Below are 114748 nucleotides of genomic sequence, written 5' to 3'. Positions count from 1 at the left end.
GTCCGGTGGTGAGCGCCAGCGCGTTCACATCGCCCGGGCGCTGGCGCAACGCCCCGCGGTGCTATTGCTGGACGAGCCGACCAACCACCTCGACATCCAGCATCAACTGGGCCTGTTGCAGCAGGTGCAGGCATTGCCGGTCACGACCTTGGTGGCCTTGCATGACCTCAATCAGGCATTGACCTGCGACCGTGTGGCGGTATTGAACAACGGGCGACTGGTCGCACTGGGCAAACCGCTGGATGTGCTCACGCCCGCTTGCTTGCTGAGTACCTTCGGCGTTCACGCGCACGTGCTCACCGACCCGCTGGACGGCGCTCAGGTATTGCGCTTTCGCAGCGCGTGAGCGCCTGCGTATCACGCGCCACATCGTGAACATCGAGTAGGCCGACGGTAGTGCATGTTGAATACGGGCGGCGACAGCGAGGCCGCCGCGCGCCCCTGTCAGCGGTCAGTGGACGGTATCGGTCGCCGTGCGGCACCATTGCGCCCGCTCCTGGCCAGTGAGCGAGCCAGACAGTTCGATGAACGTGGCTTCCAACTCCGGTTCGACGTGGCCGGCCACCTTTATGCGACTCAACAGGTATTGCCTGACCGTCCTGGGCCACCTGCCCTCTCGGTGCGCGGCATTGATGATGCAGGCGGCATCCTGGCGGGTGGCGCCACGCCAGATGTCCATCAGGCGGTTCTGGAAATCGTCGAACGACCAACCGTCTGTGCGAACCTCGAATTCATCCAGCAGTTTCAGTTTGTACAGGGCCATGTGCGGCATTGTCACTCTCCCTCTGCGGCTGTGAAAAGTCCGTGCACGAGGAAGCAAACCATCACCTGCCTTGTAAGAAAATGAACGCGTGGTCCATCACACCCGCGTCAATGTAGGACATGTCCGAGCGCCTAACGCAGCCGCAGGTCCATGTGGGTCGTCTGCCAGATCGGGTCGTCCTCAACGTCTAGCAGGGTGAAGCCCTGCCGCTCCCAGAAGCTGACGGCGCCCGGCAGAAATGGGTGGGTGTGCAGGTAAAAACGGTCGATTTCATCGATTGCCGCCTGTGCTTTCAAGGCCCCGAACAAGCGTGCCGCCACGCCAAGCCGGCGATAGGCAGGCAACACGAACAGGCGCACGACCTCGGCCACACGCTGGTCACCGTAGTCGAACTGCGCAAAGCGGTTGTCATAGGGCAGGTAGCCGATCACGCCCACTAGGCCTGCGCCCGCCCGTGCTTCGAGGAAGGCGCCGGCGCCTTGCAGATAGACATCATCAAACTGTGCAAGGTCGGGAGGTAAAGGCGCTTTGGCAAGCATCGGGAACAAGTCCCGTCGCGCGGACTCGACAAAGGCCACGACCTCGTCACGGCTTTCGGGGGTCACGGGGCGCAGGGTAAGTTCAGGCATGGGGCAACCGTTGCAGTCAAAGGCCTGGTTCTACCGCAGCCAGCCCGGCAAGGCAAATGCAACGCTCGTCCCGGACGTGCGCGCACCCGTATAATCGCCCTACCCCACAGCCCATTCAGGCCAAGCCATGCCTCGCCTCCCGAAGTTGCTGCTCATGTTTGCGCTCACCGCCGCGGTCACGGCGTGCGACCAGAAACCCTCGCGAGAAGAACAGATCGTTGCCCAGTTGCCGCTGCAGGAGGCTTATGACCACAACATTCAGCGCATGGCCGTGCTCCTTGCGGGCAAGCACCCTGACGTGAGCCAGACCCGTATCGAACAGGTCCTGCGTCGGCACCTGACGGTTGACGACCAGCGTCAGGACCTGTTCCGCTTGTACAGCGAACAGAACTTCACCGATGCCGAATTCGCCAGTATCGTCGGCGCCTTGCAGGACCCCGCCAAGGCCCGCGCCTTGGAAAAGACACCGGAAGGCAAGCGGTTGAGTGAAAAACTCACGGCACTGATGCAGCAAACCGCCGCAGATGCCAAGGTACAGGCGGTGGCTGAACAGCGCATGCAGGACGTGGAGGCTGAACTCAAGGCGCTTGAAAAAAACGCCCCCTGAGTGACACTCGCGCTACGCGACTGCCAATGAGCATTCCTTGCCATTCGCCGCATTTGATGATTCCGAGGTCAGGATTGCCTAACACCAAGCATGGATTGCGACTGGACCTGCGCAGGCTCATTCTGGTGCTCTGCGCACTCACCGCACTGGTGATGCTGTGCGCCAGCTATTTTGCCAGCTACCGCGTCCAGCGACAGTTGCTGATCAATCACGCACTGGAAGCGAACCGGGTGTACGCCACCAAGTTGGCCGCCATCACCGAAACATTCATCGGTAACGCCTTGCAGCAACTGCAGTTCAGCGCAGGTGTACAAGGCCGACAATTGAGTGACGCCGTGGCCTTGCAGGTTGAAACAGACCGCGTGCTGGCGCAGAGCATGGCGTTCAATTCCACGTTCGTGATCGATGCCGACGGCACATTGTTGTCAGTTTCCCCTGCGCCGCTACGGCACCTGGTGGGCGGGCGCATGCGCTCCCCAGGCGTCGACGAAGCGCTGCACCTGCGGCGTGCGCTGGTCTCGACCCCGTACGTCTCTGCCGCCAACAACCTGGTGGTCACGCTTTCGCAGCCGATCATCGACAAGCAAGGCCGTTACCTGGGCTACGTAGGGGGCACCCTCTACCTGCGCGAACGCAATATCCTCAACAGCCTGCTGGGCGAGCATTTCTACAAGGACGGCTCATACCTCTATGTAGTCGACCACCAGCGACGCCTGCTCTATCACCCTGACAACCAGCGCGTCGGTACTGTCGTGCAGGGCAATGCCTTGATCGATCAGTTGCCAACACTGCCCAGCGGCACCGTGGCGCTCACCAACAGCCAGAAAGTCGAGATGCTCGCAGGCTTCGCCACCGTGCCCAGCGCCCGCTGGGGCGTGGTCGCCCAGCAACCACTGTCACGCACCGTGGCGCCGCTCAATACCCTGGTCCTCAATGTGATAGGTACATCAGCGCCACTGGCGCTGGTCGGCAGCCTGCTGCTCTGGTGGCTGGCATTGGTCATCGCTCGGCCGCTCTGGCAGCTCGCCGCAAGTGCACGGATGATGGACAGCGCCAACACGGCCGAAGACTTGCATCGGGTGCGTGCGTGGTATTTCGAGGCGGCTGAGCTCAAGCGAGCGTTGTTGTTCGGCCTGAACCTGCTGCACGAACGCATTGGCCGCCTGAACCGCGAAGCCCAGACCGACCCCCTGACAGGGCTGATCAATCGCCGCGGGCTGGAATTCAGCCTGTCGTTGCTGGAGGCCGAAGGGCGGCGCTTTTCAGCCATCGTCATGGACGTGGATCATTTCAAACGGATCAACGACGGCCACGGGCACGACACCGGCGATGCCGTGTTGCGACAACTGGCCCATTCGATGCGCCGTTGCTGCCGGGAAGGCGACTTGCTGTGCCGTACTGGCGGGGAGGAATTTCTGATGCTCTTGCCCGGTGCGGATCTAGCTGTGGCAGCCAGTGTGGCCGAGCGCCTGCGCGCGACCATCGGGGACACCCCGGTAGCGCCGGTGGGCGCCCTGACTGTGTCGCTTGGGGTGGCGCACTGGGAGGGCACAGGCGATGCGGCCGGCACGTTGGCCGCGGCTGACAGAGCGCTGTATCTGGCCAAGCAAGGTGGGCGCAATCGCGTTGTCGTGGCCTAAAGCCCCGCTCGCCGCGGTCGTTTCTGGCATCCGAAGGTCGTCCTCGACAAAGCGACTCGTAAGCGGGGCCGATCTACTGACAACCATAACTCCTGATGGCGCGGCTCGACCGCACCACGCTCGTCATGGCTGCCAATGGAAAATCGGAGAGCACCCGCATGTCCGCACTTCACGAGGTATCCCCTGCCACCCTGCGCAGGGTGATCGCCGCTTCGGCCATCGGCAATTTCGTCGAATGGTTCGATTTCGCCGTTTACGGCTTTCTTGCAACACTCATCGCCAGCCAATTCTTCGCCAGTGGTGACCCGAGCGTCGCCCTGCTCAAGACCTTCGCCGTGTTCGCGGTGGCATTCGCCCTGCGCCCACTGGGGGGTATCGTGTTCGGCGCCCTGGGAGACCGCCTGGGACGCAAACGTATCCTGTCGCTGACTATCTTGCTGATGGCAGGCTCGACCACCCTCATCGGGCTACTGCCCACGTATGCCACCATCGGATTGGCAGCCCCCGTGCTCTTGACGCTCGCCCGCTGTCTACAAGGTTTCTCGGCAGGCGGTGAATATGCGGGGGCCTGTGCTTACCTGATGGAACATGCACCGAACGACAAGCGCGCGTTCTATGGCAGCTTCGTGCCGGTCTCGACGTTCTCGGCCTTTGCCTGCGCTGCCGTGATCGCCTACGGCCTGGAAGCGAGCCTGACCACGGAAGCCATGGCCACCTGGGGCTGGCGCGTACCCTTTCTGATCGCCGCACCACTGGGCTTGGTCGGTTTGTACCTGCGCTGGCGCATGGAAGAAACGCCAGCCTTCCGTGACGCACTGGCCCAGGGCAAGGAACACGAGCATTCGCCTCTCAAGCAGACCCTGCGCCACCATGGACGAGCGATACGCAACCTGGGCGCATTCATCTCCCTCACTGCACTGTCGTTCTATATGTTCACCACCTACTTCGCCACCTACCTGCAATTGGTGGGCAACCTGACTCGCGCCCAGTCGCTGCTGGTGACCACTGTCGCGCTGCTGTTCGCCGCCGCTGGCTGCCCGGTTGCCGGCGCTGTGTCGGATCGGATCGGGCGGCGCAAGACCATTGGCTTCACCTGCTTGTGGGTGATGGTGTGCGTGTTCCCAGCCTACTGGCTGGCCAGCTCGGGGTCGATGTTCGGCGCCTTGCTCGGTGTCGTGCTGCTGGCGGTAGGCGCGTTGTCCAGCGGCGTGGTAACCGCGGCCCTGCTATCGGAAAGTTTCCCGACACGTACACGCTATACCGCGTCGGCCATCACCTACAACGTTGCCTATACCCTGTTCGGCGGCACCGCCCCACTGGTCGCGACCTGGCTGATCGGGCAGACAGGCAGCAGTCTGGCGCCAGCTTTCTATCTGGTCGTCATTGCCTTGATAGCGCTGGTGGGCGGGCTGGCGTTGCCGGAAACCTCGCGGATATCGCTGCACGATGACCCATCCCTGGCCCAAACTGGCAGCGCAGGACAATCCACGACCTGACCCGTGAGGGCTGCGCTGGCAGCCCTGCATGGCACCCGGTCTTCCATGAGAGGGCTCGACAAGAGGCTCAGTCTTCCAAGGGCTTGGGCGGTAAGGTGGGCTTGGCGGCCTTGCCCGGCTTGGTTTCCTTGGTCTTTTCCTGCACTGCGGTCGCAACCGGCTCGGAAGCCTTGACCGCTTTTTCACTGGCAGGTAGATCGTCCACCGCCTTGATGATGGCCTGGGGATCGAGGACCTCCCCAGTGTCATCATCCTTGAGCATGTGCCGCTCACCGTCCTTGCCAACGAGGATGACCTTGGTCCCCTTGCTCGCACCAAGCTTGAGCTCGCGGATCAGTGCCATGGTGGTCTGCTGCTCCAGGTTCTTGTCGTCCCGTTTCCCCATCATCTGGGCGACGCTGTACAGCACGACGTTGCGCTCCTTGAAGGCAGTCTGCGTAGCCGGATCCTCCATGGCCTTGGTCACGGCCCTGAGGGTAGGGTCGGCACTGCTGGGGGCGATGATGACCAATGGCCTTGCCTTGCCCAGCTCCTGGGCCAGTGGCCCACTACTGTCGGCCGCAAAAGCCGGGCTCACGGCGGCGAGCAGGGCGGCGAGGGTCAATGACCGGACAAGCATGCGCATCTCCTTATTCTCTCGATCAAACAAAGACTACGGACCTTGGAGAAAGATCCGACGCAGGAGCCTAAACCAACCCACCCGGCAAGGCGCAACTCAAAAGTAACTGGAGGTGTCACCCTGCCATGTGGCGCCTTACATGGCTCGTGCATGCCTACGAGCATAGCTCAACACGCTCACCCTGCTCCGGCACGACGGCGCTCCTGTTCCTAGGGTTGAAGGGGCTCGGCCGCGCTGTCCAGCGCCTGACGCGTGATGTCCAGCAGAAGCGCCCGTTCGGCCGCCTGGCGTTGCTGCGAAATTTCTTCCGTCTGCTGTAACACCTGCTGTTCGCTCAGATCAGCAGCCTCTTGCACAGCCTCCAGCCGTGCATGAAAAGGTGCGTTCATCTCGTCGAAACGTTGTGCATGCAAGCGGCGCACGTGACTGCACCAGAATTCCCTGTCCAACAGGGAGTTGGCCAGTTGCTCGCTGGTTTCTGCTTGCAACACGCGCCTGGCTGCTCCTTCGATATGCGTCTCGGTGACCCCGGCCACCGCCCTGAATGACATGCCGCTGGTGAAAATGGGCAAGTCAAGGCGCTCGCGTAGCGCCAGGCGGTAAGCCAGCACCACCTCGATCTCGTCAGGATCGGCACCATCGGCCTGTCGCCAGCGCACGTCGTCCATGGCCACACGCTCGACTTCATCCAAACGCCACAGCTGCCGCCCTAGGTGCAACAGCACCTGCTCTCGTTCACCTTGCTGCGCTTGGACTTCGGCCTGCCAGACCCGCAGGCGCACTTCCAGATCGCTGAAACGCAATGCCACGCTGTCCTGACAGGTCAGTTGCTCAGCGTCGCTGAACATCGCCATCCTCAAGTCGCTCGAATCACGCATGGCCCCCAACAATGTCAGGACTCGGCCGGCAAGATAGCGCGCGCCTGTGCGGTGCTGAAAATCCGCTGTTTCCATCAGGCGTTCGAGCAGACCGAAGAACTCGCCGCTGCCCTCCATGGCCTGCAGGTGTTCCCAGCAAGTGCCCAGTTCCGTGCGCTGGGCCAGGCCGATCGCATCCATCCAGTTCAGCCGCACCAGTACCATCGCTCGATCACGGGCGCGGGTAGCCGCTGTGAGTAACGCTTGCTCCAGCCGTTCGCGCTCAACAGCCGACAGCGGATTACCGCCCAGGTGGACCTCCCCCTCCACCCACAGGCGCGATTCATAGAAGTCTTCAGGCAACGCCGTAAGCAGGTTGTCGCGCAAGTCGACCACCCGCAGCGAAGTGCTCTCGAGCAGTTGGTAAGGCAAGCTGCGCAGGCCGGCGCCTGCTATACGCAACTCGTGCAGGCATGTCAGCCCGCCCACCGAAAAGGGCCTGCCCAACGGGTTGCGTGAGAGGTCCAGGTAACGCAAATGGCTGCAGCTACCGAGAATGGTTGCCTGCCCCGCGTCCAGCACCACTTGGTTGTGCGCCAAGTTCAGCGTCCACAGATGTTCCATCTGCAAGAGCGCCTGGGGGATCCGAGAGATCTGGTTATCGGGAAGCTCGAGCGACCGGACACTGGTAAACGCACCCAGAAAGCTTTCAGGCAGGTAGCGGATGCTGGCGTCGCGCAGCGACAGCGAATACACATGATCAAACCGTATCTGGGGCGGCAGCTCCGGTAGACTTTCGGTGTGAATGCCGATCATGTCCCAACGATAGGCAAGAATCAGACTGTCGCCGTGCATGCCCTCATCGAGCACGTGCTGCCAGCAATTGCGCAAGGCTCTTCCCAGCGTCCGGCGACGTTGACGCTCGGCATGACTTGAGCCTTGCCTGGCCCACATACGCAAATGCATGTTGAGCGTCCGGTACTGATCCTCCAGGCACTGCAGCCGCGCCTCGATGCCTCCTGCTGCCGAACGCGCATCAGTCAGCCACTCGTCGAGTTGATTATCGGTGTAGGTGGGGTACAGGAACCTCAGCCTTCGCAGATAGGGGTTGGGCCTGCGCCCTCCACGTCCACTGAGCACGTAACCCACGCGGCCGTCGGCCAAGCGGGTGGGCAATTGCCAGCGGCCGCGAGTCGCGATGCCCAGGAGCTCAGGCAGCGCTGCCCGGTGAACCTGGGCAAGCGCAGCGACTTCCTGGCGCAAACTTTCGGCGAAAGGCGCATGCAGCCCCATGGTTGTCAGTTGGGCCTGATCGTAGGCATTCACGATGACCTCGAAAAGGTCCCCGGGAGGGCAGATTTCCTGCGAAAAGGCGTTTCTTACGCTGAAGCCTTGGGTGTCATGGAACAGCTGTAGCTCGACATCCCCTTCTCCGGCACTGGTCAGTTGCACGCCGTTGAACTGCGCACTCAACAGGCGCCACCGCACATTACCGATGCCTCCAACTCGATAGTCGAGCAATTTCAGGACCAGCTTGGCCAAGTCCGTATCCTGCGACGTCCGCAAGTACAGGCCTTCGAGGGCGCGCTGCACACGAATGTGCGAGCTGCGCTCACGGGCAGCTTCGGCCAGTTGCAATGGCACGCGACCCGTCCGACGCAGACGTTGCAGGTCGACACTGCTCGCATTGGCCAGCAGCGCCTGTGCCGCACTGGGGTACAAGCGTGGGAATACGCACTGCAAAGCCTGGATATCCTGACTGGAAGGAGACATTTGCTGATCAAGCAGGTGCTGCATGACCTCGTACCGTCGTGCATCGAGCTGCGCCGCCAGATCCGAAGAAGACAGGCCCTCGCCACCGGTCAGCTGCACAACCTGCGCAAGCAGCCTCTGATCTTCGATTACAACACCAGTGCGCAACTGCATCAGCAGGTTCTCGGTACGCTGAGCAAGATGCGCACGGCGGCTGGTATCGATCAGCGCTGGCAAGAGGTCGGCGCCGCGAAAATGCAAACCGCGTAGCTGGTCATCGTCGAGCGCGTGAATGGCCATGACCTGCTCGATTCGCGTGTCGTCAAGTTCAGCCATCGGCTCGCCCAGGCGCCTGAACAGGTAATGGCTGGTCGACCAATCCAGGGGAGACTCACTCCACAACCGCCACGCACCTGCACCGTTGTGCTGTAAAAGAGGACCTACACCCTCGCGCGGCACCAGTTGCCACTGCTCGTCCGTCGTGCGTTGCTGCACCGGGTAAGTGTGGCCGTCCATGCGGATCCATGCGCGGCTATCCTGGCGGCTGATCCCCTCATGATCTGCCACCGCTTCAACAGGTGGCGGGGAGCTTCGAAAGGGCGCCAGGTCCTCGGACCACAGGCGCGCGCCCCCATCCTCAACGTTGGACTGGACCAGACCATCTACCCACGTCGAGCGTTTCCACACCTTGGCCAAACCATAACCCGCTCCCGCGGTAACTCCAATCAATGCAACTTGAGCGGCCACATGGGTCATATGGTCCATAGCCTGCTCCGTCTCGCCTTCGTGCCAAGTGTCTACCCCGTGATACACCTCCTTCATCAACTCCCAGGCAGTCACGGCAAGCAATACCAGGCCCAACCCAGGTAGCCAGAAACTGGCCAGCCCCAGCAACGTCCAGCCCTCGACTGCCAGGCGTTTCTCATGCGCGCGCCCAATGGCCCGATCCAACGCGTTGACCGGAGGCGCCAGCGTTGCGGCATCGTCCATTACGTGTGCAACGCGGCTGCGGGCGAGGGTTTCGAACACAGGCTCCGACAAGGCGCTTGCTACCGGGTACAGGTCAGCTGTTGCCCAGATCGGTATGTCTTCATAGAAAGCCGACGCGAGCTGGCTGAAGAATCGTTGGCTATCACGACGTCGAATGAAACGCGCAAAAAACTGCTGATAGGCAGGCTGGCGCAAGCGTGCGTTGAGCACAGCGCGTTCAAAGCGTTCCAGATTATCGGCTGTGCTCCAGGCTCCAAACGGGTCACCCGGGATATACACCAGCACACGCTTGCTCGAAGTGTAGAAAGGTGCCAACGATTCGTCCCGCACATCCAGCACCAGAATCTGCTGCAATGGACAATCCATAATCTGCAAGCTTTTAGGAAGCACTCGATCGCCGTGCAGGCGTCCCAGCCTGCCGCTTTGCCACAAATCGACCAACAGTTCGAGCTCGCCGGGAGCGAACACGCCCTGGGCATCGGCCTTGAATGCATCAAGCACCATTTCGTGCCGGTTCAGCTCACCCAGTAACGCTTGCATGGAGGCCGACGCTAGATGGGCAGACAAGTGTTGTTGATAGAGCCCACCCAGATCCAGTTCCCGGGTCAACTGGGCAAACCGAGCGGCGCTAAGCCTGGGCACCGAGTTACCCGCCGCGTCGAACACGCCAGCCATCGGCGGCAAGACCTGGGGCTGCGTCTGTTCAGCGGTAAAATTTCGCAAGACGGCTTCAAGCAGCGGTATCTGGTAGTAGTGGCGTTCGTACAAGGGCACCCGTATCGGGAAGTAAGTGGCGAGCGGTACCTCGTAAGCATTGCGAAACCACAACTGGTCCACGCCCTGGGTGATACCGAAACGAGCGCTCAGGGATTTTTCCAGCAGGGGCTTGGCGAATGCCTCAATACCTTCAATCAACCCCCACCGCGCGGCCAGACGCTGGCGGCATTTCAGGCTGCTGTTCAGCGCTTGCCCTGCCTGGGCAATGAATGCCTTATCGAGCTTTTTGAGCCAGGCCGGCAAGCGAGCAGCGATCAGGCCATCCTGGCAGGCCTGCTCCGCCAGCTGTTGATCAGTGAGTGCGGTGTCCATCAGTTGCTCCCGTGAAGTGATTTTGCACGGGAGGTTAGCGAGACGACAAACATACCTGCGGCGACGGGGTACTACCTCACGATCAAAACAGCAGCATCTGGTCATCGATCAACGTAGAAAAGCGATCACCCACAAAGGGAAGAATCGCATCGGCGACCGGCTGCAGCTGGCGTGACAGATAATGGTCATAGTCGATGGGGGCACGACGATTCTCCAACGGCTGGGGCCCGGCAGTGGTCATGAGGTAGCTGATCCAGCCTCCGCGCTGGTACTGGAGCGAGCGACCCAGTTCCCGGTTATAGTCATCGGCAAGCCGTGCGGCCCGCACATGCGGTGGCACGTTACGCTGATACTCCGCCAGCGGGCGGCGCAGGCGTTTGCGATATACAAGCGAAGCGTCGTGCTCTCCAGCGAGCATCTGGCCGACGTACTCGCGAACGAATTCGCGATAAGGCTCGCCGCGAAAAATGCGTCGGTAGAGCTGCTGTTGGAAGGTCCTGGCCAGCAGCGACCAATCGGTGCGTACCGATTCCAGCCCTTTGAAGACCATGTCTTCAGTGCCATCGGCACGCTGAACAAGGCCGGCATAGCGCTTTTTGCTGCCCTCCTCGGTGCCGCGTATGGTGGGCATGAGAAAACGCCGGTAATGGGTCTCGAACTGCAACTCAAGCGCACTCTCCAGGCCGAGCTTCTGGCGCAGGTGTTCGCGCCACCATTGATTCACCTCGCGCACCAGTGCATTGCCGATCTGCTCGGCCGCCGCCTCATCATGGCCGGTCTTGAGCCAGACGAATGTCGAATCCGTATCGCCATAGATCACGTCATACCCGCGGGCTTCGACCAGGGCGCGGGTCTGGCGCATGATCTGGTGCCCGCGCAAGGTGATCGATGAGGCCAGTCGCGCATCGAAAAACCGGCAGCCACTTGAGCCCAACACCCCGTAGAAGGCATTCATGATGATTTTCAGCGCCTGGGACAATGGCGCATTGCGATCCTGCTTGGCGTGTTCCCTGGCGCGCCACACACGTTCGACGATCGCCGGCAGACAGTGACGTGTGCGTGAGAAACGCGCCCCTCTGAAGCCTTCGACCGCGTTTGTGTCATCTGGCTGTTGCAGCCCCTCGGCGAGGCCGACAGGGTCAATCAGGAATGTGCGGATGATCGAGGGGTACAAGCTCTTGTAGTCCAGCACCAGTACCGAATCGTACAGCCCAGGTCGTGAATCCATGACGAAACCGCCGGGACTGGCTTCGTCGGGGCGGCTGCCCAGGTTGGGCGCGACGTAGCCTTGGCGGTGCATGTGAGGCATGTACAAGTGGCAGAAGGCGGCCACCGAGCCACCGCTGCGGTCTGCCGCCAGGCCCGTGACCGACGCGCGCTCAAGCAGAAACTCCAGCAACCTGGTGTGGGCAAAGATGCGTGTGACCAGTTCACAGTCCTTCAGGTTGTAGCGCGCCAGCGCAGGCTTGTCCTCGGCGAACATGCGATTGATTTCATCCATGCGCTGGTAGGGCGTACTGATCGCCTTGCCGTCACCCAAGAGGGTTCGCGCGACATTTTCAAGACTGAACGATGGAAAACTCCACGTTGCCGAGCGCAGCGCTTCGACGCCGTCGATCACCAATCTGCCGGGCACATCGATGAAGACATGGCCACCACTACCTGACGCGCGCAGGGTCATGGCCGCTCCCCCCCTGCCCAGGTGCATGGGTACTTGCAGCTGCTTGCCGTGTTCATGCAGCAGGCGCAGGTCGAACTGCACCACGTTCCAGCCGATGATCGCGTCCGGGTCGTGGCGCGCTATCCAGTGGTTCAGGCAGTGCAGCAACGCACTGCGATCGGCGCAGTAGTGCAGGTCGAAGTCAACTTCGCGAGGGTCACCGTTGGGTGGGCCGAGCATGTACACCTGGCGCTGCCCACAGCCTTCCAGGGCGATGCTGTACAACTCGCCCCGCTCGGTGGTTTCGATGTCCAGCGACACCACGCGCAGCGATGGACGGTAGCTGCCGTGCGGCTTGAGCTGGGCATCGCAGAGCACGCCCTGCTCATCCAGGCGTCCAGCGAACTGCACGGGGGCCGTAATGAAACGCTCCATGAGGTAGCGCTCCGGTGGCCTGACATCGGCCTCGTAGACGTCGATACCTGCGGCGCGCAGCCGTTGTTCTACCTGAAGCAATTGCCGGTATTGACGGCAGTACAGGCCCATTACTGGGCGTTGATCGAATGTCTTCAATCCAAGCGGGCGCAGCTCTGCATCCGGCTCGTCGGCCAGCAACCGTTGCGCGTGCGCTTGTTGCGCCTGAGGGACGAACGCCACATTGATCTGGGGCGCCAGTCGCACTTGCCGGGGGCCCTGATCGGTAGCCAGCCACAGCTCCACGCACGTACCTGCCTGCGTGTCGTACCAGTGCCGGGTCAGGACGAAGCCCTGCTGCAAATCCACCGCCGCGCCCTCTGCGTTGTTGATGATGACGAATGTAACGGGTCGCTCCAGGCGCACCTGGCCTTGCCTGCGAGACGACATGATTGCGCCGGCAACCAAGCCCCAGCGTCTAACCTCCACCGTCGGTGGACGGGTCGCGCTTACCCTGTGCGGTGTAGTGAATTCAGCTGTACAGGTAGTTGATGTCCTTGAGCACCAGTGGAGGCACTTGACCGAGAAGAAAATCTCGCAACTTTTGCATCTGACGGGCCTTGGGGCTGTTTTTCAGCCAAGTCATGTAGTAGCCATCCCCAGTTGCCACGGCTTGCTTGAAAGGTGTCACCAGGCGCCCGGCTGCCAGATCGGCACTGGCCAACACCAGATCGACCACGGAGATGCCCAGGCCCTGCTGAGCGGCGGAGATACCTTGATCGAGCGTGTCGAACACCTGGCCTTGGTCGATGCTGACATCAAGGGCCTCCATCCGCGCCAGCCAGCGCCGCCAGTCGCGCCGATCCGGCGAGGGATGCAGCAGTTCGCAACGGTTCAGGTCCGACAGCACAGGCTGCGCCTGCTCCATGTAGTCAGGGTGGCACACCGGTATGAGCCACTCGTCGAACAGCCGGCAACTCTCCACATCGGCAGCGAACCGACCGTTGGCCAGCAAGATGGCGCAGTCGTAGGGTTCGGAATAGAAATCGACGCTGTCGATGTCCATCCACACGCTCGACAACTGCACCGAACAGGTGTCTTCGTGTTTCTTGAAGCCATCCAGTGCCCTTAGCAACCAACGCACGGTGAGCGTTGAAGGCGCCTTCAGACGCAGGCCGTAGCGGTCCTGGCGCAGAAGCGAGCAAGCGTTCTCAATGATCTTGAAGCCGACCTTGAGCTCTTGAGAGAGCAAGCGCCCATGCTCGGTCAGGCTCAGTTTGGGCCCGCGCCGCTCGAACAAATCGCAGCCGAACATGCCCTCCAGGGTCTTGATATGGTGACTGACTGCGCCTTGGGTCAGTGCGAGCTCTTCCGCCGCCTTGGTGAATGAACCATAGCGGGACGCAACCTCGAACGCACGCAGTGCATGCAAGGCCTGAATCCTTTCCGACATTGACGCCTCCTGAGTATTAGCAAGACTAATAGTAGCTCATAATTTCACGCGTTTTACAACCTGCCGACAGTGCTAGAAAATGCAGTGAAAAAACATACATAACCTAAATCCTGCCTGAATCTGCGTGGATCGTTCATCATTTGAAGCTCGGGGAAACCATGTTTACGGGATATGGACATTGCTACCGCCTGGATGCGTTTGAGCAGGCCCTCGAACATGAGTGCGTCGAAACACACTGGACAATCGCTACCCTGCAACACTTTCGCCAGACCCTTGCCAATCCGGAATTCCCCTGCCTGTTCGGGCGCAAGGCAGTCAATGCGCAGACGTGCTATGTCCTTTTCGCCCGCGCCGAACAGCTGGCGGATGACATCGCTCAAGGGCTGGCCAGCTATGTCCGGTTGATGGATCCGGTTGCGCCCAAGCTACGTATCGGCCACCCGTTGGTGATATTTCTCGAAACGGTGACCGACATGCCGCTTGCCCAACAGCAGGCGCTTGCCTGGAAGGTGCTGCAAGGCGTTCATGCTCGGGATCCGAATCCCTGGCCCCAGACAGTGCCAGCCGACCCCGCCGACAGCGGCTGGTCGTTCTGCTTTGCCGGCATGGCGCTGTTCATCAACATGAATTTCCCGGGCCACGAGCAGATGAAAAGCCGCAACCTGGGCAAGCACATCACATTCGTCATCAACCCCCGAGAGAACTTCGACGAAGTGGCCAATGTCGCCACCCAGAGCGGCCAGCGCATCCGCGAGCGCATTCGTCAACGGGTCGGCCACTACAACGACGGGTTAGTACCTGAAAGCCTCGGTTTCTTCGGTGAAGCGGATAATTTCGAGTGGATGCAGTACCAGTTGCAGGAAACCGGTTCGTTGAACCCGGCGCGCTGCCCTTTCCATGCCAGGACCGCCGTGTCTGCCACCCCCGACAACATCATCGAGAAATGACGTGAATACCGCCCTGACTGCCACCTACGCCCTTACCGTCCTGCTGCTGATCGCCACTCCAGGTCCGGTCGTGGCATTGATCGTCAACACCGCAGCCGCTTCGGGCTCACGCAAGGCCATTTTCACGGCCCTGGGCACCAACTGGGCCTCACTGGTACTGATCGGAGCAGCGGCCTGGATCATTCTTACCAGCGCAGCCATTGACAGGGCATGGCTTGGCGCCATGAGCCTGCTGGGTTGCCTGTTCATCGGCTACATCGCCGTGGGCACGCTCAGGGAAGCGCTCAAGGCGCCGCATCCCAACCACGAGCCCGATATGGCCAAGCCCGCGGGCCGCGGGGGTCTTTGGCAAGGCTTCATGGTGGGCATCTCCAACCCTAAGGACATCATTTTCTTCATCGCCTTCTTCCCGCAGTTCATCCAGATTACCGAGTCGTTCGGCAAGAGCATGGTCGTGCTTTCTCTGCTATGGATCGTTATCGACTTCGCCGTGCTGAGTCTTTACATCTTTGCCATCGGCAAGATTGCCTCAGCACGCAGCCATCGATTCATCAGCCTTGCGTCTGGCGTGGCATTGCTGTTGATCGCCATCGGCGGGCTTTTGTACAACCTCAGGGAGCTAACCGCCTAGCACCTTGCCTGACGCGGTGCCTTGCCAGGAGACCAGATGTCTACAGCCAGTCGCCAAGGGCTTTCGCCTTTGCAGCTCGAGTACCAACAGCTGCTTGCCAAGGCCACCCAGTGCGCCACTCAACGCGTTCGGGTGCACGAAACCGGGTTCAGCTCGGCCGTCGTCAACACCGACGCCCTGGGCCTGCGCTACAGCTACTGCAACGGCCGGCGGTTTTCGGTGGCTGAACGCAACGGCACTACGCGTCTCAACCTGCTGGTCGGGGGTTCGGTGGCCATGGGCATCGGCGCCAGTTCGGATGAACACACGGTCGCCTCGCAGCTCTCGGTGCTGACCGGAGAAATCTGGTTGAGCCTGGCCGGGTGCGGGCTGGATGCGAGCCAGGAGCTGCTGCTGTTCCTTACCCACGAGCACCGCCTGGCGCCGCTGGGACATGTGGTCATACTCAGCGGGCTCAACAGCTTGGCGCACGAAGCGCTTTGGGACATCACTGCCTGCTCACCTGAACCTCAACAGAGCAATGAATGGCAAACGTCCGTGGCCGGCTCAGAGGAAGTCCAGGCAGCATCACAGCCTGGCCTGACCCTCTGGCAGCGGTTGACCAAGGTGCTGGCACCGTCGGCCGCCGCGCCTCGACCTCATCAGTCTATCGAAGCACTGTCCCCGGCAGAAAAACGCATGACCCAGGCAGCCGACCATATCGCTCGCGCAGTGCAGCAATGGGATCGGCTATTAGGCAGCGCCCATACCACCCTCACTTTCATCCTTCAGCCCCTGGTGCACTGGTGTCGCGAGAGTCTGCCAGCGGGTGAGCAGGCCATGCTGAGCGCGCTCCAGCAAACGCCGGGAAGCACCGACCGTTTGCTCGAAGGCGTTTTCGATCGCAGGGTACACGCGGCATTCTTTCGCCGCATTCGCGAACAGGCCGCGCCGGTGCCCTGCTACGACATGAACTGCATGCTCGACAGCTCCCCAGCCTTCGGTTCGGACCTGTTCATTGATCGCCTGCACCTCAACGATTTGGGACAGACTGCGTTGGCTAAAGTGATAACGGCCAAGCTCGGACTTGCCCAGGAAAAACCGCAGCGCGCAAGCACACTGTAAGCGTGTCTGACTGACAATCGTCGGGTGGTCTTTCGGACCGGCCTGTTGCATGGCTAGAATAGCCTGTCGTTCCGATTGCCTGAGGCGTACGCTTGACTGTCATGAATAGAGAAGCCGTCCATCCTTGCCTGGCAACTTGCGAGGCAAGCCTGTGAGTCGCTTGCCACAAATGGCACTGGTACTGGCCGCCCTGGCACCTGCGGCGGGGCATGCACTGGAAGTGTCCATCGACCCCCATGCCGATCTGCTCTACCGCCAGGCATTGCCCCTTCTGGAACAGGCCGATACCCAGGAGGATGAAAGCGTCTTGCGAACGGCCCTGGGTAGCGACCCAGAGCTGCGTCGTCAGGGGCAGGCCATGGCACACACCTTGCCGACTGCGGTGGCACTGCTCAAGAAGTCGGTCGCACTCGGTCACCCAGTCGCGCAGTACCGTCTGGCGCTCTATTACATGACTTACTTGCCCGCCGCGCAAATACCCGACGCTGCCTGCCCTTTGCTCCAGGCAAGCCTCGACCAGGGGTTTGCGCCAGCGGCGCCTGCCATCGCCACCTGGTGCCCACCTTACAACGCCAGTGCCCAGTACCGCGCCGCTTTGGAGGCCGTACCCAGCATGGCAACCCTCTATGCGCCTTACTACCCCCAGCCTGCCACCCGCATGGCCTGCAGCCGCAGTCAACCCCAGGGCCTTGAGATGCTGTGGGGACGTCAGCGCGATTACCAGGCTGAGGTCTACCGCCTGCTGGGTGATCTCGATCCGCAACACCGCCACTCATTGCTGCAAAAAGCCGTAGAGACCAACGGCTGTGTCACGGCGCAGCAGCATTTGACCAGCCGGCCCTGACCCACCCGCCGCGGGTCTGGGCGCGGCGCACCAAGCGGGTGACAAGAGAGCAAGAACGTTCAAGCCATCGCCTGTGATGGCTTGGCATGCTGGCCTGCCTTGTCCAGATGCCCATACCTATGCCGTCCATCGCACGCCACGCCTTCCTGCAGGGCGCCATCGCCATCCTGCCGTTGTCGCTTGCTGTCGCACCCTGGGGCCTGCTGGCCGGGTCCATGGCCATCGCAGCCAACCTCAGCGCCTGGGAAGGCCAAGGGCTCTCGGCGATCGTCTTTGCCGGCGCCGCGCAACTGGTGGCCATCGGCATGCTCAAAAGCGGTGCCAGCCTGGCCTCCATACTCCTGACGACCTTGTTACTCACTTCACAGCACCTGCTTTACGGGTTGTCGATGCGCCCAGCGCTCTCCCCTTTGCCATTGCGCTGGCGCCTGGGCCTTGGATTTCTGCTGACCGATGAGTTCTTTGCCTTGACCAGTCGGCACGACCACCAGCATTTCAATCGCTGGTATGCCTTGGGCATAGGCTTCACATTCTACGTTGCATGGAATCTGTTCACCTGGGCCGGAATCGTGCTGGGGAAAAGCATTCCACACCTTGATCAGCTAGGCCTGGACTTCTCAATCGTCGCCACGTTCGTCGCCCTGATCACGCCCCTGGTACGTAATCTGCCTACCCTGGCTTGTGTCGCCGTTTCACTGGGCGCCTCAGTACTGTTCAGCCAATGGCATTGGGAAACGGCCTTGGTCAGCGCTGGCCTGCTTGGGATGGGCACCGGTTTCGCGTGCCAGAAGCTTGAGAGGGTTGTGTGATGACCTGGCTGCTTATCATCGGCATGGGCGTAGTGGTCTTCCTCAATCGCTATGCTTTTCTCGAACCGCGCTTACCGTTGCGGCTGAGCGCCAATGCGCGTCAATTTTTGGGTTTTGCGGTGCCGGGCATGCTCACGGCCATCTGCGGGCCTATCATCTTCATGCCGGCGCATACGCTCAACCTGCAACCGCTGAACCCTTACCTGTTGGGGGCGGTGGTGGCCGCCGCACTGGTGAGGTTGACCCGCAACGTGATGCTGAGCATGCTGTTGAGCATGTTGATTTTCTTCGTCCTGCGAAGTGTCCTCTCATGAACGCCACGACCTGTGAGCAAACGCACCTATGGCAGGCACCGGCGCTGGGCGATGTGGAAATGCTGCACGCCCGGTATGTGCAACAGCGGTTCGCACCCCATGTGCATGAAGGCTATGTGTTCACGGTCATCGAGTCCGGTGCCCAGCGCTTCTGGCACCGAGGCAGCGAGCACCTTGCCCCCGTTGGCAGCATGGTCCTGATCAACCCGGACGAACTGCACACCGGTGCCAAGGCCCACGAAGCCGGGTGGCGCTATCGCGGGTTCTACCCTGAACATGAGCGCGTAACCGGCGTGCTCGATGAACTGGAACTTGGCCATGCGGGGATGCCGCGCTTTCGCGATAGCGTGATCCACGACCCTGGCCTTGCCAGCGCCTTCAGCCAACTGCATCAACTGTCCGAGAGCAGCGCCAGCGCACTGCATCAACAAACCGTATGGCGCCAGGCGGTATTGGCGCTGGTTCAACGCCACGGTCGCCTGGCCGAACTGTCTGCCCCAGGTCAAGAGCCTCGCGCTGTTGTACGTGCCCGGGAGTTGCTGGAAGCCCACTTGGCCGACCCGCCGTCGCTGGAGTTGCTGGCGGCTGCCGTCAACCTGTCGCCGTTTCACTTCGCACGGGTGTTTCGCCAGGCCACGGGCATGCCCCCTCACGCCTGGCTCAAACAGCGACGTCTTGTAAGGGCCAGGGAACTGCTCAAGCAGGGGCAGCCGCCTGCGGCAGTGGCGTTCAGCTTGGGTTTTGCCGATCAGAGCCACTTGAACAGGCAGTTCAAGCAAGCCTATGGCATCACCCCGGGGGCCTATCGGTTAGCCTGTTTCGCCGCTTGAGTGCGTCAACGCGGCGCAGTCGGTTGGCCGTGGCGCTGCTACACTTAAAAGGCTGAAAGGAGGAGCCGTCATGTCTGAAAGAGAGATCACCACCCTTCTGTCACTGATGAATCAGCGGCAAGCGTGCCTAAGCACCGCCTGCAAGGAGATCGCAGACTGGATCGACCGACAGGGCGACCTGCCGGCGGCCGGTAAGATAAGGGCGAGCCTGAAGGCCCTGGAAGCTGACGAAGCACGTGTGCGCCGAGCACTGACGTCATTGACGCTGGACAGGCCACTGCCGAAATTTCGCAGTTGACCTTGCTGGGGCCGCAAAGCAGCCCCATTGAGTGTTATGGATGGTCCATGTGCATATGATCATGCTCACCTGGCGCCTGGGCAGTGAGCGCACGTACCTGAGCTTGCACGGCGACTGACTCGGTAGTGCCATCAGCGGCTTGCACCGTCAGGGTCAGCGGGACCTGCTGGCCTTCCTTTACCTGATCGTTCAAGCCCATCAACATTACGTGCAAGCCATTGGGGTCCAGGGTGACGGGCTTGCCGGCCGGCAGCGGAACCGCCTTGACCTCACGCATGCCCATGACGTCCCCGTTCATGGTCATTTCATGTACTTGGACGGTCTTGGCCACAGGCGAGGCGACACTGACCAGCTTGCTGTCGCCACTGGCGGTAATGGTCATGAATGCGCCGGTCGACTGCTGGTGAGGCACGCTGGCGCGCACCCACGCTTCGCTGACGGTGGTCTGGGCCAGTACCGGCCCAGTGATGCCCAGCAGGACCAAGGCCGCCAGGCCGCGCTTAACGGATTGCAATGACATTCAGCAGATCTCCATCAGGGTAACCAGGTCTTCGGCACATTCCTTGGCTGTCAGGGAATGCCCGAGGCTCAGCCGCAGGGTGCCACGGGTGTCGTAGACGTAGCTGGTGGACGAATGGGAAATGGTATAGGTGTCGCCGGCCGGGACCTTTTCGTAGAACACCTTGAACTCCCTGGCCACGGCGTCGATTTCTTCAGGCGTGCCGGTAAGCGCGGTGAAGGTCGGGTCGAACGCCTTGACGTAGGCATCGAGCACTTCCGGCGTATCGCGCTCTGGATCGAGCGTGATGAATACCACCTGGAACAGATCACGGTCACGGCCGCGCAGCAGTTTGCGAATTTGAGCAGCTCGCGCCAGGGTGGTCGGACAGATGGCCGGGCACTGGGTGAAGCCGAAGAAGACCATCGGCATGCTGCCATAGAAGCTTGACAGGGTACGGACGTTGCCTTGTGGATCCCGCAGCGAGAACTTTCGCCCAAGGATTTCATTGCTCATGTTCTTGCCGTACTTGAACTCAAGCCCACGCGCCGGACTGCAACCTGCCAGCAGGCCAAGTCCAAGAACGCCCATGCCGGCGACGACTGAACGCCGGGTCAGAAGATCATTCATGAAACCATCCTTTACAGGGAAGGTGCCGACCCTCGGGACGGGCCGGCCAGAAAACCGGCGCATTCTGGCATGCCCCCCATGTCCCTTCTACCCACCGGCGGCGATTACCTCTCCAGGCCGCTGAATACAGGCAGCGGCCAATTGTCGCAGAGGTTGCAAACGTAACAGTTTGTTGCTAGCGCAAAGCGGCACGTCGGCTTACAGGGCCCACGCCAAGTCCGATTCCAGCTCGGCGCAACCCGGAAGCCCTACTAGTAGTAGGCGTTTTCTTTCTGGCTATGGTCAGTCACGTCACGCACGCCCTTGAGCTCGGGGATACGCTCTAGAAGCGTGCGCTCGATGCCTTCCTTGAGGGTAACGTCTGCCTGACCGCAACCCTGGCAGCCACCGCCAAATTGCAGTACTGCAATGCCCTCGTCGACCACATCCACCAGGCTGACCTGACCGCCATGGCTAGCTAGGCCAGGGTTGATTTCGGTCTGCAGATAGTAGTTGATGCGTTCGTTGATCGGGCTGTCTTCATTGACCATGGGCACCTTGGCGTTAGGCGCCTTGATGGTCAACTGGCCACCCATCCGGTCGGTGGCGTAGTCCACCAGCGCGTCTTCCAGGAACGGCACGCTGACCGCATCGAGGTAGGCGGTGAAGCTCTTGAGGCCCACAGCAGTGTCATCAGGCTTCTCTTCGCCCGGCTTGCAGTAGGCGATGCACGTCTCGGCGTACTGGGTACCCGGCTGGGTGATGAAGATACGAATGCCGATACCGGGCGTGTTCTGCTTGGACAGCAGATCGGCCAGGTAGTCATGGGCGGCGTCGGTAATGGTTATAGCGCTCATGTAGGTTCCTCACAGACTTGCGCGTCAGTGTACGCCAACGCAGCCCTCTAACAAAGTCCTAGTATTTGACTCGGGAAAGCACATACGGCTGCGCCTGCGCGCTCGGTGCTTGCATCCAGACCTGCATGCAGCGGTACAGCCCGCGCTCGATCCACTGGTAGCTGAGCCACGACAGGGTGGCGATGCAAGGCACGCAGAGGGCGAATGTCAGGTACGGGTCCAGCCCCAGTTGCTGACTGGCAAACCAGCCCAGGTGCAGGACCAGCACATGGATCAGGTACACCGAATACGAGCAGTCGCCCAGCGCCTTGAGGATGCGATTACCCTTGAACAGTGGCTCCATGGCGATGAAGGCGAGGACAACCATTGCACTTGGCAGGCCCCAATGCAGCAGCCTTTGGGACGCGTCCAGCTGATAGATGGCCAACGCGGCTACGGCCAGGAGCCCCATCGGGACCCAAATACCCTGACGGACCAGGCCACGGCGGTAAAGCACACCTATACCAATGCCCAGCAGAAACTCATAGACGATGTCGTTGTTGTAGAAGTGACTGACCACGCCCAGGCGCCCCAGGATTTCACTCACCCCTACCAACAGGCCGGCGACCACCAGTAAATGCAGGCGCCGGCTTACGAGAAACGCCATCCCGAACAGCAGGTAGAACATCATCTCGAAGTTCAGGGTCCAGCCAACGTTCAAGGTAGGGTACATACCGTAACCACCTGGGTTTTCTGCTGGTATGAAAAAGAGTGAACGCAGCAGGTGTTGCCAGGTGAATACCTGATGCGGCATCCATTGACTGAAGGCGAGCAGCATCAAGGCCATCAACGCCGAGTAGAACCAGTAGGCTGGCACGATACGCAGCACGCGGTTGAGCACAAACTGATGCGGGACAACCTGCTTGTCGCAGGTCGAAAGGTAGATGACCAACCCACTGATGACGAAGAAGATATCCACGCCCACCGCACCCCGGTCAGTGAACAATTGGCCGACGGGGCCGGAGGCGTGAAAGTCGAAGAAAACCTGCATGAAGTGGTGGCAGACGACCACCCAGGCGGCGAAAGCACGAAGTGCCTGAAGCGAATACAGCATGAAGTACCCTGCGTTTGCCGGTGCATTCAGGCACCGGCTGCAGCGCAGCTGCCGGTGCCACTCATGGGTTGGGACCGCAGGAGGGCGCGAAAGGTCAGCGCGCCCCGATCAGAGGTTTTCGTAGCGATTCATGTCCAGCACGCCCGTTTCTACGGGGTCGGTTTCCAGAATGAACGCGCTCAGGTCATGGAAGTAACGCCAGAATTGCGGATGGGTACGGCGTATGCCCCACCGCTCTACGATGCGCTCGAAGCGAGCGGTATCATCCTTGGCCTGACTCATCAGATCGACGAAAACCGGTACTTCGGCGGCTGGCACGTTGAACATGAAGTTGGGGTAGCTGGTCATGACCCCGGGCTGCAAGGTCAGGGTATCGAGGCCCGGCTGGTAACGATAAGCCTCGCCCAGCAGGAATGCCACGTTGCTGTGCGCCCGGTTGCGCATCAAGGTGTAGACCTGCCGCTGCCCACCCTGCCCTTCGATGCGCAGCAGTGTCGCCTCAGGCAACTGATTGATCACTTTCAACCCGGCTGCAGGACGCGAGACCAGCCGGCTGAGCGACTGCTCTGCGTTGCGAAACTCTTCACTCATCTGCGGGCGCGAGCAATACGCCCCCTGGCAGCGGTTGATCGGATCGGGTGAGGCATTGATGCTGGCGGTACGCGCGATCAACTGCATACCGAAATCGCGCTTGGGATCGCGTGGGCTCAAGGCAAGGCCGCTCGGCGTATCGGCGTCGATGTTTTCATAGTCGAGCCACATCTTTATCTTGCCGCTGTCCTGATACCAGTCGCTCAGGATGTCTTGGCGCGCCTCAGCCGGCATCAGGCGCAGGAAATTGACCTCGGCGCCGTTGCGGATCAGGTCGAAGTACAGGCGCGTCTGCAACTGGTGCGACAGGTTGCCGAAGACGTCGAAGTTGACCGCCAACTGATAGTAAGTGCGTTCCAGCAAGGGATAGTCGAACAGCCACATCGTCAGGGGTACGTCCCCCACCAGGCCCTTGGTCACCGTCGCGCTGTCGAAATGACGGAAGATGCTCAGCAACGCGTTGTCGTTGCCCGTCCACAATGTCGACCAGCCCGGGGCCGGCATATCCGCGTAGGCCTCACGGCGCAGTTTCTCGTACTCGTTGCGCTTGTCGCGATAGGCGCGCCACAACGCAAGCACACTGCCCACGTCATCGTTCTGACCTGGCATGGCGAGCAAGGGCGTGGCCTTGCCACGGTAACGGGCATCGGTGACGTAGCGATCGAAAGCCGGCTCCTGGAACAGCGCCCAGAAGTTGTCGCGGATCACGTCCGTGGCAATCTGCCCACGGCACACAGGTCCGCGTATGAAGGTGCGCACGAAGTACTCGGCGTTGTCGAGCATGAACTGGTAGCGCGCCACCGCCGGGATCGCCTCGAACGTTTCGAAGGGATTGGCGCGGTGCCGAGGGCCGTAGCCTGGCAGCGTGGTCACCCGCCAATCGCCGGCGTAGAAGAGCTGCTTGACCCGCTTGAGTTTTTGCGGCCCGAGGGGGTAAGTGATGTGAGTCTTGTGCACGATCACACCCTGCACGGGAATCAGGCGATAGAAGAACGCTGTGCCGGGCGGATCATTGGGCCTGCGCGTGGCAATGATGTCGGCAGGCTGCCCGCTGGGCGTGCGCGAGCGTACCCATTGGAAAAAGTGCCCCTGCTCACCCCCGGTAAAATGAATGTGGGCCAGGAACAGGTGCTCGTACAGCCAGCGCCCCACCAGGGCTTCTGAAGCCCCTGGACGATTGAGCAGCGCTTCCCATTCGGCGATCTGACGGGCTTCGCTGGCACTGGGCTTGATCGCCTGGTACTCGACGGGCGCACCCGCCGCCAGCCAGCCACGCAGTGTCGCGTATTCCTGGTCGGTCAGGCCGGTCACGGCCAGCGGCATGCCCTCCTTGGGATGCACACCGGCATAAGCATCGAACTCATGGGGCAACGGGCACATGTTGTTGCGGTTCAGGCCAAGTGCAATCTCATCCGGTACCTTGGCATTTGGGGTGAGCGGCGTCTTGTGCCCCAGTTCGAGCATGCGTGCCATCAGCGCGGCCTGGCCGCTTTGATTGTCGAGCACCGAATAGAAGCCTTTCTTGCGCCACTCGGCCTCGCTATGGGCGTCATAGAACAATCGCGTGGGCGCTACGGCCTTGCTGCGCTCGCCCTGATAGACGGGCACCTTGCTGGCCCCGCGCACGGCACCTTCGGCGCCCTCGAGCTTGAGCTGGCAGGCGGCGTCGTTGCAGGCGTGGCAGGCGACGCACTTCTCGGTGAAGATCGGCTGGACATCGCGGGTATAGGAAATGGTTGGAGCTGGTTGAAGACCTTGCCCGAGCACCGCGCCACTGATCAACAGGGCAGTGAGGCCGGCAAGCATACGATGCACCATGTGCGGGATGTCCTGATTATGTGCAGCCAAGGCAATGAAAAATTGGCAATGCTTGTATTAATAGCTGGGATGAAGGGTTGGCAACATGAACATATTTCATGAAAACCGGGCACACCCCTAAAAACCGTGCAGCTTTGTTATGATTCAGCACTTTCTGATTTCCGCCCGACCAGGTAGTTCATATGTCCGACCGCAGCGCTCGTCTTCACGCACTTCAACAAGCACTTAAAGAGCGCATCCTGATTCTCGATGGCGGCATGGGCACTATGATCCAGAGCTACCGGTTGGAGGAAGCCGACTATCGTGGCACGCGCTTCGCCGATTGGCCAAGCGACGTCAAAGGCAACAATGACCTGCTGCTGCTCAGCCGACCCGATATCATCGCCGCCATCGAGATGGCCTACCTGGACGCGGGCGCCGATATCCTCGAGACCAACACCTTCAATGCCACCCAGATCTCCCAGGCCGACTATGGCATGGAATCGCTGGTGTATGAATTGAACGTGCAAGGCGCGCGCATCGCCCGCCAAGTGGCCGATGCCAAGACGCTGGAAACCCCTGACAAACCGCGCTTCGTGGCGGGCGTGCTCGGCCCGACCAGCCGGACCTGCTCGATCTCCCCCGATGTGAACGACCCCGGCTATCGCAACGTCACGTTCGACGCGCTGGTGGAAAACTACATCGAGGCTACCCGCGGGCTGATCGAGGGTGGTGCCGACCTGATCCTGATCGAAACCATCTTCGACACTCTCAATGCCAAGGCCGCTATCTTCGCCGTGCAGCAGGTGTTCGAAGATGATGGAATCGAGCTGCCGATCATGATTTCCGGCACCATCACCGATGCCTCCGGCCGCACGCTGTCCGGACAGACCACCGAAGCCTTCTGGAACTCGGTCCGGCATGCCAAGCCGATATCCGTGGGCCTGAACTGCGCATTGGGCGCCAAGGACTTGCGTCCTTACCTGGAAGAGTTGTCGAGCAAGGCCGACACCCACGTTTCGGCACACCCCAATGCGGGCTTGCCCAATGCGTTCGGTGAGTACGACGAAACCCCGGCGGAAATGGCGGCAGTGGTCGAGGAGTTCGCCGCCAGTGGCTTCCTGAACATCATTGGCGGTTGCTGCGGCACCACCCCTGGGCACATCCAGGCCATCGCCGAGGCGGTGGCCAAGTACCCACCACGGCCAATCCCGGAGATCGCCAAGGCATGCCGCCTCTCGGGCCTGGAGCCCTTTACCATCGATCGCCAGTCGTTGTTCGTCAACGTCGGTGAGCGCACCAATATCACCGGCTCGGCCAGGTTCGCGCGACTGATTCGCGAGGAAAACTACACCGAGGCCCTGGAAGTGGCGCTGCAACAAGTAGAGGCTGGCGCCCAGGTCATCGACATCAACATGGACGAAGGGATGCTCGACTCCCAGGCGGCCATGGTCCGTTTCCTCAACCTGATCGCCGGTGAGCCGGATATCTCGCGCGTGCCGATCATGATCGACTCTTCGAAGTGGGAGGTGATCGAGGCCGGCCTCAAGTGCATCCAGGGCAAAGGCATCGTCAACTCCATTTCCATGAAGGAAGGCATTGAGCAGTTCAAGCACCACGCCCGCTTGTGCAAGCGCTATGGCGCCGCCGTGGTGGTCATGGCCTTCGACGAAGTCGGCCAGGCCGATACCGCCGCGCGCAAGCAGGAAATCTGCAAGCGCAGCTACGACATCCTGGTCAACGAGGTTGGCTTCCCTGCCGAGGACATCATCTTCGACCCGAACATCTTCGCTGTCGCCACCGGCATCGAGGAACACAACAACTATGCAGTCGACTTCATCGAGGCCTGCGCCTATATCCGCGACCACCTGCCCCACGCCCTGACCTCGGGCGGGGTGTCCAACGTGTCGTTCTCGTTCCGGGGCAACAACCCGGTGCGCGAGGCGATTCACTCGGTGTTCCTGTACCACGCCATCGCCAACGGCCTGACCATGGGCATCGTCAATGCCGGTCAATTGGAAATCTACGACGAGATCCCGGCGCAGTTGCGGGAAAAGGTTGAAGATGTAGTACTCAACCGCACGCCCCAGGGCACCGATGCGCTGCTGGCCATTGCCGACGACTACAAGGGCGGCGGTGCCACGCGGGAAGTCGAGAACGAGCAATGGCGCTCGCTGCCGGTGGAAAAGCGCCTGGAGCATGCGCTGGTCAAAGGCATCACGGCGTTCATCGTCGAGGACACCGAGGCGTGCCGCCAGCAATGTGCACGGCCGATCGAGGTCATCGAAGGCCCCTTGATGAACGGCATGAACGTGGTCGGCGACCTGTTCGGCGCAGGCAAGATGTTCCTGCCCCAGGTGGTCAAGTCGGCCCGGGTGATGAAGCAGGCCGTTGCGCACCTGATCCCGTTCATCGAGGCCGAGAAAGGTGACAAGCCCGAGGCCAAGGGCAAGATTCTAATGGCGACGGTCAAGGGAGATGTGCACGACATCGGCAAGAACATCGTCGGCGTGGTGCTGGGCTGCAACGGCTACGACATCGTTGACCTGGGGGTGATGGTGCCCGCCGAGAAGATCCTGCAGACGGCACGTGACGAGAAATGCGACATCATCGGCCTGTCGGGCCTGATCACACCGTCGCTGGACGAGATGGTGCATGTGGCGCGCGAGATGCAGCGCCAGGGCTTCGAGCTGCCGTTGATGATTGGCGGCGCGACCACTTCCAAGGCTCACACGGCCGTGAAGATCGAGCCCAAGTACAGCAATGACGCCGTGATCTACGTGACCGATGCGTCCCGCGCCGTGGGTGTGGCGACTCAATTGTTGTCCAAGGAGCTCAAGTCAGGTTTCGTCGAACGCACACGCCAGGACTACGAAGAGGTACGCGCGCGCACGGCCAACCGCAGCGCCCGGACCGAGCGTCTCACCTATGCCCAGGCAGTGGCAGCCAAACCCCAGTACGACTGGGCCGGCTACCAGCCAGCGGTACCCTCTTTCATGGGTACCAAGGTCCTGCATGACATCGACCTGCGCACCCTGGCCCAATATATCGACTGGACGCCGTTCTTCATTTCCTGGGACCTGGCAGGCAAGTTCCCGCGAATTCTCACTGACGAAGTCGTTGGCGAGGCGGCGACCGCCCTGTACGCGGACGCCCGCGAGATGCTCGACAAACTCATCGACGAAAAACTCATCAGTGCTCGCGCGGTGTTTGGCTTCTGGCCTGCCAACCAGGTGGCCGATGACGACATCGAGGTGTACGGTGAAGACGGCGCTGCGCTGGCGACCTTGCACCACCTGCGCCAGCAGACCATCAAGCCCGACGGCAAGCCCAACTGGTCGCTGGCCGACTTCGTGGCGCCCAAGGCCAGCGGTGTGACCGACTACGTCGGCGGGTTCATCACCACGGCGGGTATCGGTGCCGAAGAAGTCGCCAAGGCCTATCAGGACAAAGGCGACGACTACAGCTCGATCATGGTCAAGGCCCTGGCCGATCGCCTGGCCGAGGCCTGCGCCGAATGGCTGCATGAGCAGGTGCGCAAAGACTACTGGGGGTATGCCCGGGAGGAGCAGCTGGACAACGAGGCGCTGATCAAGGAGCAGTACCGTGGCATCCGTCCGGCGCCGGGCTACCCGGCCTGCCCCGACCACACTGAGAAAGAGACCCTGTTCCGCCTGCTCGACGGCAGTGCCATCGGCGAAACGGGCCCAAGTGGCGTCTTCCTGACCGAGCATTACGCGATGTTCCCGGCCGCGGCTGTCAGCGGCTGGTACTTCGCCCACCCGCAGGCGCAGTACTTTGCGGTGGGCAAGGTCGACAAGGATCAGATCGAGAGCTACAGCACCCGCAAAGGTCAACCCGTGAGTGTCAGCGAGCGTTGGCTGGCGCCGAACCTGGGGTATGACAGCTAAGGCTTAACTGGGTCCGTCCAGCTGTTCCCGAGAGGGGCAGCTGGAAATACGGCGCGTGGGTGCCACTGCGCCGTGTAATCGGTAAGCAGGATTACGGGTGAGTGCCCCAATACACCGCCGTGATGACGACCAGCGCGACCAGGCACAGGATTGCCCAGGTATCGACGCTATGGCCGGGCTTGCGCAACTTCGTTGGGTTGGTCATGGCATTGCCTCTTCTAGTGATTATGGGAATGCACCGCACAATCGGCAGTTAAGACCAGCAAAGACCTTTGCTCAAGCAGGGTTTCTCAGTATTCGACCGGTGACGTGAGAAACGGATACTGATAGCCGGCCGTGCGCCCTATGGCGCTGTACGCTTTGAAGTCCACGCCGTAGTCGGCCAGCTCCAGTCGTTTGAGCCATTGCCCGGCCTTGGCCTGGTCGATGCTCTGCAACACAGGCAGGCTGTAGTCGCGCAGGCCATCGCGGCCAAACGGCAGGCCGTGGGCATCGTCATTGAGCATGACCATGGCCCAGCCCCCAAGGCTGAAATGCCCGCCCATCAGGACACTCAAGCGTCCGTCCAGACGCGCACGCAATGCCTCACCCGAGCTGTTCACCGCACTGAACATCACATCCTTGCCTGGCTTGAGCCCCGCCTCCTCGAACGCCTGCATGGCCCCAAAGGCCATCTCGTCATTGGCCGACCATACAAGCCGTGTTTGCGGGTAACGTTCGAGCAGAAACCGCGCCTGCTCGTAGGCGCGCTGCCGGCTCCACCCGCCGTATACCACCTGGCGCAAGCGCACCTGGGGGAAGTCGGCCAAGGCGCGGCGCATGCCGTCTTCCCGGCGCTGCGAGGCAGGCGTAGTTTTCACGCCTGAAAACGCGACCAGATCCACTGGACCGCTTGCGGCAGGCAATTGCGCGATCATCTCGCGCAACATCTGGAACCCGGCTTGTTCGTCATTGGTGGTCAGAGACCCCAACGGCTGAGCGAATTTGTCAGGCCGGGCGCTCACAGCCCGTGCCTGGCTGGGCGTCAAGCCGTTGTTGACCAACAGCAGCTTGACCCCCGCCCCTTGCGAGAGGCGCATGATCTCGGGGGCGATGTACTGTTCGTTCACCAGTACCAGGTAATCTGGTCGCCTGGGCCCATCGAGGGCCGCCCGGGCCTGACTCAGGGCGAGATCGGTCCGGCGCTCGCCATATTCCACACGCAAGTCCATGCCCAGTTCATCGGCAGCGGACTGCATGAATCGGCTGTAGCTGGCCCAGAACGTCTCGCCCGGCGAGCCCGGGTTGAGGAAAACCACCGACACCGGCTGCGCACCTGCGGTCAATGGCAGGGCGAAGCACAGGCACAGGCAGCGGCACAGGGCCTTGAGCATAGGCTGAGGTCTCTGAAGCAAACCCAGGATTATACCCACCGGGTCAGGACAAGCGCATAAATGGCAGTCAGTCTCACATAGTTCGTTTGGTTCTTTTCATATGCAAAAACATCACTTTTGCGCATAAATACAACCTGCTATGGTGCCCCGGCTCCGAACCGGAGTGCGCGGCCGTGCGCGCGAATAGCTGCATGCCTGAGACAGGACTTTTATGTACGTATATGACGAATACGATCAGCGGATCATCGAGGACCGCGTCAAGCAGTTCCGTGATCAGACCCGCCGTTACCTGGCCGGTGAGCTGAGCGAGGAAGAATTCCGCCCGCTGCGCCTGCAGAACGGCCTATACATTCAGCGATTCGCGCCGATGCTGCGTGTCGCCGTTCCTTATGGCCAACTCAATGCCCGACAGGTGCGTACCCTGGCCAAGATCGCCCGCGATTACGACAAGGGCTATGCGCACATTTCCACCCGCCAGAACGTTCAGTTCAACTGGCCGGCCCTGGAAGACATTCCCGACATCCTGGCCGAGTTGGCGACCGTGCAGATGCACGCCATCCAGACCAGCGGCAACTGCCTGCGCAACACCACCACCGATCAGTTCGCAGGCGTCGCCGCCGATGAAGTCATCGACCCGCGCCCCTGGTGCGAGATCGTCCGTCAGTGGACCACGTTCCACCCGGAATTCGCCTTCTTGCCGCGCAAATTCAAGATCGCCATCAACGGTTCGAAACAGGACCGCGCCGCCATCGAAGTGCACGACATCGGTCTTGAGCCGGTGCGCAACGACGCTGGCGAGCTGGGCTTCCGCGTTTTGGTCGGAGGCGGGCTGGGTCGCACGCCGGTGGTCGGTTCGTTCATCAATGAATTCCTGCCCTGGCAGGACCTGATCAGCTACCTGGACGCCATCCTGCGCGTCTACAATCGCTACGGTCGCCGGGACAACAAGTACAAGGCGCGGATCAAGATCCTGGTCAAGGCCCTGACACCTGAAATCTTCGCCGAGAAGGTCGAGGCCGAAATGGTCCACCTGCGTGGCGGCAGCAGCACGCTGACCGAGGCGGAAGTGCAGCGCGTGTCGCGTCACTTCGTCGACCCCCAATACCTGGCGCTGGACGATGTCGACTACAGCGCCCTGGATAGCGAACACCCAGGCTTCGCGCGCTGGCGCTCACGCAACACCCGTGCCCACAAGCGCCCTGGTTACGTGGCCGTGACCCTGTCGCTCAAGCCCACCGGCGTTGCTCCAGGTGACCTCACCGACAAGCAGCTCGACGCCGTGGCCGACCTGGCAGAACGCTACAGCTTCGGCTTCCTGCGCACCTCCCACGAGCAGAACATCATCCTGGCCGACGTGGAGCAACGCCAGCTGCATGCCCTGTGGCTGGAGCTGCGCGAGAGCGGATTCGCCACCCCGAATATCGGCCTGCTGACCGATATCATCTGCTGCCCAGGCGGTGACTACTGCTCCCTGGCCAACGCCAAATCGATCCCCATCGCCGAATCCATCCAGCGCCGTTTCGACGACCTGGACTACCTGTTCGACATCGGTGAGATCGACCTGAACATCTCCGGGTGCATGAACGCGTGCGGGCACCACCACGTCGGTCATATCGGCATTCTGGGCGTGGACAAGAAGGGCGAAGAGTTCTACCAGGTATCGCTGGGCGGTAACGCCGCGCGCGACGCCAGCCTCGGCAAGATCCTGGGCCCCTCGTTCGCCCAGGACGACATGGCTGATGTGATCGAGAAGCTGATCGCCGTCTACGTCGAACAACGCACCGAAGAAGAGCGTTTCATCGACACGTACCAACGCATCGGCATCGACCCCTTCAAGGAACGCGTGTATGCAGCGAATCATTAAGCACAACCAGATCGTCGACGAAACCTGGCACCTGCTGCCCAAGGAAACCTCGTTCGACGAACTGACCAACTGCGACGACTATATCGTGCCCTTGCAGATGTGGCGCGACCATGCCCATGCCCTGAAAGCCCGCGACGGTGGTCTGGGCATCTGGCTGGACAGCGATCAGGAGGCCGAGGAAATTGGCGAGGACGTCCAGCACTTCCAGGTCATCGCCCTGAACTTCCCTGCCTTCACGGACGGGCGCAGCTACTCCAATGCCCGCCTGCTGCGCGACCGCTACGGCTACAAGGGTGAGTTGCGCGCCATTGGTGACGTGCTGCGCGACCAGCTGTTCTTCATGGCCCGCTGTGGGTTCGATGCATTCGCCATCCGCGCCGACAAGGACCCTGAAGACGCCCTGCAGGGCCTGAAGGACTTCTCGGTCACCTATCAGGGTGCCACGGACCAGCCGCTGCCCTTGTTCCGCCGGCGCTGAGCCATTTGTTCGTCACGACCGTGCACCAGACACGGTTGTGGCGGGCAGTGCCCAAACCCGATCACACCGGGTCTGCGTACACATCGACATTGTTGTCGCCGACGCAATTGTGAAGTCTGCCCGGTGATGATTCTCGCTTTGCCCCTGGCACGCTACGCTTTTCGGACACATTCATGCCGAGGAGTCGAGCAATGTCCCGTCCACCCCTGCCACCCTTCACCCGCGCCAGCGCCATCGAGAAAATCCGCCTGGCCGAAGACGGCTGGAACAGCCGCGATGCTGCCAAGGTGTCGCTGGCCTATACCCCTGATACCGAGTGGCGCAATCGCGCCGAGTTTCCCCGCGGGCGGGCCGAGGTTGAGGCTTTCCTGACCCGCAAATGGAATCGCGAGCTTGAATACCGACTGATCAAGGAGCTTTGGGCCTTCACCGACAACCGTATTGCCGTGCGCTATGCCTACGAGTACCGTGACGACAGCGGGCAATGGCACCGGGCCTATGGCAACGAGAACTGGGAGTTCGCCCCGGACGGGCTGATGCGCTATCGGCACGCGAGCATCAACGAGCACCCTATCGCAGAAAGCGAGCGCAAGTTCCATTGGCCGCTAGGTCGACGGCCTGACGATCATCCTGGCCTGAGCCAGTTGGGGCTCTGAACCAAGGCCAGGCGCACGGGGGCGCGACGACGCCTGCAAGCGGTGTACAGTATTGGCACAACAACACCGCCAAGGAGCCCGCCCCATGACCGTGACGCTGTCACCGCTGCATATCGATTGCGACTTCGATTCTGGCAACATCGAAGTCATCGACGCCAGCAATCCTGCCCAGGTCCGCCTCGCCATCCGGCCGGATACCCACAGTGGCCACTACCAGTGGTTTCACTTTCGCGCCAGCGGACTGACGCCTGGGCAGAACCATCGGTTCAGCCTCGACAACGCCGCTGGCTCTTCCTACAAGAACGCCTGGAGTGGCTACAACGCCGTGGCCTCCTACGACCAGCAGACCTGGTTTCGGGTGCCGAGCCAATTCGATGGCAGTGCACTGAGCTTCGAGATCACGGCGCAGCAAGCGCAGGTCTGGTTCGCCTACTTCGAGCCCTATCCCCGTGCACGCCACAATCAATTGATCGAACGGGCGCTCGCCCTCCCGGGCATCACATTGCTGGCCAGCGGTCGCAGCGTCCAGGGTCGCGATATTCCATTACTGCGCGCAGGCGACGGCGCGGCGGGCAAGCGCAAAGTGTGGTTCATCGCCCAACAGCATCCCGGTGAGCACATGGCCGAATGGTTCATGGAGGGGCTGATCGACCGCGTGCAAGCGGGTGACGCCACTGTCCAGCAACTGCTGGAGCGCGCTGATCTGTACCTGATTCCCAACATGAACCCTGATGGTGCCTTCCTGGGCCATCTGCGCACCAATTACGCCGGCAAGGACCTGAACCGCGCCTGGCAGGACGCCAATGTCGAGCTCACTCCGGAAGTGTTCTTTGCCCAGGCGCAGATGAAACAGCATGGGGTGGACGCCTTCATCGACGTGCACGGGGATGAAGAAATCCCCCATGTGTTCACTGCCGCATGCGAGGGCAACCCAGGTTACACCGCCCGCCTCGCCCACCTGGAGGAAACCTTTCGCAGCACACTGATGAACCTGACGGCAGACTTCCAGACCACCCACGGGTACACCCGCGACGCGCCTGGCCAGGCCAACACGACGTTGGCATGCAATGCCGTGGGGATGGCTCACGACTGCTTGTCGCTGACCCTGGAGATGCCTTTCAAGGACCACGACGATGCCCCCGACCCGCACACGGGCTGGTCAGGCCTGCGCTCCAAGGCGTTGGCCAGCGCCGTATTGGATACGCTCGCCGCGATGGTAGACGACCTGCGCTGAGCCTGCCTTGTCCCTCAGAACTGTACGTCCAGTACGACGCTGTCCGAGTAGCTGGCCGCCGGCGGCGTAGCCTGATCGGTATAGACCCGGGCGCTGTAGTTGAATACCTGGCTGCCAGTGCCAGTGCCAACGCCTGGGTTGACGTCGGCGTCGGCACTGGCCCGCCTGGCGCTGCCGGTAGCGCCCCAGCGAACGGTACCTGCGCCTTTGTAGATGTCGTACGCCAGGTAGTTGTTGGCGGCCGACTTCATGCGCCGCCGTCCGCTCAGCACGTTCTGCCCATCACTGAGCCCGACACTGTAGGCACTGCCTTTGGTGCAGGAGACGCTCAGGCTCTGGCTGACCGTTGCGAAGGCGCTGACCACAGGCGCAGACCCGAAGTTGATATTCGGCGTAACGATCTGGCAATCATTGGTCACCGTCAGGCTGACGGTCAGGTACTGGGTGCCTGATCCGGTATCCCTCCCGATGCACAACCCGCCCAGCGAAAGCCCTTCGCAATAGTTCCAGGTCCAATCCAGCCGGAGGGTTTCCTGATAGAGACCTGCCGCCACGTTACTCCCGATCTGGGTACGAAGGTACAACGGCACAGTCTTGGGCGTACCGTTGAGCAAACCCAGCAGATCGAGGATGCCCGTGCGTCCATATTCGAAAGCAACTCCTCGGCTGATGGGGAAGTTGGTGGTGGCGTCGGCGTACAGCGTGTACGGGATGACATCCCCCGTGGGGCCTAGCAGCCCACCCGTGGTCGGCTGTACCGTCAGCTTGAATGAGTCAGTGTTGCTGAGCACGCTCAACACCGTGCCATTGCACTGCAGGCCGGCGTTGGTTGTGGACGCCGTCTGCACGGCTGTGCGTACCTGCGTCGAATTGAGGGCACCGAACAAGGCTGGCGCGGTGGCCACCGACGCGCATTTGGCCTGGGCAGGCTCTGCGCAGAATACTAGAAACCCTGCGCAGAGCCATGCCTGGTGACGGTTCACTTGCACACCAACGGCCCGATTAACGGGATCGAACCTGTGCTTTCTGGCATGACGAAATCGACCTCACACTGCCCTCCCCCCGCCAGTTCGACCTGCACGCGATTGGTGGGCTGTAAATTTTCCAGGTAGACCAGCCCGTCCCAGCCCACCACGGCTTGCGCGCCGCTTTGCACGTGCCTGACGCGGCTCCCCAGGCCCAGCGGTCGCTGATCGCCATCCACCAGTTCCAGGCTGGCTGCTCGCACCTGCTTGAGTTCGAAGTCGAGCAGGTAACCGCTGCCGCGGCGCACGGCAACGCGCTGCTCCACCTGCGGTGCCAGAATGTCAGGCGGCAAATCCATCGGGTCTATTTCATATTTGCCCCGGTAGTAGGCACTGCTATAGGGCACAAGCAGGTGCCCACGTTTGTCGGTGCGGCCTACCGGCTGGTTTTCGTAGCGCACGGGCACATCAGCGTAACCGGAGGTGCTGACCACGACGAACGCATCATCGATGCGGTTGGCCGCGAACAGGCCGGCGTCCATCCACACGATCGAGCCGCTGGCATCGGCCCAACGGGTCATTTCTCCACTGCTGCCGTAGACACCCGCCTGCAACTGGACCGATTGCAGGCGCCAGGTGGCATCGGCCTGGCGGTAAGCCCTGCGATCGCTGCCGGTGGCATACCCGAGGTTGTAGCCCACCCCGGTGCCCACTGGAACGGCCCGGCTGTAATTGACCCGCTGTTGGTGCTGGCCCTCTTTGGTGCGTTCGATGCCCAAGGCCAGGGTGCCGGTCATGTCGAACGGAATCACCAGCTGCGCCTGCATCGCCCACTGGCGATCACCGACCTCTCGGTTAGCAGAAAGGTAAACGCTGCTGTTGCCCCATAGCGGTCTGCTGTAACTGAGGTTGATCAAACGCGTGCGGGTGCCGTCCCCTGCACGCACATCAAAATAACCTGCGCCTAGATTCCCGTACTGGTTGAGGTTCAGACTCAGCGTCACCTGCTCACTGCTCCTGCTAAGTTGCATGTCGCGCCGATCGATGCGCGTCAGGTCGGCGTAATCGCTATGGCGTTGCAGGCGCTGGTAGCTGAACCCCAGGCGTTGACTGTTGTATTGATAACCCAGGGCGGTTTGCTGACCTTGGCTACCTTCGAAACGGCTTTGAGCAAGCGCAGCATTGAGCACCCCGAACTGCCCTAAGCGCACGTTCGCCCCCAGGCCGCCGAGCATCAGGGACTCGGCCGTTTGCGCATGGGCCTCCAGCGTGAAGGTGTCGCTCAGACCGTGGCGCAGGCTGGCCGAAGCCACGCCTGGGCCGTAACCGAAGTCGCGCACCCCGTAGTCTCGCCTGAGGCTGCCGGCTGCCACCGCGTAGTCAGTCAGACCTTTCTGCAACAGGTTGCTGGTCACGTAGAACGGCAGGGTCGTGGAGACTTGCCGGCCCAGGGTGTCGGTGGTCACCACCACTGCCTCGCCAGCACCGTTGATGAAAGGGACGTTGGTCAGGGTGTAGGGGCCGGGTTGCAATTCGGTGGTGCTGGTTCGATAACCATTGATGAAAAGCTCAAGGGACGTTGGCACGGCCGCTTCGCCTGCAAAGGCGGGCAACGGGTAGGTCACAAGATCTGGCCGGGCGGCAAAGTCCCTGGACAGCTGCAGCCCACCCACGCGCACCGAGCTGCTCCAGGGCAAGGCGGCAGTGATCAGGTCGCCGGCCTCGAAGGTCAGCAACCGTTGCTCGTCGGTGAAGCGCCAGGTGGTGTCGTAACGCAGGAACCCATCACCCGTGCCACTGCGTGTCACACCGTTGAACGAATGCCGCCACTGGCCCGTGCTGGAGACGGTGCCCCAACTGTCGAACATGCGCAGCTCGTTCCAGGCGGCGAGGTAGGTGCCGCTGTCGTCGGTATCGTTCAGGTACAGGTCATAATTGAACACGGCACCGAAGCTGCTGCGCGCATCGGTAGGCGGGTAAAGCGTGCGCTCACCGACTTGCTGATCCGGCAACCAGCCTGGGGGCACATCCAGCAGCAGTTGCTGGTTCTGGCTGTTATATTCGGCATGCATCCCCGCAACGGCGTCCAGCGCCACGTCGCCCGAGGGGTCGCCGGGCAGCGCAAGGCCTGCTGCACGCAGCACCTCACTGTCTATGTAAAGGCGCCCGGCTCTTTGTTGCACCGGCACCAATTCAGCCTTAGGCATCTGGTTCACCGTGAGGTCCAGGTACAAGGTGGCATCGGCAACCGCCGACAGCTCCGTGGGGGGCGGCGGCAGGTCGTCCGCGAGCACCAGGGTTGAGCCGGCCAGGGCCAGCCCCAGACACCCCAGGCGCTTCGTCGCGAACCTCTTCACGCATCGGTCCTGACCATTGTCGGGCCCTCCCTGGCCCCGTGACTTGCCTGTGACTTACCGGCCCTGGCTGATGACGGTCGCCTCACCCTGGCCGTTGACCCGCCCCTTGAGTACCCCCCCGGCACCCACGGTCAGCGGCGCCGGCCAGCGCATGCTGGCCCCAGGCAATACATAGCCCAGCAGTCCTTCTGCAACAGGCTTGGCCTGGTTGCCTTGCTGCACCACCACATCGGTCAAGCGTGCATGCACAGGGCCAGTGTTTCGCAACTCGATATACGGCTTGCCCTGAACCATGACCGGCTGCCAAGTCAGCTGCGGCTTGCCTACCCCCTGCTCGTTGCGCTCGCCGTTCGGGTCCGGGCGACCCCAGAGGCCCTCCCCGTAAACGAATAGCGGCACCGAGTAGCGCATTTGCAGGCGAATCGCGGCCGTGGTGCCGGCCTCGGCCTTGTCCACTGGCACTGCTGGCGGAATCTCATCGATGATGATGCGGTAGGCCTGTTCCTGGCCGGCGGGTGCCGCACCGGTGCGGGTCAGGCGAATGAGTTGCTTCTGACCGGGTGCGACAGTGGCGACCGGAGGGCTGCCGATGATTTCACGTTGCGCGCTGAACTGCTCCTCGAAGCGGCCTTGACGCCAGGCAAACACCCGCACTTGAAGGCTTGCCGCCACTGTGCCGCGATTCTCCAGCCACAGCGCCCCAGCCTTCTGCCCCGCTTCCAATACAGGGTCGATGGGCCAGATCAGTACGGACGTGGCGGCCAACGCCGGCTGGCCACCCACACTGCACAGCAGTAACAAGGCCCGGATCCATTTGCTGCGTGCTCTCATGTAGCCCTCCCTGGGACGGTATGTTGGCGAATCGACCGGTCACCAGGTCAATGTCACCTGGACTACGTCGGTATAGGTGCCGGCAGGCACCGTTCCGGGTAGTTGAAGCCTTCCGTAGACAGGCAACCTTACAGCTGCAGGGTCGGCATAACTCACGTTCACGTTCTGCCCAATGCCGATGCCCTGCGCCAATGCAGCATCCTGGTACAACTGGTAGGGCACTACCTGCGTGCCTCCCGTACGCTTGAGGTTTCGCATGCCTGCGTTGGCGTTCTGGCCAGCATCCAGGCTCATGCTCAACACGACCCCAGGCGTGCATTGCAGCGACACGCTCGAACCGCCCAATGCCGTACTCAACACGGCCGTGGACAAGGCCGACTGCGTACCGTAGTTCAGGGTGCCGTACTGCGTGGCGCCCCCTGTGACCAGACAACCGGCGACAACCTGCGCGTTCACCGCAAAGGTACTGGTGGTGGCTGCACCCAGCGGGCCAGCCAGCATCAGCAGACAGCCGGCAACGCTCCCTGTACGCCAGACGCGCATGTCTCAGAACGTCAGCTCGACGGCGACGGTGTCGGTATAGACACCCGCAGGCAACCCGGCCTTGCCACGCGCTTGCCCATAGAGATTGACGGTTTGCGCTACCCCGGTGCTGGTCGGCAATGTGATCGTGCCGTCGATGGCCAGCAACTGCGTGCGCCCCGCATCGGTATAGAAGTCATAGGGAACGAAATTGCCGGCGCCGTCTGCCAGAGCACGGGTGCCACCGGTGGACTGGCCATCGTGGGCGCCTGCGCGTACCCGAATGGCGGGCACCGTGCCCGCGGAACACAGCACGCTCAGTGCCCCGCCGCTGCCGCCGAGTACCTGCGCGTTGGCCGTACCGAACAAGGCATCCTGAGTACCGAAGTTGAGGCTGCCGAAATTCAGGCCTGAGGTGCCAGAACTGCCGTTGACCTGACAAGCCGCAATCAGGGTCAGTGTCGAGTTGATGGTACCTGTGACGGTGGCTGCCGGCGCCTGGGACGCCAGCGCCATGCCCAGCCCGGCGAGGATACAGCGTGAGAGGTGGGTTCGCATCGATATCTCCTTGATGGGTTACCAGTCCAGGGTCACTCTGAGGGTGTCGCGATAAAGGCCAGCGGGTAGCGCACGAGGCTGTGCGACCAGCACGCCGTAAATGGGAATAGGCATTTGCCGAGTGCTGTTGATGACAAAGGGCCGAGCCTGGCCGACCGGGTAGTGGCTGCGGCCCGCTGGATCGACAGCCAGTTGGTACGGGATCAGTTCGCGCCCATTGCTCAGGCGACGTATTCCGTCATCGCCGTTCATGCCAGCGTTGATACTCACCTTGAATGCACGCACCTCAGGCGTACAACTGATCTGCAAGCGGCCTTGGGTGCCAACGTCATCTACCCGGCTGCGAACAGGTTCTTCCCAGTTGGGGCCGCGGGCACCGAAATCCATCAATCCAGGGTTGGCCAGTGTCGCAGGTTGCGTTTCATCACTACTGATCTGGCAAGCAGCACTGATGATCAGTTGCGCCTGGATGAAGCCGGTGGTGGTGCCATGCGCCGCGCCGCCCGGTATGAGCAACGGGCCGAGCGTCAGCAGCAGCATTGATGATCGGTTCACAGCTTCACATCCTTGTGCATGGGTTTACCTACCAGGTGACCGTCACTTTGAGCAGATCGGTGTACCGCCCTGCCGCAGGGGACCAGGCCAGCTTGTCCAGCCTCGCGTACAACGGCAGGTCGACCTGGCCGCTGCCAGGGACCCGCGATGACTGTGGCTCATCGACCATCAACGGCTGGCGTCCGGCGGCATCCCGGTACAGCCGGTAGGGAATGGGTCTGGCACCGGAGCCTGAGATAGCCAGGAACCGCACGGCCCCGCTCCCACCATGCTGGCCGGCGTCCACACGTACCTGATAAGGCGTGTCCGGATTACACGCCAGGCGGGGTACAGAGGGCCCCAACAGCGTCCCACTTCGAGGGGCCTGCGGCCCATCCAATCGTGACACTGCGCCAAAGTCGATGCGCCCGAGTGCTTGTGCACCCGCCTCCCGGGCAGGGTTGACGAGCATGCAACCGCGCTCTACCAACACCCTCACTTCGACCAGAAAATCTGCCGCCAGAGCACTGCCCAGCGGCAGCAGGCCCAAGAGCGCGGCAAACGCGTGCTTGTTCACGTCAGCGTCCCTGTCATTCACACTGTTTTCAAGATTAGCAGCGGGCTTACCCTCAAACCGTTCGACACGCCTGTTTTTTGGTATTAGCAAAAAAGCACTAACGACTGTGGCAATACCTGAAAGTGCTTGGCAGCTTACATGCGAGATGCGTTTTGACCGCCAAAGCAAGGCAGGCCTAGCGATATTCTGATAGGGTGTATCGCCACCATCCTGCCCCAGACCCATGCGGCATGCAGGTCCCAAACGACAGGAGCGTTTTCTTCGATGACTACCGACCAAACACTTGCCCAGGCGATCGAACGCTGCGCTCAGGAGCCCATTCAAGTGCCGGGTAGCATCCAGCCTCACGGGTTTGTCCTGGTGCTCGATCCCGAGCATCTGCACATCCTGCAGGTCAGTGAAAACATCGTGCAGTGGCTGGGCAGGCCTGCCGAAACATTGCTCGGTTGCAGCTTCGACGAGATCGTCCAGGCTGGCTTCGACATGCGCCAGCACCTGGCGCGGCTGCCCAAAGACGAAGCCTTTCCATTCCATATCGGTGATGTGCGCTTGCACGACAGGGCACCTTACCGAGAGGAGCTTCATCTGCTGGCACACAGGCATGACGGTGTGCTGATCGTCGAGCTCGAGCCACCCAGAGTCCCCGAGGACCTGACTGCCCAGGGTGATTACTACCCGTTGGTGCGCGCCTTCGTCAGCAGCCTGCACCTAGCGGGTAGCCTGGAGGAATTGCTGCAGCAGACCGTGGTTCAGCTCAAGCGTGTGACCGGCTTCGGACGGGTCAAGGCCTATCGCTTCGACGCCCACGGCAACGGTGAGGTCCTGGCCGAGGTTGCCGACCCGGGTTATCCCAGCTTCCTGGGCCTGTGCTTCCCTGCCTCGGATATACCGCGTCAGGCGCGTGAGCTCTATCGGGTCAACCGCATCCGCGTCATCGAAGATGCCAATTATCAGTCGTCACCCTTGTTACCGCCGCTCAACCCAGTCACTGGCAACCCGCTGGACATGAGCTTCACAAGCCTGCGTAGCGTATCGCCCGTGCACCTGCAATACATGCGCAACATGGATACGCTGGCATCGATGTCCTTGTCCATCGTGGTGGATGGCCAGCTGTGGGGGCTCATTTCGTGCCATCATGCACAACCCAGACCAGTGGCTCTGCGCACGCGTACCGCCTGCGAGCTGCTGGCCAGCGTACTGTCGTTGCAGATCGAATCCCGTGAAGCCCACGCCAGCACCCGTCAGTTACTGGAACTTCGCCAGTACATCGTGCGGATGATTTCGTCCATGGCCGACCATGACAGTGTCAGCGAAGGCCTGCGCGCCTTGCCCGATGTACTCATGGCCTTTGCAGGCGCCCAAGGCGCTGCGATCATTTCAGCCGAGTACTGCGAGCGGGTCGGCATCACCCCGCCAGAGGCGCAGGTCAACGCGCTGGTACATTGGCTGGCCCGCCAAGGTGAGGATGTATTCCAGACGGATAATGTACGCCGTGACGTCAGCGAGCTGCCCGAACTGGCCGAGCATGCCGGCGGCGTGCTGGCAGTGGCCATCTCTAAAATTCACTCGCACTACCTGCTGTGGTTCCGGCCTGAGCAGGTGCGCAGCGTCCAATGGGCTGGGCAGCCCACCAAGGAAGTCGCACCGCTAGGCAACCTCGCACCTCGCCATAGTTTCGAACGCTGGCAGGAGCAACTGCATGGCTATTGCGCACCGTGGGACCCGCTGGTCATCGATGGCGTCATGGAGTTGCGTACTGCGGTCTTGGGTATCGTGCTGCGCAAGGCTGAAGAGCTGGCGCAGATGGCCAACGAATTGCGCCGCTCCAACAAGGAGCTCGAGGCCTTCTCGTACAGTGTTTCCCACGACCTGCGTGCGCCCCTGCGCCACATCGCGGGCTATACGGAGTTGCTCGGCGAAATGGAAGGCGCCGGTCTGAGTGAACGTGGCAAGCGGTTCTTGCAACACATCGGCGAGGCTGCTCATTTTGCCGGCAACCTGGTCGACAATTTGCTACATTTCTCGCAGATGGGTCGCTCTGCCCTGCGGATGTCGGACGTGGACCTCAACGCGCTGGTCGAAGCCATTCGCGCCGAACTGGCACCCGACTATGCCGGGCGTGAGATCATCTGGGACGTCGCGCAGCTGCCCCGCGCCTACGGCGACCCGGCATTCATCAACCTGGCATTGAACAACCTGGTGGCCAATGCCATCAAATACACCCGTGGACGTACACCTGCCCGCATCGAGATCACAGCCGTGCAGCATCCAACCGAGACCGAGGTCTGTGTCCGGGACAATGGCGTGGGCTTCGACATGGCCTATGCCAACAAGCTGTTCGGCGTCTTCCAGCGTTTGCATCGCATGGAGGATTTCGAAGGCACGGGCATTGGCCTGGCCAGTGTTCGCCGCATCATTGAAAGGCACGATGGCCGTGTCTGGGCCGAAGGCCAGATCGACAAAGGCGCCAGTTTTCATTTCACATTACCGCGCCCATCCGCGACGCACTGAGGCACCGCACTTACCATGCTAAAACCCATCCTGCTGGTCGAGGACAACCCTCGAGACCTGGAGCTGACGCTCCTGGCCCTGGAACGTAGCCAGTTGGCCAACGAAGTCATCGTGCTGCGTGACGGCGCAGATGCCCTGGATTACCTGTTGCGCCGCGAGGCCTACGCTGACCGCGACGACGGCAACCCTGCCGTGATCTTGCTCGACCTCAAGCTGCCGAAAGTCGATGGGCTGGAAGTACTCAAGGCGCTGCGTGCCTCCCCGGAGCTGCGCAGTATTCCGACCGTGATGCTGACTTCGTCCCGCGAAGAACCCGACCTGCTGCGCGCTTACGAACTGGGCGTCAACGCCTACGTGGTCAAACCCGTCGAGTTCAAGGAATTCGTTGCCGCCATTTCCGACCTGGGCATCTTTTGGGCAGTACTCAACGAGCCACCACCCGGCTCGTTGCGCTTGAACCGTCGCGGCAACTGAGGCCTGCACCACGATGCAGTCTACCCCGCTGAACCTACTGATGGTCGAAGACAGCTCGATGGACGCCGAGCTCACCCTGATGCGCCTCGAGCGTAGCGGGCTGCGCATCCAGTCTCACCTGGTCTTCGATCACAACGGCGTCGAGCATGCCCTTCGCGAAGGGCGCTATGACCTGATTCTGTGTGATTGCGTACTGCCGGGCTCATCGGGCACCGAAGTGCTTTCGATCGCCCAGCGCCTGGCCCCTGATGTGCCCTTCATTTTCCTCTCCGGTATCTACGGAGAGGAACATGCGGTAGAGATGATCCGCCTGGGCGCCACCGATTACGTGCTCAAGAAAAACCTGCCGCTGCTGCCCAAAGCCGTGCGCCGTGCTCTCACCGAGGTGCAGGAGCGCCAGCGCAGACGCCGTGCCGAGGAGGCCTTGGCTGAGGTAGAAGCCCGCGCGCGCATCGCTATCACCGCTGCGGGCATGGGGACCTGGGACTTGAGACCTCAGGAGGGGTTGCTGGCGTGGGATGAACGCTGCAAGGCGTTGTTTGGCCTGCCGCTGGACACCGAGATGAGCCTGGAGGTGTTCTACGCTGGCATCTATCCAGACGACGTCGAGATGGTTCGCAAAGCTGTCAACCTGGCCATGCTTCCGGACAGTGGCGGCAACTATCGCATGGAATTTCGCATCGTGCCGCCCGATGGCCAGGAGCCCCGGTGGGTGCTGAGCAGTGGCCAGAGCCAGTTCGTCGACGGCAAGTGCGTACGTTTTTCAGGCGTTCTTCAGGATGTTCACACCCAGCGCGTGGCCACTCAGGCATTGCGCCAACTCAATGAAATGCTCGGCGAGCGTGTCGAGCGACGTACCCGTGAGCGCGATCGTGCCTGGGAGCTCTCCCAGGACCTGCTGGCCGTGCTCAACCACGACTTGACACCGGTGGCGCTCAACCCGGCCTGGGAAGCCAGCCTGGGCCTTTCGCGGGAACGCCTGAGCCAGTCTTCGTTGCTGCACCTGTTGCCGGAGCCGGATCAGGAACTGCTGCTGACCGAACTGGCGTCGCTGGCCCATGGACGCACCAGTGCCCGTTTCGTGGGCCGGATTCTCCACGCAGGCGGCCAGCAGCGCTGGCTGTCATGGGTCGTGGTACCCGAAGACACCCTGCTCTACGTAGTCGCGCGGGACATTACCAGCGAACGTGAAACTGCAATGGGCTTGGCTGAAGCCAACGCCCGTCTGCGTGAACAAATCAGCGAGCGTGAGCGTATCGAGGCCGCCCTGCAACAGATGCAGCGTCTGGAGGCGGTGGGCCAGCTTACCGCGGGCGTGGCCCACGACTTTAACAACTTGCTGACCGTGATCCTGACCGGGGCGAGCTTTCTGGAGCGCGACCTGGTAAAGGCCGATGTCGAGAAGGCACGAACCCGGCTTACCCATATCAGGGAAGCGGGTGAACGCGGAGCCAAGCTGACCTCGCAGTTGCTGGCATTTTCCAGGCGCCAACGGCTCGAACCTGTGCCGCTGAACCTGAACCGCACGCTTGATGGCCTCGAAGAACTGCTACGCCGCACCCTGGGCGGCAATGTCTCCGTACGCCTGGATCTGGACAAATCGCTCTGGCAGGCGCTTACAGACCCGACCCAGACCGAGATGATCATCCTGAACCTTGCGATCAACGCCCGCGATGCCATGCCGGAGGGTGGGCAATTGACCTTGTCCACGCGCAACACGCGCATTGACGACTTGCCACGCCGCCCGGAAGATCCGGACCCCGGCGAGTACGTCATGATGAGCATTCGCGACACGGGGTGCGGCATGAGCGAAGAGGTACTGGCCAAGGTCTTTGAACCGTTCTTCACCACCAAGGATATCGGCAAGGGCTCTGGCCTGGGCCTGGCGCAGGTCTTCGGGTTTGCCAAGCAGTCGGGCGGCGGTGTGCGCATTGATACCGCACCGGGCAGCGGTACTGAAGTGGCCGTCTATTTGCCTGCGGTGAAGGACCAGGTCGCGAGCGAACCGGAACCGCTGCCATTGACCCATACCATCACCGAAAGCGGTTACAACCGTAACGTGCTGCTGGTGGATGACGACCATCTGGTGCGCGACATGCTGGGCGATGTCCTGCGCCAATATGGGTATCAGGTTCGCCAGGCACACAGTGGGGAGCAGGCACTGGCACTGCTGGACGATGATATCGACTTGCTTCTTACCGATTTCGCCATGCCTGAGTTCAATGGCGCTCAGCTGGCCATGGCGGCGAGAGAGCGCTACCCCAAGCTGCGCGTGGTGTTCCTGACGGGTTATGCAGAGCTCCAAGGGCTGGACCTGCCCGACAGCCTGGTCATTCAAAAGCCAGTACAAGCTGACGAACTCGCCAGGGCACTGAACGAGATGCTGGGTACAGCGACCTGACGCAGAGCACCATGGTCCGCCCCGCGCGGCTTTTGAGAGGAGGCGCATGACACGATGCGCCTCTCGATCAAAGGCCACCCGCCAAAAAATCCCGAATCGCAGAAACGACGAATTCAGCGCTGGTAGCCCATGCACTGAAAAAGAAATGTAGAAAAATGGCAGGGGCGGCTGGATTCGAACCAACGCATGGCAGGATCAAAACCTGCTGCCTTACCGCTTGGCGACGCCCCTGTTTCGGATGCAGCTGAAGCTGCTCTGAAGATTCCAAGTAACTGACAACGCGTTGTTGTCTTGGAATGCGCGGCACTTTATCAACAATGTTTGGGTTTGGGAAGCCCTCTGATAAAAAAATTACCAAAAAACAGCGAGTTAGTCTTCAGCAGCGGTTGAGCGCTACCGTTCGTCGCATTCCTGCCCCTTCTCGTCAACGCAATCGCAAACCTTCATTCCAATGGTTATCGCCACTGTCATGCCCCAAGGAGGATGCCATGCCCGTATCACACGATTTGTACCAAGACCTGCACTACCCTCGCGAAATCGTTCAGCAACGTCGCCAGACCGATAAGGACCTGGACCGTTTGCTCGACGAATACGTCGACATCGATAACCAGGTGCTGGCCGCCGAATCCATCTCGGCAGGCAATTTCGAGGACGACGACCTTCGTCGCCTCAAGGAGCGCCGGTTGGCCGTGAAATACATGATCGAGAGTCAGCTGCAACTCAAAGCATGAGCTGCCCGTAGGCTGTGACCTATCGCAGCAAGCGATCAGTCGATGTCACTTTCTCGATTGGTCACACAGCCCAGGCTGGTGCAAGATCCTCGCTACCGTCTGTTACAAGGAAACGAGCCATTGCCCGCCTGGTTACCTGCCCCGCTGCGCCACCTTGGCAAGCGCCTTCGTCATCGTGCAGTGGCGCCGAGCAACGATTTGGCTGCCGCCTTCGATGACAAGGCGCGTCGATGCGGCTTCACGCTTAGCGAGAGCCAACGTCAGGCCATCATCTGCCTGTCCCAGCAGGTTGAACGGCACAGGACGGGGCAAGCGACGGGCGTGTACCTATATGGCCCGGTCGGTCGGGGTAAAAGCTGGTTACTCGACAGCTTTTTTCAATGGGTGCCCAACCCATCGAAACTGCGCTGGCACTTCCACGACTTCTTTGCCCGCCTGCATCACGGCGTGCACCGCCACCAAGCGATGGGCAATGCCATTGGCATCACGCTCGACGAGTTGATCGGACAAAACGACATCCTGTGCTTCGACGAATTTCATGTGCATGATATTGGTGATGCCATGCTACTGACTCGATTGTTCGAGGCCCTGTTCGCACGGGGCACGTTGCTGGTGCTCACCAGCAACTACGCACCTGAGGGGCTGTTGCCCAATCCGCTTTACCATCAGCGGTTCCAGCCTGTGATCGACCTGATCAACCGTTGCATGGTCATCAGGGAAGTCGGCGGTGAAACGGATTTTCGAAGCCTGCCGGCCAACCGGGCGCTGCAACGTTTTACGCAGGGCCGTTATGTCTGGCCCGGGACCGGTGCGCAGCGCCAGTCCCTGCACATCCCCAAGGGCCAAGGTGATACCCTCATGGTCAACAACCGCCTGCTACGCGTGCAGGGCGCTGAAGGCGACCAGATCAGGTTCACCTTCGAAGACCTGTGCGAGCAGCCCACAGCCGTGATCGATTATCTGGCATTGGCTCGGCAATACTCGCACTGGATCATCGAGGGCCTGGACGGTTTGGAGGCGTGTTCGCTTGCTGCCCAGCAGCGTTTCGTCAACGTGGTGGACGTGCTCTACGACCAGGATCGGCAACTGACCCTCATTGGCTCGCGCCCGCTGGCGGAAAGTCTCGAGGGATCGCTGCCAGACCTGATGCGCACCCGCAGTCGCCTTGGCCAGCTACAGCAAATGGGCCCCGCAGGCGCCGAAGGCTGAGCAGGGTCGGATTTGCCTTCTCAGCTTGCCCGCGCAAGCCCTGACAGCACCGCTTCGATTTCTTGGAGCACTGCCGGATCGTCCACTGTAGAAGGCGGCGTGTACGCTTGGCCATCGGCGATCTTGCGCAGCACCGCGCGAAGAATCTTGCCAGATCGGGTCTTGGGCAGACGCTTGACCAATCGGACTTGATTGAAGCAGGCCAAGGCGCCAATCTCCTCGCGTACGCTGGCCACGAGATCGACCAGCAGCTGCGATTCAACGATGCCGGCGCCGTCCTTGAGCACCACCAATGCCAATGGCACCTGCCCTTTGATGTCATCGTGAACGCCGATCACTGCACACTCGGCGACAGCAGCATGACGCGCGACTAGATCCTCCATCTCACCTGTAGAAAGACGATGCCCGGAAACGTTGATCACATCGTCCGTGCGACCCATGATGTAGACGAACCCGTCTTCATCGAGATACCCGCCGTCACCTGTGTGATAGTAGCCAGGGTACGTGCTCAAGTAGGCCTGGACATAGCGCGAGTGATCGCCCCACAACGTCTGGCTGCAGCCTGGTGGCAACGGCAGGGCGATGACGATTGCGCCCTGGTGATTGGGGCCGGCCAGATGCCCTTCGTCATCCAGCACCTGCACGTGGTACCCAGGCACCGCACGATTGCTCGACCCTGCTCTTGCCGCGCTCCCCTCGAGCCCCACGCAGGGCGCAGTCACCGGCCAGCCGGTCTCGGTCTGCCACCAGTGATCATGCACCGGCTTGCCGCTTACCCGTTCCAGCCATTGATGGGTACTGGAATCGAGTTTTTCGCCTGCCAGGAACAACTGGCGCAGTGAACTCAGGTCATGCTTGCGCAGCAGTTCGGCGTCAGGGTCCTCCTTGCGGATGGCACGCATGGCTGTGGGCGCACAGAACAGCGCATTGACCTTGTACTGCTCCACTACGCGCCAGTAGGCAGAAGCATCCGGCGTGCGGATGGGCTTGCCTTCGTAGAAGACGCTCGTGCAGCCGCACATCAGCGGCCCATACACGATCAACGAGTGCCCCACCACCCAGCCCACGTCGGAGATACCCCACCAGACATCGCCTGGCTGCATGCCGTAGACGGTGCGCATGGCATAGTGCAGCGCAACGGCATTACCGCCATTCTCGCGAACGATGCCTTTGGGTTTACCGGTGGTTCCTGAGGTGTACATGATGTACAGCGGGTCTGCCGCATCCAACTCCACCGGCGCCACTGGCTGAGCATCGACGACGGCCTGAGCCCAATCCAGGTCTCGGCCTGCCTGCAACGGCGCTTGCGCATGGGGCCGTTGCCAGACCAACACGTTGCGCGGGCGGTGCTGGGCCAGTTCCAGAGCGCGATCGACCAACGGCTTGTACTCGATGACGCGCTCGAACTCCAGCCCACAGGAAGCGGTTAGCAGCAACACCGGGCGCGCATCATCGATACGCAATGCCAGCTCATTGGCCGCAAACCCGCCGAATACTACCGAGTGAACAGCACCGATGCGCGCGCAAGCCAACATGGCCATGGCGGCCTGGGGCACCATCGGCATGTAGATGATGACGCCATCGCCTTTTTGTACCCCAAGCTGGCGCAGCAGGCCGGCCAGTCGCGCGACTTCTTCGCGAAGCTGAAGGTAGGAGAGCGTCTGCTGGGTGCCGGTCACCGGGGAATCGTAAATCAGCGCCAACTGATCTCCCCGACCCTGCTCGATCTGGTGATCCAGAGCCAGGTAACAACTGTTCAATCGTGCGTCAGGAAACCACCGGTGAGTGCCATCGGCATTGTTCTCGAGAACCACGGTGGGTGCGCGGTACCACGCCACCGAGCGCGCCTGCTCTGCCCAGAAGGCGGCGGGGTCGGTAATGGATTGGGCGTAACTGTGCTGATAGCTCATGGTGAGTTGACCCGATGTTGTTGTTCTTGAAGGGCGAACGCTGAGTATGGATGCCCTGCACCCAGGCGCCAGGCGCGATATGGCCTAACTGACCTGCATTTTTGCAGCGTGGGCAAAAGCCATTCAATGCGGCGATAAACTCACTAGAATAGCGACCAGTTTTTACGGTGAGTACCTCAATGGACATCGATCAGGCCCGCACTTTTCTGGAGGTCGTGCGCAGTGGCAGCCTGGTGGCGGCTGCAGAGCGCCTGTGCGTGTCGCAGACAGCAGTCACTGCCAGGTTGCAGCGGCTCGAGCAGCAACTGGGCTGCACCCTGTTCACAAGAAGCCGGACTGGCGCCCGCCTGACCAGCCACGGCGAAGCCTTCGTCGGGTATGCCAACCAGCTGGTGCAGACTTGGGAGGCAGCACGACGCGACCTACCCCTGCCACCGGGCTATCAGCAGGTGCTGCACCTTGGCGGCGAGGTGAGCCTTGGCAACCCGATGATGCTCGACTGGGTCACTGCGCTGTACCAGGAGCTTCCTGGCCAGAGCATCCACAGCGAAGTGAGCGATGGCGAATCATTGCTGCGCAAGGTGGAGATGGGCGTACTTGACGCCGCGCTGGTGTACCAGCCGATCTACGGGCCGGGCTTGCAGGTGGAGCAGCTGATGGAAGAAAAGCTGGTGCGGATCCGGCGGGTCGAGCGGCCGGAGCCGTACATCTACATCGACTGGGGTGAGGCGTTCCGCCGGCAACATGACGCCGCCCTGCCCGACTGCGCCCGCGCCGCACTGCGCTTTAACCTGGGGCCGCTTGCCTTGCAGTTCATCCTCGACAAGGGCGGGAGCGGCTATTTTCGCACGCGAGTGGTGCAGGCTTACTTGGACAGTGGCGTCTTCGAGCGCGTACCCCACGCGCCGGAATTTACCTACCCCACTTTTCTGGTCTACGCCCGCGAGCGTGACAGCGACGCGTTGCAACAGGCCCTTGGCATCCTGCGCCGGCTTATCGCAGCCGAGGCCAGCGACTGGTCACAACGCTGGGATCCGACGCTCTGAGGCATTGGCGCTGCTGAGCAACTGGCGCTTGAGCCCGGCGATCAGGTCGGTCTGGGTGACCACCCCTACCAGCACGTCGCCGTCGAGCACCGGCAGGCAGTGCAGCCCCTGCTCGCACAGCAGCGGCAGCAGGCGCTCCAACGGGTGTTGGCTGCTGACACTGACGACCCGGCGGCTCATCACCTGCGCCATGCGCACGGGCTTGCGCCCGAACAGCCCCCGCCAGCTCAAACGCGCCTGCTGCATGGCCGGGCCTACCAGGTCGCTCAGGCTGACGATCCCCACCAATGCGCCGTCCTGCACCACCGGCAGGGTCTTGACATGATGGCTGTCGAGCAGCTTCCAGGCTTGCTGCAAGGTGGTGTCAGGGCTGACGAACTGTACGTCCTTCGACATCACCGACGCCGCCGTGATGCCCCCTAGGCTGCGCTGCAGGGCGTGCTGCTCGGTGGCGAGGATGATGCGCTCCAACTCGTCACGGGTTACGTCGACGAACTCGCCCAACTCTTCCAACGCCTGATCCAGGTCTTCACTGCGGATGCCGACGCGCTCACTTGGCAGCGGGTCGTGAGTGTGGTGCAAATCCTTACGCGGTGCAGCGCCTTTGGGGTAGCGCACACCGGTCAAGCGGTTATAGACGATGGCCACCGCGACGAGAATCAGCGCGTTGAGCAGTACCGGCTCCAGCAGATGGTCACCCAGGGCGGTCAGCCCTGGGTCGGCCAGAACCGCACTGACCGCCACTGCGCCACCGGGCGGGTGCAGGCAGCGCAGCAAGCACATCACCAGGATGGACAGACCCAGGGCGGCGGCAGCGACCCAAAGCCCGGGACCAAAACCGTCCCGCATTGCCAAGCCAACGATGCCGGCCAAGGCATAGCTGCCAAGCACTGGCCAAGGCTGTGCCAGGGGGCCTGAATGAACGGCGAACACCAGCACCGCCGAGGCTGCCAACGGCCCGAGCAGGTGCAAGGCGATATCCGGGCCATAAGCCAGGCTCGTGAGCCAGCCTGCCAGGAACAGGCCGACCAATGCGCCGACACCGGCACGCAGCCATTGGGTGGGAGGGATGTTCATGGGGGCAGGTAATAGCCACTGCAGAAGACGTTCGGTACGCGAGGCAGGCATGTCGTTTCGGGTTCTGTATAGGTCTGGACGAAAGAGGAACCGTAAGCCTTGGCCAGTGGTGCGCGGTATTGACAGTTGTCTTGGACGCCGACGAGCGAAGGCTACGAGGAGCGATTCTGCCGAGCGACGTCGATTTGGGCTAATTCAAAAAAATGTGGCAGTGGTGCATTTTTTTTGCAGTACAGCTGTTTGCCTGCTGGGAAGTGGGAACCGGGCCGCGCTGTGGGACTCAGCGCTGGTCACAGGCTACGGCGCGGCAATTGGATATTCACACGCAATCCGCCCATCGGGCTTTCTAGCAGTTGCAGCTGCCCACCCCAGGCCTGGACGATGTCACGCACGATGCCCAGCCCCAGACCGTGCCCATCGACTTCCTCGTCAAGGCGAGAACCCCGTTCGAGCACTTGCACACGTTGCTGATAGGGGATGCCAGGGCCGTCGTCGTCGACCCACAGCTGGTAATGGTCCTCGGAGGTTGCGATGCCCAGGTGCACCTCACTGTCCGCCCATTTGCAGGCGTTATCCAGCAGGTTGCCCAGCAGTTCCAGCATGTCTTCGCGATCCCAGGGCAGCAGCAGGCCAGATGGCACGGCATGGCTCAGCACCAGGCCCTCGCCATGGATCATGCCCAAGGTGCTCAGCAACCCTGGCAACTCCTCATCACAGGCAAATTGCGCACCTGGCAACGCATCGCCTGCCAGGCGTGCGCGGTTGAGCTCGCGGGCCAGGCGCTGCTCGATCTGCTGCAACTGCTCGCGCATCTGTGCACGCACCTCAGGCAAGCCCTGCAGGCGCTCGTTGGACGCCAGGCTAAGCAGTACCGCCAGAGGTGTTTTCAGGGCATGGCCCAGGTTGCCCAGTGCATTGCGCGAGCGTCGCAGGCTGTCTTCGGTATGGCTGAGCAAATGGTTGATCTGGCCAACCAACGGCACCAGCTCACTGGGTACTTGGGCATCGAGTTGGGAGCGCTGACCCTGCTGCAACTGGGCGATTTGCTGTCGAGCCCGCTCCAGTGGGCGCAGCGAGCGGGTGACGGTCATGCGCTGAAGCACCAGCACCAGGGCCAGCGCGACCAGGCCCATGCCCAGCCCAATTTGCTGAAGGCGCCGGAAGCCTTGGCGGACAGGCGAGTAATCTTGGGCGACACTGATGGATATATCCTGCCCCAGGCGCCGGTAATCAGCACGCAGCGTCAGCAACTCCTGCCCCTCAGGACCAAGCTCGTGCCGGTCCGACAGACCAGGGGCCGACGGTTTGGGCAGGTTCATGTCCCACAAGGAGCGTGAACGCCAAGTGCCTTGGGCAAAGTCGATGCGAAAGTAGTAGCCAGAAAACGGCCGCTGATAAGCCGCCGAGATGCGTTGCTCGTCGAGCTGCATGCCTGCAGGCCCGCGCACCAGTGCTACCAGCAGGTTCTCGCTTTCGTTGCGCAGGCCGTTTTCCAGGTAGCGTTGCAACCCGGCTTCGAACAGCCATAGCGTCAGCTGCGCCAGTACCACCCCGACTACCACCAGCACGGCAATCAGGCCCAGGCTGAGCCGCGCCTGGATCGACTTCACGCAGCGCTCCCGGCGTATAGGTAGCCCTGGCCGCGCCGTGTCTCGATCACCGTACGGCCAAGCTTGCGGCGCAAGTGGTTGACGTGAACCTCGAGCACGTTGGAGTCGCGCTCGGTCTCGCCATCGTAGAGGTGCTCAGCCAGGTGGCTTTTGGACAAGATCTGCTGGGGATGCAACATGAAATAGCGCAACAGGCGAAATTCTGCAGCCGTGAGCTGAATATCGACGCCCTCGCGACTCACGCATTGGCGACGCTCGTCCAGATGCAAGCCGGCAGCTTCGAGCTTTGGCTGGTTGGCAAGTCCACGCGCGCGGCGCAGCAGCGCCTGAATGCGTAATTGCAATTCTTCGGGGTGAAAAGGTTTGCTGAGGTAATCGTCGGCGCCGGTCTTCAGGCCTTCGATGCGCTCGGCCCAGGAACCACGTGCCGTCAGGATGAGTACGGGTGTCAGTAGACCGCCTGCACGCCACTGCGCCAGGACTTCGAGGCCAGGCAACCCTGGCAGACCAAGGTCCAGGATGATCAGGTCGTACGGTTCGCACTGGCCCTGATAGACCGCATCACGGCCATCGGCCAGCCAGTCGACGGCGTACCCCTGACGCTGCAGCGCCGTGGTGAGTTCGTCTGCCAACGGGACGTTATCCTCGACAAGCAACAAGCGCATTCAGTCATCTTCCTCATCTTTGAGCAGGGCGCCAGTAGCAGCATCGAGCTTGATTTCCCGTACTACGCCGTCAACCGTCAGCAACTCGACCTCGTACTCATAGCGGTCGTCGTCTTCTTCAAGCTCTGCCTCCAGCAAACGCGCGCCTGGGTGACGGGCCATGGCCGTCTCCAGCAGGTGTTCTAGCGGTAGAATCACGCCCTTCTGGCGCAAAGCCAGTGCCTCATCCTGGTCCAGGTCACGGGCAGCGGCCAGCGAGCACGCGGCCAGCAGGGCGAGGGCCAGATAGCGCGCTGCCCGTGGTGGTGGGTTCATCAGTTGTCTCGCTCATCCTTCAGCAGCTCACCGGTCTTGGCATCGAAGGCCACGTCCCACTCCACATTCTGGGGATCGCGCAGTTCGACCTTGTACACGTAGCGGCCGTATTCGTCTTCAAGTTCCGAGTCCTTGACGGTGGAACCCGGGTGCTTGGCAATCGCGGCCTTCTTGAGTTCATCCAGGGACTTGATGGTCTTGTCGTTGACCAGTTTGACCACTTCGTCAGGCTGCACATCCTTGGCGAATGCAGCAGTGGCACCCAACGACAGGGCAGCGGCGGTGAACAGTGCAGTCAAGGTTTTCATCGTTCGTTTCTCCATAATGCTGTACACGTTGTCTACGCAATCAACATTAACCAGCAGTCCTTAACTCAACCTGAAAACAGCTGGCCGCATGATAGCGCAGCCGGCAGACACCCGGACACGCCTCGAACTGCTGCATCACTCTATAATGCTGCGCCCGTCGCCGCAGAGGACCACCATGAGCGCCATACACGTCAAGTACCCCGCCCTTACCCTGAAGGCTGGCTATCGCGCCTTGCGCCAAATCAGAGAGCGCGGGCTGCAGGCTGTCGACGTCGGCGTGCTCCCAGGTGCAGCAGGGGGGCCGAAACCGTTGGGCATTCAGGGCCTGGACCTGGCGCTGTTCGGCCAGTTCCTGCCATCGGCCCCTCGCCCGCGCGCGCTGATCGGCGCATCGATTGGCGCCTGGCGCTTTGCAAGCGCCTGCCTTGACGACCCGGTTGCCGGGTTGCGGCGGCTAGGGGTGCTCTATACCGAGCAGGATTTTGCAAAAGGCGTCACCCCGGCCCAGATCACGCGCAGTTGCCAACGCATGCTCGATGACCTGTTGCAGGGTCGTGACGGCCAGGTGCTGGCGAACCCGGCGTACCGGTTGAACATCCTGGTCGTCAAAAGCCATGGCCAGCTCGCTCACGATCATCGCGGCCGACTGGGTATGGGCCTTGGCTCGGTGATCGCCAGCAACCTGCTGGGCAGATCTCGCCTGGCCCGACATTTCGAGCGCGTGATTCTGCACGACAGCCGCAGCCAGCCACCGCTTGATGCCCTGACGGATTTCCCGACGCGCTGCCTGCCGCTGGACCTGGCTAACCTGCGTCATGCCCTGCTTGCCTCGGGTTCGATCCCCATGGTCATGGAGGGAGTACGGGACATACCTGGAGCCGGCTCCGGTATGTACCGCGATGGCGGGCTGCTGGACTACCACCTTGACCTGCCCTACGGGGGCGATGACCTGGTGGTCTACCCGCACTTCACCGACAAGGTCGTCCCTGGCTGGTTCGACAAGGCCCTGCCGTGGCGCAAGGGCGATGCCAGGCGCCTGCAGAACGTACTGCTGCTGGCGCCCTCGCCGGCCTACCTGGCAACCCTGCCTCACGGGAAGCTGCCCGATCGAAACGACTTCAAGCGCTTCATGGGCGATGCACCGGCGCGCAAGCGCTACTGGTACAAGGCCATCGATGAAAGCCAACGCCTGGGCGATGAGTTTCTGGAATTGGTCGCCACCGGGCGGCTGCATGAACGACTGCAAGCCTTGTGATGGGCATGCTGGTAAACTGCGCGCATTATTGATTCAGACAGAGTTTGACTGCGTGGAAATCTTCAAAGAATTTACGTTCGAATCCGCCCACCGCCTTCCCCATGTGCCCGAAGGCCATAAATGCGGGCGTCTACATGGGCATTCGTTCAAGGTCGGCCTTCATCTGACGGGTCCACTCGATCCGCATACCGGCTGGATTCGCGACTTCGCCGAAATTAAGGCGGTGTTCAAACCTATCTACGAGCAGCTCGACCATAACTACCTGAACGACATCCCTGGCCTGGAAAACCCCACCAGCGAAGTCATCGCCAAATGGATCTGGGATCAGGTCAAACCGTTGCTGCCAGAACTGTCCAAGGTGCGTATCCACGAGACGTGCACCAGTGGTTGCGAATACAGCGGGGACTGAGCCCGTAGGCAGGCTCGTCAAGCGCTGACGCTCACGCCCAAGCCCACGCCCACAACGCCTAGCCTTGCCTGGTCCGGCGTCCTGGGGGCCCAGCAGCGAACCTGCCCCGATCCAACTCCACCCGATCAGCAGCGGGCAGCCGTCTCCAGCACGTGAATCGTTAGCGAACCGTGCTGTCCTTGCTGGCCCGTGATCAACCGACGGCCATGCTGGGGCCACAGCAACGTCGCAGGTCCGCCGCTCAAGTGCTGCAACTGCACATTGAGGACAGATGTACCTTCGTCCAAGGTTTTGGGATCAAGTCCTTCGAGCTTCCAGAGAAAGTCCGGAAGCGCTCGCTGGCTGGTCCAGCGCTTGGCCAGGCTTGTCGTCCAACCGCGCTGCTCTCTTAGGGTAAAGTCGAGGCGCCTGCCGTGACTGTCGAGCGGCCATAGCTCATAGACATGGCTGTTCCCATCGCTGTAGGCGGCAAACCAAAAGTGGTCGCATGCCATGCGAAATTCGGCGATGTTCCAGCGATTCCCAAAGAAATCATTCTTCTCGACCACTAGCCCAGCTCTGGGAGACCACTCACTGCCTTCGTCGAACCTTGCCGTTACCAGGCCTCCTGCGGTTGATTCACCGTCAGGCCGCCACCAGGCACGTCCAATGAAGCTGTATTGAGGCTGAAATCTGTACCTGGCACGCGCCTTTTCCAGCGCCGTTCCCCAAGCCCACTCGCGAGCCTGATGACCATAGTCGAGAATCTCCAGTGCTATCCGGCCAGGCTCGCCGCGTACGGTATTGATGAGCGATGCGTCAGCTTCTTTATAGCGCCTTACGCGATGCCCTTGGGCATTCTCCAGAATCAGGTTGCACATTCGCGCACCGCGCTTGATACCGGCGTAGTTCATCGCCTGCACCGACCATAAATGGGTGGGATTGGAAAGACGCGGCTGCCCGGCGCTTGGCTCATTCTCGCGTTTGACCGCAACGTACCCCGACACCGTAGAGGGATTGTTGTAGAGGATACGGTTCAACGGCCGCCACCCGCTGTCGTAAGGCCGGATTTCGTAGCACAACTTCGCCCCATCCTCCCCTGAGGCAGCAACGTAGGCACCGAACCAGAACAGCTCGCCATACCGGTGACCGTCCTTGGTGTAGTCCTCTGGCGCCAGTTGCAGTGGCCCCTTTCCCTCGGGCTCAGCTCGCCAGTAGTTATACCAATGATCGTTGTGGATACCGGCCCCGCCGACGTGAAGCCACATAGGGGCAAGCTTGTCCTGGTAGTCCCACCATCGATCCGGCTGAATCAGCTCGTCGGTCAACTGCCACCAGCAGCGGGCAAGAAACGAGAGTTCAGGATGATAAATGTAGTCGGCCATGATGGCTCACTCTTGGGTCGCAATGTGAGCTAAACGCTAAGCAACGCCGGCCGCGCATTGCAGAAGGAAGCGCTCTACATCAAGAATGTCGAATCGATCGACCTGAGTTCACCCCCGCTGGCACTGACCGAGGTCCCCCTTGAATCGCAAGCTCGACGCTAGTGGAGGGCCAAACAGCGAAGTAGAGGAGAAGACGACTACTCCAACGCGCTGTTGAGAAACGATGGCGCGATGTAGCGCTGGTAATGCGCCTCTGACAACAGAAAGAACTCACGATCAATCGCATCGCGCAGTTGCGGCAGTTCCCAGTCGCGGAACTCGGGCAGCAAGGCCATGCCGTAGGCCTCCAAATCCCGAATCATGCGCGCGCCCCTGGCAATGAGCTGGTAGGCCCAGCAGTACTCGGACTGCTGCTCGACATACCGTATGGCACGCTGCTCCAGTTGCTGGCGCAGCACGCCTTTGTCGAACACCTCAAGCTTGGCCATCATCACCTGAACCAGCAGTTGCTCCAGGCGTAACCAAACCGCGCGTTTCTGCGCATCGTCGTAGCCATTCCAGTGGATGACCTCATGGTGGAAACGCTTGCATCCCCGGCATACGGTGTCCCCATAAACCGTGGAACACAGGCCGACGCAGGGCGTTTTGATGGACTTGTTGGACATGAAATACAACGGCTTGAAGGTGGAGTACGCGGCCATGTTAGCCCTTTGTCTAACCAGGGTCACCCGCTAAAGTCATCATCGCCGCCTTACCTTCCAGCGATTTATACCGTAGAATCATCCGGCCTTTTCGAAGGCAACAATGTCCGTTGGAAGCTGTTTTCAAAGCGTCACGAGCACAGTTGATCCGGCAGAACGACGTTGGTCCGGGCCTGCATCCCCGCAGGCCCGAGCCAGCCCTCATCAGATACTCGTTCTGCAGGCGTAAAACTTTGAAAGCAGCTTCCGCAAGGATTTCTTGCGACCCTGGCCAGGCGGCCCAAGAAGCCATGACGGCGCATGGGTGCAAGGAATGCTGGATGAGCGTCCCGGACCCCTTAAAGGGGCCACTGATGAGGGAAATAACTGTGCTTGAAGCCTACCGCAAACACATCGAAGAGCGCGCCGCGCTGGGTATCGTGCCCCAGCCGCTGAACGCCGAACAAACTGCAGGCCTGGTCGAGTTGCTGAAAAACCCGCCGGCCGGCGAAGAAGCCTTCCTCGTAGACCTGCTCACCAACCGCGTACCGCCTGGCGTCGATGAGGCGGCCTATGTCAAGGCTGCTTTCCTTTCGGCTCTCGCCAAGGGCGAAGCCACTTCGCCGCTGATCGATCGCAAGCACGCCACCGAACTGCTGGGCACCATGCAGGGCGGCTACAACATCGAGACGCTGGTTGTGCTGCTGGATGACGCCGAGCTGGGCGCCGTCGCGGCCGAGCAGCTCAAGCACACCCTGCTGATGTTCGATGCCTTCCATGACGTGGCTGAAAAAGCCAAGGCCGGCAATGCTCATGCCAAGGCCGTGCTGGAATCCTGGGCCGCCGGCGAGTGGTTCACCTCGCGCCCGGCCATCGCCGAGAAATACACCCTGACCGTGTTCAAGGTGCCTGGCGAAACCAACACCGACGACCTGTCCCCTGCCCCAGATGCCTGGTCGCGCCCTGACATCCCGCTGCACGCCCTGGCCATGCTGAAAATGGCCCGCGACGGCATCGAGCCTCAGCAACCAGGCTCGGTGGGCCCGCTGGCTCAGATCGAAGCAGTCAGGGCCAAGGGCTACCCGGTCGCCTACGTGGGTGACGTGGTGGGTACCGGTTCTTCGCGCAAATCCGCCACCAACTCGGTGCTGTGGTTCTTCGGTGACGATATCCCGTACGTGCCAAACAAGCGTGCTGGCGGTTTCTGCTTCGGCACCAAGATCGCCCCGATCTTCTACAACACCATGGAAGACGCCGGCGCCCTGCCGATCGAGTTCGACTGCACCGACCTGGCCATGGGCGACGTGATCGACGTCTACCCGTTCAAAGGTGAAGTACGCCGTCACGAAAGCGATGAGCTGGTAACCACGTTCGCGCTCAAGACCGAAGTGCTGCTCGACGAAGTGCGTGCCGGTGGCCGTATCCCTCTGATCGTCGGCCGCGGCCTGACCGAAAAAGCCCGTGCCGAGCTTGGCCAGGGCCCATCGGACCTGTTCAAGAAACAAGAGCAGCCTGCCGATACCGGCAAGGGCTTCACTCTGGCGCAGAAGATGGTCGGCCGTGCGTGTGGCCTGCCGGAAGGCCAGGGCGTTCGCCCAGGCGCCTACTGCGAGCCGAAGATGACCACCGTGGGTTCCCAGGACACCACTGGCCCCATGACCCGTGACGAACTCAAGGATCTGGCTTGCCTGGGCTTCTCCGCCGACCTGGTGATGCAGTCGTTCTGCCACACTGCGGCCTATCCGAAGCCAATCGACGTCACCACCCACCATACCCTGCCAGACTTCATCCGCACCCGTGGCGGCGTGTCGTTGCGCCCAGGGGACGGCATCATCCACAGCTGGCTGAACCGCATGCTGATGCCCGATACCGTGGGTACCGGTGGCGACTCGCACACCCGCTTCCCGATCGGCATCTCCTTCCCTGCAGGCTCCGGCCTGGTAGCCTTCGCTGCCGCCACCGGCGTCATGCCGCTGGACATGCCAGAGTCGATCCTGGTGCGCTTCAAAGGCAAGCTGCAACCTGGCATCACCCTGCGTGACCTGGTGCACGCCATCCCTTACTACGCCATCCAGCAAGGCCTGCTGACCGTCGAGAAGAAGGGCAAGAAAAACGCCTTCTCCGGTCGCATCCTTGAAATCGAAGGCCTGGACGAACTGACCGTCGAGCAGGCCTTCGAGCTCTCGGACGCTTCGGCTGAACGTTCGGCTGCCGGTTGCACCATCAAGCTGCCGGAAAAAGCCATTGCCGAGTACCTGAAGTCCAACATCACCCTGCTGCGCTGGATGATCGGCGAAGGCTACGGCGATGCACGCACCCTGGAGCGTCGCGCCCAGGCCATGGAAGCCTGGCTGGCCAACCCTGAACTGCTGTCGGCCGACGCCGATGCCGAATACGCCGAAATCATCGAAATCGACCTGGCCGACGTCAAGGAGCCTGTGCTCTGCGCCCCGAACGACCCGGACGATGCTCGCTTGCTGTCCTCGGTACAGGGTGAGAAGATCGACGAAGTCTTCATCGGCTCGTGCATGACCAACATTGGCCACTTCCGCGCCGCTGGCAAGCTGCTGGAAAAGGTCAAGGGCGGTATTCCGACCCGTCTGTGGCTGGCCCCGCCGACCAAGATGGATGCACACCAGCTGACCGAAGAAGGCTACTACGGCATTTACGGCAAAGCCGGTGCGCGGATGGAAATGCCAGGCTGCTCCCTGTGCATGGGTAACCAGGCGCGAGTCCAGACCGGTTCGACCGTGGTGTCGACCTCGACCCGTAACTTCCCGAACCGCCTGGGCGACGCCACCAACGTGTACCTGGCATCGGCCGAGCTGGCTGCGGTGGCTTCGATCATCGGCAAGCTGCCGACCGTCGAAGAGTACATGCAGTACGCCAAGGACATCGACAGCATGTCTGCCGACGTCTACCGCTACCTGAGCTTCGACCAGATCGCCGAGTTCCGCGAAGCGGCCGCCAACGCCAAGATCCCAGTGGTCCAGGCGTAAGCCAGGCAGCCATCGACTGGCTGCATGAAAAAAGCCCCGGCAGTGATGCCGGGGCTTTTTTTTGCCATTTCAAACGGTCGGGCACCTGCTAAAGACCTGCAGACGCCTTCGTGAACGTGACCAGGCGGCGGCGAGCACGCCTGTCAGAAGCTATCACCAGGAACGCGCACCCAGCCTTCCATCAACACGCGAGCGCTACGACTCATGATGGCCTTGGTCACCGACCACTGCCCATTGACCAGGCGTGCTTCTGCACCAACCCGCAGGGTGCCCGATGGATGCCCGAAGCGTACTGCACTGCGCTCACCGCCGCCTGCAGCCAGGTTTACCAGTGTCCCTGGGATGGCCGCCGCCGTGCCGATCGCGACGGCAGCAGTGCCCATCATCGCGTGATGCAGCTTACCCATGGACATGGCGCGCACCAGCAAGTCGATATCTTCCGCCCTGACCTGCTTGCCACTTGAGGCGAGATAGGCATGTGCCGGCGCCAAGAATGCCACCTTGGGGGTATGCTGGCGGGCGGCAGCCTGCTCTACATGCTCGATCAGCCCCATGCGCAGCGCACCATGGGCCCGTATCGTCTCGAACCGCTCCAGGGCAGCCGGATCTCCATTGATGGCATCCTGCAACTCCATACCGCTGTAGCCAAGGTCGGCTGCATTGAGAAACACCGTTGGGATACCGGCATTGATCAACGTAGCCTTGAAGGTGCCAACCCCTGGCACCTCCAGATCGTCCACCAGGTTACCGGTAGGGAACATCGCCCCGCCTTCTCCATCGTCGTCGGCAGCCGGATCAAGAAACTCCAGCTGCACTTCGGCGGCCGGGAACGTCACGCCATCAAGCTCGAAGTCGCCGGTCTCCTGCACCTGACCGTTGTCCATCGGCACATGAGCCACGATGGTCTTGCCGATGTTGGCCTGCCAGATACGCACCGTGGCGACACCGGTGCCGGCTAACTGCGTGGGGTCTACCAGGCCACTGCCGATGGCGAACGCACCTACTGCCGCGGAAAGGTTGCCGCAATTGCCACTCCAGTCCACGAAAGGCTTGTCGATACTGACCTGGCCGAACAGGTAGTCCACATCATGATCAGGCCGCTCGCTGGCGGACAGGATCACGACCTTGCTGGTGCTGGACGTTGCCCCGCCCATGCCGTCGATCTGCTTGCCATAGGGGTCGGGGCTGCCGATTACCCGCAGCAGCAAGGCATCGCGTGCCGGACCTGGCGTTTGCGCTTGTTCCGGCAGATCTTGCAAACGGAAGAACACGCCTTTGCTGGTGCCGCCACGGATATAAGTGGCCGGAATCTTGATTTGAGGTGCATGTGCCATTAATTGAAGCCTCTTGGATGGGCCCGAGCCAGGGCGGGCGCCTAGGGCCGCAATGCGGCCACGTCGCGTTAAACGGTCGCTTCGAGGAAGTCCTGGGCAAAACGTTGCAACACACCGCCCGCTTCGTAGATCGACACCTCTTCGGCCGTATCCAGGCGACAGGTCACCGGTACGTCAAAACGCTCTCCGTTGCGACGGGTAACCACCAGGGTCAGGGTGGCGCGCGGTGTACGGGTGCCGATCACGTCATAGGTTTCGCTGCCATCCAGGCCCAGTACCTTACGGTCTGTACCTGGCATGAATTCGAGGGGCAAGACGCCCATACCCACCAGGTTCGTGCGGTGGATGCGCTCAAACCCCTCGGCGACGATGGCCTCCACGCCTGCCAGACGAACCCCTTTGGCAGCCCAGTCGCGTGAAGAGCCCTGGCCGTAATCGGCACCGGCCACGATGATCAGCGGCTGCTTACGCTGCATGTAGGTCTCGATCGCTTCCCACATGCGCATGACTCGGCCTTCGGGCTCAAGGCGTGCCAGCGAGCCCTGCCTTACACTGCCATCTTCGTTGCGCACCATCTCGTTGAACAGCTTGGGGTTGGCGAAGGTGGCGCGCTGAGCCGTGAGGTGATCTCCACGGTGGGTGGCATAGGAATTGAAGTCTTCTTCAGGCAAGCCCATTTTGGCCAGGTACTCTCCCGCTGCGCTGTCGAGCATGATGGCATTGGAGGGCGACAGGTGATCGGTGGTGATGTTGTCCGGCAGTAACGCCAGTGGGCGCATGCCACGCAAGGTGCGCACCCCAGCCAAGGCGCCTTCCCAGTAGGGTGGGCGACGGATGTAGGTGCTCATGGGACGCCAGTCGTACAGCGGCGCGACCTTGGGCCCGTGGTCCTGCTCCACGGCGAACATGGGAATGTAGACCTTGCGGAACTGTTCGGGCTTGACCGCAGCGCGAACCATCGCATCGATTTCGTCATCGCTGGGCCAGATATCCTTGAGGCGGATTTCCCGCCCATCCGATGCCACACCCAGCACATCCTTCTCGATATCGAAACGGATCGTACCCGCGATGGCGTAGGCCACGACCAAGGGTGGGGACGCCAGAAATGCCTGTTTGGCATACGGGTGAATACGGCCATCGAAGTTTCGGTTACCAGACAGCACCGCGGTGGTGTACAGGTCCCGGTCGATGATTTCCTGCTGGATGGTCGGGTCGAGGGCGCCGGACATGCCATTGCAGGTGGTGCAAGCAAAAGCGACGATGCCGAAGCCCAACGCTTCGAGCTCCGCCTCCAGGCCCGCCTCTTCCAAGTACAGCTGTACAGCCCTGGATCCAGGAGCAAGCGATGACTTGACCCAAGGCTTGCGCGCCAGCCCCAGCCTGTTGGCATTGCGTGCCAGCAACCCGGCGGCAATCACGTTGCGCGGGTTGCTGGTGTTGGTGCAGCTGGTGATGGCTGCAATGATCACCGCCCCGTCCGGCATCTGCCCGGGTACCTGCTCCCAGGCACCCGCAATCCCCTTGACGGCCAGCTCGCTGGTGGCCACCCGGGCATGGGGGTTTGAGGGGCCCGCCATGGTGCGCACTACGCTGGAGAGATCGAAGTCCAGTGTGCGCTCGTAGACTGCGTCGGCAAAGCTGTCGGCCCATAGACCCGTGGCCTTGGCGTAGGTCTCTACCAGTGCGACCTGCTGTTCCTCGCGGCCCGTCAGGCGCAGGTAGTCGATGGTCTGTTGATCGATGGCGAACATGGCCGCCGTGGCGCCATATTCTGGAGCCATGTTGGAGATGGTGGCGCGATCGCCGAGCGTCAGAGCACGGGCGCCTTCTCCATGGAATTCGAGGTAGGCGCCGACCACCTTCTGCTTGCGCAGAAATTCGGTCAGGGCTAATACCAAGTCGGTTGCCGTCAGGTTGGGCGCCAGCTTGCCGGTGAGCTGGACGCCGATGATTTCCGGCAGACGCATCCAGGAGGCGCGCCCGAGCATGACGTTCTCGGCCTCAAGCCCTCCCACGCCGATGGCAATCACGCCCAATGCGTCCACATGAGGGGTGTGGCTGTCGGTGCCGACACAGGTGTCCGGGTAGGCCACGCCGTGATCGTTGTGTACCACGGGCGACATCTTCTCCAGGTTGATCTGGTGCATGATGCCGTTGCCAGGCGGGATGACATCGACGTTCTTGAACGCTTTCTTGGTCCAGTTGATGAAATGGAAGCGGTCTTCGTTGCGGCGATCCTCGATGGCCCTGTTGCGTTCGAACGCCTGGGGATCATAGCCGCCACACTCGACGGCCAGTGAGTGATCGACGATCAGCTGTACGGGCACCACCGGGTTGACCTGGGCAGGGTCACCGCCCTTGTCGGCGATGGCATCGCGCAAGCCGGCCAGGTCGACCAGCGCGGTCTGACCCAGGATGTCATGACAGACGACCCGGGCCGGATACCAAGGGAAATCCAGGTCGCGCTTGCGCTCTATCAGCTGGGCCAACGACGCCTGGAGCGTGCCGGGGCTGCAGCGGCGCACCAGGTTCTCGGCCAGCACGCGCGAGGTATAGGGCAAGCCCTGATAGGCGCCGGGTTTGATGGCCTCGACGGCAGCGCGGGCATCGAAATAATCCAGGTCGGTGCCTGGCAAGGCTTTGCGGTAGGCAGTATTCATATCGTTATCAGGCTCGGTCACGGATGGCGTTCAAGGGTGCGCGTGCGGGCAGACATGCTGGGCCACCCCGCGAGGCCAACAAGACCTGCGCGGGGTGGGCGCCCATCAGCGCTGCTCGATCGGCACGAACTGACGCTGTTCGACGCCGGTGTATTCGGCGCTCGGACGGATGATGCGATTGTTCTCACGTTGCTCGAACACATGCGCTGCCCAGCCGGTAAGCCGCGAGCAGACGAAAATTGGGGTGAACAGCTTGGTCGGTATGCCCATGAAGTGATACGCCGAGGCATGGTAGAAGTCGGCGTTGGGGAACAAGCGCTTCTGCTCCCACATGGTCTTGTCGATGGCTTCGGACACCGGGTACAGCACCGTGTCGCCCACTTCATCGGCAAGGCGCTTGGACCAGCCTTTGATCACCTCGTTACGCGGGTCGGACTCTTTGTAGATGGCATGGCCAAACCCCATGATCTTGTCCTTGCGCTCGAGCATGTGCAGCAACTCGGTCGACGCTTGCTGCGGGCTCTGGAAGCGCTCGATCAGCTCCATGGCCGCCTCGTTGGCACCGCCGTGCAGCGGGCCGCGCAGCGAGCCGATGGCGGCGGTGACGCAGGAGTACAAGTCTGAAAGGGTCGAGGCACACACCCGGGCGGTGAACGTGGAGGCATTGAACTCGTGCTCGGCGTAGAGAATGAGCGATACGTTCATCACCTTCACATGCAGCTCGCTGGGCGGCTTGCCATGGAGCAACTGCAGGAAGTGGCCGCCCAAGGTGTCTTGGTCGCTGACGCAATCGATGCGCACGCCGTGATGGCTGAAGCGGTACCAGTAACACATGATCGCCGGGAAGACGGCCAGGAGCCGGTCGGTCTTGTCGCGCTGGGCATCGAAGGTGAGCTCGGGCTCGAGGGTTCCGAGCACGGAGCAGCCCGTGCGCATCACGTCCATCGGGTGAGCGTCGCGCGGGATGCGCTCCAGTACTTCTTTCAACGCCTGCGGCAGGTCGCGCAGGCCTTTGAGCTTGTGCTTGTAGTCGGCAAGCTCGGCTTGGCAGGGCAGCTCGCCATACAACAACAGGTAAGCCACCTCCTCGAATTCGGCATGGGCGGCCAGGTCCCGGACATCATAGCCCCGATAGGTTAGCCCAGCGCCGGCCTGACCGACCGTCGACAGGGCCGTCTGCCCGGCAACCTGACCGCGCAGGCCTGCGCCGCTGAGTACTTTTGCTTCGGCCATGGTGCTTCTCCTTTCTTGAACTTGTTATGGAATGCTGGCTGGCTAACCCTTACTTACCCCTGAACCTGGGCGCTGCAGCGCGCTCAGCTGGCAGGTCAGCCTTTTTTCTGTGCAAACAATGCATCGAGATGCTGCTCGAAAGCGTGGTACCCAATGGCCTCGTAAAGCTCCATGCGTGTCTGCATGGTATCGATGACGTTCTTCTGCGTGCCGTCGCGGCGCAGGGCCGCGTAGACGTTTTCGGCAGCCTTGTTCATGGCGCGGAACGCCGACAGTGGATACAGCACCAGCGACACATCGACCGAGCCCAGTTCTTCGGTGGTGTACAGAGGGGTGGCGCCGAACTCGGTGATGTTGGCCAGGATGGGAGCCTTGACCCGGTCGGCGAAGGTCTTGTACATCGCAAGTTCGGTGATGGCTTCGGGGAAAATCATGTCCGCACCGGCCTCGACACAGGCGGCCGCCCGATCCAGCGCCGCATTGAGCCCCTCGACCGCCAGCGCATCGGTACGGGCCATGATCACGAAGCTGTCATCGGTGCGGGCATCGACCGCCGCCTTGATACGATCGACCATCTCCTGCTGGGTGACGATTTCCTTGTTCGGACGGTGGCCACAACGTTTGGCGCCTACCTGATCCTCGATGTGAATGGCTGCGGCGCCAAACTTGCTCATGGCGCGCACGGTACGGGCAACGTTGAAGGCCGAGGCGCCGAAACCGGTGTCCACGTCCACCAGCAACGGCAGGTCGCACACATCGGTGATGCGCCTGACGTCGGTCAGCACGTCGTCCAGGCCACTGATGCCCAGGTCAGGCAAGCCAAGCGAGCCTGCCGCCACACCGCCGCCGGACAGGTAAATGGCCTTGAAGCCGGCACGCTTGGCCAGCAAGGCGTGGTTGGCATTGATGGCGCCAACGACTTGCAGCGGGCGCTCGGCGGCCACTGCATCGCGAAAACGCTGGCCTGGGGTGCTCTTGACGGTCATTTTTCACCTCGTGTGCTGGGGGTGTGGTCGCCTTGGTAATGGCGCTCGATGTTGCGTTTGGACGCAGCGATGTGACGGCGCATCAACAGCTCGGCCAACTCGCCGTCACCCTCGGCGATCGCGTCCAGGATGCGGTGGTGCTCGGCGAAAGCTTGGCGTGGCCGATTGGGTGTGGCCGAGAACTGGATACGGTACATGCGCACCAGTTGGTACAGCTCGCCGCAGAGCATCTTGACCAAGGTCTGGTTGCCACTGCCCTGGATGATGCGATAGTGAAAATCGTAGTCACCCTCCTGCTGGTAGTAGCCTACGCCCGCCTGAAAGGTAGCATCGCGCTCATGGGTTTCCAGCACCTGGCGCAGCTCGTCGATCTCGGCCCTGCCCATGCGCTCGGCCGCCAGGCGGCAGGCCATGCCTTCGAGCGACTCGCGGATTTCATAGAGTTCGATGAGTTCGGCGTGGCTCAGTGAAACCACACGTGCGCCCACATGGGGCACACGAACCAGCAGGCGCTGGCCCTCGAGGCGGTGAATGGCTTCACGCAGCGGGCCTCGGCTGATGCCATAGGTGCGGGCAAGCTCCGGCTCGGAAATCTTGCTCCCTGGGGCTATGTCCCCCCGCACAATGGCCGCTTGAATCCGCCTGAACACATGCTCGGACAGGGTTTCCGATTCCTCGTTGCCAGCAGCGTCACTGGGTGAAAGCACCTGCATATTGTTGACACCATGACTAAGTAATTGCCACCAATCTAGCTTAACGGCCGGAACTGGTCAAAACATTATCCCTGATTGTCGACAATAACCGTTCCAAGAAACTAGCTTCCGATCAGGGTGTCAGATCGCGCACCGCTGGCGTCAATACGTCGGCGTGATAGAATGCCGCGCCTTCGATGGAGTATGGATAGCCCGTCTGCCCCGCCAGCATGGTGCCGGCAGATCAACGAGGAAGCTTGTGCAGCCGTTGCCAGTCGCCTTACCCCGAACCTTGCACAATACCGCGCCAGGACTATGAAACTGACACCCTTTGCTTTGCTGATTAGCCTCCTCCTGTTGCCGGCCCTGAGCCAGGCAGCCGGCAAGACCGTGTACGGTCTGAACGAATATGCTCGCCTTGGCGACCTCGACCTCGAAGTGGCGGCCAAGCTCGACACCGGGGCCAAGACTGCCTCGCTCAGCGCCCGCGACATCAAGCGTTTCAAGCGCAATGGTGAAAGCTGGGTGCGTTTCTATCTGGCCATTGACGCTGCCCATTCCCATCCCATCGAACGCCCGCTGGCGCGCGTTAGCAAGATCAAGCGCAGGGCTGGCGACTACGACGCCGAATCGGGCAAGGCCTACACCGCGCGCCCCGTCATCGAGCTGGACATCTGCATGGGCCAGGCCACGCGCACCATCGAAGTCAACCTCACCGATCGCAGCGCTTTCCAGTTCCCATTGTTGATCGGCTCGGAGGCCTTGAAGCATTTCGACGCCCTGGTCGACCCAAGCCTTAAATATGCGGCCGGCAAACCTGCCTGTGCCACCGACGCTCCCAAAGCAGAGTAATTCCGATGCGCTCTCTTACCCTCCATCTGAAAGTCCTGATCACCGTCCTGGTGTTGCTGGGCGTAGCGGTCACGGCTTATCAGATCTTCGTACTTGGCATCCCGGTGACCGAGGATGAAACGGACGATCTGTGGAACATCGATGCCAAGATCGAATTTGTGGCCAGCACCAAGGACCCGGTTAAGGTCCAGATGTTCGTGCCGCCCCTGAATCGGGATTATGTGAGCCTCAACGAAAGCTTCATCTCCAACAACTATGGTGTGAGCGTCAACCGCGCCGATGGCAACCGCAAGGTCACCTGGTCCGCTCGGCGCGCCAGCGGCAATCAGACCCTGTACTACCGGCTGGTGCTGACCAAGCGCTACAGCACTGAGAAAGCCAAGGTCAAGGGCCCGACTTTCCGCGACAGCCTTGCAGTAGAAGGCCCTGAGAAAATCGCCGCCGAAGCTTTGATGGCACCGATTCGTCAGCATTCGGCTGATGTCGAGACGTTCGTCAGCGAAACCATCAAGCGCGTCAACAACCTCAACGACGACAACGTCAAGCTGCTGCTGGCAGGCGATACCTCGCCGATGAAGAAAGCGCAGGTCATTGACCTGCTGCTGTCCATCGCTCACGTGCCGATGGAGAAGGTGCACACGATCCGCCTGGTGGCCGACACCCCACAAACCCCGGAACTGTGGTTGCGCAGCTTCAACGGCAATGACTGGCTGTATTTCAACCCCGAAACCGGTGAGCAAGGCCTGCCCAACGATCGGCTGCTGTGGTGGACCGGGGATGACAACCTGATCACGGTCGATGGCGGCAAGCGGGCCAACGTAACCTTCAGCATGAACAACAGCGAGATGAACGCCATCCGCCTGGCCAAGCTGACGGACGAGAACACCGACGCCGACTTCCTCGAATACTCCCTGTACGGGCTGCCACTGCAGACCCAGCAGACCTTCATGATCATGGTCATGATCCCCATCGGCGTGCTGGTGATTCTGGTGCTGCGCAACCTGATCGGCATCCAGACCCTGGGCACTTTCACACCGGTCCTGATCGCCCTGGCCTTCCGCGAAACACAGCTGGGCTTCGGGATCGTGCTGTTCACCGTCATCACCGCGCTTGGGCTATCGCTGCGCTCCTACCTCGAACACCTGAAGCTGCAGATGCTGCCCCGCCTTTCGGTGGTGCTGACATTCGTCGTGGTGTTGATCGCCGCCATCAGCCTGTTCAGCCACAAACTGGGCCTTGAGCGCGGCTTGTCGGTTGCGCTGTTCCCGATGGTGATCCTGACCATGACCATCGAACGCCTGTCGATCACCTGGGAGGAACGCGGCGGCGGTCATGCCATGAAAGTGGCCATCGGCACCTTGTTCGCCGCGTCTCTGGCTCACTTGCTGATGATGGTGCCGGAGCTGGTCTACTTCGTGTTCACCTTCCCGGCCGTACTGTTGATCCTGGTGGGCTTCATGCTGGCAATGGGTCGCTACCGCGGCTACCGCCTGACCGAGCTGGTCCGCTTCAAGGCATTCCTGAAGAAGGCGGACGCCTGATGTTCGGCCTGATCAAGACGTGGAAAGCCCTGGAGGCCCGGGGCATCATGGGTATCAATCGGCGCAATGCAGACTATGTACTCAAGTACAACAAGCGCCACCTGTACCCGATCGTCGACGACAAGATCATCACCAAAGAGCGCGCGCTGGCAGCCGGCATCCACGTGCCGGAAATGTACGGTGTCATCGAGACTGAAAAGCAGATCGAGAAGCTCGACGAGATCATCGGCGGGCGCAGCGACTTCGTGATCAAGCCAGCTCAGGGTGCCGGGGGTGATGGCATCATGGTCATCGCCGACCGTTTCGAAGACCGCTATCGGACGGTGTCCGGCAAGATCATCAGCCATGAAGAAATCGAGCACCAGATTTCCAGCATCCTCACCGGGCTTTACTCGCTCGGCGGCCATCGCGACCGCGCCCTGATCGAGTACAGGGTCACCCCGGACCAGATCTTCAAGAGCATCAGCTATGAAGGCGTGCCGGACATCCGCATCATCGTCCTGATGGGCTACCCGGTCATGGCCATGCTGCGCTTGCCCACGCGCCAGTCCGGCGGCAAGGCCAACCTGCACCAAGGCGCCATCGGCGTAGGCGTGGACCTGGCCACGGGTGTGACGCTGCGAGGTACCTGGCTGAACAACATCATCAGCAAGCACCCCGATACCACCAACGCAGTGGACGGCGTGCAGCTGCCGACTTGGGACGGGTTCATGAAGCTGGCAGCCGGCTGCTATGAGCTGTGCGGCCTGGGCTACATTGGCGTGGACATGGTGCTGGATCAGGAGAAAGGCCCACTGATCCTCGAGCTCAACGCGCGTCCAGGGCTGAACATCCAGATCGCCAACGATTGCGGCCTGACGCAACGCACCCATGCGATCGAGGCGCACCTTGAGGCACTGGCCAAAGAGGGTGTGACCGAAGACGCCGAGCAACGCGTGCGCGTGGCCCAAGGGCTATTCGGCCACAGGCCCGGCCACTGAGAAGGGGGCTGACCACCAGCCCCGGCAAGATGAAGATGGCGAATGTCGCCCTGACGCTAGGCGCAATGCCTGCGCCGGACTACAATCGCCGTCCTCGCTTTTACATCGCCGTCCCTACTGATGCCGACCTGTACGTTGTACGCCCTGCCCTACCAGCCCGACCCGGCTGCCTACTTTTCCTGCCTGCGTGACGCGCCGGGTGCCATTTTGCTCGACAGCGCTCGCCCCGGCGCAGAGCGCGGCCGCTTCGACCTGATAAGCGCGTGGCCCGTGCAGCACCTGCAGGTGCTGGCGGACGAAACGGGGCGCGCCTTCCTGCAACGGTTGCGCGATGCGCTGGCTGCCTTGGGACCTGCACAGCTGCCACCAGAGAGCGAGCTGCCGTTTGCCGGTGGGTTGATCGGTTACCTGAGCTACGATTTTGGACGTCGGCTTGAACACCTGCCGACCCAAGCGGTGGACGNNCGGCCTGCCGGATGCCCAACTGGGCGTGTACGCGTGGGCGCTGGCGACCGATCACGCGACCCGTACTAGCCAACTGGTGTTCCATCCAAGCCTGGGCAGTGAAGAGCGTGAGCGACTGGTGCACCTGTTCGAGGAATGCGAGCCTACGGCCAATGGGGCTTTCAAGCTGCTCGCGCCGATGACCGGGGACCTTGCGCCCGAGCAGTACCATGCAGCCTTCGAGCAGGTTCAACGCTACATCCAGGCAGGTGACTGCTACCAGATCAACCTGACCCAACGGTTTCGCGCTGCTTGCCAAGGCGATCCCTGGCGAGCTTATCAAGCGCTTCGCCAGGCGTGCCCAACACCGTTTTCCGGGTTCCAGCAATTGGCAGATGGCAGCGCCTTGTTGAGCTTCTCGCCTGAGCGTTTCATCCGCGTCAGCAAGGGGCATGTGGAAACCCGTCCGATCAAGGGCACCCGTGCGCGGGGCCTGGATGCTGCCGAGGACGCGCGCAATGCCGAGCAGCTACGGCAAAGCCCCAAGGACCGGTCGGAAAACCTGATGATCGTGGACTTGTTGCGCAATGACCTGGGCCGTACGTGCGAGATTGGCTCTGTCAAAGTGCCTGAGTTGTTCAGCCTGGAAACCTACCCCAATGTGCACCACCTGGTCAGCAGCGTGACGGGGACGCTGGCGGCTGACAAGGACGCACTGGACCTGATCGGCGACAGCTTCCCTGGTGGCTCGATCACCGGCGCGCCCAAGATCCGCGCGATGCAAATCATTGATGAGCTTGAACCCACTCGCAGAGCGCTCTACTGCGGATCGCTGCTGTATGTCGATGTCCGCGGCGAGATGGACAGTTCTATCGCCATCCGCAGCCTGTTGATCAAGGACGGCCAGGTCAGTTGCTGGGGCGGTGGCGCCGTGGTGGCCGACTCTGAATGGCAGGCCGAGTACGAGGAGTCGATTGCCAAGGTGCGGGTGCTGATGCAGACCTTGCAGGCGATCTAAGGCGGTTTTACCCCGTCAACCGCTGGACGCACCTCGGCGCGCCCGCAACCAGGGTAGGTTTTTTGTTACCATTGCCTCACTACGAGCGCCCAGCGCCACAGCCAAGATGGAAACCGCCTGATGAGCCAACCTTTCGACGTCGCTGCCCTGGCAGCGGCTTACGCGGACAAATCCCCACAGGACATTCTAAAGCTCGCCTTTGAGCATTTCGGCGACGACCTGTGGATCTCCTTCAGTGGTGCCGAAGATGTGGTGCTGGTGGACATGGCCTGGAAGCTGAACAAGCAGGTCAAGGTCTTCAGCCTCGACACCGGACGGTTGCATCCAGAGACCTATCGCTTCATCGAGCAGGTGCGCGAGCATTATAACTTGCCCATCGAAATCCTAAGCCCCGACCGCAGCAAGCTCGACCCTTTCGTCAAAGACAAAGGCCTGTTCAGCTTCTACCGTGACGGTCACGGCGAGTGCTGCGGCATACGCAAGATCGAGCCCCTGCGCCGCAAGCTTGCGACCGTCAGCGCCTGGGCGACGGGGCAGCGCCGTGACCAGAGCCCAGGGACGCGCAGCCAGGTGGCAGCCCTTGAGGTCGACACAGGCTTCTCCACCCCGGAGCGCACGCTCTACAAGTTCAACCCCCTCGCGCAGATGACCAGCGAAGAAGTATGGGGCTATATCCGCATGCTTGAGCTGCCCTACAACAGCCTGCATGAGCGCGGTTTCATCAGCATCGGTTGCGAGCCCTGCACGCGCCCTGTGCTACCCAATCAGCACGAGCGCGAAGGTCGCTGGTGGTGGGAGGAATCGACCCAGAAGGAATGCGGCTTGCACGCCGGCAATCTGATTACCAAGGCTTGAAACGCGGGCGGCATCAGTAAAAGGGCCGCTTGACGGCCCTGGCATCCAAGCATCAGTGCACCGGTAGCTCGACACCTTCGAACAGGGCCTCAAGCTCCTGCTTGTTGTGACACTGAATGGCCTTGGCCATCACTTCACGGGTCAGGTGCGGCGCAAACTTCTCGATGAAGTCGCACATGAACCCACGCAGGAAAGTGCCACGCCGGAAGCCGATCTTGGTGATACTGGCCTCGAACAGTTCGCTGGCGTCCAGGGCCACCAGATCACCGTCCAGCTTGGCGTCGACCGCCATGCCCGCAACGATACCCACGCCCAGACCGAGACGGACATACGTCTTGATCACGTCCGCGTCCGCCGCCGTGAACACCACCTTGGGCGTCAAGCCACGGTTGCTGAAGGCTTCATCCAGCTTGGAGCGCCCGGTGAAGCCGAACACATAGGTAACGATGGGGTACTCGGCCACCGCTTCAAGGGTCAGCTTGGGCAGCTTCGCCAATGAGTGGCCCTGTGGAACTACCACGCAACGGTTCCACTTGTAGCACGGCATCATGATCAGGTCGCCGAACAGCTCGAGCGCTTCTGTGGCGATGGCGAAATCCACCGTACCGTCGGCGGCCATCTCGGCGATCTGCATCGGGGAGCCCTGATGCATGTGCAGGGACACTTCCGGGTACTGCTTGATGAAGCCACTGATCACCGGAGGCAAGGCGTAGCGAGCCTGGGTATGAGTAGTGGCGATGGAGAGCGTGCCCTTCTTCTCGTTGGAGAACTCCTGGGCGATCTGCTTGATACTTTCGACCTTGCGCAGGATCTCGCCAGCGGTGTTGATGATGCGCTCTCCAGCCGGGGTGACACGCGTCAGATGCTTGCCGCTGCGAGCAAATACCTCGACGCCCAGTTCGTCTTCGAGCAGGCGAATCTGCTTGCTGATCCCCGGCTGCGAGGTATACAGGCTTTGCGCTGTCGCGGAGACGTTGAGGTCATGGTGCGCTACTTCCCAGATGTAGCGCAGTTGTTGAAGCTTCATAGGTTTCCCTCAGTTCAGCATGGGTCAGCGGCAGCGGGCAGCGACGATATATAACTATATTAGTGGTAATCGCAATAAATCTAGAACTATTTTGTTACACAGCTTGGAATATGCCTACAGCGTAATTCAGGCCTTCCTACGACCTAAATGCTGTGCCAAAGGGACCATGTAGACCGGCACCGGCGAAAGCTGTAGCAGTCTGACCGCGGTCCTACCCAAGGGCACGTCCACGCCGGCCCCGGCGCTGTGGCTGCCGAAGACAAGCAAGTCGGCGCTCAGACGCTGCGCCTGATCCAGGATCACTTGCGCAGGGTCGCCCTGGCGTACGCGTACCGCCTTGAGCACTGCCAGATCGGCTTGCTCCCCCAGCTCTTCTCGAAAATTTTCCAGTACACGCTGCTCGATGTTGGCCATTACCGTGCCTACGCCCTGGCTGTGCAGCTGATCAAGGGTGTGTTCATCCAGGTAACTTTGCAGGAGGGATTCAGCAAACTGGCCCATCGGTTCGACCGCATGAATCACGTACAACTCGGCACCGAATGTGCGCGCCAACGCAAGCGCATGCTGCATCACGAATGGCGCATAGACGCCGAGGTCTGTGGCGTACAGCAGAGAGCGGATCATTCGACCTCCTCGACTGCCATGGCGGCAGGGCAAGCTTGAGCTTAGCAGCGCATCAGCGCCTCGCTTGCCCAGGCTGATGCATGACTGCGCCTAGCGCATGGTCCCTTCACTGCGTTTACCGAGGTACGTCAGCGACTGGTACAACATCTCCATGCGGGGCAAATGGCAACCTGCCGCCTGGACGCGGGCCAGAGGTGCTGCATAGATGGCTTCTATTTCGAGCGGCCGATGGTGAACATGGTCGTGGTACATGCTGGGCCAGTAATCCGGCATGCGCTCGGTCATGCTCAGCAGCTGCTGGGCGTAGCCTGCGGGCATGGCATGACCACAAGTGGCGGCGCCCCCTATCACCTCCTCCATCAAGGCTTGCACCAGCGTGCGAGCATGGCTGTCGCCCAGCAGCTGGGCCGTGCTGGCATCGAGCAGCACTGACAAGCCGTTGAATGGGACGTTCCAGACCAGCTTCTGCCACCGTGCGCCAGCCAGATCAGGCATGCCGACGGCATTCACCCCCGCAGCCTGGAACAATGAAACCCCCTGCTCCACCAGGCGGCGTCCGCCATCGCTACTGGGGCCGCTGTGGTAACCCAGGTTCACGGTGCCTAACGCCTGATGGCGAATCACGCCGGGCGCCTGGCGGTCGGCGCAGACGAAGCACAACCCGCCAAGCAAGTGCATGTCAGCACGAAGCAACGGGCGCAGTTGCGCTTCGACATCCAGTCCGTTCTGCAGCAGGACCACGTTCGCATCCGGTGCAGCGGCCTGCACGATCAGCGGTGCCAGTTGAGGGTTGCCAGTGGCTTAGGCACCTATCAATAGCCAATCGCACGGCGGCATTTGCGCGGCGTCGGCGTAGCAATTCACGTTGCCATGCAGCTGCCCATGGACAGCACTGTGTACGGTCAGCCCATGCTGACGGACCGCTTCGTACTCGCTTCTGAGCAAAAAGTGCACATCGAAGCCGGCCTTTGCCAGCAACAGCCCGTAAAAGCCGCCTATGGCGCCACTGCCGATGATGCCAATCCGGGGGTTGCGCGCGCGCATGCGGTTCTCCTTCTCATGTCAGGCTGTTTTCACACCGGTCAAGCACCTTCGCGCAGGTCAATGTTCGCTGTCCACCCCGCCACCCGGAAAAACCCCGTCTGCGCGGGGCAATGCCCATTGTGGCGCAAACGCTAACGCGCTAAGGTTCGGCTCCCCGCTGCGATTATTCTTGCTGCTGGGCCGCACGGGGATAGCTGGCGGCCGGCACCCGTGACCTGACGAGTAACACGATGGCTGATTTACCGATCGATGACTTGAACGTTGCATCCAACGAGACGCTGATCACCCCCGACCAGCTCAAGAAGGAAATTCCCCTTAGCGCCCAGGCCCTGCAGACCGTGACTGCTGGCCGTGACGTGGTGCGCAATATTCTCGATGGCAAGGATCACCGCCTGTTCGTCGTGGTCGGCCCTTGCTCCATCCACGACATCAAGGCCGCGCATGAGTACGCAGAGCGCCTTAAGGCCCTGGCCGAAGAAGTGTCGGACACGTTGTACCTGGTCATGCGTGTGTATTTCGAGAAGCCGCGTACCACTGTGGGCTGGAAAGGCCTGATCAACGACCCCTATCTGGACGACTCCTTCAAGATTCAGGATGGCTTGCACATCGGTCGCAAGCTGCTGCTGGACCTCGCCGAAATGGGGCTGCCCACAGCCACTGAGGCACTGGACCCGATTTCCCCTCAGTACCTGCAGGACCTGATCAGCTGGTCAGCCATCGGTGCACGTACCACCGAGTCGCAGACCCACCGCGAAATGGCCTCGGGCCTGTCGTCGGCTGTCGGCTTCAAGAACGGTACCGACGGTGGCTTGACCGTCGCCATCAACGCCCTGCAGTCGGTGTCCAAGCCGCACAGGTTCCTTGGGATCAACCAGGAAGGTGGCGTTTCCATCGTGACCACCAAGGGCAACCCCTACGGGCATGTCGTGCTTCGCGGCGGCAATGGTAAACCCAATTACGACTCGGTCAGTGTCGCCCTGTGCGAACAGGACCTGGCCAAGGCCAAGATCAAGGCCAACATCATGGTCGACTGCAGCCATGCCAACTCCAACAAGGATCCGGCATTGCAACCGCTGGTGATGGAAAACGTGGCGAACCAGATTCTGGAGGGCAACCAATCGATTATCGGGTTGATGGTCGAGAGCCATCTGAACTGGGGCTGCCAGTCCATTCCCAAGGACTTGTCGCAGTTGCAGTATGGCGTCTCCGTGACGGACGCCTGCATCGACTGGTCAGCGACTGAGAAGACGTTGCGCAGCATGCGCACGAAGTTGAAGGACGTACTGCCTCAGCGCAATCGCGCCTGAGACCTCAAGGGGCCATCCAGGCCCCGTTGCCCGAAGCAGTGGTCACACCTTGCTGGCGTGACGCTGCTGACGCTCCATGTAACGTTCCACGTACGAGCACGAGGGTATCACCGTGTAGCCCATCTGCTCGGCATACTGCAGCGCGCGCTCGGTCAGGGCAGCGGCGATCCCACGTCCACGCAAGGCGTTGGGTACGAACGTGCGGTAGATGTCCAGCGTCTGCTTACCCAAGTCCATGTAGGTGAGGTAGGCACGATGACCGTCCACGTTGGTCTCGAACTGATGACCCGCCTGGTCATGGTGGATGGTCAGCGCTTCGCTCATCACTACTCCTTGCGGGCCTTTCCGGCAGACCCTTAGCCTGATCGATGGTCAATACCCGGCACACTTGGCACATGCATCATCTATTGCGCGTTGGACCGCTGGACGTCTGCGTTCGTTCGGGCTTTCTGTAAACCCACATACTAGGCGCATACCCATGGATTGCTCAAGTGAAGCGCTTTGAATGAATGCAAGCTACCAACCGCTTACGCTGTTAAGTGTGACGTTAGCTTTGCCGACAAATGATGTACGACTAAGACGCACAAAGACAGTAGAAGTCACCCTTAGTTCAACACGAAAGTTGCCGTTAGTGTCGTGTTGCACCGCTGCCTCGGGGCTGGGAGCCACTGGCCAGTGTGGGCGCAGACACTGCGCACTGTTTTTTTTTGCAGTTCTTGCGTTCAGTCAGTTTACTTACTACAAGTAATGGGTACTATGTACGCCGGCCAGTTTCTCTTTTCTGAGAGATGGCTCATTAATAGAAAGTCCTTGAAGGGGAACACGATGAACAACGTTCTGAAATTCTCTGCTCTGGCTCTGGCCGCAGTTCTGGCTACCGGTTGCAGCAGCGTCTCCAAAGAAACCGAAGCTCGCCTGACTGCAACCGAAGACGCAGCAGCCCGCGCACAAGCTCGTGCCGATGAAGCCTACCGCAAGGCTGACGACGCACTGGCAGCCGCTCAGAAAGCTCAGCAGACCGCTGACGAAGCCAATGAGCGCGCACTGCGCATGCTGGACAAAGCCAGCCGCAAATAATAGTCCTTCGGGGCTGTTATCAAGCCGACCCCCTTGGGGGTCGGCTTTTTTTTGGTTTCGAAATCGCACGTTGGCGCGATGCGCCGCCCAAGACGCCTGGTGCGCCTTGGCAACGCCGTTCGCACAGCGGGTTACTGCATCTCCTCTGGAAGCGTCGAGACCATGGGTGTGGCGCCCTGATTGTCGACGGGCACGGCAATCTCCACCGGCATACCGTCTTCAGCCGCCACGACATCGCGGACCATGTCCCAGTTCATGCGCAGGTTATTGGCCAGGTCTTCGCGCTTGAGCAACGCGTTGATGACCGCCGTATGCTTGTCGACCACCGACGGATTGCCCTGATCATCCAGCGGCGTATGGGCTTCGAGGTATACCTTGCCCCCGCTCATCCCGAACTTGTACGGTTCGTTGATGATGCGAACCGGCGTACCCACTGGCACCATGCCCGACAGTTCCAGCACATTGTTGTTGAGCATGCGGAAGCAGCCATGGCTGGTACGCATGCCAATCCCGAATTTCTTGTTTGAGCCGTGGATCAGATAACCTGGTACGCCCAGGGTGAACTTGAAGGGCCCGAGCGGGTTGTCCGGGCCGGCCGGAACCACGGCAGGCAAGATGTCGCCATCGGCCGCATGTTCGGCCCGAATCGACGCCGGCGGCGTCCAGGTAGGGTTTGGCGTCTTGGCGATGATCTTGGTATTGGCAATTGGCGAGCCCCAGCCTTCGCGACCGATCCCCAGCGGGAAGGTGTGCACGACATTCTCGCCCTTGGGGTAATAATACAAGCGGTATTCGGCAAGGTTGATGACGATACCTTCGCGAGGGCCCGGTGGCAGGATGTAGCGCGTGGGCAAGATGATTTCGGTGCCGGCGCCAGGCAGCCAGGGATCGACGCCCGGGTTGGCGGCGATCATCTCCAGATAGCCCAGATCATTGGCCGTACCGATATCGGCGAATGTATCCTCGTACTTGGCCTTGATCACATGCACCTGACCGACGATGTCGTCCCCAGGTGGCGGCAGTGGCAACTCCAGTGCGACAGTGGGCCCCGCTACCAGCAAGGCGGCCAGGGACAGGCTACGAGTGACGGCGGGAAAGCGCGGCAACATCCGGTAAATCCTTTGGAAGGTGGGACGAAAGCCATGATTGTACACCCCCGCCCCAAGCAGCGGGAGGCACCCGGAGCCCGACACGGTTACAGATGATGAAAGGTGCGCGCCTAGACTGCCTGCAGCTGGGGCCAGATCGGCCGCATGCCCCGCCGTTGCGCGTCCAGAATGGCACGGCACAGCTCGCACAGTCGGGTATCGCGATAGATGGTGCGTGGTACGCCGGACCAGCGAGGGTGCGCGGGCAATAAACCCCCGCACAATGTTCTATCTACCGGCACGCCGAGTTCGAGCTGCCGCGCGACCAGGTGAACGCGACTTTCCTGGCAGGCGAACAGGTCAAGCTGTTCGTCGGGCTCGATCAATTGGTAGGCGAAAAGGGACCAGGCAGGGCGCGGCATCGGGGGTACTCGGAACGGGGGGCGCAACATTAGCCCAAACCCGCCCCCGTTTAAAGCGTCAGAGCAACGGTTTAAGCACCGGCCAGGCATTTTCCAGCAGCCGCTGCTGGGCGCCCTGGGCGGGATGGATGCCGTCGGCCTGCATCAACTCAGGAACGCCCCCTACCCCTTCCAGGAAAAAGGGCACCAGGGCCACCTGCTTGTCCTTGGCCAGCTCCTCGTACACCTTGGCAAAGGCCGTGGTATAGCGAACACCATAGTTGGGAGGCAGCTGCATGCCCAACAGCAGCACCTTGGCACCTGCCTGGCGCGACTGATCGACCATTGAGGCAAGGTTTTGTCGCAATTGCGCTGGCGGCTGCCCGCGCAACCCATCGTTGCCTCCCAACTCCAGCACCACCACCGCCGGCTTGTGCGCCGCCAGCAACGCAGGCAGCCGCGCTTGCCCGCCGGCGCTGGTGTCGCCACTGATCGACGCGTTGACCACTTTGTCGTCGAAACCTTCCTGGCGCAGGCGGGTCTGCAACAAGGATGCCCACCCGTAGCGGGTATCCAGGCCAAAACCTGCGCTGATACTATCACCGACAATCAGCACCGTTCCCGCAGTCGCGCTCTGGGCCAGGCAATACAGGGCCAGGCCGGCACTCATCAACCACATTCGCATCGGATTCTCCATGGGCCCCAGCATGCTCGTTGCGCAGCACCTTAGCAAAGTGGTCACCAGCGCGGAAGGTGAACTCACCATCCTGCACCCCCTATCGCTGGAGCTGGCCGCGGGGGACAGCCTTGCCATCGTCGGCGCCTCAGGTTCAGGCAAGTCGACCCTGCTTGGGCTGCTGGCCGGGCTTGATCAGCCCAGCGAAGGTTCGGTGACGCTCGCCGGGCACGACCTTGGCGCGCTCGATGAGGACCAGCGGGCGCGCATCCGGGCCGAGCACGTGGGCTTCGTGTTCCAGTCGTTCCAGTTGCTCGACAGCCTCAATGCACTGGAAAACGTGATGTTGCCGCTGGAACTGCATGGCCGCGCAGACGCGCGCGATCACGCGCGCGCTTTGCTCGAACGCGTAGGCCTAGGGCAACGGCTGAGCCATACGCCGCGGCAACTGTCGGGCGGTGAGCAACAGCGGGTGGCCCTAGCCCGAGCCTTCGCCGCTCAGCCCGCCGTGCTGTTTGCCGACGAACCGACGGGCAACCTCGACAGCCACACGGGCGAGCGTATCAGCGACCTGCTGTTCGAGTTGAATCAGGAGCGCGGAACCACGTTGGTCCTGGTAACCCACGACGAGCGACTGGCGCACCGTTGTCACCGTCATATCCGCCTGGACGCGGGCCAGTTGGTCAGCCCCCTGGAGGCCGGATGAAGGGCATGCCGGCGTCGCGCCTGCTGGGGCTGGCCTGGCGGCAGCTGCTGCGTGATCTCAGGGCCAGTGAAGTTCGGGTGTTGTTCTTCTCGCTCCTGGTCGCCGTAGCGGCCAGTACTGCCATCGGGTATTTTGGCGCACGGCTCAATGGCGCCATGCAATTGCGCGCCAGTGAGTTTCTGGGCGCCGACCTGGTGCTGCAAGGCAGCGCCCCAGCGGCGGCGTCACAAATTACGGTAGGCAAGGCCTTGGGGCTGCATCACGCCCAAGTGGTCGAATTCACCAGCGTGGTCGGCGCAGATAACGGTATCCAGCTCGCGGGGGTAAAGGCCGCCGATAACGCCTATCCACTGCGTGGCCAGGTGCGCAGCGCCGCCGAGCCTTATGCCGAGGAAAACCCAGGCGGCGGGCCGGCAGCCGGCGAGGTGTGGGTAGAGCCCCGGCTGCTGGCGGCATTGGGTATGAACATCGGCGACAGCATCGATGTGGGCATGAAGACCCTGCGCATGAGCCGCGTGCTGACCTATGAACCGGATCGGGCGAACAACTTCTACAGCCTGACCCCACGGGTGATGATGAACCTGGCGGACCTGCCGGCGACCGGTGTGATACAACCCGGCAGCCGCGTGACTTACCGTGACCTGTGGAGCGGCCCTGCCGCGGCATTGGCGCAATACCGTGCCAGCGTCGATAACACGCTTTCGGCCAGCCAGCGGTTGCGCGACACCCGCGATGGCAACCAGCAAATCGGCGGCGCACTGGGCAAAGCCGAGCGCTACCTGAACCTTGCCAGCCTCGTTGCAGTATTGCTGGCCGGTGTCGCCGTGGCGCTGTCTGCCAGCCGCTATGCCGCCAGGCGCCTGGACGCCAGCGCCCTGCTTCGTTGCCTGGGACTGTCGCGGCGCCAGGCACTGCTCCTGTACAGTTTGCAGCTGGCCATGCTCGGGTTTGCAGCGGCGATCGTGGGGGCCGCAGTAGGCTGGCTCGCGCAGCTGGGTTTGTTCGAGCTGCTGCACGGATTACTGCCCAGCGACGTACCGCCAGGCAGCCTGTGGCCGGCCTTGGCTGGAATCGCCACGGGCCTGGTCGCGCTGACAGGCTTTGCCCTGCCGCCGATTGCAGCTTTGGGTAAAGTGCCCCCGTTGCGGGTGTTGCGTCGTGACTTGCTCCCTGTCCCTCCCAGCAGCTGGCTGGTCTACGGTGCAGCCTTGTTCGCCCTGGGTCTTATCATGTGGCGGCTAAGCCTTGACCTGCTGCTGACCTTCGCACTCCTGGCAGGTGGCCTGGCGGCGGCCCTGGTCCTGGGCGGGTTGCTGTGGCTGGGTTTGCGTAGTCTGCGTCGGCTCCTGTCAGGGGCGCCGTTGGCCTGGCGGCTAGGGCTGGGCCAGCTGCTTCGCCACCCCACGGCCGCCGCTGGGCAGGCCCTGGCCTTCGGGCTGATCCTGCTGGCCATGGGCCTGGTCGCGCTGCTGCGTGCAGAGCTGCTCGACACCTGGCAGGCACAGCTGCCTGAAGACGCCCCGAATTATTTCGCACTCAATATTCTGCCTGACGATCAGGATCGCTTCGCCCAACAGCTCAAACAGATCAACGCCGCTGCTGCTCCTCTGTACCCGGTCACCCCGGGGCGGCTGATCGAGATCAACCAGCAGCCCGTTCAACAGATCGTCACGAAGGACTCCGCAGGCGAACGCGCCGTGCAACGTGACCTGAGCCTGACGTGGGCGGCGCAGTTGCCTGACGGCAACCAATTGACCGGTGGCCATTGGTGGCAAGGGTCACCAACCGATGTCGAGGTACCTGGCGTATCGGTAGAGGCCCAGCTCGCCGAAAGTCTTCAGCTGAAGTTGGGCGACACACTCACGTTCGATATTGGTGGCCAGCAACGTCAGGCCAAGGTGATCAGCCTGCGCAGCGTGCATTGGGACAGCTTCCAGCCCAACTTCTACATGATCTTCCAACCCGGCACATTGCAAGGGCTGCCTACGACCTATCTGACGAGTTTTTACCTCGCCCCCGGGCATGATCAGGAGATCGTCGCCCTGTCACGCGCATTTCCTGCGGTGACCATCCTCCAGGTCGATGCATTGCTCGCCCAATTGCGCAGCATACTTGCCCAGGTCACGCTGGCAGTAGAGTATGTGCTGCTGTTCGTACTGGCCGCGGGATTGGCCGTTTTGTTCGCAGGCCTTCAAGCCACCTTGGATGAGCGCATTCGCCAAGGTGCGCTCTTGCGTGCCCTGGGAGCCCAACGCCAGTTGCTGGTCAAGACACGGCGCATCGAATTCGGCTTGCTGGGGGCTTTGAGCGGTTTGCTGGCGGCGCTAGGGTGCGAGCTGATTACCTTGGTGTTGTATCACTACGCTTTCGCACTGCCCTGGAGCCCGCACCCGTGGTTGCTGCTCATGCCCGTCGCAGGCGCGCTGTTGGTAGGCTGCGCGGGTGTGCTCGGCACTCGCCGCGCACTTGATGCCTCACCGCTCACCGTCCTGCGTGAAGGGTGAAGCCAAGGCGGTCCTGCGTGACTCGGGACCGTCTTGCCGACGTGCCAGGCTTACGGCGAGCAGCTGCCCTGGCCGTGCTTCTCCAAATACCGCTGCTGGTCTTGGTCAGCCACCTGAAGGTGCGATGCGCTCTGGCTCGATCCCGATGTGTTCATGAAGTTGTTCGATATGCTCAGGGCGGATACCGCAGCACCCGCCTATGATCGTGGCGCAGGGGAAAGGCGCCACAGCATAACTGTTGGCCGTCACGATCCGCGCCGGCGCTTATGAACATCTAATGCGCCTGGAGCACGTGCTCTGGGGGCTCGATCAGCCCAAACGCCAACCGTTCCGGCTGCCTGAAGGGGGTTCCGCTGCGCTTGAGCACCTGCTCCGTTCCACCGTCAAGCAGGTGATTGCGATAAGCCATTTGCATTGGTGACAAGCGCCGAGGGCGAAGGTCGCCAAGCCTGACGCACCTGGCGCCTGCGGGTTGGAGAAGCCTCGCAGATCACCAGGCTGTCGAACGAGTACCACGCCTGTGAAACGGCGGTGAACGGTTGGCTGAAAAAGCGTTGAAAAACTACGCGGCCTTGCAACCCAGGCTGCGCATCAGATCGCGGGTTGCGTCGAGAAAGACCTCGTTGATCGCCTCGGCACACTCTGGCGTCAAGCGGCTTGAAGGGCCTGACAGCACCAATGCCCCGACCAGTTCATCGCCTGCCCCGTAGACGGGAAAGGCTACCGAAGCCGCATGCGGGTCCGTGGCCCCCATCGAGAAGAACGGCTTCTGCATGGTGATGCCGCTGGCAAACGGTGTACGCAAGGCCTGGGCGCCGGCAGCATCGTCCATCGGACGCATATCGCCAGGTTGAACGTGCATGCGTAGGCGATGGGGGGAGTTCACCCGGTACTGACACATGCGGTAGGCGCCGTGGCGCACGTAGAACGACGCGGTTTCACCCGTACGCTCGGCCAGAAGGTGCAGCCTGGGCATCACGTGCCGCTCCAGATCGATACCCTCTTCGTACACGGCGTTAAGCCGCATCACTTCACTGGCCAGCTGGTAGCGACCGTCGGCCATGCGGTTGACATAGCCGTGATTCTCAAGCGAAACCATCAGGCGCATGATGGTACTTTTGATCAGCCCGGTACGCTCGACGAGCTCGACGAGCGTCAGCGCCGTGTCCCCCACCTGAAACGCAGAAAGTACCGTCAGCACGCGGTCGGCCGAAGCCACTCCATTGACCGCGGGACGCGGCCGGACATTTACCATCGAGAGTTCCTCACCTGTGAATGATGCAAGTCATTGTCGGCATTGAAAGCGCCCATTATCTGGCAATGCCCTGACGACCGCCATCACAGCTGACCACATCGATTGGGTGGTTGCGCAATCTGCAGCCAGTCGTCCGGGGCTTCTTGCAAGCATGCGGACGCACCATGAACTCGGCCAAGGCCATGACGTGGCTCAGCTGCACGGACCATTCACCGCTGACTCCAGTGCTTGATCCAGTGCTTGAACATGGCGCATCTGGGCGGTTAACGTCTGTAGCCTCCCGGCTACCCTGTGCCACCTCCCCGTGCGCGCAGCGACAATGTTGGCCGGGTTCGGATATGGAAAAAAGCAAACATGGCAACTGACCTCATCACCGAAGCAGGCTACCAAGCCCTGAAAGATGAACTGGACTGGCTTTGGCGAGATGAGCGACCAGAGATCACGCGCAAAGTGACCTGGGCGGCGTCACTGGGCGATCGCAGTGAAAATGCGGACTACCAGTACAACAAGAAAAGGTTGAGGGAAATCGACCGTCGTGTCCGCTACCTTCGCAAGCGCATCGAGAACCTGCGCGTGGTGCCTTACTCGCCCGCGCAGGAAGGAAAAGTGTTTTTTGGAGCATGGGTGACCATCGCCAACGAGCACGACCAAAGCAAGCGGTTCCGAATCGTCGGCGCGGATGAAATCTACGACCGCAAGGACTTCATCTCCATCGACTCACCGATGGCCCGGGCCTGCATAGGCAAGTGCGTCGGGGACGAGATCAAGGTGCGCACACCCACGGGAGAAGCCTACTGGGACGTCACCGACATTCAATACGATGCACACGAAGCCGCGCCACGATTCGTCAAACCCTGATCGCTTTGCACCGTCGCAGAAGACGGCAGACTTTCAGCGTGCCGTGATCAGCCCTTGGCGCGCGATACGGACCAGATGGCCGATCACTTCGGCCGAGGCCTCGGGCGCGGGCGCTTGAATCACGGCAAGGTCGAACCGGTCATTGGCGTACTGGGCGAAATGCTCGCCGGTCTCGGCAAACTGGATCAGGAATGCACGGGCCTGGCCTCGTCGACGAGACAAGCCTTCAAGGTGGCGCAAAAGTGTGGGCTGGTGCGCCCCCCCAAGCAGGATGCGCGGGGTGCGCGACGCCTGACTGACAGGCAGAGGGCTTAGACAGACACTGGTACGTGGGCAACTCATGGTGAATTCTCCGCCTCGCCAATCTCGCTGGGCAGCGGTGGGAGGCGTCACCGAACCAGCGCTTTAGCGGTATTTCGGGACACCCCTCGGGCGTCTCTGCGCCCCGCAAGTAGCTGTTTAAATCGGCGCAGGCGTCATGCTAGAGCGATTGAACCGAACATGCAAGCGCACGATTCTGGCCAATTGCCCGCCTCGGTGCAGCCTCGCTTAGTGCTTGCCCTTGGGCTCCAGCACCCGCCGCTCCCGATTGAACGCCAGGAAGTACTTGTTCACGCTGTTGACGAAGTTGACCGGCCCCATGCCCACCTGCTCCATGGCGATGCGTTCGGTCTGGAAGAACCATTGGTTACCGTTGAGCCCACGCTTGCGCGCTTCGGCGCGCATGGCTTGCACGCGCTCGGGCCCCAGGTTGTAGGCGGCCAACACGAACGCCATGCGCTCACGTTCATTGATGCGGGGGCTGGAGAAGAACTTGCGACGGATCAGGGCCAGGTAACGCGCACTGGCCTGAACGTTGCCGTCCACCGTCTTGATGTTACTGACCCCGACCCGTTGGGCAGCCGCCGGCGTGATTTGCATTAACCCGTGTGCGCCCCCTGCCCCCCGCGCGGCCGGGTTGAGGGTCGACTCCTTGAATGCCAAGGCGGCAAGGTTGAGCCAGTCGATCTGCTGCGCCTGGCCATGCTTTTGCAACACGGCGCTGACCGAGGCCAGCCGTTGACGGTCCTGGCGGGCGAGCGGGTTGTGTACCCGGTACTGACGCCGATAGATGCGTTCGAATGCTGCATCCTCGTTGTCAGGGGCGCGATAGTTCTGTAGGAAGCGGTCGACCGATGCCTGCAACTGCGGCGAGTCACGACCAACGTACCAGCGCATGGCTTGCGAGGGCCCCAGGTGCACACGCGGGTTGACACGCAGCTTCGGCATGACCTTTGACCAGCGGCGGGCGATCGGCTGTTCGACCACGGTCAAGTGATAGATACCGGCCTGGACCATCTCCAGCACATCCTCGATCGCCAGGGTCGGATCGACCCACTCCACCTTGACGGGGGGACGCTTGCGCAGGGCCAGACGCTGGTTCAGTTGCTCGATCAACGGGCCCGCGGCACTGGCGCTGGTCAGCGCGATGGTGCGACCTGACAATTGTTCCGCCTGGCTGAAGGTGCGCTCCCCCTTGCGCCCAACCAACACCAGCGCCACCTGATCACGCACCGGGGCAGTTGCTACTACGTTACGCACCGTAGCAGGATCGAGCAGTTCCCCTGGCGCGGCCAAGTCGCCCTCGCCCCGGCCCAGTGCGCCCAGGAGCTGCTCCTTGGCGCGTGGGATAAGTTTGAGCTCGATGCGCTGGCTGTCCTCTACCCGGGCATTGAGAAAGTGCTCGAGCGCGCGCAGGCGGTAGTACTCGACGCCCACGGGCTCGCCTTTCACTTCGCCGGAGCTGTTGCGGCTTTGATTGACCAGCACGCGCAAGACCTTGCTGCTGCGGATGTGCTGGAGATCGCGGGCATTGGCCGGCGCAATGTGATACTGCGGGCCCGGTGGGCGTACCTGCGTCTGCGCTTGGCTGGCCAGGGGCAGCCCCAACAGCAGCATGAACATGAGCCAGTAGCGTGGCATTCAAGGTATCCGTCGTGAGTGGTTAGCCAGCATGACGTTCGCCACGTTAGGGCTTGAGGTCAAAAAGACCATGCCCTGGACTTGAAGTTCTTGGACAGCCGTTAGGCACGGGCTTTTGCTATGCTGGCGTCCCTGCGGCACGAGGTAGCACCATGCAATTGATCGACATTGGCGTCAACCTGACCAACAGCAGTTTCGATGGCCGCCAAGCGGAAGTGGTCAACCGCGCCTTGGAAGCGGGCGTCGAGCAAATGGTCCTGACAGGCACCAGCTTGCCTGTAAGTGAACAGGCCATTGGCCTTTGCCAGCAACTGGACAGCGCGCAAAGTCACCTGTTCGCAACGGCTGGGGTTCACCCGCACGATGCAGACAGCTGGAACAGCCAGAGCGAACAGCACATGCGCCACCTGCTTGTCGAGCCGCGGGTGCGCGCCGTGGGCGAATGCGGCCTGGACTTCAACCGCGATTTCTCTCCACGCCCTGCGCAGGAGAAGGCCTTGCACGCCCAGCTAGCATTGGCCGTGGAGTGCCAACTTCCGGTGTTTCTCCATGAGCGCGACGCCAGTGAGCGCCTGCTGGCCATCCTCAAAGAGTATCGCGATCACTTAAAAGCAGCCGTGGTCCACTGTTTCACCGGGGAACGTGCTGCGCTGTTCAGCTACCTTGACCTGGACCTGCACATCGGCATCACTGGCTGGATTTGTGATGAACGGCGCGGGACGCACCTGCATGGATTGGTGGGCAGTATACCCACCGGCCGCTTGATGCTGGAGAGCGATGCCCCCTATTTACTGCCGCGCAGCCTGCGCCCCAAGCCCAAGAACGGGCGTAACGAGCCGGCGTACCTGCCTGAGGTCCTGCGAGAAGTGGCACTGCACCGCAGGGAAACCCTGCAAGATACCGCCGCGCACACCACTGCCACGGCCAAGGCATTCTTCGAATTGCCGTCGCAATCCTGATATCTCTTGATACATATCAACACCCCTCGAGTCGCCGCGGGCACAATGATGGCACCTTGCCAATATTGTTTCCGCTCAACTCAGAGAAGACCTGCCCATGGGTGCCTGGCTTAGCAATGTTTCCCTGAAATACAAGTTCTGGGCGGTCAACGCCGTCGCTTTCGTGACCACTTTGCTGCTGGTGCTGTACGCCGTCCATCTGGAGCAGCGCGCCCGTGCTGAAGGCGCTGAACATCAAGCAAACGCCCAGGCAAACCTGCTGGCAGCGTGGCCACAAGGCCAACCGTTGCCTCTTTCGGCAAGCGTCATCACCTGGGGTGCAGGGCAGACGCCCTCCTTTGCCGGCGAGACCCTGGAGGCCTTGCGCGGCGCTCAGGGCTGGATAGCGCTGCCCTCCAACCAACTGTTGGGACAAGACCCCATTCAGGGCGCTCATGTGCTGCAGAGCGGTGATCAGCGTGTTGCCGTGATCGCCCAGTCACCCAGCCTGCGCCAGGTCTTCATCGATCGATTTACGCATTACGCGGTGTGCGTGTTGATTCTGATGCTGGCCATGCTCGCCGCTTCGCAACTGCTGATCCGCTTTCTACTCAGCCAACTCAACACGCTCAAGGACGTGATGCTGCATGTGGAAAAAACCGGTGATCTGGCGGCGCGTGTACCGCTGGCCGGCGGTGACGAAGTCGGTCAGATGGCGGGCGCCTTCAACGCCATGCAGGGCACCTACCACCGTATCGTCAGCACCGTCGCCACCACCGCAGCACAGCTCGACTCAGGTGCCGCGCGTCTTGCGGCCAGCATGAACGAGGTGCGTCACGGCATGCTCGGCCAGCAAAGCGAAACCGACCAAGCCGCGACAGCCATCAATGAAATGTCCGCCACTGTCTACCATATCGCCCAGCATGCAGGGGCGACCCGCGATCTGTCCCAGACTGCCGACACGCTCGCGGGCGGTGGGAAAGACGTGGTCAATCGCGTGCAGACGTCCATTGCCGGGCTTTCCAGCGGCGTTCAGCAGACCGCCGAAATGATCCGTCAACTCGCCGAAGACAGCCAGAAGATCAATGGTGTGGTCAGTGTCATTCACAGCATTGCCGAGCAGACCAACCTGCTGGCATTGAACGCGGCCATAGAGGCGGCCCGTGCCGGTGACCTGGGTCGTGGGTTTGCCGTGGTGGCCGATGAGGTCCGCAACCTGGCCAAACGCGTTCAGTCATCTACCGACGAGATCACTACCATGGTGTCTGCCCTGCAGTCAGGCACGCGTGATGCGGTCGAGTTTATGCAGGAAAGCTCCTACAAAGCAGACGATTGTGTGAAACAGGCCCAGGAAGCAGGAGCGGCATTGGCCGAGATCACTGGGGCAGTGGCGCAGATGCGTGAAAGCAACACCCAGATCGCCGTGGCTGCCGAACAACAGAGCCAGGTGGCAGAGGAAATGAACCGTGCCGTCGTCAGCATCCGTGATGTGACCGAGCAAACCGTGCAGCAGACCGTAGGTTCGGCCACCACCAGTTCGGAACTTGCGACACTGGCCGGGGCACTGAACAAGGCTATAGGTCAACTGAAGCTATAACGGTCATAGGCAGTGGCGATTGGCTCTGGCCGCGCCTGCACACTACGCTTTGGGCATGACCGAGAGGAAATGCCCATGAACAAACGTCTACCCAATCTGCTCGCCTGGCAATGGCGCGGCTACCCGCACAGTCATCGTCACCCTGCGAACCTGGTGCTGCATTTGATTGCGGTTCCGCTGTTCATTCTGGGCGTCCTGTTGATCGTGTCCGGATTGTTTGGGCTGGATATCGTGCAGCTGGCGGTCGGCGTGCTCGCCCTGGTCGCGGCCCTTGGACTTCAACGTCACGGCCATCGCCTGGAAGCTGATACCCAAGAGCCCTTCATCAATCGCACCGACCGTGTTCAACGTGTACTCAGCGAGCAGTTCATCACGTTCCCGCGTTTTGTGGTGAGTGGCGCGTGGTGGCAGGCCTGGCGCGACCGTCACAAGCCTCGGCGGTGACGGGCATCACCCAAACACCGTCACCGTTTGCCTGCTCAAGGCCAACAATGCGCCGTCTGCACTCCATAATGCAGCGGCCGCATGGCCATATCCCTCGCGTGCGTACTCGGTTTCCACACGGTACTGGCACCAATCGCCAGCGTTCAGCGAGCGTACAGACTGGACGAACTCGATGGTCCAGGTAAGTGTACTGCCGGCTGCAGGCTGTCTGAGCATGGGCAGAACGCTAGGTGGCCAGGCGTCTACCAACGCCAGCAGGTGCGCCTCGTTCATTTCCCCGTCTTGCAGGTCACGCAGGCGCACCCAGCCCCCCATGGTGCGCGAGTCATTGCCGCTGAACGGAAGCCCACCGATCGCCCAGCGCAACTCCAGGTTTTTCATGAATTGCGGTGTCACACCTGGGATATGAGGCAATGGTGCTGCACTCGCCTCAAGCGCCGGCATTTCTGGTGCAGGTACGGCGGGTACGGACACGGCAGAGCTTCGTGCAGCCCCGAAACTGCCCTGTACCAGCGTCACCACCTGTCCTTGCTGCACGGCGCGGCCCAGCAGCGTGCTGACACCCGTGCCATGGCGCAATCGCTCGACCTCCAGCCGAATCGGGGTATCTGCCGAGGCAGGACCCACGAAAGTAATGGCCAGTGAGCGCACCGGGCGGTCATGACCTAGCCGGGAACGCATCGCCTCGAACACCATGGCAGCCATCAGGCCGCCAAAAATCGCTCGCCCCTGGCCCCAGCCTGCCGGTACGCGCACGCTGTCGGGATGAGCTCTGGCAGCCTCGAGCACTTGTTCGAACGTCATTGGGCAGCTCCTGCACGGGTAACGGGTGCTCCCATCCTAGCCGGCCCTGGCCCCTGCAACAGCCTTCATATCGGTCATTGTCCGGGCTTGCGGCGGGCCAACGCAGCACCCAACGCGTCCAGCGTGCTGTCCGACCGCCGCTCGGCCTCTTCCAACTGGTGTTGCCATCCGCTAATGCAGCCCGCCAGATCGGCGTGCTGTTGCGCTTGCAGCAACCATTGCAGACGGTCATGCCAATCCCCCAGATCGCCCTGTGCTCGTTTCAGGGTGCGTTTGAGCTTCTTCGGGGCGTGGCCGAACGGGGGGTAGGCTTCGTCTGCGTACCGCGCTCGTTTGATCAGCAACCGCAACCGGTGACGATCGTGATTGGGATCCTGCAAGGCCTCGGTCAGCTTGCGCCACTGTTTGCGCAAGCGTTTCTCGATACGCTTGTCCAACGCCTGAATCAGGCCATCGCGATCTGCGCCACGCAAAAACGCGGGAAACGCATCCACCGCCCCCAGTAATCGGGTCAGCTGCGGGCTGCGTGCGACGCTGGCGTAGGATGGCCCTCGCCCTTGCAGACGCCTGCGCCCGGCCTGCTCGAACCCTTGGGTAATGAGGGCGGCGCCCAGCACTTCGGCATCGCGCAGCGGCGTGGTGAGCGTCCCTAGCGCCTTGGCGGCACTTTCGAGTTGCTCCACACCAGGCAGCCCGCGCAGTGGTCGTACCAGGCTGCGCAGGCGGCGCACGGTGGTGCGCAGGTCGTGCAGGGCTTCACTGTCGGTGTCGACCGCCAGGCGTTCGCGGCACGCCAGGAGCCTGACGTGCAAGGTGATGATCTGGGCGATGAGGTGATCAAGCATGTCAGACATGTGGCAACCCTCGATCAACGGCCGGCACGGGACTCACGGATGTAGAAGCGTGCTTTTTCAGCCTTGCGCGTGCAGCTTTCGTAACCCTCGAATTGCTGCTGCGTCTTGGCGCCTGTAAGCAGCGACAGCGCCTTGGAATAACTCACGGCCCCCGCAAAGCCTTCAGCCTTGGCCAGGTCAAGCTCCTTCCAGGCGGCGTCCAGTTGTGTGGCACAGCTGTCACGGTATGCCGTCTTGCCAGCGCAACCAGCAAGGGTCAGGGCAATCAACGGCAGGCAGATCCAGGCTTTCATCAGCTAAACCTCTGAGGGAGAGAAACAATGCATGTTCGACGCCAACCCCTTGTAAAAGTGCCCGCCTGGCTTTGACCAAGCAGGTCCTCGACAGGTTGCGCATTGCTGCCAAGGGTACGATGCGTGCATTGTAGAGCTTAAGTGGCGAACGCTGAGGGAAGTTGATGAACAAACGCGTGGCATTGGTGCTCGGATCAGGCGGGGCCAGAGGGTATGCGCACATCGGCGTGATCGAGGAGATCGAACGTCGCGGATATGAAATCGCATGCATTGCCGGGTGCTCCATGGGAGCGGTCGTTGGCGGCATTTACGCTGCAGGCAAGCTTGAGCAATACAAACGCTGGATCGAGAGCCTGGACTATCTGGATGTCCTGCGCCTGGTGGATGTTAGCTTTAGTCTGGGCGCTATTCGGGGCGACAAGGTCTTCGGTCAGATCCGCAAGATAGTAGGCGACATCAACATTGAGCAATTGCGCATTCCTTATACCGCCGTTGCAGCTGACCTGACCAACCAACAGGAAATCTGGTTTCAGGAAGGCTGCCTGCACCAAGCCATGCGCGCCTCGGCTGCCATACCCAGTCTATTCACGCCCGTGGTTCAAGGTAACCGCATGCTGGTCGACGGCGGCATCCTCAACCCGTTACCCATCGTGCCCGTGGTATCGAGCCACTGCGACCTGATCATTGCGGTCAACCTCAACGCCACCAACCAGAAGCAGTATCAACTTCCGGTGATAGAGCGACCTGCAGCCTTCAAGATGAGATTCGATGCACTGATCAACTCGCTTGGCTCGCACCTGCCGTTTCGCCGCAAGCCCGCCGAAGAGTTGGTCCGTATTGAAAAAGGCATGACGCGCGATCGTTTTTCCCCCGTGAACCCGTGGCTGGCCGAATCGGCAGATCCGCAGACACAGCAGCCTACGGCGGCCCCCGAAAGCGAATGCGCGCCCAAGTCTGCCACCGGTTCGTTCATCATCGACAACGTAGGGCCGGCCTCGCTGCTGGACTTGATCAACCAGAGTTTCGAAGTCATGCAGACTTCACTGGCGCAGTACAAGATCGCCGGCTATCCGCCTGACGTACTGATCAACGTTCCCAAGCGTGTGTGTCGCTTCTTCGAGTTCTACAAGGCGCCCGAGCTGATCGCACTGGGCCGCGAGATCGCACGCGACACATTGGACAATCATGAGGGTGTCAAACGCTAACGCTTGCGGTGCCTGCGCACAGGAAAAAAAACAGGCCGCTTATAGCGGCCTGTCGCGTGTTTCCAAACGGCTTTAGTAACGCGTGATGTCCGCGTTGGCCTCCAGCTGTTTGCGGTAGGCGGCGAAGTCCTGCTGACCCGCACGAGACGCCAAGTAGCGGCGGATCTGCTGCTTCTCTTCATCAGTGGCCGCAGCACCGTCATTGACACCCTTGAGTTGCAGCACGACCAGGCTGCCATCACGCAGCACGACGCTGCCATAGACGGGCTTGTCCTTGGCTTGCGGCTTGCCGAGACGGAACAATGCCTGCAGCTCGACAGGATCGATACCTTCCTGACCACGCGAGACGGCTTCATAGGGCTTCCAGCCCTGGCCTTCCTGAACGCTTCCAGGGGCGATGGAGCCGTCACGCAGCCCCGCGATCAGCTTGTCCGCCTTGGCCTTGAGGGCAGCGGTGGCTTTCTCTTTGGCCAGATGCTCGCGAATGTTCTTGGCAACCGTCTCGAGTGGCAGCTGTGCAGGCTTGCGGTGTTCCTTGACGCGCAGTACCACCGTCGTCTCCGGATCGAGCTCGATGGCGGTGCTGTTGGCACCCTCTTCCAGCACTTCCTCCGAGAACGCTGCCTGCACCACGGAGCGGTTGGCAGTGATACCGTCGCCGCCTTCGCGACCGAACGGAGCGGACGTTTGCACCTTGAGGTTCAAGTCCTGGGCCGGCTGCACCAGGTCGGAGGCCTCGTAAGCGGCATCCTGCAACTGCTTGCTGGCGTCCACGTAGCGTTGCTCGACCAGTGGCGTCTTGAGGTCGCGGGTCAGCTTGTCTTTCAGGCTCGCGAAGCTCGGCACCTCGGGCGCTTCAACGCCCAGCAGCTTAATGATGTGATAGCCGTATTCGGTACGAACCGGGGCTGAGACCTGACCGTCGTGCAGCTGATACAGCGCCTGTTCGAACGCCGGATCGTACACACCAGGGCCGGCAAAGCCAAGGTCACCGCCGTTGCTGGCCGAACCTGGGTCCTGGGAAAATTCCTTCGCCAACGCGGCAAAATCTTCACCCTTGGCCAGGCGCTGTTCGATTTCGTCAGCACGCGCCTTGGCTTGGGCATCGGTGGTCTTGTCGTTGACCTCGATGAGGATATGCGCCGCGCGGCGCTGTTCGGCCAGGTTGGCGATCTCTTTCTCGTACTGAGCCTTGAGCGCCTCGTCAGTGACCTTGGCCTGGTCAAAGAACGACGATTTCTTGAGCTCTACGTAATCGATGACGACTTGGTCAGGCGACATGAACTCTTTGGCATGGGCGTCATAGTGCTGCTTGACCTCTTCGTCGCTGATCTTGATCGCGGCTGGGTCGGCCTTGAAGGTCAAGGACGCGAAATCGCGGGTCTGCTTCTCAAGGCGTGCAAAAGCATCGACTTGCTGATCGGTTACGAAGCTGCTGCCGGCGATCCCGGCACGTAACTGCCCGATGAGCATTTCTTCACCGAGCATTTCGCGAAACTGCATACGCCCATAGCCCATCTGGCGGATGACCTGGTCGAAGCGGTCGCTGTTGAACTTGCCGTCAACCTGGAACTCCGGCGTTTGAAGCATGACTTGATCGAGCGCAGCATCGGAAAACGCGAATTTGGCATCCTTCGCACCTTCGAGCAACAGCTTGCGGCTGATCAGACCCTTGAGGGCCTCTTCACGCAGCAGCTTGTCGTCAAGCAGCGCAGGATCGAAGTCCTTGCCCAGTTGCTGCACCAGCTGGCGGCGCTGCATGTCGGCCGCCTGGCTCAGCTCGTTCTGGCTGATCGTTTCGCCGTTGACCTTGGCAGCATCCTGGCTGTGGCTGGCGGCTTGGAAAATGGCTTCGAACCCGGTCAATGCCATTAATACGACAATGAGACCGATAATGGTTTTGGCAATCCAACCTTGTGAATTGTCCCTGATATTTTGCAGCATGCGTCCCCCAGAGACGGCTGTACCACTGCGTCGACAACCGCGGAGCGTGGGTAGAGTCCTGATAAAAGAAAGGCGCATCCGAGGATGCGCCTTTTCTTAGCATACGAATCAGGCGGTAACGTTTGCGTCCCGCCTTCAGCGTGCTCGGACCTGGCCTGGCCGGGTCCGGCTGAAAGAGACGACTTAGTTGACGGCGTCTTTCAGGCCTTTACCTGCCTTGAAACCTGGAACCTTGGCGGCTTCAATTTTGATCGCCTTACCGGTCTGCGGGTTACGGCCAGTACGCTCAGCGCGTTCCTTGACAGTGAAGGTGCCGAAGCCGACCAGAACGACAGAGTCGCCTTGCTTCAGGGCGCCGGTGACGGTTTCGATCACTGCGTCCAGCGCTCTGCCAGCAGTGGCTTTGGGAATGTCTGCATGTGCGGCGATAGCGTCAATCAGTTCCGACTTGTTCACTCGTAAGTCCCCTTGTGCTCTATTGAGTATGTTTCTAAGTATGTAAAGAAAAGCGTGTGAAAACGGTGCTGGGTGGCCTGATGACACTCACGTGCCGCTTTATAGCAAGGCGCCGAAAATACTGTCAAGAAAGCCACCCGGGCTGAAACTGTTAGTGCGTGCTAATTCTTTCCTTTGCCTCACTGTCGCGCTTATCGTCCTTCGCGACAATCTCGGAAGCCACATCTGGCAAGGGCTCCGGGGCGTATTGCAGCGCAATTTGCAGGACTTCGTCAATCCATTTGACCGGTTTGATCTGCAGATCCTGTTTAATATTTTCCGGGATTTCCTTCAGGTCGCGCACGTTCTCCTCAGGAATGATCACCGTCTTGATGCCGCCCCGGTGTGCGGCCAGCAGTTTTTCCTTGAGCCCGCCAATGGCCAGAACCTGGCCGCGCAACGTGATCTCGCCTGTCATCGCTACATCCGCGCGCACAGGTATCTGAGTGAGTGCCGACACCAGCGCGGTGCACATGCCGATGCCTGCACTCGGGCCATCCTTGGGGGTGGCGCCTTCGGGCATATGAATATGAACGTCGTGCTTTTCATGGAAGTCTGCTGCGATCCCCAGGCTGCGGGCACGGCTGCGCACCACTGTCTGCGCGGCCGTAATCGACTCGACCATGACGTCACCGAGCGAACCGGTCTTGATCAATTGGCCCTTGCCAGGAATGACCACGGACTCGATGGTGAGCAATTCGCCGCCCACTTGTGTCCATGCCAGACCCGTCACCTGGCCGATCTGGTCCTGCTGCTCGGCCAGGCCATAACGGAACTTGCGCACGCCCAGAAGGTGTTCGAGCTGCTCGCCGGTCACCTTGACGTTGACCTGCTTTTGCCCTGCATGTTCCTTGACGACCTTACGGCAGACCTTGGCAATCTGACGCTCAAGACCACGCACACCCGCTTCGCGCGTGTAGTAACGAATGATGTCGCGAATGGCCGAGACATCGATCTCCAGCTCTTCTTTTTTCAGGCCGTTCGCCTTGACCTGCTTGGGCACCAGGTATTTGACTGCGATGTTTATTTTTTCATCTTCGGTGTAACCCGGCAGACGAATGATCTCCATCCGGTCCAGCAACGCTGGCGGGATGTTCATCGAGTTGGAGGTGCACAGGAACATCACGTCCGACAGGTCGTAATCGACCTCCAGATAGTGATCGTTGAAGTTGTGGTTCTGCTCGGGGTCCAGCACCTCCAGCAGTGCCGAGGCCGGATCGCCGCGCATGTCGCTGCCCATCTTGTCGATTTCATCGAGCAGGAACAGCGGGTTGCGAACGCCCACTTTGGTCATCTTCTGAATCAACCGGCCGGGCATGGAGCCGATATAGGTCCGGCGGTGGCCGCGGATTTCAGCTTCATCCCGTACCCCGCCCAGGGCCATGCGCACGAATTTACGGTTGGTCGCAGCGGCAATGGATTCGGCCAGGGACGTCTTGCCCACGCCAGGTGGGCCAACCAGGCACAGCACTGGGCCACGGATTTTCTTGACGCGCTTTTGCACGGCAAGGTACTCGAGAATACGGTCCTTGACCTCTTCCAGACCGTAGTGGTCTGCATCAAGAATGTCTTCGGCCTTGGCAAGGTCCAGGCGCACTTTGCTCTGCGCTTTCCAAGGCACCTGAACCAGCCAGTCCAGGTAGGAACGCACTACGGTGGCCTCAGCCGACATCGGCGACATTTGCTTGAGCTTGTTCAGCTCAGCCTGGGCCTTGGTCATGGCGTCCTTGGGCAGGCCAGCGGCCTCGATACGCTTTTTCAGCTCCTCGAGCTCGTTATGACCCTCATCACCATCGCCAAGCTCTTTCTGAATGGCCTTCATCTGCTCATTCAGGTAGTACTCGCGCTGGCTGCGCTCCATCTGCTTTTTCACCCGGCCACGGATGCGCTTTTCGACCTGCAGCAGGTCAATCTCGGCATCAAGCAGTGCCAGGACATGCTCGACCCGCGTTGGCAGGTCGACGATTTCCAGAATTTCCTGTTTCTGCTCGATCTTCAGGGCCATGTGGGCGGCCATGGTGTCGACCAGACGCCCGGGCTCATCGATGCTGTTGAGCGATGACATCACTTCGGCAGGCACTTTCTTGCCCAGTTGCACGTACTGCTCGAACTGCGAAAGCAGTGTGCGCACAAATACTTCCGACTCGCGCTCTACAGCCTCGGTTTCGTCGATCAGGGACACTTCGGCGCGCACATGGCCATCGACTTCACTGAAGCGCTCGACAGTACCCCGCTGCTCACCTTCGACCAGCACTTTCACGGTACCGTCAGGCAGTTTCAGCAGCTGGAGCACGGTGGCTACGGTACCAACGCGGTATAGCGCGTCTTCGCCCGGATCGTCATCAGCCGGGTTTTTCTGGGCGAGCAGGAGAATCTGCTTTTCGCCCGTCATCGCGGCTTCGAGGGCCTCGATGGATTTCTCACGCCCCACAAACAGCGGGATGACCATGTGCGGGTAAACAACGACGTCGCGCAATGGCAAAAGAGGCAAGTCGAGGGTGGTCTTCATGATTTCGCCTCTACAGCGGCCTTAGTGGCCGGAAACCGTGGAATTGATGTTTGGACCTAATGTGGGGGTACACCCACGAAATTACAAGCGCTGGCGCAGGAAAAGCAAAAAGGGGGCCCAAGGCCCCCTCTGTGCTACACGGTCAGGCGACCTGCCCCTTGATCAGGCGTCAGGCGCGGCCTTGGCTTGCGGCTCGCTGTTCTCGTAGATCATCAGCGGCTGCGAGGTACCCTCGATGACGCTTTCATCGATCACCACCTTGCTGACTTCCTTCGCAGAGGGAATCTCGTACATGGTGTCGAGCAGCACGCCTTCCAGAATGGAACGCAGGCCACGGGCGCCAGTCTTGCGCTCCAACGCTTTGCGAGCAACGGCCTTGAGCGCATCACTGCGGAACTCGAGGTCGACGCTTTCCATCTCGAACAGCTTGGCGTACTGCTTGGTCAGCGCGTTCTTGGGTTCGGTCAAGATCTGGATAAGCGCTGCTTCGTCCAGCTCATCAAGCGTTGCCAATACTGGCAAGCGGCCCACAAACTCGGGGATCAGGCCAAACTTGACCAAGTCGTCAGGCTCGACCTCACGCAGAGACTCGCCGACTTTCTTGCCCTCTTCCTTGCTGCGCACTTCAGCACCGAAGCCCATGCCACCTTTGGTGGAGCGGTTCTGGATGACCTTTTCAAGGCCGGAGAACGCGCCACCACAGATGAACAGGATATTGCGGGTATCAACCTGCAGGAATTCCTGCTGCGGGTGTTTGCGGCCGCCCTGTGGAGGGACGGAAGCAACAGTGCCCTCGATGAGCTTCAGCAAAGCTTGCTGCACACCTTCACCCGAAACGTCACGGGTGATGGACGGGTTGTCCGACTTGCGCGAAATCTTGTCGATTTCGTCGATGTAGACAATACCCATCTGGGCTTTTTCCACATCGTAGTCGCACTTCTGCAGCAGCTTCTGAATGATGTTCTCGACGTCCTCCCCCACATAACCGGCTTCGGTCAGGGTGGTGGCGTCCGCGATCGTGAACGGTACGTTCAACAGGCGCGCCAGGGTTTCGGCAAGCAAGGTCTTACCCGAGCCCGTCGGGCCGATGAGCAGGATGTTGCTCTTGCCCAGCTCGACGTCGTCACCCTTCTTGTCACGCTGGTTCAAGCGCTTGTAGTGGTTGTAAACCGCCACGGCAAGCACCTTTTTCGCGCGTTCCTGACCAATGACGTACTGGTCGAGGATACCGCTGATTTCTTTCGGCGAAGGCAATTTGTGCGCGCTGCTTTCGGCCTGGGCTTCCTGCACCTCCTCGCGGATGATGTCATTGCACAGGTCGACGCACTCGTCGCAGATAAATACCGAGGGCCCGGCAATCAGTTTGCGCACTTCGTGCTGGCTTTTGCCGCAGAAGGAGCAATAAAGCAATTTGCCGCTGTCCTCGCCGTTACGGGTGTCAGTCATTCGATCGATCCAATCCGGTAGGCTTGCAACACAAGATGAAGGCAATTGCGGGCTTTTTCAAGTCCGCAGGCAGGCGCGTCATGCGCCTACCTGCCCTGGCCTCCCGCTTCAGGAAGCCAGTTGCCGCTTGTCGTATACCGAGTCGATCAGGCCGTACTCGGCTGCGCGCGAGGCGCTCATGAAGTTGTCACGCTCGGTGTCGCGCTTGATGGTTTCCAGATCCTGGCCGGTGTGGTAGGCCAGAAGCTCGTTCAGGCGCGCCTTGATGTTCAGGATTTCCTGGGCATGGATCTCGATATCGGTAGCCTGGCCCTGGAAACCGCCCAGTGGCTGGTGAATCATCACGCGCGAGTTCGGCAGGCAGTGACGCTTGCCCTTGGCACCGGCGGCGAGAAGGAACGCACCCATGCTGCAGGCCTGGCCGATGCAGATGGTCGATACATCCGGCTTGATGAACTGCATGGTGTCGTAGATCGACATGCCGGCGGTCACGGACCCACCCGGCGAGTTGATGTACAGATGGATATCCTTGTCCGGGTTTTCCGCCTCAAGGAACAACATCTGTGCGACGACGAGGTTGGCCATGTAGTCTTCGACCGGGCCAACAAGGAAGATCACGCGCTCCTTCAGGAGGCGCGAATAGATGTCGTAGGCGCGTTCGCCACGGGCGGACTGCTCGATAACCATAGGGACCAGGCCGCCTGCAGCCTGGATGTCAGAGCTCTGCTGAATAAAAGAATTGCGGGACATGTCCTGCGCTCACTCCCAAATAGTCATGGCTTGAATACACACAAGCCAGCGCGAAGGCTGGCTTGTGGGGGCTTCCTGCGAAAAGACCGCTTACTCGGCTTCGTCAGGTGCCTGGGCTGGCTTGACGGCCTCTTCATACGAGACCGACTTGTCAGTCACAGTCGCTTTCTGCAGAACAGTATCCACAACTTGTTCTTCAAGTACAACCGAACGCACTTCGTTCATCTGCTGGTCGTTCTTGTAGTACCAGGCGATGACTTGCTCAGGCTCCTGATAAGCCGAGGCCATCTCCTCGATCATTTCGCGAACCTTGGCATCGTCTGGCTTGAGGTCATACTGCTTGACCACTTCTGCGACGATCAGGCCCAGCGCAACACGGCGCTTGGCTTGCTCTTCGAACAGCTCGGCCGGCAGTTGCTCAGGCTTGATGTTGCCACCGAACTGCTGAACAGCCTGCACGCGCAGACGGTTGACTTCGTTTTCCAGCAGAGCCTTCGGCGCTTCGATCGGATTGGCGGCCAGCAGACCGTCCATGACCTGGTTCTTGACCTTGGTCTTGATGGCCTGGCGCAGTTCACGCTCCATGTTCTTGCGAACTTCGGCGCGGAAGCCTTCCAGGGTCGATTCCTTGATGCCGAACTGTGAGAAGAACTCTTCGTTCAGCTCAGGCAGCACAGGGGCCGACACGCTGTTGACGGTGATGGTGAACTCGGCGGCCTTGCCGGCCAGGTCCAGGTTCTGGTAATCCTCTGGGAAGGTCACGTTGACGACGCGCTCTTCACCAGCCTTGGCGCCGACCAGGCCGTCTTCGAAGCCTGGGATCATGCGGCCGGAGCCCAGCACCAGCTGAGTACCTTTGGCCGAGCCACCGGCGAACGTTTCACCGTCAACCTTGCCAACGAAGTCGATGTTGAGCTGATCGTCGGTTTGAGCGGCGCGCTCGACGGCTTCGAAACGCGTGTTCTGCTTGCGCAGCACTTCCAGCATGTTGTCCAGATCGGAATCGGCGACTTCGGCGCTCAGGCGCTCGACGTTGATCGACTCCAGGCCGGCAACGGTGAACTCCGGGAACACTTCGAAGACCGCGACGAACTCCAGGTCCTTGCCTTTTTCGAACGACTTGGGCTCTACGGACGGCGCGCCGGCAGGGTTCAGTTTCTGCTCGACGATGGCTTCGTAGAAGGAAGCCTGAACCAGATCACCGAAGGCTTCCTGGCGGGCATCGGCCTCGAAGCGCTGACGGATCACGCTCATGGGCACCTTGCCAGGACGGAAGCCGGCAACCTTGGCGCGCTTGGCAGTCTGCTGCAGACGCTTGTTGACTTCGTTCTCGACGCGCTCAGCCGGAACGGCGATGGTCATGCGGCGCTCGAGAGCGGAAGTGTTTTCAACAGAAACTTGCATGGATATTCCTCGTTGCACAGACGTTAGCCGGCGTTAGCCCGACTCCAGAATCAAGGGCAAGCATTCTAGTGAGTCGCGCTGCAGAAGTCACCCCACTCGGGACGACCTGAAACAACGCCGGTCGATTAACTTTCAAGGGCCGCACGGCACACCGCGCGACCTGTTTCCAATAAGCCTGGCCCGACATTCCGGCCAATACGTGCCGCAACATCTTGCTCAACAAATACACCTTGAACCGCACGGCCCTTATTCGAGCTCGATCTCGTTGAACTGGCAGTACTCCTCCCAGGACAATCCAAGCGCATCGGCCACCTCTCGATGGGTCTCCAAGCGCATGGCCCGCAATTGCTCCGGGGTTTCAGCGATCAGCTCAAGTGCGAGCTCCCAGGGCTGGATGCCTCGTTGTTCAGCGGCATCCTCGAACGCCCACTGAATTTGCTGCGCCTGTTCACGAGCATCCAGCGCGCGGATCTCTTCGAGCAGGTGAGGGTTCGCTTCGGCGAAACGCTGCAGCGCGGCAGCCTGGCGGGCTTCTTTTGCGATCATTGGCTATGTCCTGGTACTTCCCGCTTCACCGGGTTTCAACCGGCTGAAATCTATCAGCTTTTATTGGGATGCCACCAGCGGATTGCAAGGGCGGCTAGCAACAAATACTGATCCCCCGCTTCATGTCGGCGGTTCACCTGAAAGGTGCGGCCAGCAGCGGAGCCGCCCGTGTGGCGAGCCAGCCCCCTTGGGAGCGGGCGAGTCGAGCGCGATGACTGCCCTGATTACCACAGGATCAGCCACGCCACGCACTCACTCAGGGTCCGGACGCACCAAAAACAAAAGGCGCCCGATCTCACGATCAAGGCGCCTTTCATATAAAGATGGGGTGGACGATGGGAATCGAACCCACGACAACTGGAATCACAATCCAGCGCTCTACCAACTGAGCTACGCCCACCATATTGCGGTGTAACGGTACTGCCTTACTGAAGCATGGTGCGGACGAAGAGACTCGAACTCTTACAGCTTGCGCCGCTGGAACCTAAATCCAGTGTGTCTACCAATTTCACCACGTCCGCGTAACGCTTAAAACAAAGGCGCCATTTACAGCGCGGCGCCTTCGAAGAATATGGGGTGGACGATGGGAATCGAACCCACGACAACTGGAATCACAATCCAGCGCTCTACCAACTGAGCTACGCCCACCAAAACGCGTTCAATCACCTTGCTTGCCAAAGCTGCCTAAGTGGCGCACCCGGCAGGACTCGAACCTGCGACCATCCGCTTAGAAGGCGGATGCTCTATCCAGCTGAGCTACGGGCGCTTAAGCATGAAGCCTAACCGAACAAGGCACTGACAGCTCACTGCCAAACGACTCATTCTGCCCGACTTCGCCAACCAGTGCTAGGCTGTGCCCGACAAGTGCGGCGAATCTTATAGCCGACCCCTGGGGTCGTCAACAACTTTCTAAAAAAAATTTAAATTATTGAAGGGGTTAGGGCATTTGCCCGACCGCCCGCCTTTGCCCTCCGGCCATGTCGTGCGAGAATACGCGTTCTTTATTGTTTCCCTTCCGATGGTTAATCACGCGTCTATGACTGCACAACTAATCGATGGCAAGGCGATTGCCGCCAAGCTGCGCCAGCAAATCGCTCAACGTGTCGCGCAGCGGCGCCAGGAGGGCCTGCGCACGCCGGGCCTGGCAGTGATTCTGGTCGGCACCGACCCTGCCTCCCAGGTTTACGTCTCGCACAAGCGCAAGGATTGCGAAGAGGTAGGCTTCCTGTCGCAGGCCTTCGACCTGCCGAGTCACACCACGCAAGAAGCACTTACTGAACTGATCGATCGTCTCAATGACGACCCGTCCATTGACGGCATCCTGCTGCAACTGCCGCTGCCCGCGCACCTCGACGCATCGTTGCTGCTCGAGCGCATTCGCCCGGACAAGGATGTGGACGGCTTCCACCCCTACAACGTCGGTCGCCTCGCACAACGCATTCCGCTGCTGCGCCCCTGCACACCCAAAGGCATCATGACCCTGCTTGAAAGCACGGGGCAGGACCTGTACGGCATGAATGCCGTGATCGTCGGGGCCTCCAACATCGTTGGCCGGCCAATGGCGCTGGAGTTGTTGCTCAGCGGATGTACGATCACCGTGTGCCACCGCTTCACCCAGGACCTGGCAGGACATGTTGGGCGCGCGGACCTGGTGGTCGTAGCCGCGGGCAAACCCGGGTTGGTCAAGGGTGAATGGATCAAGGAAGGCGCCATCGTCATCGATGTCGGCATCAACCGTCAGGAAGATGGCAAGCTGGTGGGCGACGTCGTCTACGAAACCGCCCTCCCCCGTGCTGGCTGGATTACCCCGGTACCGGGTGGCGTGGGCCCGATGACCCGCGCCTGCCTGTTGGAAAACACCTTGTATGCGGCCGAGACGCTTCACGGCGATTGAGGCGAGCGAGCATGGCGGCCCTGCCGTCATTGCGTGAGCGAGGGGCGGTCATCGGCCGCCCCATTTTGATTCAGGCGAATTCGATTATCGGTTAGCCTGCGCGTCCTGCCACCGCATGTAGTCATCGCTAATCACTGCCCCTGCCATCCAACGCCAGAACTCCTCCTGGCCCTTCCTGCCAACGCGCGGCAATTCCCACTGCACAGAATGATCTAGCAACTCATTACCGCATTAGGCTTGCAAGAAACACGTCTGCGCTATACATGCTGAGCCCGCTCGGGCCTTTAGGCCACCTGCGGCCTATATCCCATAGTCCCTCGCGCTTAACGCTGCGCTCCACTGGCAAGCTTATTGCTGCCTATATCCCGCCGCCTAGGCTCTGGGTTCTTGGATTGGTGATCTTGCGCTCACTGCACATCGATAGAGCATAAAGAGCCTACGCGCACCATGACTGGTCAGACCGGTAAGGCCAAAACTGCTTGCATTGCTCCGCGATTAGGCGTTTTATGGCCAGGCGCTGAACAAACCGGTAAGACCACAATAATTAAGTCCTGCGCTCATTCGCCCCGTGCGGCCAACGAAGCAAGGACACCGACCTGAGATCACTCCCATGCTCAAATGGTGCTCGCGTTCGATCTTCCTTCAAGTCGTGCTGGGGCTGGCCCTTGGCGTTGCTTGCGGCCTGAGTTTCCCCGACCTTTCCTTGCAGCTCAAACCCCTTGGCGATGGTTTCATCAAGCTGATCAAGATGTTGATCGGCCTGATCGTCTTTTGCGTAGTGGTCAGCGGCATTTCCGGTGCCGGTGACCTAAAGAAGGTCGGTCGCATCGGCCTCAAATCGGTCATCTACTTCGAAGTGCTTACCACGCTGGCCCTGATCATTGGCCTGGTGTTCGCATTCACCAGTGGTATCGGTAGCGGCGCCAATATCCACCTTGACCAGTTGTCCGGCGCTGACGCCAGCAGCCTGGCCGAACGTGGTCAGCACATCCATGGCGCCACAGCATTCTTCATGGACCTGATCCCCACCTCGGTGATAGGCGCCTTCGCCGACAACAATATCCTGCAGGTACTGTTGTTCTCGGTACTGTTCGGCAGCGCGCTCAACCTGGTCGGCGACTCGGCTGCGGGCATTTCACGGCTGATCAACGAGCTCAGCCATGTGATCTTCCGCATCATGGGCATGATCGTGCGCCTGGCGCCCATTGGCGTGTTCGGCGCCATCGCTTTCACCACCAGCAAGTACGGCCTGGAGTCGCTGCAGCATCTGGGCGGCTTGGTGGCGCTGTTCTACCTGACGTGTGCAGGGTTCGTGCTGATCGTGCTGGGTACCGTCATGCGCTTGTCGGGGCTGAAACTGCTGCCCCTGATCAAGTATTTGCGCGAAGAGCTGACCATCGTTCTGGGTACGGCTTCTTCCGATGCCGTGCTCCCGCAAATCATGCGCAAGCTCGAACACCTGGGCATCGGCAGCTCGACGGTCGGGCTGGTGATTCCCACCGGTTATTCCTTTAACCTTGATGGTTTCTCCATCTACCTGACCTTGGCCATCGTCTTCATCGCCAACGCGACCGGTACACCCCTGGCGATGACCGACCTGCTGACGATCCTGCTGGTTTCACTGGTGACGTCCAAGGGCGCGCATGGGATTCCCGGATCGGCGCTGGTGATCCTTGCCGCGACACTGACGGCAGTCCCTGCGATCCCGGTGGTGGGCCTGGTGTTGGTACTGGCCGTGGATTGGTTCATGGGCATCGGGCGCGCACTGACCAACCTGATCGGAAATTGCGTTGCCACCGTGGCCATCGCCCGCTGGGAAAAAGACATCGACCTGGAGCGCGCTCAGAATGTGCTCGACGGCAAGCCTGGTTTTGCGCACAACCCGCGTAAGCAGCCTGCAGCCCACCAACAGGAATTCTGAAAGAAAAGGGCCGGCTCGCATGCCGGCCCCTGAAGGAGCGAAACGTGATCAGCTCATCAACCGTCGTCAACGCTGTGGTGGAAAAGCTGCGTCAAGCCCTCGCCCGTGGCCAATGGCGCAGTGGCGACATGCTCCCAGGCCAGCGAGAACTGGCCGAACAACTGGGCATCAGCCGCCCGAGCCTGCGTGAGGCGGTCATCGTGCTCGAGACCCTTGGGCTGGTGCGCGCTTTGCCTGGCAAAGGTGTACTGGTGCTGGATGCCGAGCCAACTGCCTCGGTTTCGGCGCCCACTAGCAGTGCACAGGCCAGCCTCGCCGATGTGCTGGAGCTGCGTTACACCCTCGAACCCTTCATCGTCGGACTGGTGGCTCAGTCGGCCAACAGCCAGGACATCGGCCAGCTACGGCTGACCCTGATGGATATGCGTGAAGCCTTGGAGGCCGATGACAGCGAAGCAGGCATGAACGCCTACATTGCCTTCCACCAGGCGCTGTTTGCCCTGACCACCAACCCGATCTTCCAGAGCGTAGTGGAGCAAACGGGAAATGCCCTGAAACAAAGCGCCGACATGCTGCGCAATTCGCCCGAGCACCTGGCTGCCCGGCTCAAGGAAAATGAAGCCGTGGTGCGCGCGATCCGTGAGCGCAACAGCACACAAGCCAGCGCCCAGATGCGCCAACACATTCTTGCCGAGGGTTCGCGCATGGGCATTGCGCTCAATGTTCCTGACGAACATCGGCACCCATAATCCAGGAGAGCGACCATGAATGGTACACATCGCCTGCCCGATCTGCTTGCAGCCGGTGAGACCCGACTTTCTGCTGAACAGATCTACCCACGGTTGTTCGATGCCATTCTGGAGCAGCGCCTGCCGCCTGGCACCTTGCTGCCAGAGCAAGCGCTGGGCCAGGCATTCGGCGTGAGCCGCACGGTCATCCGCCGGGTGTTGGGCCGCTTGAGCGACCAGCGGGTAGTGGTGCAACGTCCAAGCCACACGGCTCACTTGGCTGCGCCCGATCCTAATCAGGCGCGCCAGGTACTGAGCGCGCGGCGGCTTGCCGAGACCACGCTGATTACCCTGGCCGCCGAGCGCGCCCGTCCCGGGCAACTCAAGCAGCTACGCCAATTGGTCGAGCGTGAACGCATGCACCATGAAAAAGGCGAACGCTGCGCCGCTATACGTCTGGGTGGGGAGTTTCATCTGAAACTGGCCCAGATGGCTGCCAATGAACCGTTGTCGCGCTTTCTCAATGGGTTGGTGCCCATGACGTCCCTTATCATCGCGCGCTACGAGTCCCCGTGCTGTGACCATTGCGCCTGGCAAGAACATGCAGCGCTGATCGACGCGCTCGAGCGAGGCGATGCACAGGCAGCCCTCACCCTGATGAACGAGCATCTTGACCGGCTTGAAACCAAGCTCCGACTGGACTGAGCCGGGTTGGTCGTCAAGGCCTACTGACAGCGGCGCCTCACGTTGCAGCCATTGCCGAACTGGGCAGGCCGAATAGTTTGTCGAAGGCCCAGTTGTAGACGAAGGTGTAGCAAGGCACCAGCACGATGAATGCCATGTCCACCAACAGTGCATCGACCAGACTCATGTCCAACCACCACGCGATCAGCGGAATCAGGTAGATCACGAGGGTCAGCTGAAACCCTACTGCGTGCACTACGCGCCTAGCCACGCTGCGCCCTCGTGTGGCTTGCCGGCTTTCCCAATACTCAAACAACGTGTTGTAGATAAGGTTCCAGATCATGGCGATGGTCGTGATCATCACCGCGAGCGGACCCGTGTGAGAGGCCTGGGTATCGGACAGGTAGGCCAAGCCCAAGGTGGACATGCACAACCCAATCAACTCATAGAACGTTACATAAACCAGTTTGCGCTTCAAACCCTGCACTGCATCGACCTCATTCAAATAGCGTGGGCCGGGTATAGTGAGTCATTAGATCTGACAGCAAAAGTTAGCAGCTTTCAGTCTGACTGACAGGAGAAGCGTATGTCATTTAACAGTGAAACCATCCAGGTCTTTCTCACCGTCCTGGACAGAGGCTCGTTTTCTGCTGCCGCGCGCAGCCTGCAGCGCGTGCCCTCGGCAATCAGCATGGCAATTGGCAACCTGGAGGCCGAGCTGGGTTATGACCTGTTCCAGCGCGGACCTCGCGAGGTTCGCCCCACAGCCCAGGCCCTGGCACTTGAGCCCCATGCGAGGTTGATTGCCGAGCAGTTGGGTTTGCTGCAAGTCCATGCTGTAGAGCTTTCCCAAGGCCTGGAGAGCAACCTCACGTTGGCGGTTGTTCCAGATGTTGACCAGCGGCCCTTGATAGCTGCCATTGCCGAGGTCGGCGAACGTTATCCATTGCTGGAAATAGCGATACTGAGTGCGCCGCAAGAACAAGCGTTGGGTTTGCTGGACAGTGGTCGGGCAGACCTGTGCGTGGCATTTGCAGGGCTTCAAGTTGACCCGCAGCGCGGGTTTCAGCTGATGGGTGTCGAGTCTCTGGTGGCGACCCTCGCTCCCCATCACCCGGCCGCACGGCCTGGTGCAATCCAGAACCTCGAAGACCTTACAGGCGTGCGGCAGATCCTGGTACGCAGCCGCGACCTGCCATTGAGCGATCCGCGCATGGTCATTGGTGCCACGCATTGGACGACTGACAGCTTCGATATCGCCCTGCAGATGGTCGAGGCAGGCCTGGGTTGGGGTGATCTGCCGCTATCCAGAGTCGCGCCTCTACTGGACGCGGGCCGCCTGCAACGTCTGACCTTCCATAACACGCGCAATGAGCTGCAACTCCCGGTGCATGTGTTCTGGCGCAAGCAGCAACCGTTGCTGAAAGCTGCAAGGATGCTGGTCGAGCGGCTGGCCTTGAGGTGATCGCCGCTTGTCGAAAGCTGTGAGAAATTTCCGTAGGCGTATCAACCTTTTATCCGCCACGCCGATACCCCTTTCGACAGGGCTGATAGCGCACCACACCCGCGCTGCGCCCTCCCGTTAATGGCTCAAGGTCTCGAAACATGAACCTGAAATTTCGCCACAAGATTCTGCTCAGCGCCAGCGGCGTAGTAGTATTGGCATTCGCCTTGTTCACGCTGTACAACGATTACCTGCAACGCAATACGATCCGGCAGAACATCGAGGCTTCGGTCGAACAATCCGGCGCATTGACCGCCAGCAGCGTGCAGAACTGGATGAGCGGGCGCATTCTCGTGCTGGAAAACCTTGCGCAAGACATTGCCCAGCTTGGAACGGGGGATACCCTCGCAGGCTTGGTGGATCAGCCTTCCTATACACGCAACTTCCTGTTCACCTACATGGGCCAAGCCAACGGGGTGTTCACGCAGCGCCCGGATGCGCAAATGCCTGCCGACTACGATCCACGTAAACGCCCTTGGTACAGCGCAGCTGCCAATGCCGGCCAGACCCTGCTGACCCCACCCTATCAAGCGGCCGTGGGTGGCTTGGTGGTGACGGTAGCCATCCCGGTCAAAAGTCGGTCCAATGGCGAGCTATTGGGCGTGGTGGGCGGCGACGTCAGCCTCGATACGCTGGTCGAAATCATCAACAGTGTCGACTTTGGCGGCATAGGCCACGCGTTTCTTACCGACAGCGACGGCCAGGTGATCGTCAGCCCCGACAAAGACCAGGTCATGAAAAACCTGAAGGACATCTACCCTGGCGCCAATCTGCGCGTAGCACCGGGTATGCAGGACGTCGTGCTCAATGGCCAGGAACGTTTGATTTCGTTTGCGCCGGTAGCGGGCCTGCCCTCGGCCAAGTGGTACATCGGTCTTTCGATCGACAAGGACAAGGCTTATGTAGCCCTGAGCCAGTTCCGTACTTCGGCGCTGATTGCCATGCTCATCGCGGTCGCTGCTATCGCAGGCCTGCTTGGCTTGCTGATTCCTGTGCTGATGCGCCCCTTGACTACCATGGGTCGCGCCATGCGTGACATCGCCGAAGGCGAAGGTGACCTGACCCGCCGGCTGGCGGTGCAGCATCAGGATGAGTTCGGCGAGTTGGCCACCTCCTTCAACCGCTTTGTCGAGCGTATCCATGCCTCCATCAGCGAGGTGTCGTCGGCCACACGACTGGTCCACGACCTGTCTGAAAAAGTCGTCAGCGCTTCCAATGCGTCCATCAACGGCTCTGAAGAACAAAGCATGCGCACCAACAGCGTGGCGGCAGCGATCAATGAACTGGGTGCCGCGACCCAGGAAATCGCGCGTAACGCAGCTGATGCATCGCAGCATGCGAGCGGCGCCAGTGAGCAGGCCCACGATGGCCGTGCCGTGGTGGAGGAAGCGATCAGCGCCATGACCTCGCTGTCGCAACGCATCAGCGAATCGTGCGCACAAATCGAAACCCTGAACGCCAGCACCGATGAAATCGGCAAGATCCTTGATGTGATCAAGGGCATTTCTCAGCAAACCAACTTGTTGGCCTTGAACGCGGCCATCGAAGCCGCTCGTGCAGGCGAGGCCGGCCGTGGCTTTGCCGTTGTGGCCGATGAAGTGCGAAACCTTGCCCACCGTACGCAGGAATCGGCCGAGGAAATTCATCGAATGATCACTGGCCTGCAGGTAGGCTCACGCGAGGCGGTGCATACGATGAATACCAGCCAGGTTTCCAGCGAGCAAACCGTCCAGGTAGCCAACCAGGCAGGTGAGCGCCTTGCCAGCGTCACTCAGCGCATCGGCGAAATCGACGGCATGAATCAGTCAGTGGCCACTGCCACCGAAGAACAGACCGCCGTAGTGGAAAGCCTCAACCTGGATATCACCCAGATCAATGCCTTGAATCAGCAGGGCGTGGAAAACCTAAATGAAACGCTGCGCCATTGCGATCAATTGGCCCAGCAAGCCGGCCGATTGAAGCAACTGGTGGGTAGCTTCCGAATCTGACGGTCAGGGTCGTATCGGGGGCAGCTCCTTAAGCAGGGTTGCCCCAGTTATAACCTAATAACGAACAAGTCTATTTAGCTATAAAAAAATCTATATGCTGGCTGCATCCGATAACGGGCAAAGCTGGGCAGTCGAGTAGCGTATGGATGTAGGTTCTTTCGGTTTTACCATTGCAGGATTGGTCGTAGGCTTCATTGTTGGCATGACGGGTGTAGGCGGTGGCTCGCTCATGACGCCAATCCTGCTGTGGTTCGGGATTAACCCGGCAACGGCAGTAGGCACCGACCTACTCTATGCGGCGATCACCAAGGCCAGCGGCGTGTGGGTGCATGCGCGCAACAAGAACATCGACTGGAAGATCACGGGGCTACTGAGCTTCGGCAGCGTTCCCGCCGCTGCACTGACGTTGTGGTTCCTCAGTACGCTTCACACCGACACCACGGCGGTAAATGCGATTATCAAGCAGGGCCTGGCTGTTGTATTGATCCTCACAGCCTTGGCTATCTTGTTCAAATCGCGTTTGCAGGCATTCGCCAGCCGCCATGCCGGTGACCATTACCATCTGAGCGATCGTAGCCTCAATACTCTGACTGTTCTGACCGGGGTGGTGTTGGGTGTCATGGTAACGCTCACTTCCATCGGGGCTGGCGCCCTGGGCACCGTCGCGCTCTTCCTGCTCTACCCTTCTCTGATCACACGACGCTTGGTGGGTACCGAGATAGCCCACGCCGTCCCGCTCACGCTGGTGGCTGGGCTGGGTCATGCGGGCATGGGTAACATGGACTGGTCATTGCTCGGCTACCTGCTGCTGGGTTCACTGCCAGGTATCTACCTGGGTAGCCATCTGACTGGGCGCATATCGGACCGAGTGCTGCGCCCATGCCTCGCTACGATGCTGCTGTTGATTGGCTATAAGCTGGCGTTCTGAGGGCAGTTGATCCGCAACCGCCACTGCCCGCTGAAGCTTAACTCGATGCGTGACAACGGCAGGACATCGATACGTTGTCCTGCCGTCATTGGGCAGCCCAGCACCTGTACCAATACTGCACGCATGACCATTGGGTGAGTGACCGCGGACCATTCGCCCGGCCAATCAAAATCTCCTAGCCAAGCGCTCATGCGTTGGCAAAGCGTCTGAAAGGACTCCCCTCCATGTACCTCGCTCGCGGGGTTCTCCAGCCAGTCGGCCAAGGCCGACGGCTGCTCGGCTTGTAGGCGCTTCAATGGCAGCCCTTGCCATCGCCCCATGTCGCAATCCGCCAATCCTGACGCAATCTTTGCATCACCCCAGGCCAGGGCGGTTTGCTGAGCGCGTTGTTCCGGCGCTGTGAGGATCTGAGATCCGCCGTGCGGTACGCTGCGGTGGGGCATGGACACCAGTGAGTCTGCCGGCTCAGGGAAATATCCGCGCTTTTGGGCCAGCGTTAATCCATGGCAGATCAGGGTAAGGCGAGTGGCTTTCACCTTGTAGGCCTCGGGTGTAGGAATGAACAGGTTAACAGGGAAGGCGACTGTTCTAATGACCTCGTCAGGATCGGCTTAGCGTGCACAAGGTGATTCATTGGCCTAAGGCATTTATTGTCGTCAAACGTCCTGAGCACGGTCATATGAGTACACAGCATTGAGATTTTTCACAGCCCAAAGACAAAACCCCTACCTG

Annotated in this window: 100 protein-coding genes, 5 tRNA genes and 3 pseudogenes (1 of these 108 cut by a window edge); 48 read left to right on the top strand and 60 right to left on the bottom strand. The window is 61.0% G+C overall.

What is annotated here, in order from left to right:
- On the top strand, positions 1–346 hold the 3' portion of the coding sequence (locus B2S33_RS15410; RefSeq protein ID WP_125921977.1) for an ABC transporter ATP-binding protein. Its footprint begins 434 nt before the window's first position; only the last 346 of its 780 coding nucleotides appear in the window; its start codon lies beyond the left edge, outside the window; it ends in the stop codon at positions 344–346.
- Between the two features lie 105 nt (positions 347–451).
- Here B2S33_RS15410 and B2S33_RS15405 read toward each other — a convergent pair whose 3' ends face one another.
- Positions 452–772 (bottom strand): hypothetical protein, encoded by a 321-nt coding sequence (locus B2S33_RS15405; RefSeq protein WP_088522986.1) that lies wholly within the window; start codon positions 770–772, stop codon positions 452–454.
- A 122-nt stretch (positions 773–894) separates the two neighbouring features.
- Complete coding sequence (locus tag B2S33_RS15400; RefSeq protein ID WP_145279213.1) at positions 895–1392, bottom strand: GNAT family N-acetyltransferase; 498 nt, start codon at positions 1390–1392, stop codon at positions 895–897.
- Between the two features lie 127 nt (positions 1393–1519).
- Here B2S33_RS15400 and B2S33_RS15395 point away from each other — a divergent pair, with 127 nt between their 5' ends.
- The 3 genes from B2S33_RS15395 to B2S33_RS15385 all read left to right on the top strand — a co-directional run bounded on the left by B2S33_RS15395 (position 1520) and on the right by B2S33_RS15385 (position 5135).
- Positions 1520–1999: a hypothetical protein gene (locus B2S33_RS15395; RefSeq protein WP_128610596.1), complete on the top strand. Its 480-nt coding sequence runs from the start codon at positions 1520–1522 to the stop codon at positions 1997–1999.
- Between the two features lie 74 nt (positions 2000–2073).
- Positions 2074–3639 carry a sensor domain-containing diguanylate cyclase gene (locus B2S33_RS15390; protein ID WP_288650604.1) on the top strand — a complete coding sequence of 522 codons (1566 nt, stop codon included), beginning with the start codon at positions 2074–2076 and terminating at the stop codon, positions 3637–3639.
- A 158-nt stretch (positions 3640–3797) separates the two neighbouring features.
- Entirely contained in the window at positions 3798–5135 is a 1338-nt protein-coding gene (locus B2S33_RS15385) for an MFS transporter (RefSeq protein WP_145279215.1), read from the top strand.
- A gap of 67 nt (positions 5136–5202) precedes the next feature.
- On the opposite strand, the gene B2S33_RS15380 is transcribed toward B2S33_RS15385, so the two are convergent.
- The 4 genes from B2S33_RS15380 to B2S33_RS15365 form a co-directional block, all read right to left on the bottom strand.
- Positions 5203–5754 carry a DUF4174 domain-containing protein gene (locus B2S33_RS15380; RefSeq protein WP_288650603.1) on the bottom strand — a complete coding sequence of 184 codons (552 nt, stop codon included), beginning with the start codon at positions 5752–5754 and terminating at the stop codon, positions 5203–5205.
- Between the two features lie 209 nt (positions 5755–5963).
- Complete coding sequence (locus B2S33_RS15375) at positions 5964–10442, bottom strand: NEL-type E3 ubiquitin ligase domain-containing protein (RefSeq protein ID WP_236165522.1); 4479 nt, start codon at positions 10440–10442, stop codon at positions 5964–5966.
- Between the two features lie 82 nt (positions 10443–10524).
- Complete coding sequence (locus tag B2S33_RS15370; RefSeq protein WP_288650629.1) at positions 10525–12885, bottom strand: DNA polymerase II; 2361 nt, start codon at positions 12883–12885, stop codon at positions 10525–10527.
- 163 nt (positions 12886–13048) lie between these two features.
- Positions 13049–13969, bottom strand: coding sequence for a LysR substrate-binding domain-containing protein (locus B2S33_RS15365; RefSeq protein ID WP_027914655.1), 921 nt, complete (start codon positions 13967–13969; stop codon positions 13049–13051).
- 158 nt (positions 13970–14127) lie between these two features.
- Between B2S33_RS15365 and B2S33_RS15360 the strand changes: the two genes are divergently transcribed.
- The 8 genes from B2S33_RS15360 to B2S33_RS15325 all read left to right on the top strand — a co-directional run bounded on the left by B2S33_RS15360 (position 14128) and on the right by B2S33_RS15325 (position 19746).
- Positions 14128–14916: a YqcI/YcgG family protein gene (locus tag B2S33_RS15360; RefSeq protein WP_242810374.1), complete on the top strand. Its 789-nt coding sequence runs from the start codon at positions 14128–14130 to the stop codon at positions 14914–14916.
- 1 nt (position 14917) lies between these two features.
- A complete protein-coding gene (locus B2S33_RS15355) occupies positions 14918–15547 on the top strand; it encodes a LysE family translocator (RefSeq protein ID WP_028686959.1) in 630 nt (209 codons plus the stop codon).
- A 36-nt stretch (positions 15548–15583) separates the two neighbouring features.
- Entirely contained in the window at positions 15584–16651 is a 1068-nt protein-coding gene (locus B2S33_RS15350; RefSeq protein WP_288650600.1) for a hypothetical protein, read from the top strand.
- A gap of 169 nt (positions 16652–16820) precedes the next feature.
- Positions 16821–17495 carry a sel1 repeat family protein gene (locus B2S33_RS15345; protein ID WP_219858017.1) on the top strand — a complete coding sequence of 225 codons (675 nt, stop codon included), beginning with the start codon at positions 16821–16823 and terminating at the stop codon, positions 17493–17495.
- 119 nt (positions 17496–17614) lie between these two features.
- Positions 17615–18304 (top strand): AzlC family ABC transporter permease, encoded by a 690-nt coding sequence (locus tag B2S33_RS15340; RefSeq protein ID WP_288650598.1) that lies wholly within the window; start codon positions 17615–17617, stop codon positions 18302–18304.
- Positions 18304–18618 carry an AzlD domain-containing protein gene (locus B2S33_RS15335; RefSeq protein WP_028686958.1) on the top strand — a complete coding sequence of 105 codons (315 nt, stop codon included), beginning with the start codon at positions 18304–18306 and terminating at the stop codon, positions 18616–18618. Before B2S33_RS15340 ends, B2S33_RS15335 begins: the two co-directional genes overlap by 1 nt.
- Entirely contained in the window at positions 18615–19448 is an 834-nt protein-coding gene (locus tag B2S33_RS15330; RefSeq protein WP_027914648.1) for an AraC family transcriptional regulator, read from the top strand. Before B2S33_RS15335 ends, B2S33_RS15330 begins: the two co-directional genes overlap by 4 nt.
- 70 nt (positions 19449–19518) lie before the next feature.
- Positions 19519–19746: a hypothetical protein gene (locus B2S33_RS15325; RefSeq protein ID WP_027914647.1), complete on the top strand. Its 228-nt coding sequence runs from the start codon at positions 19519–19521 to the stop codon at positions 19744–19746.
- 34 nt (positions 19747–19780) lie between these two features.
- Here B2S33_RS15325 and B2S33_RS15320 read toward each other — a convergent pair whose 3' ends face one another.
- The 5 genes from B2S33_RS15320 to B2S33_RS15300 form a co-directional block, all read right to left on the bottom strand.
- Positions 19781–20266, bottom strand: coding sequence for a copper chaperone PCu(A)C (locus tag B2S33_RS15320; RefSeq protein ID WP_027914646.1), 486 nt, complete (start codon positions 20264–20266; stop codon positions 19781–19783).
- A complete protein-coding gene (locus B2S33_RS15315; RefSeq protein ID WP_027914645.1) occupies positions 20267–20875 on the bottom strand; it encodes an SCO family protein in 609 nt (202 codons plus the stop codon). It lies immediately after the preceding gene.
- A gap of 251 nt (positions 20876–21126) precedes the next feature.
- Positions 21127–21711: a Fe-S biogenesis protein NfuA gene (nfuA, locus tag B2S33_RS15310; RefSeq protein WP_023536208.1), complete on the bottom strand. Its 585-nt coding sequence runs from the start codon at positions 21709–21711 to the stop codon at positions 21127–21129.
- A 58-nt stretch (positions 21712–21769) separates the two neighbouring features.
- The gene (locus B2S33_RS15305; RefSeq protein WP_288650596.1) at positions 21770–22804 is read right to left on the bottom strand and encodes an acyltransferase family protein; all 1035 of its coding nucleotides are present in this window, start codon (positions 22802–22804) and stop codon (positions 21770–21772) included.
- A gap of 108 nt (positions 22805–22912) precedes the next feature.
- Positions 22913–25213, bottom strand: coding sequence for a fatty acid cis/trans isomerase (locus B2S33_RS15300; RefSeq protein ID WP_288650594.1), 2301 nt, complete (start codon positions 25211–25213; stop codon positions 22913–22915).
- 182 nt (positions 25214–25395) lie between these two features.
- Here B2S33_RS15300 and metH point away from each other — a divergent pair, with 182 nt between their 5' ends.
- Entirely contained in the window at positions 25396–29103 is a 3708-nt protein-coding gene (metH, locus tag B2S33_RS15295) for a methionine synthase (RefSeq protein WP_288650593.1), read from the top strand.
- 290 nt (positions 29104–29393) lie between these two features.
- Here metH and B2S33_RS15290 read toward each other — a convergent pair whose 3' ends face one another.
- Positions 29394–30476, bottom strand: a complete 1083-nt coding sequence (locus B2S33_RS15290; RefSeq protein ID WP_280077997.1) for an ABC transporter substrate-binding protein — start codon at positions 30474–30476, stop codon at positions 29394–29396.
- A gap of 211 nt (positions 30477–30687) precedes the next feature.
- Between B2S33_RS15290 and B2S33_RS15285 the strand changes: the two genes are divergently transcribed.
- From B2S33_RS15285 to B2S33_RS15270, 4 genes are all read left to right on the top strand, one after another.
- On the top strand, positions 30688–32340 hold the full coding sequence (locus B2S33_RS15285) for a nitrite/sulfite reductase (protein WP_288650592.1): 1653 nt from the start codon (positions 30688–30690) through the stop codon (positions 32338–32340).
- Positions 32324–32818: a DUF934 domain-containing protein gene (locus B2S33_RS15280; RefSeq protein ID WP_027914639.1), complete on the top strand. Its 495-nt coding sequence runs from the start codon at positions 32324–32326 to the stop codon at positions 32816–32818. Before B2S33_RS15285 ends, B2S33_RS15280 begins: the two co-directional genes overlap by 17 nt.
- Before the next feature lie 191 nt (positions 32819–33009).
- Entirely contained in the window at positions 33010–33474 is a 465-nt protein-coding gene (locus B2S33_RS15275) for a nuclear transport factor 2 family protein (protein ID WP_288650590.1), read from the top strand.
- An 85-nt stretch (positions 33475–33559) separates the two neighbouring features.
- A complete protein-coding gene (locus tag B2S33_RS15270) occupies positions 33560–34708 on the top strand; it encodes a M14 family metallopeptidase (RefSeq protein WP_104926067.1) in 1149 nt (382 codons plus the stop codon).
- A 14-nt stretch (positions 34709–34722) separates the two neighbouring features.
- Here the strand turns inward: B2S33_RS15270 and B2S33_RS15265 are convergent, their stop codons facing one another.
- The 7 genes from B2S33_RS15265 to B2S33_RS15235 form a co-directional block, all read right to left on the bottom strand.
- Positions 34723–35691, bottom strand: a complete 969-nt coding sequence (locus tag B2S33_RS15265) for a Csu type fimbrial protein (protein ID WP_128610602.1) — start codon at positions 35689–35691, stop codon at positions 34723–34725.
- Positions 35688–37985: a fimbria/pilus outer membrane usher protein gene (locus B2S33_RS15260; RefSeq protein WP_145279286.1), complete on the bottom strand. Its 2298-nt coding sequence runs from the start codon at positions 37983–37985 to the stop codon at positions 35688–35690. The genes B2S33_RS15265 and B2S33_RS15260 overlap by 4 nt, the downstream gene beginning before the upstream one ends.
- Positions 37986–38084: 99 nt before the next feature.
- Positions 38085–38861, bottom strand: a complete 777-nt coding sequence (locus B2S33_RS15255) for a fimbrial biogenesis chaperone (RefSeq protein ID WP_104926065.1) — start codon at positions 38859–38861, stop codon at positions 38085–38087.
- Between the two features lie 39 nt (positions 38862–38900).
- A complete protein-coding gene (locus B2S33_RS15250; protein WP_049696184.1) occupies positions 38901–39404 on the bottom strand; it encodes a Csu type fimbrial protein in 504 nt (167 codons plus the stop codon).
- A 3-nt stretch (positions 39405–39407) separates the two neighbouring features.
- Positions 39408–39941 (bottom strand): Csu type fimbrial protein, encoded by a 534-nt coding sequence (locus B2S33_RS15245; RefSeq protein ID WP_023536078.1) that lies wholly within the window; start codon positions 39939–39941, stop codon positions 39408–39410.
- A gap of 18 nt (positions 39942–39959) precedes the next feature.
- Entirely contained in the window at positions 39960–40496 is a 537-nt protein-coding gene (locus B2S33_RS15240) for a Csu type fimbrial protein (protein WP_027914632.1), read from the bottom strand.
- Between the two features lie 28 nt (positions 40497–40524).
- Positions 40525–41052, bottom strand: coding sequence for a Csu type fimbrial protein (locus tag B2S33_RS15235; protein ID WP_033736750.1), 528 nt, complete (start codon positions 41050–41052; stop codon positions 40525–40527).
- 264 nt (positions 41053–41316) lie between these two features.
- On the opposite strand from B2S33_RS15235, the gene B2S33_RS15230 reads away from it, so the two are divergent.
- From B2S33_RS15230 to B2S33_RS15220, 3 genes are read left to right on the top strand one after another with little or no spacing between them, the layout of a single operon-like run.
- Positions 41317–43563: an ATP-binding protein gene (locus B2S33_RS15230; protein WP_110606820.1), complete on the top strand. Its 2247-nt coding sequence runs from the start codon at positions 41317–41319 to the stop codon at positions 43561–43563.
- Positions 43564–43578: 15 nt separating this feature from the next.
- Positions 43579–44037: a response regulator gene (locus B2S33_RS15225; RefSeq protein ID WP_027914629.1), complete on the top strand. Its 459-nt coding sequence runs from the start codon at positions 43579–43581 to the stop codon at positions 44035–44037.
- Between the two features lie 13 nt (positions 44038–44050).
- Positions 44051–46438: a hybrid sensor histidine kinase/response regulator gene (locus B2S33_RS15220; RefSeq protein ID WP_027914628.1), complete on the top strand. Its 2388-nt coding sequence runs from the start codon at positions 44051–44053 to the stop codon at positions 46436–46438.
- Between the two features lie 156 nt (positions 46439–46594).
- Here the strand turns inward: B2S33_RS15220 and B2S33_RS15215 are convergent.
- Positions 46595–46669 (bottom strand) — tRNA-Gln (locus B2S33_RS15215).
- Between the two features lie 257 nt (positions 46670–46926).
- Between B2S33_RS15215 and B2S33_RS15210 the strand changes: the two genes are divergently transcribed.
- Together B2S33_RS15210 and zapE are read left to right on the top strand one after the other, a co-directional pair.
- On the top strand, positions 46927–47169 hold the full coding sequence (locus B2S33_RS15210) for a hypothetical protein (protein WP_027914627.1): 243 nt from the start codon (positions 46927–46929) through the stop codon (positions 47167–47169).
- 120 nt (positions 47170–47289) lie between these two features.
- Positions 47290–48378, top strand: a complete 1089-nt coding sequence (gene zapE, locus B2S33_RS15205; RefSeq protein WP_196110617.1) for a cell division protein ZapE — start codon at positions 47290–47292, stop codon at positions 48376–48378.
- Positions 48379–48398: 20 nt separating this feature from the next.
- On the opposite strand, the gene B2S33_RS15200 is transcribed toward zapE, so the two are convergent.
- Positions 48399–50288 carry a propionyl-CoA synthetase gene (locus B2S33_RS15200; RefSeq protein WP_027914625.1) on the bottom strand — a complete coding sequence of 630 codons (1890 nt, stop codon included), beginning with the start codon at positions 50286–50288 and terminating at the stop codon, positions 48399–48401.
- A 179-nt stretch (positions 50289–50467) separates the two neighbouring features.
- Between B2S33_RS15200 and B2S33_RS15195 the strand changes: the two genes are divergently transcribed.
- The gene (locus B2S33_RS15195; protein WP_028686945.1) at positions 50468–51334 is read left to right on the top strand and encodes a LysR family transcriptional regulator; all 867 of its coding nucleotides are present in this window, start codon (positions 50468–50470) and stop codon (positions 51332–51334) included.
- Here B2S33_RS15195 and B2S33_RS15190 read toward each other — a convergent pair.
- From B2S33_RS15190 to B2S33_RS15170, 5 genes are all read right to left on the bottom strand, one after another.
- The gene (locus B2S33_RS15190) at positions 51308–52462 is read right to left on the bottom strand and encodes an HPP family protein (protein WP_027914623.1); all 1155 of its coding nucleotides are present in this window, start codon (positions 52460–52462) and stop codon (positions 51308–51310) included. The genes B2S33_RS15195 and B2S33_RS15190 overlap by 27 nt on opposite strands.
- 239 nt (positions 52463–52701) lie before the next feature.
- Positions 52702–54021, bottom strand: coding sequence for a sensor histidine kinase (locus B2S33_RS15185; RefSeq protein WP_049696189.1), 1320 nt, complete (start codon positions 54019–54021; stop codon positions 52702–52704).
- On the bottom strand, positions 54018–54686 hold the full coding sequence (locus B2S33_RS15180) for a response regulator transcription factor (RefSeq protein WP_027914621.1): 669 nt from the start codon (positions 54684–54686) through the stop codon (positions 54018–54020). Before B2S33_RS15180 ends, B2S33_RS15185 begins: the two co-directional genes overlap by 4 nt.
- Complete coding sequence (locus B2S33_RS15175; RefSeq protein ID WP_027914620.1) at positions 54687–55001, bottom strand: PepSY domain-containing protein; 315 nt, start codon at positions 54999–55001, stop codon at positions 54687–54689.
- Positions 55001–55309: a PepSY domain-containing protein gene (locus B2S33_RS15170; RefSeq protein ID WP_027914619.1), complete on the bottom strand. Its 309-nt coding sequence runs from the start codon at positions 55307–55309 to the stop codon at positions 55001–55003. The genes B2S33_RS15175 and B2S33_RS15170 overlap by 1 nt, the downstream gene beginning before the upstream one ends.
- A gap of 175 nt (positions 55310–55484) precedes the next feature.
- Between B2S33_RS15170 and B2S33_RS15165 the strand changes: the two genes are divergently transcribed.
- Both B2S33_RS15165 and queD read left to right on the top strand, forming a co-directional pair.
- Complete coding sequence (locus B2S33_RS15165; protein WP_028686942.1) at positions 55485–56564, top strand: patatin-like phospholipase family protein; 1080 nt, start codon at positions 55485–55487, stop codon at positions 56562–56564.
- Positions 56565–56616: 52 nt separating this feature from the next.
- Positions 56617–56973: a 6-carboxytetrahydropterin synthase QueD gene (queD, locus tag B2S33_RS15160; RefSeq protein WP_033695042.1), complete on the top strand. Its 357-nt coding sequence runs from the start codon at positions 56617–56619 to the stop codon at positions 56971–56973.
- A 125-nt stretch (positions 56974–57098) separates the two neighbouring features.
- On the opposite strand, the gene B2S33_RS15155 is transcribed toward queD, so the two are convergent.
- Both B2S33_RS15155 and B2S33_RS15150 read right to left on the bottom strand, forming a co-directional pair.
- A complete protein-coding gene (locus B2S33_RS15155) occupies positions 57099–58337 on the bottom strand; it encodes a hypothetical protein (RefSeq protein WP_288650586.1) in 1239 nt (412 codons plus the stop codon).
- A gap of 197 nt (positions 58338–58534) precedes the next feature.
- Positions 58535–59002: a DUF1289 domain-containing protein gene (locus tag B2S33_RS15150; protein ID WP_023536066.1), complete on the bottom strand. Its 468-nt coding sequence runs from the start codon at positions 59000–59002 to the stop codon at positions 58535–58537.
- A 404-nt stretch (positions 59003–59406) separates the two neighbouring features.
- On the opposite strand from B2S33_RS15150, the gene acnB reads away from it, so the two are divergent.
- Positions 59407–62016: a bifunctional aconitate hydratase 2/2-methylisocitrate dehydratase gene (acnB, locus tag B2S33_RS15145; protein ID WP_028686940.1), complete on the top strand. Its 2610-nt coding sequence runs from the start codon at positions 59407–59409 to the stop codon at positions 62014–62016.
- 143 nt (positions 62017–62159) lie between these two features.
- On the opposite strand, the gene prpF is transcribed toward acnB, so the two are convergent.
- The 5 genes from prpF to B2S33_RS15120 form a co-directional block, all read right to left on the bottom strand.
- Positions 62160–63350 carry a 2-methylaconitate cis-trans isomerase PrpF gene (gene prpF / locus B2S33_RS15140; protein WP_088522995.1) on the bottom strand — a complete coding sequence of 397 codons (1191 nt, stop codon included), beginning with the start codon at positions 63348–63350 and terminating at the stop codon, positions 62160–62162.
- A 68-nt stretch (positions 63351–63418) separates the two neighbouring features.
- The gene (gene acnD, locus B2S33_RS15135; protein WP_049696267.1) at positions 63419–66010 is read right to left on the bottom strand and encodes a Fe/S-dependent 2-methylisocitrate dehydratase AcnD; all 2592 of its coding nucleotides are present in this window, start codon (positions 66008–66010) and stop codon (positions 63419–63421) included.
- A gap of 105 nt (positions 66011–66115) precedes the next feature.
- Entirely contained in the window at positions 66116–67243 is a 1128-nt protein-coding gene (gene prpC, locus B2S33_RS15130) for a bifunctional 2-methylcitrate synthase/citrate synthase (protein ID WP_027914611.1), read from the bottom strand.
- 95 nt (positions 67244–67338) lie between these two features.
- Entirely contained in the window at positions 67339–68229 is an 891-nt protein-coding gene (prpB, locus tag B2S33_RS15125; RefSeq protein WP_028686938.1) for a methylisocitrate lyase, read from the bottom strand.
- A complete protein-coding gene (locus B2S33_RS15120; protein ID WP_288650585.1) occupies positions 68226–68942 on the bottom strand; it encodes a GntR family transcriptional regulator in 717 nt (238 codons plus the stop codon). Before B2S33_RS15120 ends, prpB begins: the two co-directional genes overlap by 4 nt.
- Positions 68943–69236: 294 nt before the next feature.
- Between B2S33_RS15120 and B2S33_RS15115 the strand changes: the two genes are divergently transcribed.
- The 5 genes and pseudogenes from B2S33_RS15115 (at position 69237) to B2S33_RS15095 (ending at position 74611) form a co-directional block, all read left to right on the top strand.
- Positions 69237–69773 carry an ATP-dependent zinc protease gene (locus B2S33_RS15115; RefSeq protein ID WP_027914608.1) on the top strand — a complete coding sequence of 179 codons (537 nt, stop codon included), beginning with the start codon at positions 69237–69239 and terminating at the stop codon, positions 69771–69773.
- Between the two features lie 5 nt (positions 69774–69778).
- On the top strand, positions 69779–71314 hold the full coding sequence (locus tag B2S33_RS15110) for an inactive transglutaminase family protein (protein WP_027914607.1): 1536 nt from the start codon (positions 69779–69781) through the stop codon (positions 71312–71314).
- On the top strand, positions 71314–72294 hold the full coding sequence (locus B2S33_RS15105; RefSeq protein WP_023536214.1) for an alpha-L-glutamate ligase-like protein: 981 nt from the start codon (positions 71314–71316) through the stop codon (positions 72292–72294). Before B2S33_RS15110 ends, B2S33_RS15105 begins: the two co-directional genes overlap by 1 nt.
- A gap of 120 nt (positions 72295–72414) precedes the next feature.
- Positions 72415–73756: pseudogene (gene pabB, locus B2S33_RS15100) on the top strand (aminodeoxychorismate synthase component I).
- A gap of 120 nt (positions 73757–73876) precedes the next feature.
- On the top strand, positions 73877–74611 hold the full coding sequence (locus tag B2S33_RS15095) for a phosphoadenylyl-sulfate reductase (protein ID WP_027914605.1): 735 nt from the start codon (positions 73877–73879) through the stop codon (positions 74609–74611).
- A 52-nt stretch (positions 74612–74663) separates the two neighbouring features.
- Here the strand turns inward: B2S33_RS15095 and cysB are convergent, their stop codons facing one another.
- From cysB to B2S33_RS15080, 3 genes and pseudogenes are all read right to left on the bottom strand, one after another.
- Positions 74664–75638, bottom strand: coding sequence for an HTH-type transcriptional regulator CysB (gene cysB / locus B2S33_RS15090; RefSeq protein WP_288650584.1), 975 nt, complete (start codon positions 75636–75638; stop codon positions 74664–74666).
- Positions 75639–75764: 126 nt separating this feature from the next.
- Positions 75765–76262: a universal stress protein gene (locus tag B2S33_RS15085; protein WP_104926060.1), complete on the bottom strand. Its 498-nt coding sequence runs from the start codon at positions 76260–76262 to the stop codon at positions 75765–75767.
- A gap of 90 nt (positions 76263–76352) precedes the next feature.
- Positions 76353–77306: pseudogene (locus B2S33_RS15080) on the bottom strand (putative 2-dehydropantoate 2-reductase).
- A gap of 230 nt (positions 77307–77536) precedes the next feature.
- Between B2S33_RS15080 and B2S33_RS15075 the strand changes: the two are divergent.
- Positions 77537–78613 carry a 3-deoxy-7-phosphoheptulonate synthase gene (locus B2S33_RS15075; RefSeq protein ID WP_027914602.1) on the top strand — a complete coding sequence of 359 codons (1077 nt, stop codon included), beginning with the start codon at positions 77537–77539 and terminating at the stop codon, positions 78611–78613.
- Between the two features lie 42 nt (positions 78614–78655).
- Here the strand turns inward: B2S33_RS15075 and B2S33_RS15070 are convergent, their stop codons facing one another.
- Complete coding sequence (locus B2S33_RS15070; RefSeq protein WP_023536046.1) at positions 78656–78937, bottom strand: GNAT family N-acetyltransferase; 282 nt, start codon at positions 78935–78937, stop codon at positions 78656–78658.
- A 501-nt stretch (positions 78938–79438) separates the two neighbouring features.
- On the opposite strand from B2S33_RS15070, the gene oprI reads away from it, so the two are divergent.
- A complete protein-coding gene (gene oprI / locus B2S33_RS15065; protein WP_003259780.1) occupies positions 79439–79690 on the top strand; it encodes an outer membrane lipoprotei OprI in 252 nt (83 codons plus the stop codon).
- 131 nt (positions 79691–79821) lie between these two features.
- Here oprI and B2S33_RS15060 read toward each other — a convergent pair whose 3' ends face one another.
- The 3 genes from B2S33_RS15060 to B2S33_RS15050 form a co-directional block, all read right to left on the bottom strand.
- Positions 79822–80799 (bottom strand): L,D-transpeptidase family protein, encoded by a 978-nt coding sequence (locus B2S33_RS15060; RefSeq protein ID WP_288501212.1) that lies wholly within the window; start codon positions 80797–80799, stop codon positions 79822–79824.
- Positions 80800–80909: 110 nt separating this feature from the next.
- On the bottom strand, positions 80910–81200 hold the full coding sequence (locus tag B2S33_RS15055; RefSeq protein ID WP_027914600.1) for a hypothetical protein: 291 nt from the start codon (positions 81198–81200) through the stop codon (positions 80910–80912).
- 58 nt (positions 81201–81258) lie between these two features.
- A complete protein-coding gene (locus B2S33_RS15050; RefSeq protein WP_027914599.1) occupies positions 81259–81864 on the bottom strand; it encodes an arylesterase in 606 nt (201 codons plus the stop codon).
- A gap of 10 nt (positions 81865–81874) precedes the next feature.
- Here B2S33_RS15050 and B2S33_RS15045 point away from each other — a divergent pair, with 10 nt between their 5' ends.
- Together B2S33_RS15045 and B2S33_RS15040 are read left to right on the top strand one after the other, a co-directional pair.
- The gene (locus B2S33_RS15045; protein WP_028686934.1) at positions 81875–82561 is read left to right on the top strand and encodes an ABC transporter ATP-binding protein; all 687 of its coding nucleotides are present in this window, start codon (positions 81875–81877) and stop codon (positions 82559–82561) included.
- Entirely contained in the window at positions 82558–85065 is a 2508-nt protein-coding gene (locus B2S33_RS15040; protein ID WP_236165527.1) for an ABC transporter permease, read from the top strand. Before B2S33_RS15045 ends, B2S33_RS15040 begins: the two co-directional genes overlap by 4 nt.
- A gap of 105 nt (positions 85066–85170) precedes the next feature.
- On the opposite strand, the gene B2S33_RS21680 is transcribed toward B2S33_RS15040, so the two are convergent.
- Both B2S33_RS21680 and B2S33_RS15035 read right to left on the bottom strand, forming a co-directional pair.
- The gene (locus B2S33_RS21680) at positions 85171–85293 is read right to left on the bottom strand and encodes a homocysteine S-methyltransferase family protein (protein WP_373456156.1); all 123 of its coding nucleotides are present in this window, start codon (positions 85291–85293) and stop codon (positions 85171–85173) included.
- Between the two features lie 334 nt (positions 85294–85627).
- On the bottom strand, positions 85628–86320 hold the full coding sequence (locus tag B2S33_RS15035; protein ID WP_027914595.1) for an IclR family transcriptional regulator: 693 nt from the start codon (positions 86318–86320) through the stop codon (positions 85628–85630).
- Between the two features lie 354 nt (positions 86321–86674).
- On the opposite strand from B2S33_RS15035, the gene greB reads away from it, so the two are divergent.
- A complete protein-coding gene (greB, locus tag B2S33_RS15030) occupies positions 86675–87178 on the top strand; it encodes a transcription elongation factor GreB (protein WP_288650583.1) in 504 nt (167 codons plus the stop codon).
- A 33-nt stretch (positions 87179–87211) separates the two neighbouring features.
- Here greB and B2S33_RS15025 read toward each other — a convergent pair whose 3' ends face one another.
- Both B2S33_RS15025 and B2S33_RS15020 read right to left on the bottom strand, forming a co-directional pair.
- Positions 87212–87520, bottom strand: coding sequence for a hypothetical protein (locus B2S33_RS15025; protein ID WP_027914594.1), 309 nt, complete (start codon positions 87518–87520; stop codon positions 87212–87214).
- Between the two features lie 207 nt (positions 87521–87727).
- Positions 87728–89140, bottom strand: a complete 1413-nt coding sequence (locus B2S33_RS15020) for a transglycosylase SLT domain-containing protein (RefSeq protein WP_049696271.1) — start codon at positions 89138–89140, stop codon at positions 87728–87730.
- Between the two features lie 152 nt (positions 89141–89292).
- Between B2S33_RS15020 and B2S33_RS15015 the strand changes: the two genes are divergently transcribed.
- The 3 genes from B2S33_RS15015 (at position 89293) to B2S33_RS15005 (ending at position 92119) form a co-directional block, all read left to right on the top strand.
- The gene (locus B2S33_RS15015) at positions 89293–90099 is read left to right on the top strand and encodes a TatD family hydrolase (RefSeq protein WP_028686931.1); all 807 of its coding nucleotides are present in this window, start codon (positions 89293–89295) and stop codon (positions 90097–90099) included.
- Positions 90100–90196: 97 nt separating this feature from the next.
- The gene (locus tag B2S33_RS15010; protein ID WP_049696272.1) at positions 90197–91675 is read left to right on the top strand and encodes a methyl-accepting chemotaxis protein; all 1479 of its coding nucleotides are present in this window, start codon (positions 90197–90199) and stop codon (positions 91673–91675) included.
- A gap of 75 nt (positions 91676–91750) precedes the next feature.
- Positions 91751–92119, top strand: coding sequence for a hypothetical protein (locus tag B2S33_RS15005; protein ID WP_028686929.1), 369 nt, complete (start codon positions 91751–91753; stop codon positions 92117–92119).
- A 6-nt stretch (positions 92120–92125) separates the two neighbouring features.
- Here B2S33_RS15005 and B2S33_RS15000 read toward each other — a convergent pair whose 3' ends face one another.
- The 3 genes from B2S33_RS15000 to B2S33_RS14990 all read right to left on the bottom strand — a co-directional run bounded on the left by B2S33_RS15000 (position 92126) and on the right by B2S33_RS14990 (position 94070).
- Positions 92126–92923, bottom strand: coding sequence for an acyl-CoA thioesterase (locus tag B2S33_RS15000; protein ID WP_111475381.1), 798 nt, complete (start codon positions 92921–92923; stop codon positions 92126–92128).
- Between the two features lie 74 nt (positions 92924–92997).
- Positions 92998–93777, bottom strand: coding sequence for a CHAD domain-containing protein (locus tag B2S33_RS14995; RefSeq protein WP_110606830.1), 780 nt, complete (start codon positions 93775–93777; stop codon positions 92998–93000).
- Between the two features lie 14 nt (positions 93778–93791).
- Complete coding sequence (locus B2S33_RS14990) at positions 93792–94070, bottom strand: hypothetical protein (protein ID WP_023536014.1); 279 nt, start codon at positions 94068–94070, stop codon at positions 93792–93794.
- A gap of 164 nt (positions 94071–94234) precedes the next feature.
- Between B2S33_RS14990 and B2S33_RS14985 the strand changes: the two genes are divergently transcribed.
- Positions 94235–95275 carry a patatin-like phospholipase family protein gene (locus tag B2S33_RS14985; RefSeq protein ID WP_236166885.1) on the top strand — a complete coding sequence of 347 codons (1041 nt, stop codon included), beginning with the start codon at positions 94235–94237 and terminating at the stop codon, positions 95273–95275.
- Between the two features lie 72 nt (positions 95276–95347).
- On the opposite strand, the gene B2S33_RS14980 is transcribed toward B2S33_RS14985, so the two are convergent.
- From B2S33_RS14980 to B2S33_RS14930, 11 genes are all read right to left on the bottom strand, one after another.
- The gene (locus B2S33_RS14980; protein WP_027914586.1) at positions 95348–97219 is read right to left on the bottom strand and encodes a SurA N-terminal domain-containing protein; all 1872 of its coding nucleotides are present in this window, start codon (positions 97217–97219) and stop codon (positions 95348–95350) included.
- Between the two features lie 183 nt (positions 97220–97402).
- Complete coding sequence (locus B2S33_RS14975) at positions 97403–97675, bottom strand: HU family DNA-binding protein (RefSeq protein WP_028686926.1); 273 nt, start codon at positions 97673–97675, stop codon at positions 97403–97405.
- A 151-nt stretch (positions 97676–97826) separates the two neighbouring features.
- Positions 97827–100223 (bottom strand): endopeptidase La, encoded by a 2397-nt coding sequence (lon, locus tag B2S33_RS14970; protein WP_027914584.1) that lies wholly within the window; start codon positions 100221–100223, stop codon positions 97827–97829.
- 162 nt (positions 100224–100385) lie between these two features.
- Positions 100386–101669 (bottom strand): ATP-dependent Clp protease ATP-binding subunit ClpX, encoded by a 1284-nt coding sequence (gene clpX / locus B2S33_RS14965; RefSeq protein ID WP_023536000.1) that lies wholly within the window; start codon positions 101667–101669, stop codon positions 100386–100388.
- 108 nt (positions 101670–101777) lie between these two features.
- Positions 101778–102419 carry an ATP-dependent Clp endopeptidase proteolytic subunit ClpP gene (gene clpP / locus B2S33_RS14960; protein WP_023536171.1) on the bottom strand — a complete coding sequence of 214 codons (642 nt, stop codon included), beginning with the start codon at positions 102417–102419 and terminating at the stop codon, positions 101778–101780.
- A gap of 90 nt (positions 102420–102509) precedes the next feature.
- A complete protein-coding gene (gene tig / locus B2S33_RS14955) occupies positions 102510–103823 on the bottom strand; it encodes a trigger factor (RefSeq protein WP_088523004.1) in 1314 nt (437 codons plus the stop codon).
- A 246-nt stretch (positions 103824–104069) separates the two neighbouring features.
- On the bottom strand, positions 104070–104369 hold the full coding sequence (locus tag B2S33_RS14950) for a DUF6388 family protein (RefSeq protein ID WP_027914582.1): 300 nt from the start codon (positions 104367–104369) through the stop codon (positions 104070–104072).
- A gap of 324 nt (positions 104370–104693) precedes the next feature.
- Positions 104694–104769: transfer RNA gene (locus B2S33_RS14945), tRNA-His, on the bottom strand.
- Positions 104770–104805: 36 nt separating this feature from the next.
- Positions 104806–104890, bottom strand: a tRNA-Leu gene (locus B2S33_RS14940).
- A gap of 51 nt (positions 104891–104941) precedes the next feature.
- Positions 104942–105017, bottom strand: a tRNA-His gene (locus tag B2S33_RS14935).
- 41 nt (positions 105018–105058) lie between these two features.
- A tRNA-Arg gene (locus B2S33_RS14930) sits at positions 105059–105135 on the bottom strand.
- Positions 105136–105405: 270 nt separating this feature from the next.
- On the opposite strand from B2S33_RS14930, the gene folD reads away from it, so the two are divergent.
- From folD to B2S33_RS14910, 4 genes are all read left to right on the top strand, one after another.
- The gene (gene folD / locus B2S33_RS14925; RefSeq protein ID WP_027914581.1) at positions 105406–106263 is read left to right on the top strand and encodes a bifunctional methylenetetrahydrofolate dehydrogenase/methenyltetrahydrofolate cyclohydrolase FolD; all 858 of its coding nucleotides are present in this window, start codon (positions 105406–105408) and stop codon (positions 106261–106263) included.
- Between the two features lie 610 nt (positions 106264–106873).
- Positions 106874–108184, top strand: a complete 1311-nt coding sequence (locus tag B2S33_RS14920) for a C4-dicarboxylate transporter DctA (protein WP_027914580.1) — start codon at positions 106874–106876, stop codon at positions 108182–108184.
- A 44-nt stretch (positions 108185–108228) separates the two neighbouring features.
- The gene (locus B2S33_RS14915; protein WP_145279265.1) at positions 108229–108933 is read left to right on the top strand and encodes a FadR/GntR family transcriptional regulator; all 705 of its coding nucleotides are present in this window, start codon (positions 108229–108231) and stop codon (positions 108931–108933) included.
- 15 nt (positions 108934–108948) lie between these two features.
- Complete coding sequence (locus tag B2S33_RS14910) at positions 108949–109617, top strand: GntR family transcriptional regulator (protein ID WP_088523005.1); 669 nt, start codon at positions 108949–108951, stop codon at positions 109615–109617.
- Positions 109618–109654: 37 nt separating this feature from the next.
- Here B2S33_RS14910 and B2S33_RS14905 read toward each other — a convergent pair whose 3' ends face one another.
- The gene (locus tag B2S33_RS14905; protein ID WP_027914577.1) at positions 109655–110083 is read right to left on the bottom strand and encodes a PACE efflux transporter; all 429 of its coding nucleotides are present in this window, start codon (positions 110081–110083) and stop codon (positions 109655–109657) included.
- Positions 110084–110182: 99 nt separating this feature from the next.
- On the opposite strand from B2S33_RS14905, the gene B2S33_RS14900 reads away from it, so the two are divergent.
- The 4 genes and pseudogenes from B2S33_RS14900 (at position 110183) to B2S33_RS14890 (ending at position 114016) form a co-directional block, all read left to right on the top strand.
- Entirely contained in the window at positions 110183–111061 is an 879-nt protein-coding gene (locus B2S33_RS14900; RefSeq protein WP_242810310.1) for a LysR family transcriptional regulator, read from the top strand.
- 140 nt (positions 111062–111201) lie between these two features.
- A pseudogene (locus B2S33_RS21675) lies at positions 111202–112233 on the top strand (HAMP domain-containing protein); the annotation flags it as partial.
- A 114-nt stretch (positions 112234–112347) separates the two neighbouring features.
- Complete coding sequence (locus B2S33_RS21670; protein WP_371259668.1) at positions 112348–113088, top strand: methyl-accepting chemotaxis protein; 741 nt, start codon at positions 112348–112350, stop codon at positions 113086–113088.
- 142 nt (positions 113089–113230) lie between these two features.
- Entirely contained in the window at positions 113231–114016 is a 786-nt protein-coding gene (locus B2S33_RS14890; protein ID WP_197874111.1) for a sulfite exporter TauE/SafE family protein, read from the top strand.
- Here B2S33_RS14890 and B2S33_RS14885 read toward each other — a convergent pair.
- Positions 113998–114552 (bottom strand): histidine phosphatase family protein, encoded by a 555-nt coding sequence (locus B2S33_RS14885; RefSeq protein WP_027914573.1) that lies wholly within the window; start codon positions 114550–114552, stop codon positions 113998–114000. The genes B2S33_RS14890 and B2S33_RS14885 overlap by 19 nt on opposite strands.
- Positions 114553–114748 lie beyond the last annotated feature (196 nt).

The organism is Pseudomonas sp. UBA5568 (assembly GCF_002425525.1).
GTDB classification, from domain to species: domain Bacteria; phylum Pseudomonadota; class Gammaproteobacteria; order Pseudomonadales; family Pseudomonadaceae; genus Aquipseudomonas; species Aquipseudomonas fulva.
The sequence above is the reverse complement of the archived record's forward strand: the minus strand, read 5'-3'. Positions and strand labels throughout refer to the sequence as shown.

Excerpts from the sequence above, each read along its gene's own strand:
- B2S33_RS15405 (WP_088522986.1), bottom strand. The coding sequence starts at position 772 with ATGCCGCACATGGCCCTGTACAAACTGAAACTGCTGGATGAATTCGAG.
- B2S33_RS15400 (WP_145279213.1), bottom strand. The coding sequence starts at position 1,392 with ATGCCTGAACTTACCCTGCGCCCCGTGACCCCCGAAAGCCGTGACGAG.
- B2S33_RS15395 (WP_128610596.1), top strand. The coding sequence starts at position 1,520 with ATGCCTCGCCTCCCGAAGTTGCTGCTCATGTTTGCGCTCACCGCCGCG.
- B2S33_RS15385 (WP_145279215.1), top strand. The coding sequence starts at position 3,798 with ATGTCCGCACTTCACGAGGTATCCCCTGCCACCCTGCGCAGGGTGATC.
- B2S33_RS15380 (WP_288650603.1), bottom strand. The coding sequence starts at position 5,754 with ATGCTTGTCCGGTCATTGACCCTCGCCGCCCTGCTCGCCGCCGTGAGC.
- B2S33_RS15375 (WP_236165522.1), bottom strand. The coding sequence starts at position 10,442 with ATGGACACCGCACTCACTGATCAACAGCTGGCGGAGCAGGCCTGCCAG.
- B2S33_RS15365 (WP_027914655.1), bottom strand. The coding sequence starts at position 13,969 with ATGTCGGAAAGGATTCAGGCCTTGCATGCACTGCGTGCGTTCGAGGTT.
- B2S33_RS15360 (WP_242810374.1), top strand. The coding sequence starts at position 14,128 with ATGTTTACGGGATATGGACATTGCTACCGCCTGGATGCGTTTGAGCAG.
- B2S33_RS15350 (WP_288650600.1), top strand. The coding sequence starts at position 15,584 with ATGTCTACAGCCAGTCGCCAAGGGCTTTCGCCTTTGCAGCTCGAGTAC.
- B2S33_RS15345 (WP_219858017.1), top strand. The coding sequence starts at position 16,821 with ATGGCACTGGTACTGGCCGCCCTGGCACCTGCGGCGGGGCATGCACTG.
- B2S33_RS15340 (WP_288650598.1), top strand. The coding sequence starts at position 17,615 with ATGCCGTCCATCGCACGCCACGCCTTCCTGCAGGGCGCCATCGCCATC.
- B2S33_RS15335 (WP_028686958.1), top strand. The coding sequence starts at position 18,304 with ATGACCTGGCTGCTTATCATCGGCATGGGCGTAGTGGTCTTCCTCAAT.
- B2S33_RS15330 (WP_027914648.1), top strand. The coding sequence starts at position 18,615 with ATGAACGCCACGACCTGTGAGCAAACGCACCTATGGCAGGCACCGGCG.
- B2S33_RS15325 (WP_027914647.1), top strand. The coding sequence starts at position 19,519 with ATGTCTGAAAGAGAGATCACCACCCTTCTGTCACTGATGAATCAGCGG.
- B2S33_RS15320 (WP_027914646.1), bottom strand. The coding sequence starts at position 20,266 with ATGTCATTGCAATCCGTTAAGCGCGGCCTGGCGGCCTTGGTCCTGCTG.
- B2S33_RS15315 (WP_027914645.1), bottom strand. The coding sequence starts at position 20,875 with ATGAATGATCTTCTGACCCGGCGTTCAGTCGTCGCCGGCATGGGCGTT.
- nfuA (WP_023536208.1), bottom strand. The coding sequence starts at position 21,711 with ATGAGCGCTATAACCATTACCGACGCCGCCCATGACTACCTGGCCGAT.
- B2S33_RS15305 (WP_288650596.1), bottom strand. The coding sequence starts at position 22,804 with ATGCTGTATTCGCTTCAGGCACTTCGTGCTTTCGCCGCCTGGGTGGTC.
- B2S33_RS15300 (WP_288650594.1), bottom strand. The coding sequence starts at position 25,213 with ATGGTGCATCGTATGCTTGCCGGCCTCACTGCCCTGTTGATCAGTGGC.
- metH (WP_288650593.1), top strand. The coding sequence starts at position 25,396 with ATGTCCGACCGCAGCGCTCGTCTTCACGCACTTCAACAAGCACTTAAA.
- B2S33_RS15290 (WP_280077997.1), bottom strand. The coding sequence starts at position 30,476 with ATGCTCAAGGCCCTGTGCCGCTGCCTGTGCCTGTGCTTCGCCCTGCCA.
- B2S33_RS15285 (WP_288650592.1), top strand. The coding sequence starts at position 30,688 with ATGTACGTATATGACGAATACGATCAGCGGATCATCGAGGACCGCGTC.
- B2S33_RS15280 (WP_027914639.1), top strand. The coding sequence starts at position 32,324 with ATGCAGCGAATCATTAAGCACAACCAGATCGTCGACGAAACCTGGCAC.
- B2S33_RS15275 (WP_288650590.1), top strand. The coding sequence starts at position 33,010 with ATGTCCCGTCCACCCCTGCCACCCTTCACCCGCGCCAGCGCCATCGAG.
- B2S33_RS15270 (WP_104926067.1), top strand. The coding sequence starts at position 33,560 with ATGACCGTGACGCTGTCACCGCTGCATATCGATTGCGACTTCGATTCT.
- B2S33_RS15255 (WP_104926065.1), bottom strand. The coding sequence starts at position 38,861 with ATGAGAGCACGCAGCAAATGGATCCGGGCCTTGTTACTGCTGTGCAGT.
- B2S33_RS15250 (WP_049696184.1), bottom strand. The coding sequence starts at position 39,404 with ATGCGCGTCTGGCGTACAGGGAGCGTTGCCGGCTGTCTGCTGATGCTG.
- B2S33_RS15245 (WP_023536078.1), bottom strand. The coding sequence starts at position 39,941 with ATGCGAACCCACCTCTCACGCTGTATCCTCGCCGGGCTGGGCATGGCG.
- B2S33_RS15230 (WP_110606820.1), top strand. The coding sequence starts at position 41,317 with ATGACTACCGACCAAACACTTGCCCAGGCGATCGAACGCTGCGCTCAG.
- B2S33_RS15225 (WP_027914629.1), top strand. The coding sequence starts at position 43,579 with ATGCTAAAACCCATCCTGCTGGTCGAGGACAACCCTCGAGACCTGGAG.
- B2S33_RS15220 (WP_027914628.1), top strand. The coding sequence starts at position 44,051 with ATGCAGTCTACCCCGCTGAACCTACTGATGGTCGAAGACAGCTCGATG.
- B2S33_RS15210 (WP_027914627.1), top strand. The coding sequence starts at position 46,927 with ATGCCCGTATCACACGATTTGTACCAAGACCTGCACTACCCTCGCGAA.
- B2S33_RS15200 (WP_027914625.1), bottom strand. The coding sequence starts at position 50,288 with ATGAGCTATCAGCACAGTTACGCCCAATCCATTACCGACCCCGCCGCC.
- B2S33_RS15195 (WP_028686945.1), top strand. The coding sequence starts at position 50,468 with ATGGACATCGATCAGGCCCGCACTTTTCTGGAGGTCGTGCGCAGTGGC.
- B2S33_RS15190 (WP_027914623.1), bottom strand. The coding sequence starts at position 52,462 with ATGCCTGCCTCGCGTACCGAACGTCTTCTGCAGTGGCTATTACCTGCC.
- B2S33_RS15180 (WP_027914621.1), bottom strand. The coding sequence starts at position 54,686 with ATGCGCTTGTTGCTTGTCGAGGATAACGTCCCGTTGGCAGACGAACTC.
- B2S33_RS15175 (WP_027914620.1), bottom strand. The coding sequence starts at position 55,001 with ATGAACCCACCACCACGGGCAGCGCGCTATCTGGCCCTCGCCCTGCTG.
- B2S33_RS15170 (WP_027914619.1), bottom strand. The coding sequence starts at position 55,309 with ATGAAAACCTTGACTGCACTGTTCACCGCCGCTGCCCTGTCGTTGGGT.
- B2S33_RS15165 (WP_028686942.1), top strand. The coding sequence starts at position 55,485 with ATGAGCGCCATACACGTCAAGTACCCCGCCCTTACCCTGAAGGCTGGC.
- B2S33_RS15155 (WP_288650586.1), bottom strand. The coding sequence starts at position 58,337 with ATGGCCGACTACATTTATCATCCTGAACTCTCGTTTCTTGCCCGCTGC.
- B2S33_RS15150 (WP_023536066.1), bottom strand. The coding sequence starts at position 59,002 with ATGTCCAACAAGTCCATCAAAACGCCCTGCGTCGGCCTGTGTTCCACG.
- prpF (WP_088522995.1), bottom strand. The coding sequence starts at position 63,350 with ATGGCACATGCACCTCAAATCAAGATTCCGGCCACTTATATCCGTGGC.
- acnD (WP_049696267.1), bottom strand. The coding sequence starts at position 66,010 with ATGAATACTGCCTACCGCAAAGCCTTGCCAGGCACCGACCTGGATTAT.
- prpC (WP_027914611.1), bottom strand. The coding sequence starts at position 67,243 with ATGGCCGAAGCAAAAGTACTCAGCGGCGCAGGCCTGCGCGGTCAGGTT.
- prpB (WP_028686938.1), bottom strand. The coding sequence starts at position 68,229 with ATGACCGTCAAGAGCACCCCAGGCCAGCGTTTTCGCGATGCAGTGGCC.
- B2S33_RS15120 (WP_288650585.1), bottom strand. The coding sequence starts at position 68,942 with ATGCAGGTGCTTTCACCCAGTGACGCTGCTGGCAACGAGGAATCGGAA.
- B2S33_RS15115 (WP_027914608.1), top strand. The coding sequence starts at position 69,237 with ATGAAACTGACACCCTTTGCTTTGCTGATTAGCCTCCTCCTGTTGCCG.
- B2S33_RS15110 (WP_027914607.1), top strand. The coding sequence starts at position 69,779 with ATGCGCTCTCTTACCCTCCATCTGAAAGTCCTGATCACCGTCCTGGTG.
- B2S33_RS15105 (WP_023536214.1), top strand. The coding sequence starts at position 71,314 with ATGTTCGGCCTGATCAAGACGTGGAAAGCCCTGGAGGCCCGGGGCATC.
- B2S33_RS15095 (WP_027914605.1), top strand. The coding sequence starts at position 73,877 with ATGAGCCAACCTTTCGACGTCGCTGCCCTGGCAGCGGCTTACGCGGAC.
- cysB (WP_288650584.1), bottom strand. The coding sequence starts at position 75,638 with ATGAAGCTTCAACAACTGCGCTACATCTGGGAAGTAGCGCACCATGAC.
- B2S33_RS15085 (WP_104926060.1), bottom strand. The coding sequence starts at position 76,262 with ATGATCCGCTCTCTGCTGTACGCCACAGACCTCGGCGTCTATGCGCCA.
- B2S33_RS15075 (WP_027914602.1), top strand. The coding sequence starts at position 77,537 with ATGGCTGATTTACCGATCGATGACTTGAACGTTGCATCCAACGAGACG.
- B2S33_RS15070 (WP_023536046.1), bottom strand. The coding sequence starts at position 78,937 with ATGAGCGAAGCGCTGACCATCCACCATGACCAGGCGGGTCATCAGTTC.
- oprI (WP_003259780.1), top strand. The coding sequence starts at position 79,439 with ATGAACAACGTTCTGAAATTCTCTGCTCTGGCTCTGGCCGCAGTTCTG.
- B2S33_RS15060 (WP_288501212.1), bottom strand. The coding sequence starts at position 80,799 with ATGTTGCCGCGCTTTCCCGCCGTCACTCGTAGCCTGTCCCTGGCCGCC.
- B2S33_RS15055 (WP_027914600.1), bottom strand. The coding sequence starts at position 81,200 with ATGCCGCGCCCTGCCTGGTCCCTTTTCGCCTACCAATTGATCGAGCCC.
- B2S33_RS15050 (WP_027914599.1), bottom strand. The coding sequence starts at position 81,864 with ATGCGAATGTGGTTGATGAGTGCCGGCCTGGCCCTGTATTGCCTGGCC.
- B2S33_RS15045 (WP_028686934.1), top strand. The coding sequence starts at position 81,875 with ATGGGCCCCAGCATGCTCGTTGCGCAGCACCTTAGCAAAGTGGTCACC.
- B2S33_RS15040 (WP_236165527.1), top strand. The coding sequence starts at position 82,558 with ATGAAGGGCATGCCGGCGTCGCGCCTGCTGGGGCTGGCCTGGCGGCAG.
- B2S33_RS15035 (WP_027914595.1), bottom strand. The coding sequence starts at position 86,320 with ATGGTAAATGTCCGGCCGCGTCCCGCGGTCAATGGAGTGGCTTCGGCC.
- greB (WP_288650583.1), top strand. The coding sequence starts at position 86,675 with ATGGCAACTGACCTCATCACCGAAGCAGGCTACCAAGCCCTGAAAGAT.
- B2S33_RS15025 (WP_027914594.1), bottom strand. The coding sequence starts at position 87,520 with ATGAGTTGCCCACGTACCAGTGTCTGTCTAAGCCCTCTGCCTGTCAGT.
- B2S33_RS15020 (WP_049696271.1), bottom strand. The coding sequence starts at position 89,140 with ATGCCACGCTACTGGCTCATGTTCATGCTGCTGTTGGGGCTGCCCCTG.
- B2S33_RS15015 (WP_028686931.1), top strand. The coding sequence starts at position 89,293 with ATGCAATTGATCGACATTGGCGTCAACCTGACCAACAGCAGTTTCGAT.
- B2S33_RS15010 (WP_049696272.1), top strand. The coding sequence starts at position 90,197 with ATGGGTGCCTGGCTTAGCAATGTTTCCCTGAAATACAAGTTCTGGGCG.
- B2S33_RS15005 (WP_028686929.1), top strand. The coding sequence starts at position 91,751 with ATGAACAAACGTCTACCCAATCTGCTCGCCTGGCAATGGCGCGGCTAC.
- B2S33_RS15000 (WP_111475381.1), bottom strand. The coding sequence starts at position 92,923 with ATGACGTTCGAACAAGTGCTCGAGGCTGCCAGAGCTCATCCCGACAGC.
- B2S33_RS14995 (WP_110606830.1), bottom strand. The coding sequence starts at position 93,777 with ATGTCTGACATGCTTGATCACCTCATCGCCCAGATCATCACCTTGCAC.
- B2S33_RS14990 (WP_023536014.1), bottom strand. The coding sequence starts at position 94,070 with ATGAAAGCCTGGATCTGCCTGCCGTTGATTGCCCTGACCCTTGCTGGT.
- B2S33_RS14985 (WP_236166885.1), top strand. The coding sequence starts at position 94,235 with ATGAACAAACGCGTGGCATTGGTGCTCGGATCAGGCGGGGCCAGAGGG.
- B2S33_RS14980 (WP_027914586.1), bottom strand. The coding sequence starts at position 97,219 with ATGCTGCAAAATATCAGGGACAATTCACAAGGTTGGATTGCCAAAACC.
- lon (WP_027914584.1), bottom strand. The coding sequence starts at position 100,223 with ATGAAGACCACCCTCGACTTGCCTCTTTTGCCATTGCGCGACGTCGTT.
- clpX (WP_023536000.1), bottom strand. The coding sequence starts at position 101,669 with ATGACTGACACCCGTAACGGCGAGGACAGCGGCAAATTGCTTTATTGC.
- clpP (WP_023536171.1), bottom strand. The coding sequence starts at position 102,419 with ATGTCCCGCAATTCTTTTATTCAGCAGAGCTCTGACATCCAGGCTGCA.
- tig (WP_088523004.1), bottom strand. The coding sequence starts at position 103,823 with ATGCAAGTTTCTGTTGAAAACACTTCCGCTCTCGAGCGCCGCATGACC.
- B2S33_RS14950 (WP_027914582.1), bottom strand. The coding sequence starts at position 104,369 with ATGATCGCAAAAGAAGCCCGCCAGGCTGCCGCGCTGCAGCGTTTCGCC.
- folD (WP_027914581.1), top strand. The coding sequence starts at position 105,406 with ATGACTGCACAACTAATCGATGGCAAGGCGATTGCCGCCAAGCTGCGC.
- B2S33_RS14920 (WP_027914580.1), top strand. The coding sequence starts at position 106,874 with ATGCTCAAATGGTGCTCGCGTTCGATCTTCCTTCAAGTCGTGCTGGGG.
- B2S33_RS14910 (WP_088523005.1), top strand. The coding sequence starts at position 108,949 with ATGAATGGTACACATCGCCTGCCCGATCTGCTTGCAGCCGGTGAGACC.
- B2S33_RS14900 (WP_242810310.1), top strand. The coding sequence starts at position 110,183 with ATGTCATTTAACAGTGAAACCATCCAGGTCTTTCTCACCGTCCTGGAC.
- B2S33_RS21670 (WP_371259668.1), top strand. The coding sequence starts at position 112,348 with ATGCGCACCAACAGCGTGGCGGCAGCGATCAATGAACTGGGTGCCGCG.
- B2S33_RS14890 (WP_197874111.1), top strand. The coding sequence starts at position 113,231 with ATGGATGTAGGTTCTTTCGGTTTTACCATTGCAGGATTGGTCGTAGGC.